The sequence below is a fragment of the Halomonas sp. QHL1 genome (assembly GCF_001882345.1).
GTDB lineage: Bacteria > Pseudomonadota > Gammaproteobacteria > Pseudomonadales > Halomonadaceae > Vreelandella.
Window position 1 is genome coordinate 3,025,762 of sequence record NZ_MINL01000001.1, and the last position, 107,687, is coordinate 3,133,448.

The following is a 107,687-nucleotide window of genomic DNA, read 5'->3' on the forward strand; positions in this document are numbered from 1 at the left end:
GTCTGCTGAGGTTTTCGGCGGCGACTGGCGTGAGTTTGATACCATCGATAACGCTCCTGAAGAGCGCGAGCGCGGTATCACCATCGCTACTTCACACGTGGAATATCAGTCTGAAGAGCGTCACTACGCTCACGTTGACTGCCCAGGACACGCTGACTACGTCAAGAACATGATCACCGGTGCTGCGCAGATGGACGGCGCGATCCTGGTATGTTCTGCCGCAGATGGCCCGATGCCGCAAACTCGCGAGCACATCCTGCTGTCTCGTCAGGTTGGCGTACCGTTCATCGTTGTGTTCCTGAACAAAGCGGACATGGTCGATGACGAAGAGCTGCTCGAGCTGGTAGAAATGGAAGTTCGCGAACTTCTAGACCAGTACGACTTCCCTGGCGACGACACTCCGATCATCACTGGTTCTGCGCTGATGGCGCTGAACGGTGAAGATGACAAGGGCATGGGTACTACTGCCGTTGCTAATCTGATCAAAGCTCTGGATGAGTACATCCCCGAGCCGGAGCGTGCGATCGACCAGCCGTTCCTGATGCCGATCGAAGACGTGTTCTCTATCTCTGGCCGCGGTACTGTTGTTACCGGTCGTGTAGAGCGCGGCATCGTTAAAGCGGGCGAAGAAGTGGAAATCGTGGGTATCCGCGACACCACCAAAACGATCGTTACCGGTGTTGAAATGTTCCGTAAACTGCTCGACGAAGGTCGTGCTGGTGAGAACGTTGGCGCCCTGCTGCGTGGTACTAAGCGTGATGACGTCGAGCGTGGCCAAGTACTGGCCAAGCCGGGCACCATCAACCCGCATACTACCTTCGAAGCAGAAGTTTACGTACTGTCCAAAGAAGAAGGTGGTCGTCACACGCCTTTCTTCAAGGGCTACCGTCCTCAGTTCTACTTCCGTACCACCGACGTAACCGGTACTTGTGAACTGCCGGAAGGCGTTGAAATGGTCATGCCGGGTGACAACGTTCAGATGGTTGTTACCTTGATCGCTCCGATCGCAATGGACGAAGGCTTGCGCTTCGCTATTCGTGAAGGCGGCCGTACTGTCGGTGCTGGCGTTGTGGCCAAAATCGTCAAGTAAGCAGCATGCTTGAATGATGAAGGGGGCTCTGATGAGCCCCCTTTTCTGCGCACCAACAGCAAATGTTTGACATGGGCTTTTGGCGTGCCTATAATGCGCATCCTTTGAATGCGTGGGTAGACGGCTCGCGCCGTCGACATCCATTGGAGTTTAGGGCAAATGCAGAACCAAAAGATTCGCATTCGGTTGAAAGCTTTCGACCATCGCCTGATCGACCAGTCTACAGCGGAGATTGTTGAAACCGCTAAGCGTACTGGTGCTCAGGTTCGTGGACCGATTCCGCTGCCGACCAACCGCGAGCGTTACACCATCCTGATCTCGCCGCACGTCAATAAAGATGCGCGTGACCAGTATGAGATTCGTACGCACAAGCGTGTGCTCGACATTGTTGAGCCGACCGAAAAAACTGTTGATGCTTTGATGAAGCTTGATCTCGCCGCAGGCGTAGACGTGCAAATCAAACTCAACTAATTACACTAGTCACTTTGCGGCCCAGCGCTCATCGCTCTTTGTAAAGAGTTAGCATGAGCAGCAGCCGCCGCGCCGTGAGGCGCCACACAATGTGCTAGTGGAATGCTCTGGAAAGGGCAGCCATAGCGGGTGATAGCCCCGTACACTATAGGAGACTGAGTATGACTATCGGTTTAGTCGGTAAAAAGGCCGGGATGACCCGTGTCTTTACCGAAGACGGCGCGTCTGTGCCCGTAACCGTTATTGAAGTTGATCCTAATCGTGTTACACGCGTTAAATCTGTCGAATCTGACGGTTACGCAGCGATTCAGGTCACATCTGGCTCTCGCAAAGCTAAGCACCTCACCAAAGCGCAAGCTGGTCAGTTTGCCAAGGCGGGTGTTGAAGCTGGTCGTGCACTGATGGAATTTCGTCTTGCAGAAGGCGAAGAGATTCCTGAAGTGGGCGGCGAAATCACCGTATCCCTCTTCGAAGCTGGTCAAATGGTTGACGTGACTGGCACCTCTAAGGGTAAAGGCTTCCAGGGTGCTGTTAAGCGCTGGAACTTCCGTACCCAAGATATGACTCACGGTAACTCTCTGTCGCATCGCGCGCCGGGTTCTATCGGCATGTGTCAGACTCCGGGTCGCGTTTTCAAAGGCAAAAAGATGGCCGGTCAAATGGGTAACGCCCGTTGCACCGTGCAGAGCCTTGAGATCGTCCGTGTCGACGCCGAGCGTAACCTGCTGCTGATTAAAGGCGCCGTACCGGGTGCTCCCGGTAGTGACGTTATCGTTCGCAGCGCCGTGAAAGCAGGCTGAAGGGGATAATTACCAATGAATCTGAATCTTGCTGCAGGCACGGGTACCGTTGAAGTAGCCGACGCCACTTTTGGCAAAGAATTCAACGAAGCGCTCGTTCACCAGGTTGTCACTGCCTATTTGGCGGCTGGTCGTCAGGGAACCCGCGCACAAAAGAGTCGTTCCGACGTTCGTGGCGGTGGTAAGAAGCCGTGGCGTCAGAAAGGCACCGGTCGCGCACGTGCCGGTACCATCCGCTCTCCGCTATGGCGTAGTGGTGGCGTAACCTTCGCGGCGCGTCCGCAAGACTACACCCAGAAGGTTAACCGCAAGATGTACCGTGCAGCGATGCGCTCCATCTTGTCAGAGCTGGTACGTCAAGAGCGTTTAGTCGCGATTGAAGAGTTCGTCGTCGATGCGCCTAAGACCAAGCAGGTAGCTGCCAAGCTGAAAGAGCTCAACCTTGAAAAAGTGTTGATCGTCACTGAAGAAGTTGACGAGAAGCTCTATTTGGCCGCACGCAACCTTCCCCACGTTGACGTGGTGGATGTCGCGGCAGCTGACCCGGTAAGCCTGGTAGCCTTTGATAAGGTCCTGATTACCGTCTCCGCCCTGCGTAAATTCGAGGAGAAGCTGGCATGAACCAGGAACGCGTATTTAAGGTTCTGCTTGGGCCGCACGTGACCGAAAAGGCCGCAATGGCAGCCGAGCGCAACCAGTACGTTTTCAAGGTGGCATCTGATGCTACCAAGCCCGAGATCAAAAAGGCCGTTGAAGCACTCTTCGGCAAAAAGGTCGGTAGTGTTCAGGTACTGAACATGAAGGGTAAAACAAAACGTACTGCGAACGGCGTTGGCCTGCGTAAGGGTTACCGCAAAGCGTATGTGACCCTGGCTGCGGGTGAAACGCTCGAAGACTTCTCTGGCGCCGAATAAGGGCAGGAGTACGGATAATGGCAATCGTCAAGACCAAACCCACTTCCGCCGGTCGTCGCCACGTCGTCAAGATCGTTGGCGAGGAACTGTTTAAAGGCCGTGCTTATGCACCGCTTTTGGAAAAACAGTCCAAGTCCGGCGGCCGGAATAACTACGGTCGTATCACCACCCGCCACGTGGGCGGTGGTCATCGTCACCACTATCGGTTGATCGATTTCAAGCGCACCAAAGATGGCATTCCTGCCACCGTTGAGCGCCTGGAGCACGATCCCAATCGCAGTGCGCACATTGCGCTGCTGAAGTATGCCGATGGTGAGCGTCGTTACATCATTGCACCGAAAGGTGTCAGCGCGGGTGACGTGCTGGAATCTGGTGTTAACGCGTCAATCAAAAAAGGCAATGCCTTGCCGCTGCGTAACGTCCCGTTGGGTTCTACGGTGCACTGCATCGAACTCAAGCCGGGTAAAGGTGCGCAGATTGCTCGCAGTGCCGGTACAAGCGCCCAGCTGGTTGCTCGTGAAGGTAACTATGCCACCCTGCGTCTTCGCTCTGGCGAAATGCGTAAAGTGTTGGCCGAGTGCCGCGCGACATTGGGTGAAGTGAGCAACTCTGAGCACAGCCTGCGTCAACTTGGCAAGGCCGGTGCGAAGCGCTGGAGAGGCGTGCGTCCGACTGTTCGCGGTGTCGCGATGAACCCAGTCGATCACCCGCACGGTGGTGGCGAAGGCCGCACCAGTGGTGGTCGTCACCCGGTATCCCCATGGGGCGTGCCGACTAAGGGTCACAAGACGCGTAAGAACAAGCGCACCGACAAGCTGATCATTCGTCGTCGTAATAAGACGCGTTGATCTAAATTGCCAAGACATTAAGAGGTAACGGCTGTGCCACGTTCACTAAAGAAAGGTCCCTTCATTGACCTTCATCTTTTGAAGAAGGTAGAGGCTGCAGTGGAGAAGAACGATCGCAAACCGATCAAGACTTGGTCGCGTCGTTCTATGATCCTGCCCAATATGGTAGGCCTCACTATCGCGGTCCATAATGGTCGCCAACACGTCCCGGTGCATGTATCCGAGGAAATGGTTGGCCACAAATTGGGCGAATTCGCTGCTACCCGCACTTATCGCGGGCATGCGGCGGATAAAAAAGCCAAACGGTAAGCCAGAGAGGATTGAGAGATGGAAGTCACAGCTAAGCTGTTTGGCGCTCGTTTATCCGCCCAGAAGGCCCGTTTGGTGGCTGACCAGGTGCGCGGTAAACCTGTCGCCGAGGCACTCGACCTGCTGACCTTCTCACCGAAGAAGGCTGCCAAGCTGGTTAAGAAGGTGCTGCAATCCGCGATTGCGAATGCGGAAGAAAATAACGGCATGGATATTGACGAGCTGCGTGTCTCGACCATCTGCGTCGATGAGGGCATGACGCTCAAGCGTATCAAGCCGCGTGCCAAGGGGCGTGCGGATCGTATCTTGAAGCGCACGTGCCACATCACCGTCAAGGTAGCCGAGAAGTAGGAGTCGACCGATGGGTCAGAAAGTCAATCCAACAGGCATTCGACTGGGCATCGTCAAAGACCATGCTTCTGTCTGGTATGCTGAGCGCGGCGCTTACGCCGATAAGCTCAATAACGATCTCGAAGTGCGTAGCTTCCTGGAAGAGCGTCTTAAAAGCGCCTCTGTTAGCCGCATCCACATCGAGCGTCCGGCGAACAATGCCCGCATCACCATTCACACTGCCCGTCCGGGTATCGTGATTGGTAAGAAAGGTGAAGATGTCGACCGTTTGCGTCGCGATCTTACCCAGATGATGGGTGTTCCCGTGCATGTGAACATCGAAGAAGTTCGCAAGCCGGAGCTGGATGCCAAGCTAGTCGCTGCTAACGTAGCGGGTCAGCTTGAGCGTCGCGTGATGTTCCGTCGTGCTATGAAGCGCGCGGTACAGAACGCAATGCGTCTTGGCGCTGGTGGCATCAAGATACAGCTGTCAGGTCGTCTTGGTGGCGCTGAAATCGCACGTACCGAATGGTACCGCGAAGGTCGCGTTCCGCTGCACACGTTGCGTGCGGATATCGACTACGCCACTTACGAAGCTCACACCACCTATGGCGTTATCGGCGTCAAAGTGTGGATCTTCAAGGGTGAAATCCTCGGCGGTATCGAGGAAGTACGTGCCAAGGCGAAACAACAGCCTGCCGGCAACGCGCCCAAGAAGAAAGGTTCCAGGTAAGGGGAGAGCGAGTCGATGTTACAGCCCAAGCGTATGAAATTCCGCAAGATGATGAAAGGCCGCAACCGTGGCCTGGCGCATCGCGGAAGCAAGATCAGCTTCGGGGAATACGGCCTAAAAGCTACTGGTCGCGGCCGCATTACTGCGCGTCAGATCGAAGCAGGCCGTCGTGCGATCACACGTCACGTTAAGCGTGGCGGTAAAATCTGGATCCGCGTCTTCCCTGATAAGCCGATCTCTAAGAAGCCGCTCGAAGTTCGTATGGGTAAAGGTAAAGGTTCTGTTGAGTACTGGGTTGCCCAGATCCAACCGGGTCGGGTCCTGTATGAAATTGAAGGCGTGTCGGAAGAGCTCGCTCGTGAAGCGTTTGAGCTTGCCGCACAGAAAATGCCCTTATCCACCACCTTTGCGAAACGGACGGTGATGTGATGAAAGCCCAGGAAATTCGTGAAAAGTCCGCAGGAGAGCTCCAGGAGCAACTCCTCGAACTCCTCCGCGAGCAGTTTAACCTGCGCATGCAGAAGGCCACTGGCCAACTGAGCCAGACTCATCTGCTCAAGCAGGTCCGCCGGGATATCGCCCGCGTTAAGACTTTGCTCAACGAGAAGGCAGGTGATTGAGATGGCCGAAGAAAACACAAAGCGTACGCTCACCGGTAAAGTGGTGAGCGACAAGATGGACAAGTCCATCGTCGTCATGATCGAGCGGCGCGAGCGTCACCCGATCTACGGAAAATACGTTAAGCGCTCCACCAAGCTGCACGCCCATGATGAGGCGAACCAGGCTAAGGCAGGCGATACGGTCTCTATTCAAGAGTGCCGTCCGCTTTCCAAGAAAAAAGCTTGGACGCTGGTCGAGGTGGTTGAACACGCCAAGGGTTAATCCCGAGGCTTGTCAATCAGTGCAGTCAGATTAGGTTTGGAGAAAACCGATGATTCAGACTCAGACAATGCTGGATGTCGCCGACAACAGCGGAGCGCGCCGGGTGCAGTGCATCAAGGTGTTAGGCGGTTCACACCGTCGTTACGCTCGCGTTGGTGATATCATCAAGGTCACGGTTAAGGAAGCGATTCCGCGTGGCAAGGTCAAAAAAGGCCAGGTGCTAAAAGCGGTCGTGGTCCGGACCCGTAGTGGCGTCCGTCGTCCCGACGGTTCGCTCATCCGTTTCGATGGAAATGCGGCAGTTTTGTTGAATAACACCAACGAACAGCCAATCGGTACCCGTATTTTTGGGCCGGTGACTCGTGAACTTCGTAATGAAAAGTTCATGAAGATCATTTCCTTAGCGCCTGAAGTGCTGTAAGGAGCGAGGCGGATATGCAAAAGATCAAACGTGACGATGAAGTCATCGTCATCGCCGGGAAGGATAAAGGCAAACGTGGCACCGTTAAGCGGGTATTAGAAAACCGCTTCTTGGTGTCCGGTGTGAACATGATTAAACGTCACACCAAGCCAAATCCCATGGCGGGTAATCAGGGCGGTATCGTCGAGCGTGAGGCTCCGATTCACGCGTCCAACGTAGCCATCTTCAATTCGGAGACCGGTAAGGCGGATCGCGTCGGCTTCCAAGTGAAGGAAGACGGTACCAAGGTACGTATCTACAAGTCGACGCAGACGCAGATCGACGCCTAACGCGAGTCGGGTAGCAAAATGGCGAACTTGAAAGAACGTTATCAAAACGAGGTAGCAGCTCAACTCAAAGAAGAGTTCAGCTATGCCAACGTTATGCAGGTACCACGGATCACGAAAGTGACTCTGAACATGGGTATCGGCGAAGCAGTCAACGATAAAAAGTTGATTGACAATGCCATCGGCGATCTAGAGAAACTCTCTGGTCAAAAACCGTTGGTGACCAAGGCACGTAAGTCCATCGCGGGCTTTAAGGTACGCGAAGGTTGGCCAATCGGCATCAAAGTAACGCTGCGCGCAGAGCGTATGTGGGACTTCTTGGACCGTTTGGTTTACATCGCGATTCCCCGCGTGCGTGACTTCCGTGGTCTCAACCCGAAGTCTTTCGACGGTCGTGGCAATTACTCTATGGGTGTGCGTGAGCAGATCATCTTCCCGGAGATCGAGTATGATAAAATCGATCGCATCCGGGGGTTGGACGTCACTATCACGACGACCGCCAAAACCGACGAGGAAGGTCGTGCGCTGCTAACCGCGCTGAACTTCCCGTTCAAGAAATAGGGCTGGGATCATGGCTAAGAAAAGTATGGTAGAGCGTGAGCTTAAGCGTACTCAGCTGGTCGCGAAGTATGCGACCAAGCGCGCTGAACTCAAGAAGATCATCTCAGACGTGAATACGACTGAGGAAGACCGCTTCGAGGCGACGCTGAAGCTGCAGCAACTGCCGCGCGACTCAAGCCCGGTGCGTCAGCGTAACCGCTGCCGTATCACCGGTCGTCCGCACGGTTTTTACAACAAGTTCGGTCTCGGCCGTAACAAGCTGCGTGAAGCCGCCATGCGTGGCGACGTTCCTGGGTTGAAAAAATCCAGTTGGTAACGCCACGTAGAATTATCAGGAGCGCACATTAAATGAGCATGCAAGACACTCTGGCGGATATGTTTACCCGTATCCGCAATGCGCAGATGGCCACCAAGGAGACGGCAACCATGCCGTCCTCCAAGCTGAAAGTGCAAGTGGCCCGAGTGCTAAAGGAAGAAGGCTACATTGCCGACTTTACGGTAGCGGAGGGCGCTAAGCCTGAGCTAACCGTGACTCTCAAGTACTTTGAGGGTAAGCCGGTCATTGAGCACATTCAGCGGGTTTCCAAGCCGTCCCTGCGCCGCTACATGGGCAAGGACAACTTGCCTAAGGTTGCCGATGGCCTGGGTATCGCGATTGTCACCACATCAAATGGTGTCATGACCGATCGTGCCGCGCGCCAAGCGGGTGTCGGTGGCGAAGTCATCTGCACCGTATTCTAGGAGGCTGGAATGTCCCGCATAGCGAAATATCCGGTTAAAGTGCCTGCCGGCGTTGATGTTAAAATCAATGCTGACCAGCTGACCGCCAAAGGCGGCCAGGGCACGCTGTCTATGACCATCCACTCTGATGTAGTGGTCGGTCAAGAAGATGGCCAGCTGACCTTCGCCCCGAGTGAGTCTGCCAAGAGCTGGGCCATGGCCGGTACTACCCGCGCCTTAGTTCAGAACCTGGTAACGGGCGTATCCGAGGGTTTCACAAAAACTCTCGAAATTGTTGGCGTCGGTTATCGTGCCCAAGCTAAGGGCCAGACGCTCAATCTTTCACTGGGCTTCTCGCACCCGGTCGACTATGAACTGCCTAAAGGTGTCTCAGCGGAAACGCCGAAGAACACCGTTATCGTGCTGAAAAGCGCGGATAAGCAGATGCTCGGCCAGTGCGCCGCGGAAATCCGCGCCTTCCGTCCTCCCGAGCCGTACAAAGGCAAGGGTGTTCGGTACGCCGACGAGCAGGTGCGTCGCAAAGAAGCCAAGAAGAAGTAAGGCAGGGTTATGAACGCGAAGAAAGAATCTCGTCTCCGTCGTGCCCGCCGCGCTCGCGCAAAGATCCGCGAGCTGGGCGTGTATCGCCTGTGCGTCAACCGTACCCCGCGTCACATCTATGCGCAGATTATCTCGCCGGATGGTGGCAAAGTGCTAGCCAGTGCTTCTACGCTGGACAAAGCACTGCGCGAGGGTGCGACCGGCAACTCAGATGCGGCCTCTAAAGTAGGTGCTCTGATTGCTGAACGCGCTAAAGAAGCAGGCATCACCCAGGTGGCCTTCGACCGTGCTGGCTTTAAGTATCACGGCCGCGTCAAGGCGCTGGCCGACGCCGCACGTGAAGGCGGCCTGGAATTCTAAAGGGTTTTACGATGGCGAAGAACGAACAGCAAAGCGGTGATCTGCAAGAGAAGTTAGTGCAGGTCAACCGCGTCGCCAAGGTGGTCAAAGGTGGTCGTATTTTCGGCTTCACCGCACTGACCGTCGTTGGTGATGGTAAAGGTCGTGTCGGTTTCGGTCGTGGCAAGGCGCGTGAAGTGCCTGTCGCAATCCAGAAAGCGATGGATCAAGCTCGTCGCAACATGGTCAAGGTGAACCTTGCTGGCCATACGCTGCAGTACCCGGTCAAAGCCCGTCACGGTGCTTCCAAGGTGTACATGCAGCCGGCTTCTGAAGGTACCGGTATTATCGCCGGTGGCGCCATGCGCTCTGTACTAGAGCTCGCCGGTGTCCACGATGTACTGGCCAAGTGCTACGGTTCCACTAACCCGGTTAACGTGGTACGGGCGACTGTCAAAGGTCTCTCCGCCATGCAAGCACCGGAAGACGTGGCCGCTAAGCGCGGTCTGTCTGTCGAAGCGATCACGGGGTAAGACACCATGGCAGCAACGATCAAGTTTACCCAGATCCGGAGCACCATCGGCATCATGCCCAAGCACAAAGCTACTATGAAGGGCTTGGGTCTGCGTCGCATCGGTCATACGGTTGAACTGGAAGACACCCCCGCCGTACGCGGCATGATCAACAAGGTTAACTACCTTGTGCGCGTTGAGGGAGAGTAATCCATGAAACTCAATAGCCTAAGCCCGGCTCCGGGCTCCAAGCACGCTGCAAAGCGTGTGGGTCGTGGCATCGGTTCCGGTCTTGGTAAGACCGGTGGCCGTGGTCACAAAGGTCAGAAAGCACGTAGTGGCGGCAGTGTTAAGCCCGGTTTCGAAGGCGGTCAGATGCCTTTGCAGCGTCGTTTGCCGAAATTCGGTTTTACGTCTGCAAAATCTCTGGTCTCTGAAGAAGTACGCCTGGCTGAACTTGCTAAAGTTGCCGGTGGCGAAGTCACCATGGCATCTTTGAAAGAAGCCAATGTGCTGAAGGATTCTACGCTACACGCGAAGATCATCCTTTCTGGCGAACTGAAAACAGCGGTTACCGTTCGCGGAATCAAGGTCACCAAAGGTGCCCGTGAAGCGATCGAAGCCGCTGGCGGCAAGGTAGAGGACTAAATGGCCAAGTCAGGAAACATGCCGGCGATGGGCAGCGGTCTGAGTGAACTGTGGGCGCGTTTGCGCTTCGTGCTCCTCGCCATCGTGGTGTACCGTATCGGTGCCCACATTCCCGTTCCCGGTATCAATCCTGACCAGCTTGCTGCCTTGTTTAGGGAGCAACAGGGCACCATCCTGGGCATGTTTAACATGTTCTCGGGTGGCGCCCTGGAGCGCATGAGTGTTCTCGCCCTGGGTATAATGCCCTATATATCGGCGTCAATTATCATGCAGCTCATGACTGCGGTCTCCCCTCATCTTGAACAGCTCAAGAAAGAGGGTGAGGCTGGCCGCCGCAAGATTAGCCAGTACACCCGCTACGGCACGGTGATACTGGCGTTTGTCCAGGCTGTCGGTATGTCCGTCGGTCTGGCTAGCCAAGGCATCGCGTACACTGCTGACTTCAGCTTCTATTTCACCGCCGTGATTACGTTTGTATCAGGCGCGGTGTTCATGATGTGGTTAGGTGAGCAGATTACCGAGAAGGGCATCGGCAACGGTATTTCGCTGCTGATTTTCGCCGGTATTGTTGCTGGACTGCCCAGTGCCGTGGGCCAAGCCTTCGAGCTTGCCCGTAATGAAGGGGCCTGGAACGTTCTGCCGCTGTTAGCGCTGTCAGTGTTAGGTATTGCGACTGTTGCTTTTGTAGTTTTCATTGAGCGTGGCCAACGCCGCCTTAAAGTTAACTACCCTCGGCGACAAGTGGGCAATAAGATGTATGCAGGGCAAAGTAGCTACCTGCCTTTGAAGGTCAATATGGCCGGTGTTATCCCGGCGATTTTTGCCTCCAGTATCCTGCTCTTCCCGGCCTCTATTGGTCAGTGGGTAGGTGCCGGTGAAGGTATGGAGTGGTTGCAGCGTGCATCTCAGGCATTAGGCCCAGGTCAACCGCTTTACATCTTGCTTTTCGCGGCGGCAGTGGTATTCTTCTGCTTCTTTTACACAGCGCTGGTCTTCAACCCCAAGGATGTGGCTGACAATCTTAAAAAGTCAGGCGCTTTCCTGCCGGGCATTCGCCCCGGCGAGCAGACCGCTCGCTATATCGACAAGGTCATGACACGTCTGACCCTGTTCGGTGCCTTGTATATCACTGCGGTTTCCTTGATGCCCCAGTTCTTGATTGTGGCGTGGAACGTGCCGTTCTTTTTCGGCGGTACCTCGTTGTTAATCGTAGTCGTGGTCATCATGGACTTCATGGCCCAGGTGCAGTCGCATCTCATGTCGCATCAGTATGACTCAGTGATGAAGAAGTCCAACCTGAAAGGCTACGGTAGCGGCGGTATCATGCGCTGAGGCGCCGTCCACCCCTATTAAATTAGAGTGTGGCGCGCCGCGAGCCGGTTTTTGGAGAAAGATCGATGAAAGTTCGAGCTTCCGTAAAGAAAATGTGCCGTAACTGCAAGATCATTCGTCGCAATGGCGCTGTCCGCGTCATTTGCAGCGAGCCACGGCACAAACAACGCCAGGGTTAATAGCCTGGGTTGTATTAAGCGGGTGCCAGCATACCCCTTGCCTTAGGGCAACTAAAGGGGTATGCTGTTGCGCCTTTTGTAGATGAATAAACGAGCAAGCCGCTCAAATTTCGGAGTAAGCTGATGGCCCGTATTGCAGGCGTCAATATCCCGGACAACAAGCATGCGGCGATCTCGCTGACCTATATCTTCGGGATTGGCCGTACCCGTGCTGAGCACATCTGTGCTGCTGCCGGTATTGCCATGAATGCCAAGATCCAGGACCTGTCTTCTGAAGAAGTCGACACCCTGCGTTCTGAAGTTGGCAAGTACACCGTAGAAGGCGACCTTCGTCGTGATGTCACGCTTAACATTAAGCGTCTCATGGACTTAGGCTGCTACCGTGGTCTGCGTCATCGTCGTAGTCTTCCGCTGCGTGGTCAGCGGACTAAGACTAACGCGCGCACCCGTAAGGGCCCGCGTAAGCCGATCCGCAAATAACACGCACGTTCTGGCGTAAAGACAGGAATAGACATCAACATGGCTAACCCGCGTAGTAACCGTAAAAAGGTTAAAAAGCAGGTAGTGGATGCGATTGCGCATATCCATGCCTCTTTTAACAACACGATCGTGACGATCACAGACCGCCAGGGCAACGCTCTTTCATGGGCGACTGCCGGTGGTTCGGGTTTTCGTGGTTCTCGCAAGAGCACCCCGTTCGCTGCTCAAGTGGCAAGCGAACGTGCAGCAACTGCTGCAGCCGAGTATGGTGTGAAGAACGTAGACGTACTGGTTAAAGGTCCAGGACCCGGTCGTGAATCAGCCGTGCGCGCACTGAATGCCGCCGGCTTCCGCGTGCAAAGCATCGTAGACGCGACGCCCATTCCCCACAATGGCTGCCGTCCGCCGAAGAAACGCCGCGTTTAAGGAGACAGATTCATGGCCCGTTATATTGGACCGAAGTGCAAATTGTCTCGTCGTGAAGGCACAGACCTCTTTTTAAAGAGTGGTGTGACTCCCTTCGAGAAAAAGTGTAAATCCGAGCAGATCCCGGGTGTACACGGCCAGCGTCGTCAACGTCTTTCAGACTACGGCTTGCAGCTTCGCGAGAAGCAAAAAGTACGTCGCATGTACGGCGTACTCGAAAAACAGTTCCGTAACTACTACAAAGAAGCCGCTCGCCTGAAAGGCGCGACTGGTGAAGTATTGTTGCAGTTGCTCGAATCCCGACTGGATAACGTCGTCTACCGCATGGGCTTCGGCTCGACTCGCTCTGAAGCGCGTCAGCTGGTCAGCCACAAGGCGATTTCCGTGAACGGCCGCACCGTTAACGTAGCTTCCTATCAAGTGAAGCCGGGTGACGTTGTTTCCATTCGCGAAAAGGCGAAAAACCAAGCACGTATCCAAAGCGCGTTGTCCATTGCGGCCAACCGTGGCGATATCGCTTGGATCGAAATCGACGCCAAGAAGATGGAAGGCACTTTCAAGGCTCTGCCTGAACGCGGTGACCTGTCTGCCGACATCAACGAAAACCTGATCGTCGAGCTGTACTCCAAGTAAGCAGTTTTCTGTTTCTTGTCGATCTGGTGCCGGTTTAACACCCGCACCAGATCCTACCGAGTACCAAGTATCCGTTTGGCAGCCTGAAAGGTGTTCATATGCAGCGTTCAGTGACAGAGTTTCTCCGTCCTCGCGACATCAAGGTCGAAGAAATCAGCGCACATCACGCCAAAATCGTGCTCGAACCGTTCGAGCGTGGCTTTGGTCACACCCTGGGGAATGCACTGCGCCGCATTCTGCTTTCGTCTATGCCCGGCTGTGCCGTGGTAGAGGCTGAAATTGCTGGTGTTGAGCATGAATACAGTGCGCTCGAAGGGGTGCAGGAAGATGTCATTGAAATCCTCCTGAACTTGAAAGATGTTGCGATCAAGATGCACAGCCGCGATGAGGCGGTGCTCACGCTGAACAAGCAGGGCCCAGCCGTCGTCACCGCTGGCGACATTGCGCTTGATCATAGCGTCGAAATCGTCAACCCGGACCACGTCATTGCTCATGTCAATGAAGGTGCCGAGCTGAAAATTCAGCTTAAGGTAGCGCTGGGTCGTGGCTACGAGCCGGCTGACGCGCGCGGCTCTGATGAAGAGACACGTGCCATTGGCCGCCTGCAGCTGGATGCCACCTTCAGCCCTGTCCGCCGTGTTTCCTACTCGGTTGAGGCTGCTCGTGTTGAGCAGCGCACCGATCTCGATAAGCTAATTATCGATCTGGAAACCGACGGTACCCTGGATCCGGAAGAGGCTATCCGTCGCAGTGCGACCATCCTGCAAGAGCAGCTGGCCGCCTTCGTCGACCTGGAAGCTGATAAAGAACAGGAAGTCGAAGAGGAAGAGGATCATGTTGATCCAATTCTATTGCGCCCCGTAGACGATCTTGAGTTGACCGTTCGTAGCGCGAACTGCCTAAAAGCCGAGAATATTTATTACATCGGTGATCTTATCCAGCGCACAGAAGTGGAGCTGTTGAAGACACCGAATCTCGGTAAAAAGTCTTTGAATGAAATCAAAGATGTATTGGCAGCTCGTGGCTTGTCCCTTGGCATGCGGTTGGAAAATTGGCCACCGGCAAGCCTGAAGGACGACAAGGCCTCCGCGTGAGCGTCGACTTGAGTCCCAGTTTGGTAAGGAATTACAACCATGCGTCATCGTAAGAGTGGTCGTCATCTGAATCGCACCAGCTCGCATCGTCAGGCCATGTTCAAGAACATGTCTGTCTCGCTGGTCGAACATGAAGTCATTAAGACAACCCTGCCGAAAGCCAAGGAGCTGCGTCGCGTTATCGAGCCGCTGATCACCTTGTCTAAGCAGGATAGCGTTGCAAACCGTCGTTTGGCGTTTGCCCGCACGCGCTCTAAAGAAGCCGTCGGCAAGCTGTTCAACGAATTAGGTCCGCGTTATGCCGAGCGTCCGGGCGGTTCCGTCCGTATTCTCAAGTGCGGTTTCCGCACCGGCGACAACGCGCCTATGGCGTTCGTTGAGCTAGTTGACCGTCCGGTTGTTGAAGAAGCTGCTGCAGAAGAGTAATCCTCTGCGCTAAGCCTCTTTGGTAGCGAATGAAAACCGACCTCTTAGGGGGTCGGTTTTTTTATGCACTCATTTATCTTCTCTTTTTCTACGCTTAACTGCGTGGTAATAACCTATACTCGGCTAATTATTAAACGTAGTGAGCGTTGCCATGCCGCCAGGGGGAAAGCCTTGCGTTGTACCTTGAGTGTGGCATGGTAGTTAAAAGTGGATCGGTACTAGCGCATTGATAACAAGCAAGGGGCAGGTATGTATGCGAGGGTAAAACAGATCGCCGAAGGAGCGTCGGCGTTATGGGCAGTGGGTGTGGCACTACTGCTTACGCTGTCCGTGGTCACCAGCGTTCAGGCCGACAACCCACGCTACGCGGGTATAGTAGTGGACCTGGACAATGGCGAAGTGCTCTACGCCGAGAACATTGACGATCAGCGCTACCCTGCGTCACTCACCAAAATGATGACGCTCTATCTCACCTTTGAAGCGTTAGAGGAAGGGAGCCTGCGTTTAAATCAGCCTTTGCCCGTCTCTCATAATGCGGCCGCCAAGCCTGCCGTAAAGCTGTGGCTGCCTGCGGGTAGCACTATCCCCGTGGATACTGCTATTCGCGCCCTATCTGTTCGGTCTGCCAATGATGTTGCCGCTGTGGTCGCCGAAGCGCTGGGTGGCAGCGAAGCGCATTTCGCGCAGATGATGACCACCAAGGCGCGCGAACTGGGTATGCATGCCACTACCTTTCGCAATGCCTCTGGCTTACCGGATGACGGTCAAATTACCACCGCGCGGGATATGCTAACGCTCTCGGTTCGTGTGATGCAGGATTTCCCTCAGTACTACCACTACTTCGGCCTGCAAGAGTTTAGCTACCGCGGTACCCGGCATACCAGTCACAATCGGTTGGTGCGCGACTACCCGGGCGCTGACGGCCTAAAAACCGGTTTTATTCGTGCCTCTGGCTTTAACGTAGCCACTACCGCGATGCGCGGTAATCGGCGGTTGGTCGGGGTCGTCATGGGCGGCTTCTCATCCCAGTCCCGGGATACCCATATGGCTAACCTACTAGACCGTAGCTTCCTACGTGCGTCGCTTCGCGACCAGCAAAGCTGGATGAGCGATACCAGTTTCTCGCGGGAATTTATGGCCTTTGCTCCGCCAGCTCAGCCGATTCCGCCACAGCAGCCTGCACCACAGCAACCTCTCCTGGCGGTGGTCGAAACCACAACGTTGTCACCATCGGCAAACTCTATCCCTTCAGCGCCGGTTGTGGATCTTGAAGAGCAGCTAGCCGATATAGTCCCCATCCAGCGCCCTACTCCCGCGAGCGAAGCGCCGCAGGCCGACCCACTGCAAGCGTTCATTGAGCGTGAACGCAAGATGGCCTCCGTGAATGAAACGGGCGGCGGTTGGGGAGTTCAGGTGGGCGCTTTCAGCCGTGAAGCCCAAGCGCGGCAGTTGGCGCAGCAGGCGGCGCAGCGCATCGCCGAGAGTTTAGGTGGCCGTGTGGCGGTAGACACAGTAGAGGGGCAAAACCCGGTTTATCGCGCCCGGCTAATGGCGCTGGATGAGCAGCGCGCTCGTCAAGCGTGCCGTGAGCTGCACTCCCAGGGTATGGACTGCATGGTCGTCAACGCCAGCTTATAAGGTGTGGGTCTTCATCACCCCGCCAATGGCTAATTGGCGGGGTTTTTCTTTTTTGGCACTTTATATGGACCACTTAACCGGGAGAACGCGGTGACAACCTCGCTAAAAGGCATACTCTGCATGTGTTTGGGTGTTCTTTTCCTTGCCCTAGGCGACGCCGTTTCCAAGTGGTTAGGTGAAGTGCACTCACCGTTGCAGATTATTTTCTTCCGTGCCTTGGTATCGCTACCTATGATTGCGCTGTTAGCCCATTTTGCCGGTGGCTTGCGCAAGCTGCGCACAAAACGGCCGGGCGTCCATTTGCTGCGCGGGCTGATCTATACCGCCACCATGGTCTGCTTTGTATGGGGATTGACGTTGCTACCCCTGGCAGAAGCCACGGCGATTGCCTTTGTGGCGCCGCTGTTTGTGACCCTGCTTTCGGTGCCACTGCTGGGTGAGCGGATTGATCCACCGGTGCTGATCGCATCCCTGATGGGTTTTGTAGGGGTACTGATCGTGGTGCGGCCCAACGGCGAGGCGTTTCAGGTGGGCGCGCTGGTATTGGTGGGCGCGGCGCTATTTTATGCCCTGATGATGATTACCGCACGCCGCTATGGCGCCCGCGAACACCTGTGGGCGATGCTGTTTTATATGACGTTTGTGCCACTCATAGTGACGGGTTTAACCCTGCCATGGGTATGGCAAACTCCCCAGCCGTGGCACTGGGTAGGGTTTTTCGCCTCGGGAATCTTGGGCGTCGCGGCCACGGCTTTTATAACCTTGGCCTTTCGGTTTGCGCCTGCGGCCATCGCCGCGCCGTTTGACTACACTGCCATGCTCTGGGCGGTACTGCTGGGCTGGTGGTTCTGGGGCGAAATGCCCGATCTCTGGGTCTGGGTAGGCAGCGCCCTGATAATGGGCAGCGGGTTAGCGGTGGCGTATCACGACCGCCGCACTACCCTGAAACGTCGACCTACTGCCTAGCAGAACTGGTAAACATCCATCGCGAGCACGCCGTGCTCCACGCTGTGGTGCACCTGTTTTGCGTCGCCTCCTGCCCCCATGGCCACCAGCAACGGCTGGAAGTGTTCAAGGGTCGGGTGGTTCTCCCGCGCGTAGGGTGCGTTCTCCCAGCTAAGCAGCGCCTCGCGGTCATTGGCGCTTAGGCGGACGCTCACCCAAGTGGCAAATTCTTCTACCCAGGCTGGCATAGGGCTCTCCTGGGGCATAATTTCATACAGGTTATGGGTCAGGCTGCCAGAGCCGATAACCAAAACCCCTTCTTGTCGCAGTGCCGACAGGTGCTCGCCCAGTGTGACTAGCTCTGCATTGCTCCAGCGCACCGGAAGCGACAGTGAAACAACCGGCACATTGGCGTCAGGAAACATCAACGAAAGGGGCACCCAGGCGCCATGATCCAGGCCGCGCTCTACCCCCTCGGCGCCCAGTAATACAGCCAGCCGTTCGGCCAGTTCAGGCTCGCCAGGGGCGGGGTACTGGCACTCGAAAAGCGCCTGTGGGAAGCCGCCAAAGTCGTGAATGGTCTCCGGCTTGGCGCTGGTGCTGACCTTGAGTGTCAGGCTCTCCCAGTGCGCTGAGACCACGACCACCGCCTTGGGAGAAAGCTTTCTGCCCAGTTCGCGTAGAAAGGCGTGAGCCGGGGTTTTATTGAGCGCCAGCATGGGCGAACCATGGGAGATAAATAGGCTAGGTAACATGAGTGACTCTCCTCTGCAGCGTTGCCAGCGCTGGCGGTGAAGCAAGCGCTGGCAATGGGGTTAGGTGATAGTGCTAGGTGATAGTCCTAGATGATAGTGTTAGGCGAAACGGTTGCTTAACACCCAGCGGCCGCTGCCCAGCCCCGCTTGCACGATTAACGCCAGCGTCCAGAACACCGGGAACTCCCAACCGCCGCCGGTATTTGAGAACATCCAACCGTTGCCAAGATGCACCCAAGCAGCACCAAGCAGTACCGGCACCAGTGCCAGGCTCACCCAGCGGGTATAAACACCCAGAATCAGGGCGGCGCCACCGCCGACTTCGGCAGCAATGGTCAAGTAGGCCAGAAACCCTGGTAAACCCAGTGATTCAAAATAGCCGACGGTGCCCGGCAAGGTAAACACAAACACCTTGAGCAAACCGTGGGCAAGAGCCATCACACCCAGTGCAACGCGCAGTAGCGAGATGGCATGGGGCTGTAGAGAAGGGGTGGAGTGAGTATGCGTTGTCATCGTAGTAGCTTCCATCGAGTGGTTGATAAAGCTACTTTACAGCTGGGTCAGAATGAGATAATCAGTGGATTTTGCACATCACTGTTGCGTAATAGGCGACAATCCAATTTGCTGCTCCCAAACCGGCGGATCGCCCCACGCCTCGGTGAGCAGGTCGATGAAGCGCTCCACCTTGGCGGGCAGGTGGCGCCGGGCGGGGTAGAGGGCATGAACATCGAGCCGCACCGCTGGCTCACTGGTCAAGATGGGCACTAAACGCCCGTTGGCGATACTCTCTGTGACCAGAAAACTGGGTTGCTGAGCGATGCCGAGGCCCGCTTCTGCGGCGTGGGTGAGTACATCGCCGTTATTGCTTTCCAGTGGGCCATTGACCGTCAATGACTGCGTGGCAATCTTCCAGTCAGCGCTCTGTTGGCCGCTGCGGTAGCGCAGGCAACGGTGCTCGGCAAGGGCTTTAACGCTGCTGGGTTCACCGTGGGCGGCAAGATACGCTGGCGAGGCACAAAACAGCAGGCGGCAACGGGTCAGGCGGCGCGCCACCAAGCTGGAGTCGGGCAAGCTGCCGATACGGATCGCTATATCGTAACCCTCTTCCAGCAGGTCGACGCGGCGGTCATTCAAATCCAGGCGTACTTCAAGCGCCGGGTGGGTGTGCATAAATTGGGCGACGAGTGGCGCTAGGTAGCGGGTACCAAAACTCATCGGCCCATTAACACGCAGCCGCCCGCGCACATCGCTGGTACCTTGGCCCACCTCGGCGGCGGCTTCTTCAAGCGCTTGCAGTACCCCTTGGGCGCGGATCAGGTAGCGCTCTCCGGCCTCAGTGAGATGTAGCCGTCGCGTGGTGCGCTGTATCAGTCGCGCGCCCAATGCCTCTTCCAGTGCCATGACCTGGCGGGATACGCGAGTGCGGGAAATATCCAGTGCTTCGGCGGCGCGGGTATAGCTACCCAGCTCGGCTACCCGCACAAAAGCGACGATATGCTCTAACTGATTCATGACACCGAAGCGGCTTGGAAGACCTGAAAAGCGCGCGCTGCCTGATAAGGATCTGGCTGACCACAAATGGCAGATATTACCGCTAAACCGTTCGCTCCCGCCCGCTGCACGCTAATCGCATGGCTGGCTTTCAGTCCACCGATGGCCACGCTGGGCAGTGGACATGCCTTGACCAGCGAAGCCAAGCCGCCAAAGCCGATGGGCTGGGCGTGATCCTGTTTGCTCTCGGTGGCAAACACCGGGCCAATCCCCACATAATCAAGCAGCTCAAACGGGGTGGCTTGCAGCTGGGCGATAGTATTGATCGACAGACCGATAATCGCCTGCTCACCTAACAACCGACGCGCTTCCTGAACGGCGGCGTCGCTCTGGCCGACATGCAGGCCATCTGCCTGGCTTTCCAGTGCCACCTGTAATCGGTCGTTAATGATCAGCGGTACACCGGTGCCCGCCAGAAGCACTTTTAACCGTTTGGCTTGGGCAATCATCTGTTCATCGCTGGCATGCTTGTCGCGCAACTGTACGATGGTGACACCGCCTCTTACCGCTGCTTCAACCGTTTGTTCCAGGCCATGGTCTCGGCAGAGTGTGGCATCGGTGACCAAATAGAGCGATAGATCAAGCGGCATGAATTGCCTCCAGCTGGGCATGAGTGGTGAGGTCGTCAGGAGTGAGTTGGTACAGGGCGTCCAGCATTGCCACTTGAAAACTACCAGGCCCCTGGGCGTTGTGGCCTGCACGCTCTCCTGAGACGGAAAAGCAGGCCAGCGCGGCCGTTGTTGCACCCAGTGGGGAGTCGCGATTGGCAGCTACAAATCCCGCTACTAGGGCGCTCAGCCCACAGCCTAGCGTTGTCACTCGGGGCATCAAAGGGTGGCCTCCGTTAATGCGGTAGTGCTGTGTGCCGTCCGTCACCCAGTCGCTTTCGCCGGTCATCGCGACAATACAGCCGTGTTTTTGCGCCAGTGCTATCGCTGCGTCGACCGCTTGGCCGGTGGCGGCTGTGGAATCCACGCCGCGCCCTTGGCTGGCTAAGCCGTTAAGGGCAAGAATTTCAGACGCATTGCCACGAATCACGCTGGGTTTCGCGGCCAGTAGTTTTGCGCACAGCGTTTGGCGATAGCGCGTGGCGCCAACGGCGACGGGATCTAATACCCAGGGAATGTCATGCTGCTGGGCGGTCGCAGTGGCGGTCAGCATGGCATCGGCCCAGTGGGAGGAGATCGTGCCGATATTAATCGAGAGCCCCGCGGAAATAGCCGTGAACTCAGCTACCTCTTCAGGCGCATGCAGCATGGCGGGCGACGCGCCGGTGGCTAACAGCAGGTTGGCAGTGCTATTCATAGCCACATAGTTGGTCATACAGTGAACCAGCGGTGTGGCTGCGCGCAACGTCTCAAGGTAATCGCCAAGCGGGCGTAGGGTCATAGCATCCTCCCGGCAGGGAGGTGGTAAGCGTTACCACGACTCCCTACGCCGGTGTTATCCGGTTCAGGTTCAAAGGGTGCTTCTCAGCCCACCCTTAACGGAGGGCGCCCCTGTCGAGGGATTACTATCCTTGCCTGAAGTAGCTCTGTAAAGCCCCGGATGCGGACGATGGCAATCTAACGAAACGAAATGCGTGTACCGTAGGTAAGCATTTCATCAGGTGTCATCGCTTTACCTTCGACTCCAATCATCTCGTCACCGCACTGGTCGGCAAAGGTCAGCACGCCGTGGGTCAAGCCCAACTGACCAAGCGTGTCGCGGATTTCACCCGTGCCCAGAAAAGTGCTGACGTGGCCCTTGTTATCGCTCAGGTCCGAAACGCCATTAGCGTGGTGAAAACGCACTTTGTAGATCCCATCCATCGACTCAACTTCAACAATCGGCGAAAAACCGTTGTGAAGCGCATTGGCAAGCTGTTTCAGGGTCAGCTGGTCACCCAGCGTCATATCTATCGCACTCATGGAAAACTCCTGGTGGACGCCTCAAATGTGGGGCATCACTCATGTTGCGGGAACTACTTTTTGTAAAGCTTATGAATAATAAGTGTAGGGTTTTTGTTTAGTATTGCCAGTGCGCTTATTGGTGCCCCCATACGGCACTGCCTACGTGCTTGTAAGGGCTAGCATTCTGGCAATAAAGCCCCCATGGTAAGCGGTATGTGAGGCTCAATAGAATCAATGAACAGTATTAGCGAGAGGAGAGCGAAATGAGTTTTCAAGGCGAGCAGCATCCCGGCGTCGTGGCCACACCACCTCAGACCCAAGGGTTTCGTTTAAATCACACTATGCTGCGGGTGAAAGACCCCGAGCGGGCGCTGGCGTTCTACTCAAAAGTGTTTGGTATGCAGGTGATGCGGCGGCTGGATTTCGAAGAGATGCAGTTCTCGCTCTACTTCCTGGCCAACCTGGAACCCAGCGACAGCGTTCCGGAAGATGCGCAAGCGCGTACCGCCTGGACGTTTAGCCAGAAAGGACTGCTGGAGCTGACCCACAACTGGGGGACTGAGAATCAGGAAGATTTCGCCTATCACGATGGCAATGCCGAGCCCCAGGGCTTTGGGCATATCTGTTTTAACGTGCCGGATCTGGCAGCGGCCCAGGCGTGGTTCGACGAGCACGACGTCACCTTCGTCAAGCGCGCCGATCAGGGCAAGATGAAAGATGTTATCTTCGTTAAAGACCCGGACGGCTACTGGATCGAAGTGATTCAGGCAGACCTGATGGTGGGGAAGAGCGACTCTTGAGGCACGCCAATGGCTGAACTACTGTTCCGATTGCGCCACGTTACCGACGAAGAGGCCATGGAAGTGCGTGACCTGCTGGCCGCCCATGGCTTTGATACCTATGAAACCCAGGCGGGCTTTTTCCGCCTGGGGGTCGATGCGATTTGGCTGCGCAACCCGCATCAGCATGACGCTGCCATCGCGGCGTTAGAGGCCTATCAGGCGGAGCGGCTTGAGCGTGCCCAGCGCGAGCACCAGGCGGCGGTTGAGCGGGGAGATGCGGAGACGCTATGGCGTCGCTTGGCCGCTCATCCGCTGCAGGTGGTGCTGGTGCTGTTAGCCGTGGCGCTTATTGCTGCCCTTACGCTACTGCCGTTCCTGGGCCTGTCGCGCGCCTAAGCCGCGGGCAGGTGGCCACGCTTGAGGTACATCATGACGCCATCCTCACCGGCGGTTAATGCCGGCGCCGCACCGCTTGGGTAGCGGCACCAGGTGCCCGCCGTGTAACTCTGCTCGCTATCGCTCAAAGAGCCTTCCAGAATCAAAAACTCCAGACCGCCCAGCAGCGTGGGGTACGTGATAGAGGTGCCTGCCGACCAACGTTCCAGGCTGGTGCGCTCCTGCTTGTAGGTGTGCAGCATCTTATAGGCGATGCGCGGGCGCCGGTCTGGCTGCCAGGGGAGCCGGTGGGCAGGCACGGCCAGCTGTAGCGTGTCGTTAGGATCGAACTGGTGCAGTTTGACAAAGATCAGCGCGCCTTCCTCGCCAATCTGCGGCGTATGGCCGGTGCCGATGGGGTTTCTTAAATAGCTGCCCGCCGCGTAGCGCCCATGCTCATCGGCGAACACGCCTTCCAGCACCAGAATCTCTTCGCCGCCGCCGTGGGTATGCCGCTCAAACTGCGTATTGGGGGCGTAGCGGACAAGGCTGGTGGCGCGGGCAACTTCATCACCAATCCGGTCAAACATCATGCGCTCTACCCCCGCACTGGGGGAGTCGACCCACTGATACTCTTCCGGGGTAACACAGGCAAAGTGGCTAAAATCGGCGTTTAGACGCATGGGAAAGGGCTCTTCGCAGTGAAGGTAAGTAACGGGAAGGGGTAATAGTGTCCTTATCGACAGCGCAGAATGCAACTTTTGGTGTGTCTCGGGGAGCGGAATAGCCCTTTGCGGGCTGATTCCGATCCTACGCTCAGTGCTATAACTAATGCCACCGCTTAGGGCGCTTCAGTCAACGCGGTAAGGATATGGTGTGCAGCTTCGATGCGCGCCTGATTGGGGTAGTTGCGGTTTGCCAGCAGCACAATACCAATCTGCTCGCTGGGCACAAAAGCCACGTAGCCGCCAAAGCCGTTGGTAGCGCCGGTTTTGTTGTAAAGCGCTTCCTGCCTGGGGGCTAGCGGTGGGGTTAAGCGGTTGGCGGGGTTGGGCTCCAAAATCATCTCAAGCGAGTTGCCTGCCAGCAATTGATCGAGCGCCACCGGGTAGGCGTAGCTTTCCCAGCCCAGCCCTTGGGTCATATTGCCGACTTCAAAGTATCCCGTGCGCGTAGCGGCCAAGGCTTGGCTTAGCGGCTCATTCAGCCCAGCGCTACTCATATTGGCTTCCACTAACGTTAGCACGTCTGCGGCAGTCGATTTCAATCCGTAGGCCTGGGCATCCAGCATGCCTGGGTTCACCCGAATGGGCTCATCCTCTTTAGAGTAACCGTAGGCATAGTGCGCCTGCTGCGCTTCAGGCACCTGAAAGTAGCTATGCTCAAGCCCTAGCGGGGCGAACAACGCCTCCTGCATCGCCATCTCGAAGGGCTGGCCAAGGCTTTGTGCGGCGAGATAACCGAACAGACCCAGGCTTGGGTTGGAGTAGAGCCGGTGGCTGCCAGGGGCGGATTCAGGCTGCCACTGACGATAGTAGTCGATCATCGCCTCTTCGCTTTGAACGTCTTCTGGGAACTGCAGTGGAAGCTCACCCGCCGTGTAGGTGCCCAGTTCCAGCAGCGTAATCTCATCGAAGACGCTGCCTTCAAGTTCAGGCAGGTAGCAGCTGGCCGGATCGGAAAACGCGAGCGCGCCGCTAGCCTGGGCATAGGCTGCCAGCGTAGCGGTGAAGATCTTACTGACGGAACCTAGCTCGAACAGCGTCTCATCGGTGACCGGAATCCCCGCCTCTTGATTGGCGATGCCATAATTAAAGTAGTGCTGCTGGCCATTGATGCTAAGCGCGACCGCCATGCCTGGAATACGATGCTCGGCCATCAAAGGCACGACAGTGTCGTTCACCAGCGCCTCAATATCTGCGCTTTCAGGCGCATCGGATGCCCAGGCAGAACCGCCCATAAGGAGAGAAACTGTCATGATAAGGCCAGAGTTTGCTGCTAACATCTTACGCATACCGAGATCCTGTTGTGATTAGCGCTACAAAAAAGCTGGGAGGTATCACCAGCCGCCAAGAGGGTGACTGTGGCTAACTTACGGCGCGCTGCGGCAATTCACAAACAGCGATATTTTGCATAAGCCATTAGAAAAATTTGGGGGTCAACGTGGTGCGTCCCTACCTGCCGTTGAAGGCGCTGCGCGCCTTTGAAGCGTCGGCCAGGCATTTAAGCTTTACCCGCGCGGCAGAAGAGCTTCACGTGACCCAGGCGGCGGTTAGCCACCAGGTCAAGCTGCTCGAAACGCAATTGAATGTGCCGCTGTTCAAGCGTTTGCCTAGGGGGCTAATGCTTACCCAGGAGGGTGAGCTGCTGCTGCCGGTATTGAAGAGTTCATTCGACCAAATCGCCCACACGCTGGAACGGGTGGGCGAGAGCAGCTATCGGGAAGTATTAAACGTCGGCGTGGTGGGGACTTTTGCCGTCGGCTGGCTGCTGCCGAGACTGGGAGATTTTCGGCGTCAGTACCCTTATGTCGATTTGCGTCTTTCCACCCATAACAACCGCGCGGATATTGCAGGTGAAGGGCTGGATTTTGCGATCCGCTTTGGCACGGGGGCCTGGCACGGCTCCGCGGCGCAGCCGCTACTACCGGCGTCACTCTCGGTAATGTGCATACCCGATATTGCCGCGCGGCTTAACACCCCGGCCGATGTGTTGGGCGAGACCTGGTTGCGCTCTTATCGCGCCGACGAGTGGACAGAGTGGTTGTTAGCAGCGGGGCTACCGCGCAGCTTTCCGATGACCAACAGCATCGTGTTTGACTCTTCCATCGCCATGGTGGAAGCCGCGTTGCAAGGGGCAGGCGTGGCGCTGGCGCCACCGCTGATGTTCCCCCGCCAACTGAATAGTGGCGCGCTGGTACAGCCTTTCGACACCACTGTCAGCCTGGGCGGTTACTGGCTGACTCGCCTGCAGACACGCCCGGAAACCCACGCCATGGCGTCCTTCCGGGAGTGGCTGCTCACGGCCATCAATGCCTGAGCAGCGCTGTTGACGTTAAAGGCTAGTGGCTATGACCATGATCATCGTGGTCGTGGTCGTGGTCGTGAGAATGACCGTGATCGTCATGACCCGGCTGGGCTAGCGCATCGTGCAGCACCTGCGCGTTGTGGCGCATCATACCTAGGTAGGTACTGGCTTCACCCTCTGCTGCCAGCGCATCGGCGTAAAGCGTGCCTGCAATGGGCAGGCCGGTCTCTTCGGCTAGCTGGGTGATGATCGACTGATTGGTCATGTTCTCGTGGAACAGCGCCTGCACATTCTCTTGCTCAATCACATCCACTAGCGCAGCCATGCTGGCGCCACTGGGGTCAGCTTCCGTGGAAAGCCCTACCGGAGAGAGGAAGGTCACCCCATAGGCGCTTGAGAAGTAGCCAAAGGAGTCGTGGCCGGTAATCACGCTGGTGGAGCCCGGGATCTCCTCAATCAGCGCACGAATCTCTGCGTCTACTTCGGCCATTTCCTGTAAATACTGCTCCGCATTGGCGCGGTAGGCATCGGCGTTATCGGCGTCGGCGGCGATTAAGCCATCGCGGATATTGGAGATATACACCTCGGCTTGGTGCATATCCTGCCAGGCGTGGGGATCCTCATCGCCATGTTCATGATCCGCATGCTCTTCGTGGCCATGGTCGTGCTCGTCATGCCCGTGGTCGTCATGTCCATGATCGTCGTGGTCGTGGTCTTCGTGACCATGGTCGTGATCATCATGCCCATGCTCGTCATGTCCGGCGAAAGCGAGCGGTTCGATACCATCGGTCGCGGTAACCAACGCGCCCGAGTAATCGCTGGCGCTAATTAAGCGCTCCATCCAGCCTTCAAACAGCAGGCCGTTGAAGACCACTAAATCAGCATTCGCCAGGGAACGGGCATCGCCAGGGCTGGGGGAGTAAACGTGGGCATCGCCATCGGCAGCTACCAGAGAGGTCACCTTGACATGCTCGCCGCCTACGTTTTCCACCATGTCCGCGAGGATAGAGAAACTGGTCACCACCTGAACGCGCTCATTAGCCATGGCAGCAGGCAACGCCAGCATAGCGGAAACACCCACTAACCAGCGCGACGACCGAGATGATAAATAGGTAAGCGACATACAACACTCCTTACGATAAGCATGAAGACTGACAATTAAGCCCCTTGCTCAACTTCCAGCGGCGTAGTTTTACGCCGCAGCTTGGCTGCCAAGCTGTGGTAGCGACCAAACAGGGCCGAAAAGAGATAACCAAACCCGGCCAGTAGAATAATGCTCGGGCCTGAAGGGATATCCAGATGAAAAGAGAGCAGCAGGCCGCCGGTGCTCGCCACCATGGCCAGCACAATCGCGATGCCGATCAAACCCTCTAAACGTTTACTCCAAAAGCGCGCCGAGGTGGCGGGCAGCATCATTAAGCCGACGGCCATTAGCGTGCCCAGGGTTTGAAAGCCAGCGGTTAAATTGAGTACCAGCAGGCCTAGGAAAACGCTGTGTACCCAGCCGCTGCGGCGACTCTGGCCACGCAAAAACAGTGGATCTAAACACTCCACGACTAAGGCGCGAAACACAACGGCCAGGGTCAGCACAATCAGCGTGCTAATGCCCGCGATCAGCAGCAGTGCGGTGGAGTTGATCGCCAAAATCGAGCCGAACAACACATGGGTAAGATCAACGCTGCTGCCACCCAGCGAAATCAGCATCACGCCTGCGGCTAGCGAGATAATAAAAAAGCTTGCCATGGCGGCATCTTCACGCTGGCCGCCCATCTTCGACACTGCCCCGGCTAGCAGTGCGACCATTAACCCAAACAGCACCCCGCCAATACTCATAATCGGCAGTGAAAAACCGGCCAGCAAAAAGCCTAGAGCGACGCCGGGCAGAATTGCGTGGGCCATGGCGTCGCCAATCAGGCTCATACCGCGCAGCACTAAAAATACCCCCAGCGGCGGGGCGGCTAACGAAAGCGCTAAACCACCCACCACCGCGCGGCGCATAAAGCCGTAATCGAACGGGCTGACAAACCACGCATTAAGCAGATCCAGCATGGCGGCCTCCCATGGTAAACGGCACTACCTGAGCGGGCGCCTGTTGATGCGTCAGCGCACTGGGCGCGACCCAGCGGCCATGGCCGCCGTTTAGCATCAGCACTTCATCGGCAAGGCGGCGCAGGTGATCCATATCGTGGAGCACGACAATAATCGTCGCGCCCTCGTCCGCCATCTGGCGCAGGATGCGGATCAAAATATCCACGGTTTCGCTATCCACGTTGGCGAAAGGTTCATCGAGCAGCAGTAGCTCGGCTTCTTGCATTAACGTACGGCCGATCAACGCGCGCTGGCGCTGGCCGCCGGAAAGCTCGCCCAGCGGGCGGTGGGCCAAGTGGGAAATACCCAGCCGCGCCATAATCTCGCGGCCCTTGCGGTAGTGCCCCGCACAGTAGCCGGTTAACGCGCCGTGGCTGGGCCAACTGCCGGTCATCACCAGCTCTTCCACGCTCATGGGGAAGGTTAGGTCCAGCGCTAACTGCTGGGGCAGCCATGCTCGGCGCTCTTTGGCGACGGTACAGACCACTTCGCCGCTAATTGGCCGAAGTTCGCCCATAATGGCCTGAATCAACGTGCTTTTACCGGCGCCGTTAGCGCCGATCAGCGCGGTAATGGCGCCCGGCTTAAAGTCGCCCTCAAGGTGCTCTAGTACCGTGCGACGCGCCTGGGCTAAATGCAGATTGTGCAGCTGTAAACGTGATAAAGAGCGCTGACTCATCCTAACCACCCGCCAGCCCAAACCACCAAGCCCCAAAGCGCCAACAGCGGCACGGCAACAAACAGCAGCCGTTTAACAGCCGATAGCGACATCAAGGAGAAGTGACAGGGGCCTTCCTTGTTATGGCGGTGCGTATGCTCACTCATCAAGTGGCCTCGTATAATTTCAAATAGGTTATAACATAACGTTTGGCAAAGCCAAAAAATTGCTGAATATTTTACTCGTTCACGCCGCGCTGGCAATAATAAAGCGCTGGAAGCAAACCGCCGCCAGCGCTTTAGAGGAATAACATGAGGGGGGAGTATCAATAGCGCCAGGTAGCACCTAGCTGCTGAGGGGATACATGCAGCGCATATTCACCGGGAATCGTCATCGGCCCCAGCGAGAGATTGGCGGGTTGGAAGCGATTGATTGCGGAAGACGCCTGATTGGGCTGCGACCAAATTTGTAGCTCGTTGACCAGCATGCCGGTGGCAAAGTTGATCGCACCATCGCTTTCCCGGCCATCGGCGGCAATCACCGCGCCCGCCACGCCATTCACCACGAGCGAACTCACGCGGGCGCCCCAGCCGCGGCGCTCACGCTCCGCTTGGGCAAGCTGCAAGCCTAGCGCCTGTACGCCGCTTAAATCACCGCTGGCTTTCAAGCGCTCATACTCGGCCAGCGCCGCAGGGTGCGGCTGACGGTCGGTCAGCATGCCGCCCACGGCCAGCGCTGACTTCACCACGCCCACCCGCGCATCAAAGCGGTCATCGTCGTCGCTCGCCTCGCTGGACTGGTAAGCGTTTACCGCCAGGCTGGTAGCGTAAACGCCGGTCCAGCCCCACTGCCAAACGTTGGCATGGCGGGCACCATCCTCAAACACATCATCGTACTCACTCCACTGCCCGTTGGTTTGTGCCTGGGCTTGTAGAGAAACAGGCAGAGCAATCACCAGCGTAGTAACCAAGGCGGTGAGAAGACGAAAAGGATGCATAGTGAAGGGCCTTTAAAGGGGAGCGGTAGCGCTAAGCGTAGCACGCAAATCAAATGGGACGAGGGCGGATTGAAGTATGGCAAAGGGAGCTGTGGTTCGGAGTCACGAGCTGAGCTTCGCTGCTTAGCTATTCACATCCGCACAAAAAAGCCACCGCGTTGGGTGGCTGTGACTACTGAATTTCGATCAATGCTAGGCTTTAATCTTCTTGCGGCGGTGCTTCTAGAGCGCGTTTGTCATCGGGTACTCGGACGATATGGCCGACTTCCAGCTTGTTATGGCTTTGGTGGCGGCCGCCTTTGGTATCAATGATCGCGGCGACTTCGCCAATGCTGACCGCATCGTCTTCTCGGTAGGCTTCTACTTTGACGCGCACCATAACGCCTTGGTAGCGGGCGGAAATAATGTCGCCTGGGTCGGGTTGGCCGCTTTGATCCGGGTGTTTTTTAAAGTACTGCATAACACTGGCGTTGCCGGGTTCGTCCCATTCGATATGCTGATGCATCGCTGTCTTCCTTGTTTTAAAGAGTGCCGTGATGAGTATTGCTTCAGTGTAGTGCCTTCAACGGGGTTATGTATGCTCTTCATCCTCCGCCCTGTTCGTCTCGTCCTCTGGGCTATTTACTTGCCCTACGTATTGAAAGAGAAAGTTTAGCGCTGCCGGTAGGCTGGCGCGCCATACTTGCCATGTATGACCGCCGGGGTAGAGGTCGAGGCGCACATCGTTGGGCTGGATACGTTCCATGGCTTGGCGCAGGATGCGGGCGTGAAATTCAGCATCGTAAACGTCACTGCGCCCAGCGCTGATATACAGCGGCACGGGGGATAGGTCGGCCTCTTCCTCGGTACCGCGGGGCGTTACCTGTAGGCGATACTCTTCCATATGGGCGGTGTAGTTGAGGGACTCCCAAAGCTCGCGATCAAATTGCCCCTGCTCATTACGAAACGCCGGGTGGCGCCAGGCGGAGGAGTTGCGCGGTGGCAGGGGGGCGTAGCTTGCGGGGCTTAACGCAGCAACCGCGGCAAACAGCTCTGGCCGTTCCAGGGCAAAATTGAGCGCGCCGTAGCCACCGGCGGAGAGGCCTGCCACGCCACGCAGGCGGCGCTCTTGGCCCACGTGGTAGGCTTCTTCCACGTGGGGCATCAGGTCGTTAAAAAATGCGCTACGGGCGGGTTCGTTGTGGCCATCCACCCACCAGCTGCGGCTGCCGGGCATAATGAATACCGTCGGAGGAATATGCCCAGCGGCGATTAACCTATCTGCCACCTGCTGCAAATTGCCGCGAGAAACCCAGTCGCGGTCAGTACCAAAAGAGCCGTGCAGCATATATACGACCGGATATGCGTCTGTCGCTTGGTCGTCATAATGATCGGGTAAATAGACACTGTAGGGGTAGTCGTAACCGAGCGTGGGTGAGAAAAACTGATGGTGCTCGACTTCGCTGGCGAATGAGTGACCACTGAATGTCAGCCAGCCAATAAACGCGGTAAGTAGGGCGTGAAATCGGTATGAAAATAAAGGTGGCTTTGGGATGAACACGTTTCCTCCGGGAATTAAAACTGTTCAATGGGGTCGGACAGCGCGACGGCATTAGTTGTTCATCATAGCCTTACGAGAGAGCCCGTTAGCAAATCCATTCATCATCGCCATTCAGTGTGCCAAAGGTAGGAGTAGGTAACGGCGGGAGGCCCAATGCGGAAAATCGAAGAGATCTACTGGTTGCGTGCTTACGGCTGTATAGCCGTTTTTTTGTTTCATTTACTAGATCACGTTAATCAGCGCCTCGATAACGTTACCACCGATTTGATGCGCATACCGTTGGTCTTGGGTACGCCGATTTTCCTGTTTATTGCTGTCTTTGTGTTTGCCGTTCGCTACGACAAGGCCGTGCCGGAAGGTTTTCTAGCCCAGCGCGTTAAGTATGTGATGGTGCCGTACTTTGTATATGGCTTTATTTATTCAACGGCTGAATGGGTAAGGCTGCAGGCCTCAGATGAGCCGGTAGGGTTCGTGGCCAATACCATCGAGTATTATGTCTACGCGGGCTGGCATGGCTATTTTTTGATCATTGCGATGCAGTTTTATGTGGCTTATTGGTTGTTTACCCGCTGGCAGCTGTGGCGCTTGAACCCGGTGCCATGGCTGTGGGGCGCTTGTATGATCAGCATGGCGTATTGGGGCCTGGCTTACTGGTTTGACGTTGACCTGCCAGGTTACCTGCTGTGGGTTGCACCGCTGGGGTGGATCTATGTATTTTTCCTTGCCCTGGTGCTGGTGCGCTACTATGCGATAGCCCCAGAGAGCGTGTCGATGGCGCGGCCCGCCTGGATGCAGCAAATGGCCCGCCCGGTGTGGTTGGCGCTAATGGTGGCGCTGATTATCGCCGCGACCTTTGCAGGCTGGCTGGCGTTCTCCTCTAAAGAGGTGTGGGTGATTCCTTTCTTCGTGCTGTTCACGCTTTGCACCATGCGCTACTTGGCCGAGCGTCCTGCGCCTTTATGGGTGCGCCACATCAATGCGTATTCGTTTGGTATTTACTTGGCTCACCCCATGTTCTTTGTGCTGGCCGATCTGGCTGTCGAGCCTTTATCGCTGCCCATTGGCGTGTATGCGCTGGTGCTTATGGCGGTTGGTGTGGTGGGGTCGGTAGGGCTTAATAAGCTTGCCAATACCACGACGCTGGGCGCGATGCTGTTCGGCAAGCGATTGAAGGTAAGTTAGTAAGGGATGAGTTAGTAAAGGAAGTGGTAGAGGAGAGTGATTGAAAGCGTATTACGGGCGTGGCGTGAAAGCCGCATCGGATGCGTTAGGTAGCATGGGGACGTCTGGGTCATCTTCTTGGCGTAGCAGGTGCCCGTTGTAGTTCTTCAAGCGGGTGGGGCAGGCGTGTAAGCGCTGCAGAAAATCGTCAATCGCGCTGTCATCGTCCAGCTCAGGGTCAAACCCACCCAAACGCTCAAGCCAAGCTCGCCTAACGGCAATGTATGGCGGCAAAATTAAGGCGCTTGCCAATAAGCGCCGCAGGATACGTTCCGGCAGCGATGGCCGGGTGAGGCCGATAATTAAGGCGTCAAGAGTGTAAGTATTGAGCTGGGGATAGAGCGAACCCCAAAGGTTGGCAGGCAGCGGCTTTTTCTGCAGCGCAATGACGAGCCACTCTGCTTGGCTGGTAGATGCAGCTTTATTGAGGCGCGCGCCTAGCGGCCGCGCTGGGGTAATCAGCGAGTGAGTGTGGTAGCGCTGCTCTATAGCGCTCAGGCGCTCCTGTGCTTGAGTGGCCGTTACCAAAATGGGCAGCAAGTGGTCGGCAACACCAGATTCACGTATCGATTTTAAGTGGCGTGGCAACATCTCACCCGTCACCATGGCATCAACAATAAAGCAGACCGATCCCATTTGCCGACTCCGATTGTGAGCAAATCTATCAAATTGTAATTTATTGTAGTATCTGGTTTATTTGGGTAGCAAGTAAAAAAGCTTGTGAGCTAAAAAAGAGTACTCATTATATTTAATGCACTGTATTGGCGCATTAAACATTATTTTTGTTCTATTTTGGTGCGTTAAAGGTTTTTTAGGCGACTGCAGAAACCTAGTTTAGCCTTTATGCCTCATCAAGAGGCATCAGTGTTCACTTTTTATCCGCTATAAAACAATAGCTTGACGTTTTTTTATGCCATATTGGTGCAGAGTTGGCATGCTCTCTGCATTGTATTTGGCAGCGGCAAGCGGGCCGTAGGCATAAGCCTTGCGGCGTGCTAAAACGATAGCCGGTCTGAAATGCTCGCTAAGCGATTTGTTAATAAATGTCAGGCAAACGTTGAGTGAACAAGAATGACAAACGTGCGGTTTAGCGCGTATTTTGTCGAACAACACTTTTATCGGTAGCTTACTGTCGTTAGCTTTAAGCCACGCTCATACCGGAGGACACTATGTCAGCCAAGACTCTCGCGCTAATTGAAGAACACGATGTTAAATGGGTAGACCTGCGTTTCACCGACACTCGCGGTAAAGAACAGCACGTTACCGTGCCTGCTCGCGATGTGAACGAAGAATTCTTCGAGAATGGCCAAATGTTTGATGGCTCTTCTATTGAAGGTTGGAAGGGCATTAACGAATCCGACATGATTCTGAGCCCGGAAGATGGTACTGGTTACCTCGACCCCTTCACCGAAGATGCCACGCTGGTTCTGCGCTGCGACATCATCGAGCCGGCCACTATGCAGGGCTACGATCGTGATCCGCGCTCCATCGCCAAGCGCGCTGAAGCTTATCTAGAGTCTACTGGTCTGGGTGATACCGCATTTTTCGGTCCTGAGCCTGAGTTCTTTATCTTTGACGAAGTGCATTGGAAGTCTGACATTCAGGGCTCCATGTATAAAATCACTTCTGACGAAGGTGCGTGGGCGACCAATAATCAGGTAGAGGGCGGCAACTTAGGTCACCGTCCGCGCGTTAAAGGCGGCTACTTCCCGGTTCCCCCGGTGGATAGCTTCCACGATATCCGTGGGGCGATGTGTAACACCCTGGAAGCGATTGGCCAGACCGTCGAGGTTCACCACCACGAGGTTGCTAACGCGGGTCAGAACGAAATCGGCGTTAAATTCAACACGCTGGTGAAGAAAGCTGACGAAGTTCAGGAAATGAAGTACGTGATTCACAACGTAGCGCATGCTTACGGCAAAACGGCGACCTTCATGCCGAAGCCGCTGGTAGGCGATAACGGTTCGGGCATGCACGTACACCAGTCGTTCTGGAAAGATGGTCAAAACCAGTTTGCCGGTGACGAGTACGCTGGCCTGTCTGAAATGGCGCTTTTCTACATTGGCGGCATCATCAAGCACGCCCGTGCACTGAACGCCTTTACCAACGCTTCTACCAACTCGTACAAGCGTCTGGTACCAGGTTTTGAAGCGCCGGTTATGTTGGCTTACAGCGCCCGCAACCGTTCTGCTTCAATCCGTATTCCTTATACGGCCAGCCCGAAAGGCAAGCGCGTTGAAACTCGTTTCCCTGATCCGACCGCCAACCCTTACCTGGCATTCTCTGCCATGTTGATGGCTGGTATCGACGGTATCAAGAACAAGATCCACCCTGGCGATGCCATGGATAAAAACCTGTACGACCTGCCGCCAGAAGAAGGCAAGTCTGTACCGACCGTGGCGCACAGCCTGGATCAAGCACTGGAAGCCCTCGACGCTGACCGTGCGTTCTTGACCGAAGGTGGTGTGTTCACCGACGAAATGATCGATGCCTACATCGAACTCAAAATGGAAGAAGTGGAGCGTATTCGCATGACCACTCACCCCATCGAGTTTGATATGTACTACAGCTGCTAAACAGCGCTGTTAACGACTAGCTGCTACCATCACCCTGGCGGTGGCAGAGGTTGTTAAAAACGGTACTCAAACCCCGCTTCGGCGGGGTTTTTTCGTTACTGGGGCTGGGCAGCGTTGCAAGGGGTGCTATGAGTAAGATCAAAACATTAGCGGTGCGTGGCCTGCTGGCTGCGGTCTTGGGCGTAGCGCTTGCTGGCAGTGCAGCTACGGCGTTCGGGCAAACGGTTTATCGGGTGACCGATGAGCATGGCAACGTTACCTTCACCGATAACCCTGGCCGCGGTGGCAAAGCCTTGGAGTTGGCGCCGTTGCCAAGCCTGCCGCCTGCGTTAAGCGCCGCGCTCGCCAATCCTAGCGTCACCACACCTGCTGATGCACGACCGCGCGGCAAACCGGGGCAGCCCTTTATGCCCTACGACCACTTTTCGATCGCTCTGCCCCAGCAAGGCGCACAGGTGCAAGAGGGAATGACCGCGGTGGAGGTGGCTATTGCGCCACCGTTGCGCGACGACCACCAGGTGCGCCTGTTAGTGGATGGAGACATCAGCCAGACAGCGTTGCACAGCGACGTGTTTTGGCTAACGGGGCTTCCTCCAGGGCGTCACGAGCTTCAGGCAGAGCTGCTGGATAGCAGCCAGCGTTTACAGCACCGCACGGCAGCGGTGACGATTACGGTTCCTTAAAAGCGCTTTCATAACCGCGATTAGAAAAATCGCTACCAGAAAAAGCAGCCGACATATTCCCTTTCAAAAATCATGCGCACTAAAATGGTGCATTAGTGAGGGCGTTTGACGCAGTGAGTGCGCTAAAACGATTCACCCTCTTCCGTTGCGATGCCCGCAAGCCGTGCAAATGGGCATAGGCACATAGTTGGCGCGCTTTTTGCAGTTCCCTCATTGATCATCCACCTGTAGGTCTGTATCGGCGATGGAAGACGTGATTTTTCAGGACACCACTATGCATCAGCGTTTGCTTGAACATCTCACCACGGCGGTATTGCTGCTAGACGGCGAGCTGCGTGTGCGCTGGATGAACCCTGCCGCTGAAGCGTTGTTAGCGGTCAGCCTTAGCCGCGTTCAAGGGATCAGCCTGGATACGCTACTTGGCGGGGATGAAAGCATTGATGATGTATTAGCCAAGGCGCGGGATGCGTTTCACCCTTTTACCCAGCGTGAAGCGCGCATTACGCCGCTTAATAGTGAATCGCTCACCGTTGACTACACGGTGACGCCGTTATCCGACGATGAGCTTTTGCTGGAAGTAGAACCGCGGGACCGGCTGATGCAGATCTCCCGGGAAGAGGCGCTAACCACCCGCCAGGAGACCATCAAGGTACTTGCCCGCGGGCTTGCCCACGAAGTCAAAAACCCCCTGGGTGGCATCCGCGGAGCAGCACAGCTACTAGAGCGTGACCTCGATGACCCGGCGCTGCGCGAATATACCCATATCATTGTGGAAGAGGTGGATCGGCTGCGCGACCTGGTCGACTCCATGCTCGGCCCTAACCGCATTCTTAAACACGCGCCGGTCAATATTCACAAAGTGCTCGAGCGGGTGCGGGCGTTGCTGATTGCCGAGCACCCTTGCGTGTCGATTAGCCGTGATTACGACCCCAGCTTGCCCGACCTTTCCGGCGATGAGTCACAAATGATTCAGGCGGTGCTCAATGTGGCTCGCAACGCGGTGCAGGCCATGAGCGATGCGCAAACGCCGGAACCTTCCTTAATACTGCGCACCCGCGCCCGTCGCCAGTTCACCCTTGGCGCTGAACGCCACCGGCTGGTCAGTGAAGTCGCGGTCGTCGATAACGGCCCCGGCATTCCCATCGCGCTGCAGGAAACGCTGTTTTACCCCATGGTGTCGGGGCGCGCGGAAGGCAGCGGTCTTGGGCTCTCAATCGCCCAGTCGATCTTGCACCAGCATCAAGGCTTGATCGAATGCGACTCGCGCCCTGGACACACCGAATTTCGTTTACTGATTCCCATGGTTGTTAATTTAACCGGAGAAGCGTCATGACTGAGGCTGCACGTAATGATGTTGCGCGGGTGGTCATTGTCGATGATGACCGCGCTATCCGCTGGGTACTGGAACGCGCGTTGGCGCAACCCGACCTTGACGTTGAGTGTATTGAGCGTGCCGATATTGCCCTGACGCGCTTGTTGGAAAACCCACCCGACGTGTTGGTCACCGACATCCGCATGCCGGGTATCGACGGGCTGGATTTGATGGCGCGGGTGCGCGAAGCGCATCCCGACCTGCCGGTGATCGTGATGACCGCGCACTCCGACCTGGACAGCGCAGTGGCATCGTATCAGGGCGGGGCATTTGAATACCTGCCCAAGCCGTTTGACGTTGACGAGGCCCTGGCGCTGGTGCGCCGCGCCGTGGCCCACGCTCGGGAACGCCAGCGTCCGGTTACCGTGCCGGAAGGTTTAAACGCCGAAATTATCGGCGAAGCGCCTGCCATGCAGGAGGTGTTCCGCGCTATTGGTCGCCTCTCACATTCTCATATCACGGTGCTGATTAACGGCGAGTCGGGTACCGGCAAAGAGCGCGTTGCCCAGGCACTCCATCAGCATAGCCCGCGGGCGGGTAAGCCGTTTATCGCCCTCAATATGGCGGCGATTCCCCGCGATTTGATTGAGTCTGAGCTATTTGGTCACGAGAAGGGCGCGTTTACCGGGGCCGCCCAGCAGCGCCAAGGGCGGTTTGAGCAGGCCAACGGCGGTACGCTATTTTTAGACGAAATAGGCGATATGCCCGCTGAAACCCAAACGCGCTTGCTGCGCGTGCTGGCCGATGGGGAGTTCTATCGCGTTGGTGGGCATACGCCGGTCAAAGTGGACGTACGTATCATCGCGGCTACCCACCAAAATCTAGAAGTGTTGGTGGACGACGGTCGGTTTCGGGAGGATCTGTTTCACCGCTTGAACGTGATCCGTATCCACCTGCCCAAGCTTGCCGAGCGCCGCGAGGATATCCCGCGCTTAACGCGGCACTTTTTAGCCGAAGCGGCGAAGGAGCTAACGACCGATATCAAGGTACTGACCAGCGAAGCGGAAGCCCACCTAACGCGTTTGCCGTGGCCCGGTAACGTTCGACAGTTGGAAAATATCTGCCGCTGGCTCACCGTGATGGCGTCAGGGCGTGAAATTCTGGTTGAAGATCTACCGCCGGAGCTGCGTTCACCCAGCGCTTCCGAAAGTAGTGCCCACGGTGATTGGCGCACGGCGTTTCGCGACTGGGCGGACCATGCTCTGGCCGAAGGCCATACCCATCTGCTGGAAGAAGCGGTGCCCGATTTTGAGCGGATACTTATTGAGACAGCGCTAAAACATACCGGCGGGCGCAAAGGTGAAGCGGCCGAGCTGTTGGGCTGGGGGCGCAATACGCTCACGCGGAAACTGAAAACGCTGCTACCGGCACTCGCTGACGAGTAATCGTTACTCGTCAGCGAGTACATACACCGCATCGGCTAGGGTAGGGTCGGGCAGGGTGCAGTCGCTCATTTGCCAGGGCAGCAGGCTCACGGTGTCGTTAACACCCAAGGCATTGAGCTGATAGGCAACGCCTTCGTTATAGCTCACATGGCCTAGCCCCATTATCCCCACTGCCAGGGCGCCGCCCTGCGTGACTTCGGCCAAGCGCTGGGCCATGGCGGTATCCCAGTTGAGCTGTGCTTGAATAAAACGCTCAAGCGATTCGGGGTCATCGCCCATGGCGTGCTGATTAAACACTCCAGTGAGCCGTGAGCGATAACTGGCGCTGGCGGGCTGTGGCGGCGGGATCGCATGGCGTTCATCCGTGGGCACGTGCTCCCAGCCATCATTGACCAGCCGCTGGCGCAGGTCGGGGGCGATATTGAGCGCGACCAACGGAATATTTGCCATCCGGGCAAACTCTAAAATCGGCATATACAGCGCTGAATCAAATCCCCACGCCTCGTCCCACTGCGTTTGCTCAAGCATGGTGGCACTATCCAACTCATCGGCGACCCAGGCATCTAGGGTCGGCTGAGCACTGCGCGGCAGCATCTCCAAGCCAATGACCAGATTATCGCGAAGAGCATGCAGTCCCGCTAGGGTATGCAGCTGCCAGCGGTGGTGGGCTATTTCATCGTGCTGCTCACCCAGCAATACCACTTGTTGCTGGGCCGCAGTCGTCAGCAGCTCACTGTTAGTCAGTGGCTGCTCTTCCTGCCACCACTGCCCTGGGCTTGGGCAGGCCGCCAGCGTTACGCTGGGCAGCAGGCTAACCAGTGCTAAAGCCGCGAGTAAGCCATAGCGTTGTCTATTGCCGTTATTGTGTCGCTTCAATGCGCCTGATCTCAGCAAGTAACGCTTCTGCTTCTTCAGTAAGCGTGGCATTGGCGCGCATATCGCCATTGCGTGAAGCCTCCATGGCGGCTTGTAGTTTGCGCTCATACTCTTGCTGAAGCTTCTTTTTAGGGTCGCGCTTAAACATGCCTAACATGAGCAGTCTCCTCACTATCTACGTTATGGTGTACACCATTTGTATAGGTTTAGAGTGCTCGTGTCGAATGTTTGTTTCAGCTAGCTTTTTTAATCGTAGTGAGTAGGCGCAGCGCACTGACGTAAAAAGCGCTCAAAATCGCATAAAATAGTTTCCAGGCTCGCGTGCAGGCGATGATCATCGTCGACCATCCGCAGCGACAGGCGTTGTAGGCGGGCACGTTCAATCACCGGTTCAGGAGCCACCACATCGTCACGCCAGCCGTGAATGATGTGCGTGTGCTGTGCCTGGATAGTGAGTGAGGTTTGAGGGTAATCAGCTAAACCCAGCGCTGGGGCTAGCAGAAAGCAGCCCAATACCGGCTGTTGAGCGCTAACCGCCGCGCTTAGCCAGCCCCCCAAACTTGAGCCTGCCAACACACACTGGGCAGGGTCGTCACCGCGCTCGGCTAACACCCCCAGCAAGTGCTGAAGGCGCTGCTTTGGCTCTGCCATGCCCCGGTAATCCATAACAACGGGCTCACAGTCATCCAGCTTTTCAGCGACGCCTTTCAGCGCCTGGGTTTTCAGTGCGCCCGGTCCGCTCTCAAGGCCATGGGAGAGATAAACAGTCATCATAACGTTTAGCTCGCTGCGCGCTGGATAGCTTCGCCACCCTGTTGTAGGTCTTCTCCAGCACCACGAACGGTATTACAGCCACTCACGAGCAGCAGCGTCACCATCATTACGATGCTAAGGGCGATAATGCGTTTCATAGAAACCTCCTTAAAGGCATGTGATTCAAAGGCAGTTAATAGATAGAAAATAACCGCTGTCGTGACGGATCGCTACGGTTTTCAATGCGTTTGGACATAAAGGGCTTAACAGTGTGCCCCAAACCCGGGTGCTTATGTCGCATGTGTCACTTCTATACATGAAAAAGAGGGTTGAAAGTGGTTTTCTTATCAAATGTTGTTTTTTAAGGCATTGTTTATTAATGGAATTTGTAGTTATTGGCATGGGTTGGCTCATTGCCTGCAGGTACTGTATGTGTGCTAGTCAGTTAGCTAAAAATTCAGTTACTTAGTTTTAGCCATTTTGAGATTTTTCACCAGTAACTGAGTGAGTGGGCTAACAGCAAAAAGGAAGGCAGGAAGCCGAAAGACGAACAGGATGTTAAAGGACACTTAGCTCACTCACTGGTTGCAGCGCAAGGAGGCGCTGTTCATCAAACAAAGGAGTGGACTGATGCGAAACAGCCATCCCATGAAAATGGGGTGGTTTTTTTGCGTGCGTAATTTACTATAAGTAATTGATTTTCATTTTCTTTTATAGAGCCCCTTGTTGTACGCCACTAGCACGGAGTGTTACCGCACAGATTAATGCGTTGTTTTGGTCTATCCTTCGATGAAATCAAAATGCAGCGGTTAGAAAACGTCAACGTAACGACCGCGCACCATCAGGGACAAGATTATGGCTATGGCATTGATGTTATGCATGTTTGTTTTGTTCTTAGGGTTTTCAGGACTGGGCGTGTATATGATGTTTAAGACATCATTCATGGCTAGAATTGATGAGCGTGATGATATGCCCCCCGACGTCTAACTATTTGTTGTGAAAGAAAAACAGTAACGCCCGCCGATGCGGGCGTTACTGTTTTTGGGCACAGCTTCTTGGTTGCGTTAACTCTTCCAGCGGCCCTTACCGTGATCTGGCACCATGCGTCCGAAATAGAGCAAACCAAACGCGAGCCATCCTACGGTTAATAAGGCGGCAAAAATCAGTACGGCCAAGGCGCCAAATTCGGCAATCAGGGGTAAGGCGGCGGCTGTAAACAGCCCACCACCCACAATCGGTTCAAACATAAGCTGTTTATAACCAAAGCTTTCTAGCGCGCCAGATTCATTTTTGGGGTCTGCCATGCGCATCAACAGTAAGCCGGTAACGGTGACCCCCATTGATTGGCCAAAATCACCCACCCCACGTTCAAACCAGTTTTCCGGAATCACTCGGGGAGCTATAACGATTAGCACAAACAGTCCCCAGGCAATCCCCGCCACAGCGAGCATCAAGAAGGGTAGGAAGTACTCGCCTAAGGTGGTCAGCGAAAGGGTGGCGAGTGCGGCCACGATAGTAAAGTCCAGCGCGGTGCCTGCAATGCGAGACATGGTGCGGCTAGACACATGGCGTTGTAACCCAAACCGCATCACCACTAGTTGAACGATGACCCCACCGATCATAGCGATAGGGAATAGAGGGACGTGAGCAAGAATTTCTAAGCCGCCATCGCGTGCCCAGGTGACTTGCTCAATCCATTGCAAGCCCGACAGAATTAGCCAACCGATCACAGTGGCGATGCCCACTAAGCCAATATGTAGGCTGAGAGGGTCAGTCGTCCCCGACTCTTGCACGAGATCTTTTTTAAACTCGCTGAACTCTTCAGTGGAGGGTCGTTCGTCTTCACGCATCAGCTCGTCTGGATCATCAGAGTGCTGGCTCTCATCATTGAGTTGGATGATCCCACGGCGCGCGGCAATATTGATTAGCACAGTACCGATTAACACCCCCGCGACAATACCCACCGTTGCCAGGCCCAAGGCAAGATCCGCACCCTCTTCAAAACCTAGCTCTTCAAAGGTGTCTGCCATGCCAGCTGCGGTGCCATGGCCGCCTTCAAAGCCGATTTCGATTAACGCACCCACCATGGGGTTCATGTTAAATACCGGCACCAACACCAGCAGCGCCAAGCTCAAGCCGACAACATATTGGCCCCACGCCATTGTTTGGCCAACCACAACTTGCGGCCCAGCGCGCAACCAAATTGTGCGTAAACCGGGGATCGCTTTACCAATAAACAATGCCGCAAAGACAACATTAATCAGCAGCCCCGGCAGCGCTGCCCAACTCTCTTGCACATAGGCAGGAAACAGCCCAGGGCTCTCTTCGAAAAAGGTGGGAAGGGCTCGGCCCAACACGTCAGGGCCCATCAGTAAGAGTAGTAAGCCACCAATGACCGAGCTAGGGAGGAACAGTCGTCTTAGCCAGGGAAGCCACAGCCGTAGGGCATTGCTGGCTAAGAGGACTAACGCAATAGCGACGAGCGCTATAAATAATTCACCAACCGTCATGGTCATCTCATCACTCCTTGATGCAGGCGCACCGCTATGTATGACTAGCGGGCGCATTCAAAAAGACAGGGCCAGATTAACCATAGCGTTTAGTGACTATTTTCGCGAAAACAGTGGGTTTATCCCATCCAATAGAGGCTGGCCAAGGCAAAAGCGTAGCCCATCGCGGCTCCAGCCAGTACATCGCTTATATAGTGCAGCCCTAACCCTACCCGCGAGATCGCTATCAGTAGCGTTAATGGCAACACCACCGGCAGCAGCCAGGGCGTGTGGGCGGCGACTAAGACACTAAACATCACCGCGTGCATGGTGTGGCCGCTGGGAAAACTATAACGGTCGCGAGCCGGTTCGCAGCACTCAATGCCTCCACCGTAAGTAATAAACGGCCGTTCACGGCATAAGCGTGTTTTCACTAGCCGATAAACCGCCACGGCAAATAGGGCGATGACACTGTACTGAAATACCCGCCAAGCGCCATTGGGTTGAAGCCAGGGCTGGGCCAGAATCAGCAGTACCCAAACAGGCCAATCGCCTAAGCGGCTGGCGGCCTGAAGGGTGATTCGCCAGGGGCGGTAGATCGATAGCCGCGATACACGCTGGCAGAGTTGCCACTCCAACAGGTCAAGACGGTCGAATACGACAAGCGGACGCGGGCGCATGATGAGCCTCCTGGGCTTGGTGTAGGTAGCGCAAAAATTGCTCGGCAATACCCGTCCAGCTCTGTTCAAGCGCACGTAAACGCGCCACTCGACCTAAACGAGCGTAGTCAGCGGGGTGTTGGCATAGCTCCACCGCTGCCTGTTGAAAAGCGTCACTATTGCCAGCGGGAACGGTGACACCGTTATGGCCGCTATTAATAAGTTCGGCGCTGGCCGCGTGATCGTAGGCCACCACGGCTAAGCCGCTGGCCATGGCTTCCGCTACTACATTGCCCCAGGTTTCGGAAAGCGAGGGGAAAATAAACAGGTCGGCGCTGGCATAGTGGCGAGCGAGCGAATCCTGCCCCACGAAACCGGTGAAATGGGCATCGGGCAGCGCCTTTTCCAGCTGCGCCCGTGCGGGTCCATCGCCGACGATCACCTGGGCGATATCGGGGCGCACCTCACGCATGGCTTGAAAGCTTTCATGGAGCAAGGTGAGGTTTTTTTCTGCGGCTAATCGGCCAACGTATAGGGCCACCGGCTGATGCTCGCTAACCCCCCAGCGCTGGCGTAATTCAGCATCGCGATGGTTGGGTGAGAAGCGCTCGCCATCCAGCCCGCGTGACAGCACATGGACATCCCGAATTCCTTGGTGCTGCAGCGCTTTAGCCTGCTGATGGGTAGGCACTAACGTCAGGTCACAGCCGTTATGGAAGTAGCGCAGGTAGCGTCGTGTAGTCGAGGCCAGCCAATTGACGCCATAATCTTCACAGTAGTGGTCAAAGTTGGTGTGCCAGCCAGCTACCAGGGGAATATTGAGTTGCCGCGCTGCTTGGCGTGCCGCCCAGCCGAGGGGGCCTTGGGTCGCTAAGTAGATAACGTCGGGGCGATGTTGGCGCCAAAAGCGTCGTAGCGTAGCGGGCCTAACCAGCCCTACCTGCACATCTGAGTAACCGGGTAAGGCAAGGCGCTGTACCTGTAATTCGCGGTTAATGCCGGTCGCATTACCCGCGACCCGTGGGCGAGGACGGATCACATCAACCGGCACTCCTTGCCGGTTAAGTTCATAGCTTAACCGGCTAAGCGTATGGGCAACGCCATTAATGTCCGGTGACCATGTTTCACTAACGATGCAGAGCCGCATGAGCGATTCATCCCTTTATCACGTTTTCATACAGTGTGGGAGGGAAGAGTGACACTGCCGCGTCAAACAGGTGAAGAAGTGATGACACGCTTAGAAAATTTAGGCAATAAAGGGCAATAACAGTTAATTTAAATAACAGTTAAATATTAATGTTGGATGCCTACTAACTACGATGGCTTCTAAGGTATTAATTGTATGGATTCAGGGGATGTTTCGGTGGTGCCAGACTCAGAAGGCAATAATGTGCGGCGAAAATAATGCGCTGGTCTCGAACTCATAGCATCCTCCGATAGGCTCTCTTTACTGCTAAGGTGTTTGAACACCGATATGAAAGGAGTCATTTAAATGCGTTTTCATCGCTACGGCATGGCGCTAGGGACAGCGTTGTTCGCCACCATTCCCCCCGCCTTGGCTGATAACTTCACCCTGACGCTGTTTCACACCAATGACCTGCACGGGCGTACTGATCAGTACCCCTATTTGATCACCACGCTGAATGAGGCGCGGGAAACCTATGGCGAAGGACTCTTGCTAGAAGCAGGCGATATCTTCTCGGGCACGCTCTACTTCACGGAATTCCAAGGCCAGGATGCGTTGGAGTTTATGAATTTAATGGGGTACGACGCCTTTGTGCCGGGCAACCATGAGTTCGATTTAGGTGACCCGCAGCAAGGCCACCAGGCGCTAGCGGCGTTTTTCGCAGGCGCCGAGTTCCCTATCTTAGGCGCCAATCTGGACTTTTCAGCAGGTCCAGAGTTTGCTGACATGCTGGGTGATTCAGTCAGCGCTGACCCGCAGGCGGGGAGGCTTTATGACGGCATTATCGTTGAGCATAACGGCGAGCCAATCGGCATCTTTGGGTTAACCACCCAGGACAGCGAGACGATCTCCAGCCCTGGCCACATCACTATTAGCGATTATCGCCAAGCGGCCCAGGCGATGGTGGCAAGCTTTGAAGAGCAGGGCGTTAACAAGATTATTGCCCTGACTCACCTTGGCTACGACAGCGACCCCAGCGTAGGCAATGACCTGCTGCTGGCAGAGCATGTAGAAGGCATCGATATTATTATTGGCGGCCACAGCCATAGCCAAATTTCGCCCCCCAGGCTGCTTAGTGAGAGCCGGGCAGGTGAGGAACTTCCATCGCCGACGGTGATTGGTCAGGCAGGTGAGTATGGCCAGCACCTTGGCGTGATGCAGGTCACCTTCGATGAGGACGGCGTGGTGGTGGAGGCCAGCGGTGAACTGCTCTCTGCCGACGATCGCGAAGCGGATGCTGATGCCGCCAAGCGGCTTGAACCCTACACCGCTGAGATCGAAACACTGCGGGATACCCAGGTCGGTGCCAAGGTGATCTCCGCGCTGCCTAACCCGCGCCACGGAAGCGGCGATGAAAAGAGCGTGCGTGCCAATGAAACCGCACTGGGTAATTTAATCGCCGATGCCCAGCTGCATGCCGCGCAGGAAGTGGCTCCCGATACGCTAATGGCGATCCAAAATAGCGGCGGTATCCGTGAAGCGATTGAGAAAGGCGATGTGACTGTGGGGGATCTGATCGCCGTGCAGCCGTTTGGTAATCGCCTGACGCTGCTTGACCTCACCGGCGAAGAGCTGCTGGAAACTTTTGAGATCGCCCTTGCCAATGCTCCCGGCGAGGACGGCGGTTTTCTGCAGGTGTCAGCAGGCGTTGAGTTGGTGTACGACAGCAGCGAGCCGATAGGCGAGCGGGTGGTTAGCCTAAGCGTTGCCCAGGAAGGCGCGATGCAGGCGATTGACCCAGAACGTACTTACACCATCGCCACCAATAACTTTACTGCCGCTGGCGGCGACGGTCATACGGTACTCGGCGCTGCCTACGAAGATGGCCGCAATACCATCGTCGGCAGTACGGACTGGGAAATGCTGCGCGACTATATGGTGGAACGAGAAGAGGTGTTCTATCAGGTTGAAGGGCGGATGACTGATGTGGCCCAGCAGGATTGAGAGAGCGTACTGGGCCACAGGTAACGTCTGTTTAGCGTTTTGATGTGCAGCTACTCATCAATGATGCTTTTAAAGCCGCCAAAGATGAGCCGCTTGCCATCAAACGGCATCGGATTAACGTCCATCTGCAAGCGCGGGTCTTGCATGACTTTGGGCATTGCCTCATCACGCACGGCGCGGGATGGCCACTCAATCCAGGAAAAGATGACACTTTCGTCGTTCTTGCGCTTCACCGCCATGGGGAAGGAGGTCACTTCCCCTTCGGGTACATCGTCACCCCAGCACTCCACGACCCGCAGTGCGCCGTGCTCCTTGAAAACAATGGCCGCGGCACGGGCATGATCAATAAACTCAGATTTATTAGCGGTTGGCACGGCAGCGACGAAACCATCCACATAAGGGTGGGCAAGCTTGCTCATGGCTGTTCTCCTATTACTGTTTTATTCTGCTTTAGGGGGGAGTTCTCGAACGGGGCGTACTTCAATACTGCCCAGCCGGGCTGGTGGGATGCGGCTAGCCAGCTGCAGCGCCTCATTCAAGTCGTGGGCTTCGAGCAGATAGAAACCCGCCAGTTGTTCCTTGGTTTCCGCAAAGGGGCCATCGGAGATTAACGTCTCGCCATCACGCACGCGCACGGTGGTGGCGGTCTCAGTCGGTTGTAACGGCTGGCCAGCCAGGTAGTGGCCGCTGGCGCTCAGGCGCTCAACCCCAGCAATGCACTCCTGGTTGAGGTCTTGCCACGCCTGTTCGCTCATGGCGTTGATAATCTGCTCTTGGTAATACACCAGCGCAACGTACTTCATGCGGGGTCTCCTTCAGTGGCCATGGGGCAGTTGTCTGACGCAACGTTTACCATCCAGTGAATGCCGAAGCGATCGGTAGCCATGCCGAATCCTGGTGACCAAAAGGTAGCCTCAAACGGCATGGTGATCTTTCCACCCTCCGATAGCTGGGCAAAGGTTCGTGCGGCCTGTTCGATATCCTGATACTCCAACTGAACTTCTACACCTTGCGGCGGTGTATAGGTGTCAGCCGCCATATCGGCACCCATTAAGCGGCGGCCCCGTAGGTTCAGCGAGGCATGGATGATGCGGTCATGGAGTTCCGATGGTGAGTGTTCAGCAGCTGGCGTTTCAGCATAGGTCAACAGGCACTCCAACTGGCCGCCGGTAACGTCGGCATAGAACTGCATGGCTTCCCGACAGGTGCCTGGAAAAGCGACATGCACATTCATGGCATCCGGTATGCGGGTATCTTCGTGGGGGCTAGTCATTGAGAGTCTCCTGGGTGGTCAGGGTAGTTACTCTCTTTAGTCGTTTGTCATCGTCTTGAATCGACACAGCCTTACATTTTTTTATGAAGAGTGTTCTAGCTCAGCCAGTCGCCTGTGCAAAAAGCGCTTTTCCGGATCCAGGGTGGCCAATTGCAGCGCCTGTTGATAGGCACTGCGCGCTGCCTCGTGTTGACCTTGGCGGCGCAGTAAATCCGCTTTAGCGGCATGAAATAGATGATAGCGACTGATTTGCGGGTGATGAGCGATGTCGTCGAGTAACTTCAAGCCAGTATCAGGCGCACCATTCATGGCAATGGCGACCGCCCGATTCAGAGCCAGGATTGGCGATGGAAAGCGTCGGCAAAGGGCATCGTAGAGCCTAACGATACGCCCCCAATCGGTCTGCTCTGCGCGGCTAGCCTGGGCGTGTACGGCGGCAATCGAAGCTTGAAGGGTGTAGTACCCGGTGGGGGTGAGCGCCAGCGCCTGTTCCAGCCATGCTATGCCGACCTGGATATCCTCTTGGCGCCATAGGCGCCTGTCCTGAGCATCCAGGGTCACCAGTTCCCCATCGCTATCCTGGCGTGCTTCCCGGCGGGCATCATTAAGCAACATCAACGCCATCAGCCCAAACACTTCACCCTGGGGCAGTAGCCGTGCCAGCTCCTTCCCTAGTCGCATGGCTTCTTGGGTTAGGCTGATATCGACCACGCTGGCTCCCGTGCTACGTGAGTAGCCTTCATTGAAAACCAGGTAGATCAACTTGAGCACGTCGGGTAGGCGCTCGGGTAGTTCTGCCTGGGTAGGGACAACATAAGGGATATGTGCATCGCGAATCTTGCGTTTGGCTCGCACGATACGCTGTGCCAGCGTCGTAGGCTTCATCAGCAGCGCGCTGGCTACCTGTTCGGTGGTCAAACCGCACATCTCGCGAAGGGTAAGGGCGATCCGTGCTTCCATGCTCAAACTTGGGTGGCAGCAGGTGAACAGTAGCCGCAAGGCGTCGTCTTCAATGGTGGTGGGCTCAAGATCCAGCGCCTCTTCTGCAGGTAACAGCTCTGTAGGTAATAGCAAGTGAGCCCGACGGCGAGCAGTACTGCGTTGGCGGATTTGGTCTATTCCGCAGTGGTAGCCGGTGCGAATTAGCCATGCCGTGGGGTTGTCAGGTTTGCCGTTAACCGGCCACTGTTGAACAGCCGCCACAAAGGCATCCTGCATGGCTTCTTCGGCCAGCTCAAAATCCCCCAGCAGGCGTATCAGCGTCGCCTGCACGCGCCGGGAGTGCTCACGATACAGATCATCGACGTATGCAGGTTCAGTACTCATCAAGGGAAGTCCGTAAGCTTTATCTCAAACGTAGCGCATGGTTTCTCCGTTGACTTGTTTTTTATTGTCTTGCTTTAGGGGGTGGACATTCAATCTCCTGTACGTTTTCCCGTGGCGCTATTGAAAGGATGCAAGGCGTCGCGGGTCACAAAAAATCGCAGGGTTTCGCCTTCGGCGACTGGCGGTTGACCCGATACGCGGATCACCGTGGGTTGGTCGCTATTGGCGAGGGTCACGTACAGGTGGCTTTCGGCACCGGCGGCTTCAAACAGCGCCAGCGTTGAGTCGACAATTAAGTGAGGCGCGGCAGGCGGCGCTAGATGCATATCATCCGGGCGAATGCCGACGGTATCGGTGCCTTCGGGCAGGCTATCCAGCAGCCCGTTGGCACCCTGGGCTTCCAGGTAATCCACCGGCAGCATGTTCATGGCGGGGGAGCCGATAAACCCGGCGACAAACATGCTGGCGGGTTGGGCATAGATCTCCATGGGCGTACCCACTTGCTCAATCTGTCCGGCGTTAAGCACGACTAAGCGATCACCCAAGGTCATGGCTTCTAGCTGGTCGTGGGTTACGTAAAGGCTGGTGGTTTTCAGGCGCCGCTGCAGCTGTTTGATCTCCACCCGCATCTGCACCCGCAGCTTGGCATCTAGGTTGGAGAGCGGCTCGTCGAATAAAAACGCTGCCGGTTCGCGCACCAGAGCGCGGCCCATCGCTACCCGCTGGCGCTGACCGCCAGAGAGCTTGCGAGGTTTGCGCTCTAGAAAGTCTTCAATCTCGAGCATTTTGGCGGCAATGCGCACGCGCTTTTCAATCTCGTCTTTTTTAAACCCGCGGTTCTTGAGGCCGTAAGCAAGGTTGTTGTACACCGTCATATGCGGGTAGAGCGCATAGTTCTGAAACACCATGGCGATATCACGCTCGGCGGGTTCTAGCTTATTGACCACCCGTTCACCGATTTTTAGCGTGCCTTCGGTAATGGTTTCCAACCCCGCCACCATGCGCAGCAGGGTAGATTTTCCGCAGCCGGAAGGCCCGACCAGCACCACAAATTCGCCATCTTCAATCTGTAAGTCGATACCTTTGACGGCGTGAACATCGCCGCTATAGGTTTTCTTTAGCCCTTCCAAGGTAATGCTGGCCATCTTATTTCTCCGTCTCGGTCAGGCCTTTCACAAACAGGCGTTGCATAAACAGAATCACTAATACCGGCGGCAGCGCGGCCATCACCACCGCAGCCATCACCAGGTGCCACTGGGGGTTCTCTTCCGAGGTCATGCGCTGAATGCCCATCACGATGGTGGTGTAGTCGGGGTCGGTAGTGATCAGCAGCGGCCAGAGGTACTGGTTCCAGCCGTAGATAAACATGATCACAAACAGCGCGGCGATATTGGTCACCGAAAGCGGTATTAAAATGTCTTTAAAGAACTTCATCGGCCCGGCGCCGTCGACCCGCGCGGCTTCGAGCATCTCTTCGGGAATGGTCATAAAGAACTGGCGGAACAGGAAGGTCGCGGTGGCTGAGGCAATCAACGGGATCGACAGCCCGGCAAAGCTATTCAGCATATTGAGGTCCGCCACCACCTGGAAGGTGGGGATAATGCGCACCTCAACCGGCAGCATTAGGGTGACGAAGATCAGCCAGAAAAAGAACATCCGAAAGCGGAAACGGAAGTAGACGATGGCGAAAGCTGACAGCAGCGAAATCGACAGCTTACCCACCGTGATCGCCATGGCCATGATAAAACTGTTCCACAGCATCTGGGCGGCGGGCGGTGAGTTAGCCGACGATACGCCCGATTGCCACATCAACTTATAGTTTTCGATCCCATGACTGCCGGGCAGCAGCGGTATCGTGCCGCGTAGCAAGTCCCCCGGCGCCTGGGTCGACGCCACCAGTGCGATATAGACCGGGAAAATCACCAGTGCCACGCCAATGATCAACACGGTGTGGGCGAAAAAATTGGCCCATGGGCGGTTTTCAACCATCACAACACTCCAACAAGGCCGGATTAACCGAACGTCTGTTAATAGTTAACGCGCCGCTCGATAAAGCGGAATTGAATCACCGTTAGCACTACCACAATCACCATCAGGATCACCGACTGAGCCGCCGAGGAACCCAGGTTGAGGCCCACAAAACCATCGGCGTAGACCTTGTACACCAAGATATTGGTCGACTGCGCCGGGCCGCCTTGGGTGGTGGTGTGAATAATGCCGAAGGTGTCGAACATGGCGTACACCACGTTAACCACCATCAGGAAAAAGGTGGTGGGCGTGAGCAGCGGAAAAATGATCGTCCAGAAGCGTTTTATGGGGCTGGCGCCATCAATAGAAGCAGCCTCAATCAGCGATTGTGGAATGGACTGTAAGCCCGCCAGGAAGAACAAAAAGTTGTAGGAGATCTGCTTCCAGGCAGCGGCTAAAATCACCAGCAGCATGGCGTCACTGCCCGAGTTGCGGTGGTTCCACTGGTAGCCGACCATTTCCAGCATATAGGGCACAATGCCGATGGAGGGGTTGAAGATAAACCACCACAAAACGCCCGCCAGAGCGGGGGCAATGGCGTAGGGCCATACCAGCAGCGTTGTGTAGGTGCTACGCGAACGGATCATCCGATTGACGGTGCTGGCGAGCAGGAGCGCTACCGACATCGATACCAGCGTGGTGCCCACGGCGAATACGGCCGTGACCGACAGCGAATTGAGATAGCTACCGTCACGAAATAAACGGGCAAAGTTCTCAAGGCCGACAAAAGTGGAGCGCAACCCAAAGGCGTCTTCGCGTAGTAACGACTGATACAGCGCTTGGCCTGCTGGCCAGATAAAAAAGATTAGGGTGATGATCACTTGGGGCGCCAGTAGCGCAAACGGCAGCCAGCGCCCCGGAAACGTCATGCGTTTAGTTTGCATGGGCAGCTCTAAAATTATTAGCAAATACAAGCATCAACAAACGAAAGCGCCGCCTGCTTTATAGGGCAGGCGGCGAAGTGAGTGCTTATTTACTGGTTGGCGGATTCAAAGTCGCGCAGCAGATCATTGCCGCGTTCCACTGCGTCGTCCGCCGCTTCCTGGCCCGATTTGCCACCGGTCATCACGGCTTCCATCTCTTCAGAGATAATGTCGCGAATCTGCACGAAGTTACCAAAACGGAGGCCTTTCGAATTTTCGGTCGGCTCGTTGAGGGTCATCTGTTTCAACGAAATATCCGCACCGGGGTTCTCGTCGTAGTAGCCCTGCTCTTCGCTCAAGTCCCAAGCGGCTTGGGTGATGGGCAGGTAGCCGGTCTGCTGGTGCCAATCAGCCTGTACTTCGGGTTGGGAGAGGTACTCAAAGAATGCTGCAATGGCTGCGTACTCGTCATCGCTATGCCCCTGCAGTGCCCATAGGGTGGCGCCACCGATAATCGAGTTTTGCGGTGCGCCGTCTACATCGGCGTAGTAGGGCTGCATGCCGAAGCCGACTTCAAACTCGGCGTTGGCCGCCACATCGGCGCGGGAGGCTGAGGAGCCAAAGAAGACGGCGCAGTCCTGAGAGTAGAACATCGGCTCAGAATCCGGCCCGGTGCCGGGGCCCGCCCAGCGGTAAATGCCCTCTTCCTGCCAGTCGTGAAGGTTGTCCCAGTGGCGGGCAACCAGCTCATTATTGAAGTTCAGCTCGGTGTCCATACCGCCAAAGCCGTTTTCTAGCGTGCCGAGCGGCGAGTTATGCATGGCGGAGAAGTTTTCCAGCATCACCCAACTCGGCCAGGAAGAGGTGAAACCACAGCTGGCCGCCCCGGATTCGACGATTTGACGAGACGCTTCGGCCAGATCTTCCCATGTTTCAGGGGGCTGCTCGGGGTCGAGGCCCGCCTCCTCAAACATGTCGCGGTTGTAATACATAATCGGCGTGGAGGAGTTAAACGGGAACGACAGCATGTTGCCGTTAGTGTCGGTGTAGTAACCGACGACGGCGGGCAGGAAGGCATCGTTATCGAAAGCGCGACCGTGCTCTTCCATCAGCTCATAGACCGGGTAGATGGCGCCTTCGGCGTTCATCATGGTACCGGTGCCGACTTCAAAGACTTGCAGGATATGCGGCTGCTCATTGGCACGGAAGGCGGCAATGGCACCGGTCATGGTCTCGGCATAGGTGCCGCGATAGCTGGGCGTAACCCGGTAGTCGTCCTGAGATTGGTTAAAATCCTCAGTGATGCCTTCAAGGATTTCGCCGAGTTGGCCGCCCATGGCGTGCCACCAACTAACTTCCGTTGCAGCCTGGGCGGATAGGCTTAGGCTCGCAGTCGCCACACCAACGGCAAGCGTGTGCAGTGTAAAACGTGACATAACAGCTCCTTGTGGGCCTGAATTCGATCAGGCGTGCAATGCGTTTGTTAAGTTTTTTTGGATGCACTGAACAGTAGAAAGTGTAGGTGACGTTTTGATGAATGCGAGGTGAATACGCAATGACATTCAACGCTAAGGAAGCACTGTAGGTTTAACTTGATGGGAGTGTTAGGGTTAGTCGTAAGTCATTCTGGAAAGAGAACATCATGTCCCACGCCATTAAGTTGCTCGAAAAACTGGTCGCCTTCGACACTACCTCCAGCGAATCCAATTTGGCGCTGGTTGAGTACGTTGAACGCTATTTGGCTGAGTATGGCGTTAGCGCTGAACGCGTGATGAGCCCTTGCGGGACCAAAGCCAATCTGGTGGCAAGAATTGGCCCGGAGGCGCCGGGCGGCGTAATGCTTTCCGGGCATACCGATGTAGTGCCCGTGGCGGGCCAGCCGTGGTCGAGCGATCCGTTTAGCCTACGCGATGGCGGTGATGGGCGCCTTTATGGGCGTGGCACCTGCGATATGAAAGGGTTTATCGCCTGCGTACTGGCCATGGTGCCCAAGTGGGTTGAGGCGCCTTTGCAGCGGCCGATTTATCTGGGCTTCTCTTACGATGAAGAGATCGGCTGCGTGGGGGCACCAAGCCTGATTAAGCGCTTTTACGAGCACTACTCCACCACCGCCCATGTGATTGTCGGCGAGCCGACCAGCATGCAGCCAGTGGTGGCGCAAAAAGGGGCGACCAACTTGCGCACCACGGTGGTAGGCCGCGAAGCTCATAGCAGCCAGGTCAATCAGGGCACCTCTGCCATTCATGTGGCGGCAAGATTGGTGACCTTTATTGAGGACACCATGGCGGCGTTGGTGGAAGAAGGGCGCGTCGATGAGGCCTTTAATGTGCCTCACACCAGCCTACACGTTGGCAAAATCAAAGGCGGTACGGCGATTAATATTATGGCCCGTGAGTGCCAGTTTGAGTGGGAAATTCGACACCTGCCAACGGACACCTTCGACGAAATATATGCCCGGTTTGAGGCGTTTTGCGCGCAGCTAAGCGCTGAACTGCAGGCCAAGGGCAAGCACGTTGAAATTACCACTGAGCCCCTTAACGTCACGGTGCCAGGTCTGGCCGACCGGGATAACGATCAGGTGCTTCGCTTAGCCAAAGACCATCTGCCTAGCGCTTGCTGCAATCACGCAGTGGCTTACGCCACGGAAGCGGGGCAGTTCCAAGGGCAGGGTTTACAAACCATTATTCTCGGCCCCGGCAGCATCGCTCAAGCGCATCAGCCCGATGAGTACATCGATATTGAGCAGCTTGAAGCGTGCGAGGATTTTCTAGCCAAAATGAGCAGTGCGCTCGAAAGGCCCGCTTAAACTGGTTAGGGCCATCCAAGAAAAATCCCACCCTTTAAAAGGAGTGGGATTTTTTTATACCGTGCCAATTTAAATCAATTTAATGCTGAGGGTGTTCTTCAAACAGCTCAGCTTTGGCATGGCGCATCACATCTTCGCACGCCTGCTGTTGGGCTAACTGCGTTAGCAGGCGCTGAGTTACTTCAAAGCCCTTGCCTAAGCAAGTATCGACTTCCTGTGGGCTAACCGCTGGCGTCACTCGATAATCGATTTTTACCGTGCGTCCACCACCTTCCAGCCGATCCGCAACTCCCCTGAGTCTCCACGCGATTCTCTCTTTCCAAGTTGCTGATTCTTCCGCGCCTTCGTTTACGCTAAACGTGCACTGCCATTCCGGTTTAAAGACCTTCATAGGAGAACCTCCAAAAATTTTGGAAAGAATGATCGATCGTGTTTCGTACCCCATCGTCTGAATGTATTGCCCCACCACTATATACCTAACGCAGCATAAATATCGAAACAATAGTGATACACGCCGAGCGACGCGCATAGGACGTATCGGTTAGGCTATTGAAGATGTGACTAAAGAGCTTTTTTATGACCCGCACAACTGAACTAAGTTGCCCCTGTGGTAGCCAATTAACGCTTGATACGTGCTGTGGCCGCTATCATCAAGGCGAACGTGCCCCCACACCTGAAGCTTTGATGCGCTCTCGCTATTCGGCTTTTGTATTAGGATTGAGCGACTACTTGCTGGCGACATGGCACCCCACTACCCGACCTGCAGAGCTGGCGCCTGATCCGAACGCTGAGTGGAAATCGCTATCTATCGTCTCCGCAGAGCCGCCGCTCGACAATAGTGGCTATGTGCATTTTCGTGCCTGTTTTTATGAGAGCGCGCGTGAGCATAAGCATGAGCGTGGTCGAGAGCCAAAAGGCTGGCATGTCTTAGAAGAAGTGTCTCGCTTCGTTCAAGAGCAGCAACGCTGGTGGTATATCGATGGCACGCCCACCCTTACCCGCTTAAAACCACGCCGAAACGACCCATGCTTATGTGGTAGCGGGCGTAAATTAAAGGTATGTTGCGGTGAGTAGGCGCAAAGCGCTAAGCAAAATGAGGCAAAAAATGAGCCCGCAACAGGGATTAGCGTTAAGACATAAAAGGGGAAATGGTGGCTTAAGTAGGCACTTAAGAATAGCGCTTACGGGGTGGCTGGGAGCGTGGTTATGCATCTGGAGCTTTGCTACGCTGGCAGATAAGCCCTATCCCACCAACAATATTTCGCTGGTTGTTCCATTTGGTCCCGGCGGTGCCACCGATGTACTGTTTCGTGAAATAACGGCAGAAGCACAGGCCTATCTTGATACCTCTATTATGGTCGTTAATATTGCGGGCAGCGGCGCGACACGTGGCTCTCAAGTCGTTAAAGAGGCCGATGCCGATGGCCATACACTGCTTGGTAGCCACCAAACCATAGACCTTGCTTACTTTGCGGGACTCTCCGCTTATTCTCATCATGCCTTTGCGCCTGTCGCCCTACTCACGCGAACAGTCAATATACCCGCTACTTATGCCGGTCACGCTGCTCAACGCGCCAGTGATATTCCGGCGTTAGTCGCAGAACAAGACGAACCGTTGATGTTTGGCGTGATCCCAAGCTCCACTGACCACTTATTTTGGCTGCACTTCTTTCATAAAACCGGTATCGACACCCAAGAGATAGCGTTTATTCACTACCCTGACACCGGGTCACAAGTGGCCGCATTACTTGCTGGTGAGGTCGACTTCGCGATGCTTAACTTGCCTTCAGCAAGCCAGTTATTTGCTACCAATGCACTTACGCCGCTGGGCGTGGCCGGTGAGGATAGATTAACGGGGCTGCCATCGATCCCTACGTTAAAAGAGCAGGGAATTGATTTAGTGAACACGACGGATCGCGGCGTCTTTGCACCGTTGAACACTCCCCCCGAAAGATTGGCGATACTGGCTAATGCCTTTGAGCAGGCATTGGCTCAGCCGACGCTGGCGCGCACTATTGAGCATAGCCATGGTTCCCTAATCGATTTCCGTCCACTTAACGACTATCTCGATTATCTTAACCATCAGTACACGCTGTTGAAGTCACTGTCGGAAAGCGTCGCGTTTGAACGTTAGCCGTCAGTGTCGTGCTAAGTAGGAGTTCCGTAGTACATGCCAATTAATACCCGTGATTTGGCGTTGGAAACACTGCTCTTGATGGTCGCATCAGCGCTACTTTTTATGGGCGTGGCGGGGCTAGTGTTTGGAATGGGTGCTCAGTACGCGCTGTTCGCAGTGTCATTGGTACCTGACGCAGCCCTCTTAACGTTGCTGTTAGGTGTTGGCCTGCTGGCAGCATTGCAGCATTGGCGTAAGTTGCGCGTGATCTGTGCTTATTTTTTGATGGCCATGCTGGTGTATACCCTGGTGCACAATCAATGGGCGGGCGGGCAGCAGGGATCCTGGTTAACCGGCCAGCTGCGGATTACTTCGATAGCCGCTTTGATGCTACTAGCAGTCGCGCTGTGTTTATTGATTGGGTTTGCTACCTTTCGGCGCCGGTGTCTATGGCTGGCGACTGGTACTGTTTTATGGCTCTTCTTAGGCCTAGTCATTGTACGTTTATGGAGTGGTGTCGAAGTAGAAAGCCCGCTGTTTTCCTCATCACCTGTGGCAGTGGTGGTTTTCGCTGTGCTGCTGGGATCCGCTTTGGTCGCCATTGGAGGGCGTCGACAGCCAGAACGCCTTAATCCGGGCCGTTGGGCTGTCGTTGCGGCGTTAACCGGCGTGGCCATTAGTAGCGTTGTGTGGCTGCTACTCAGCATGCAGCAACATTCAGCCACGCATCAACAAGCCATGTACCTACTGGATAATGTACAGCTCAATGCCGAACAGGCGATGCGTACCCGTTTAGACCAGATGCAGCGTATGGCCGAGCGCTTGGATGCAGCGGGAGGTGATGTTGACGCGGCCTTATTGACCCAAGATGCCCAGAGTTATCTCCGCGACATGCCCAGCTTAAAAGCCATAATGCTACTCAGTGAAGAGAAACAACGCTTGTGGTCGACCACTCGCACCACTAATGAGCAAATGTGGCTTGAACAGCAAATAACCAAGCCGCGAGTAACGAACTGGTTGAGCGTTCCGCTTGGCCAGCCGCGCTTAATGATTCCAGATGCGACTCACCCCCAGCGGATACTGCTGACGATCCTTACCCAGAGCAGTAACCAGCAGTTGCTGGCGACGTTTGATATCTCGCAAATGCTCAATAATGAGCTGCGAATGGCGCTAGGGCCTTTCCAAGTCAGTATTAATCGTGGCACAGAAACGCTGCTTATACTGCACCCAGCAGGGTTTAGTGCTGACCCCGTGTTAACGCCAGATATGGCGCTGGCATCGCGGCGCGCTGGCTTGCCGGGAGGGGTCAACTTCACATTACACGCCTACCCAGGTGCCCATTATAACTGGTATATGATGAGCTTTATGCCTGTCACCGTTGCCATGGGAGGGCTGCTACTCAGCTGGCTATTGGCATTTAGTTTAGGGTTGGTGGGCGTAGGCATCGCACGCACTAGAGAGCTAACCGCGGCGCAGCTTTCACTGGCAGAGAGCGAACAACGCTACCGCTCGCTTTTTACCTATCATCCTGATGCGGTGTTTTCACTGGATAGCGAAGGCCGCTTTGTTACCGCTAACGCGAGTTGCGTTACTATCACCGGCTATACGCAGAGCGAAATTCTAGATCAGCATTTTACGCATTTTATTAATGCTGACGACAAAGAGCGTGTCGATCAGCATTTTGCAATTGCCATCCAGGAAAAGATTACTCGTTTTGATCTCTCTATTCTTGATCGTAACGGGGAGTCCCATCTTTTAGATGTGATTGCCCTGCCGATTAGCATCAATAACAACGTTGTCGGCATCTACGGCATTGCTCAAGACGTGACTATCAGCCGCGCTCAGCAAACACAATTACGCACCTTGGAGCGCAGCGTTGAAGCCAGTGTTAACGGGGTGCTGATCGCTGATGCCAATCTGCCTAATATGCCCATCCTGTATGCGAACAAAGCGTTTACCACCATGACGGGCTATACGCAGGAAGATGTTATTGGTCACAACTGTCGGTTTCTGCAGGGCAGAGATAGCGATCCTGCCATTGTGGCGAAAATGCGTCGTCACTTGGCTGAACAGCGTGATGTGCACGTGACCCTGTGCAACTATCGTAAAGATGGTACGCCGTTTTGGAACGATTTATATATTTCTCCAGTGCGTGATCAAGAGGGACGCGTTACCCATTTTGTGGGTGTTCAACACGATATTTCTAAACACAAGGCGTACGAAGCGCGGCTGGCTTATCACGCAAGCCATGACGACTTAACTCGATTACCTAATCGTGCGCTGTTTGAAGATAAGCTACTGGCGCAATTTACCCTTTTACAGCAAGGCGAACTGCGATTAGCGGTGCTATTTGTTGACTTGGATGATTTCAAACCGATAAACGATAATCTCGGCCATGCCGTAGGGGATCGGGTGTTAATCGAGGTGGCTAGACGCCTGCAATCTACCTTAGGGCCAAAGGATACAGTGGCGCGGCTAGGTGGCGATGAGTTTGTGATTTTACTTGCCGATATCGAAGAAGAAGCACAGGTCGTAGAGCGTGTAGAGTGCATGTTAACGACATTGGCGCGGCCTTACTGCCTCGACGAACAAGAGCTTTACCTCACCGCCAGTATTGGCATTGCGCTCAGTCAAGACACTACCCTGCAGCCGCAAATGCTGATTCAGCAGGCAGATATGGCGATGTACAAAGCCAAGCAGCAGGGCCGTAACGCCTATGAGTGGTTTACCGAGGCCTTTACCGACTCAGTTAGCGAGCGGATGGTATTACGCAATGACCTGCAAGAAGCAATCGAGCGGGAGGCCTTCCAGCTGCATTATCAGCCATTGATCGACCAGCGTGGTCAGTTGGCGGGCGTTGAGGCTTTGCTACGCTGGCAACACCCGAGTAAAGGGTGGATTTCACCATCACTCTTTATACCGCTCGCTGAAGCCACCGGCCAGATCATACCGATTAGTGAATGGGTGCTTAAACGTGCTTGCTTAGATATGCAGGCGTTAACCTTAGGCGGGTTAGGCCCCGTTCAAGTCGCTGTTAACCTATCACCGCTTCAATTTAACCGTGCTAGTTTTCTGACCACGCTGCGCCAAACGTTGTTAGACACGGGGTTACCGCCGGAACAGTTATCTTTAGAACTGACCGAAGGAATCCTGATGGATAATACCGAAGCGGCGATTGATACCCTTCAAGCGCTGCGGAGTATGCAGATAAGTGTATCGATCGATGATTTCGGCACCGGCTTTTCAAGCTTAAGCTATTTAAAACTCCTGCCGATCAGCACAGTAAAAATAGATCGTAGCTTTATCCGCGAGCTTACCCATAGCGGCGATGATGCCGCCATCGTGCAAGGCATTATTTCCATGGCGCACCACCTGGGGCTAAGAGTGGTAGCGGAAGGCGTCGAGACTGAAGAGCAGCATCTACGTTTAATGGCCTATCAATGCGATGTATTTCAAGGTTTTGGGCTAGCGAAGCCGATGTCAATTGAGGCCTTAAAAAACTTTATAGCCTCGCTATCGACCGATTCAATACCCTATTACGAGGCAAACGAGTGACTAGCTTGCCAAGCGATAGCCAGCTTGCCGAAAAGCAGTGGTATGTTTATTTGTTGGAGTGCCAGCGCGGTACCTACACGGGCATTACCAATAACCTAGCGAAGCGCTATCAAGCGCACTGCACAGGCAAAGGGGCGCGCTATACCCGTGCAAATCCTCCTGTTGCGCTGCTGGGCGCCGAACCGTTTGAAGACCGCGCCGCCGCAAGCCGGGCTGAATATCAGTTAAAGCAACAAACGCCGAGCCAAAAGCGCTGCTGGGCCAAGCAGTGGCCTGTACAATTAGCAGCTAACTAGACTCTTTTCCGTTAGGCGTAGATTAAGGAACCCACATGCTAACGTTTTACTCAGAGGACAGCCGTTTGCGCCAAGCGCGCACGGAATTACACGACGGCGCGTTGGTGACCCCGTTTGAGTGCCCCGAACGCCTTGATCTAGTGCTTAAGCATCTTCGTCAATCCGGCCTTGGCGATATTCGTACCCCCAGCGCCTATGGGTTAGCGCCGGTATTAGCAGTACATGATAAGGATTACGTGACGTTTTTAGCCAACTGTTGGAAAGAGTGGGGCGCAGCCGGGCACGAGGGTGAGGCGATTCCCAATATTTGGCCAGCCCGTACCATGCGCAGTGACCGCATTCCGCACTCTATCAGCGGTCAGTTAGGTTACTACGCGCTGGCAGCGGAAACGTCGATTTCAGAAGGTACTTTTGAAGCTGCCATGGCGAGTAAAGACGTGGCGTTAGGCGCGGTAGAACATACGCTCCACACCGGCGAACCTAGTTTTGGTTTATGCCGACCACCGGGTCACCATGCCGCTTTTGATCAGTTTGGCGGGTACTGCTTCTTCAATAATGCGGCCATTGCTGCCCAACGAGCGCTGGATGCAGGCAAGCGCCGGGTTGCCATTCTTGACGTTGACTTCCACCACGGCAACGGCACTCAGCAAATTTTCTACAAGCGTGACGATGTACTATTTATCTCACTACACGGCGACCCGGAAGTCACCTTTCCTTACTATTTGGGCTACGCTGATGAAAACGGCGAGGAAAGAGGCGAGGGCTTTAACGTCAATTACCCATTGCCGCCGGGCACCAGCGTTACCACGTGGATGGCCACACTTGAGCAGGCCTTGGCGAAAATTAACGCCGCAGAGTGTGAGTGCCTGATTGTATCGCTAGGGGTCGATATCTTTGAAGGTGACCCAATAAGCGCCTTCACCTTTACCAGCGCTGATTTCATCGCCTTAGGTGAGCGCTTGGCACAAGCAGGCCTGCCTTGCGTATTTCTGATGGAAGGAGGCTATGCGGTAGATGAAATAGGTGTCAATGTAGTCAACGTGTTACAAGGTTTTGAACAGGCCTCATGAAAAGGTCTGGAACAGCATCTAAACAAGGGTAAAGGTTAACCGTGACAGCGGCCCCTAAATCGGGCAGGCTATCGCCCTTTCAACGGGGCAGGGAGCTCAAGCGTGGCAGTGTATGGTGGAATTCAGGAACATGAACTAGAGCGTTGGCTTAATGCGTTAACCAACGCCGCCTATGACCGACGCTGCCCGCTGGCAAAAGTGCACGGTGGCAATGCCCGTGCGCGTACCGCCCGTCAAGACCTCCTTCACCTGGCAAACGACTACCGCTGCGGTGAGACTAGCCGCGAAGAGAGTGCCGCCGCCCTGGGACGCTGGTGCCAAACCTGCCTTTCCGAGGCAGAATGGTACGTGCTGGTCGGCACCCGCCAAGCGCCTTCCCAGCCGCAAAGCCCAGGGGCGTTAAGTGAAGAAGAGCGAAGCCTCACCGTACTCAAGCAGCACCGGGTGGGGTAAAAACGCTCTTAACGCCTAGCCCCTTATACTCCATGACGGCGTAACCGTCGCACTGTTATAATGGATAAATGAACAGTGCTTTCGCTACGCCTACCGCCTCGCTCGATGACCCCTTCTATTACCTGACGAACTTTCGCTTCGTCTTGGCCTGGGTGGGGGAGCGCCACGCTGATCTGCTTGCAGCAGACGAGCTGGCCTTTCTTGAACAGTTCAAAAGCTTACCGCAGGCTTCTCAAGCGCTGCTAGTACGCATGGTAATGCGCAAAGGTGAGCTGTTTCGACTCAGCAAATTAAGCTATGCCGAGGTCGGTGACAGTCCCGCCGCAATAGCACCATTGATCGCGTTGGGCTGGGTCGAAAGTGATCCTGCGCTTAGCATTGATGAGTTGTTTAACCAGCTACGCCTTGCCGAGCTACGTCAGGTGTTTGCCGACGAGATACGCGCCGCTGGGCTTAGCGCCTCTAGCGCCAAAACCGTGCTCTACGACACGCTGGCAAGCCAGCTCACACACACCGCTACGCTACAGATCTGGTGGGCCAACGCGCCTGACCGTGTGGTGCGCCTCACCGTAATGAATATTTGCGACCGCCTGCGGCTGATGTTCTTCGGTAACCTGCGCCAGGACTGGGCCGAGTTCGTGTTGACCGAGCTTGGCCTTCAGCGTTTCGAGTCGGTGCCTTTTACCCTGCAGTCCCGCGCTTTCCAGTCGCGCCAGGAAGTGGACACTTATTTAGCGCTCCATCGTCTGCGCCAACGTCTGGACGTCGGCGAGCTGCCCGCCGATCTACATCTTGAGGTGCCGCCGCCCGCGGATAACCGCTGGCTGGCCACGCGGCGTGCACGGTTATTGCTGCAGTTGGGTAGAGAGGCGGAGCGTAGCGGAGACTCGGCGCTGGCGTTGAAACTATATAGCGAGTCAGGCAGTAGCGAGGCGCGCATTCGGAAATTGCGTGTATTGGAGCGCCAAGGCGAACATCTAGCGGCTTTTGAGCTGGCGACCCAAGCGCTTAATAGCAGCCCCAACGAAACCGAGCACCAGGCGCTGACGAGGATTCTGCCACGCTTGCAGCGGCGGCTTAAACTGCCTGCTGAGCCGAGCGACCCCGAACCCGCCCATGAGCGCTGGGACTTATCATTGCCTGGGCCGCAGTGGGTTGAACGCGCCGTGGTGGAGTCTCTTAGCGAACCCCAGGCGCCGGTCTGCTATGTGGAAAACAGTCTACTCACTGGGCTGTTTGGTCTGCTCTGCTGGCCCGCGATTTTCGACCCGCTGCCGGGTGCTTTCTTCCACCCCTTCCACAATGGCCCGGCGGACTTATACCGCGACGATTTTGTGGCACGGCGGCGAGGCGCCTTCGATGCCTGCCTGGCGCGCCTGGAAGACGGCAGCTACCAAGAGGTGATTCGATCGACCTGGCGGGAGAAACACGGCCTGGCGTCCCCCTTTGTGCACTGGACAATTGTTGATGAACCGCTGGTTGAGCTGGCGCTGGCGTGTATTCCCGCCGAACACCTGCGCCTGTGTTTCGAACGGCTACTGGGTGATCTAAAAGCCAACCGGGCCGGGCTGCCGGACTTGATTCAATTTATGCCCGATGCGCCCGTTGGTGAGCCACGCTATCGGATGATTGAGGTCAAAGGCCCCGGTGATCGGCTACAGGATAACCAGCGCCGCTGGCTGACGTTTTTTCACCGTCACGAGATACCCGTCGCGGTATGTTACGTGCGGTGGGCGGAAAGCGACGAGCGACCGGCATGAGCGCGACCTACCGCGTGGCGGTGCGGGCGCTGTGTGATTTCACTGCCCGAGAGGGTGATCTCGATCACCGCTTTACCCCGGCGCCCAGCGCGCGGGAAGGCATCGAAGGGCACACTCTCGTCGCCAGTCGGCGGGGGGAGGGCTATATCGCCGAACTGCCGCTCTCGGGTGCTTTTGAAGGGCTGCGAGTCACCGGTCGCGCCGATGGTTTTGACCCCGTGGCCAATCGCTTGGAAGAGATTAAAACCCACCGCGGCAGTTTAGAGCGCATGGCGGATAATCAGCGTGCCCTCCATTGGGCCCAGGTCAAGGTATACGGCGCGCTGCTCTGCAAAGCGCGCGGCTTGGAGCGCATTACGCTGGTGCTGGTGTACCTGGAGATCGCCAGCGGCAAGGAGACCCTAATCAGCCAGGACGCCACTGCCGACGAACTCCAGGCATTCTTTGTCGAGCAGTGCCAACGCTTCCTCGCCTGGGCAGAACAGGAGGCCGTTCATCGTCAGGATCGCGATAGTGGCCTGCAGGCCCTGCGCTTTCCCCATGCTGCGTTTCGCCCCGGTCAGCGTGAACTCGCCGAAGACGTTTATAAAGCTGCCAGCACCGGACGCTGCCTGCTCGCCCAGGCGCCCACCGGTATAGGTAAAACCATGGGCACGCTGTTTCCCATGCTTTCGGCCATGCCACGTCAGCAGCTTGATAGAATCGCCTTTCTCACCATGAAAACCCCCGGCCGCCGCTTGGCGTTGGATGCCCTGGCAACACTTCGAGAAGAAGACCTTCCTCTGCGTGTATTGGAACTGGTGGCGCGTGAGAAGGCCTGCGAATACCCCGATCGCGCCTGCCACGGCGAGTCGTGCCCATTGGCAGCCGGTTTTTACGACCGCCTGCCTGCCGCCCGCCAAGCGGCTGTGGATCAGGGTTGGTTAGATCGCGCCGCGCTGCGCGAGGTGGCGTTGGCCCACGATGTTTGCCCCTACTATCTAGGTCAGGAGCTGGCGCGCTGGGCGGATGTGATCGTCGGCGACGTTAACCACTGGTTCGATAGCCACGCGCTGCTGCATGGATTGGCCCAAGCCAACGACTGGCGGACTGGCGTGCTGGTCGACGAAGCGCATAATCTGGTGGAGCGCGCCCGCGGCATGTATAGCGCCGAACTCGATCAGCAGCGTTTTAACCGGGTGCGTCGCGCTGCCCCAAAGCCGCTCTCCCGGCCCTTAGGTCGTTTGGCTCGCCAGTGGCAGGCCGCGATTAAAGAGGCGGGGCTGGAAGAGGAGGGCGAGCCGGGGAAGCCGGCCTATCGACTGCAAACGGCGCTGCCCGAGAAGCTTGTAAACGCTGCCCAGCAGGTCGGTGCTGCGATTACCGATCACTTGGGTGAGCACCCCGAAGACGCCAGTCTAGAACTCCAAGAACTGCTATTTGAGGCATTGGCGTTTTGCCGCTTGGCAGAGCACTTTGGCGAGCATTCGCTGTGTGACCTTATCCGCCAGGGCCGCGGACGGGCGGTGCTGGGTCTCCGCAATCTGATACCCGCCGATTTTCTGGCCCCGCGGTTTAAAGCAGCCCATGCAAGCGTGCTATTTTCGGCAACACTAACCCCCGCTCACTACTATCGGGATCTCCTCGGCCTGCCGGAAAACACGGTATGGCGGGAAGTGTCGTCCCCCTTTGCTGCGCGTCAGCTTGAGGTGCGTATACGCAGCGATATCTCGACGCGCTTTCGTGATCGGGATGCCTCAATCGATCCCATAGTGGCGACCTTGGCGCAGGAGTATCAGCGCAAGCCCGGCCACTATTTAGCGTTTTTCAGCAGCTTTGCCTACCTGGACGCAACGCTGGCGCGGTTTCGCGAGGCGCACCCGGAAGTACCTGTTTTCAGCCAAACCCGCGGGATGCCGGAAACGCAGCGCGAGGCGTTTCTGGCGCGCTTTACGCCCGGGGGGAAAGGCATCGGCTTCGCGGTGTTGGGCGGTGCCTTTGCGGAAGGTATCGACCTACCCGGCGATCGGTTGATCGGTGCTTTTATCGCCACCCTGGGGCTGCCGCCGTTTAACGATTTTAACGAAGCGCTTAAAGCACGCCTAACCGCCCGCTTCGGGCAAGGCGACGACTACACCTACCGCATACCCGGCATGATTAAAGTGGTGCAGGCCGCGGGTCGCGTTATTCGCAGTCCAGAAGATCAAGGGGTTGTGGTATTAATGGATGATCGTTTTGCCCAGGCCAGCGTGCGTGCGCTATTGCCAAGCTGGTGGTCGCTGGGCAACCCCACCCCCCTAATTTAGGACCCTTACGCGAGCCAATGACAGATCTACTCTGGTACCAGTATGCGTTGATCGGGCTAATTTTTGCCTGGAGCGGTTTTGTGCGAACCAGCCTGGGCTTTGGTGGCGCCGTGCTGGCGCTGCCTTTCCTGCTTTTGGTCGTCAACGAGCCTCTGGTGTTCTTGCCGATTATCGCCATTCATCTGCTGATTTTCTCCAGCTGGATCGCCTGGAGCGGGCACCGGCAATTGCAGAAAGCGGGTGTTGGTACCACGTCGCCAGAGAGTAATATCGATTGGGGCTATCTAACTAAAGCCTTGAAAATCATGATCATCCCCAAGCTGGTCGGGGTGGTAGGGCTGTTGACGCTACCCGCACAGGTCATGACCAGCATCATTTTCGGCATTGTGATCATCTATGCCATTGGCTATGTGCTGAACAAGCCGTTCAAGAGCAAGAACAAGTACGTTGACTACGTTCTGCTGGCGCTCGGCGGCTATGTCAGCGGTACTTCGCTGATTGGCGCGCCGTTGATTGTGGCGGTGTTCGCCACCCACGTGGCCAAAGAGCAGCTACGGGATACCATGTTTGTGCTGTGGTTTATCCTAGTGGTGATCAAGATGGTCTCGTTTTTGATCGCGGGGGTGGATCTGCAGTTAATCCACCAGCTGTGGCTGCTGCCGTGTGCCTTTATTGGCCATTTGGTGGGCGAGAAAGCCCACCGCTATATGCTAAAAGCGGACACCGGGCTGTTCTTCCGTGTGCTGGGCGCGGTGCTGATTCTGGTTAGCGTGGTGGGGTTGATTCACCCGCCTGCATAATCAGAAGCACCACAGGTTAAAGCTTGCTGTCTGCCTTTAATGTCGTTTTACCCAGAATAATCAAAACGACGGCTAGCAGGCAGCAAACGAGTGCCATCGCGGTAAACACATTACGTAGCGACTCCAGCCAGACCACCGCCGGGGCGACCACCACCGGGGAGATAAACTGGCCAAAAAAGAAGGTTGAGGTAAAACCGCCAAATACCCGGCCCCGTACTCGCTGAGGAGTGATTCTCATAAGCCAGGTGGTGGTATTGGGCATAAAGGCACCCAGGCCCAAACCGGAAATCCCCGCGCCGACAATGGCCATGGCGTAACTCTGGGTGAACCCAACGATCAAAAAGCCAGTGGCCGCCAGCAAGAACCCTAAGACATAGATCGTCATCACCGAAATAAACGGTTTGTAGTAGCCGTAGCAAAACGCCACGATGCTGGCCGTTAGGGCCGCCATTGAAAGCGCGATGCCGATCGCCATGCCACTGATCTGGCCCTGCTGGGAGAGCAAGAAGGGGAGTTGGGCGGGAAACATATAAAACATCGCCATACTGATCATAGCGATAAGGTAGGCAAGACCGGTCCGCCCATAATCCACCTTCACCGGGGCATCGGTTACATCAGCGGTTACGCCACTGCTTGCTTTGGGCTCTTGAAGAATCGCCCAGGCATAGGGCAGTAAAAGCACGCCGGTTAGGTAGAGGAGAAACGGGCCGCGCCAACTCCAGTCGGAAAGTATTCCGCCAAGGTTAATAAAAACAACTCCGCCCAAGGCCATGCAGCTGCTTTGCAGCCCCAAAAAGCGGGCACGTTCGGTGCTATCGAAATAATCGCCTACCAGCGTGGTGCTGATACTGAGGATACCGGCCACCGCAATCCCCATCAGTGCGCGGGAGCTTAATAGCAGATCCACGCGGTCGATGAAAAAGCCCGCGACCCCGGCAAAACCGTAAATGCCCAGCATCATCAGCAGCAATTTCTTGCGCCCAAACCGGTCAGCTAGATAGCCCATCAGTGGGCTGAACAGTGTAATCATCAGCGCAGGTATGGTCAGGATCAGTTGAATCAACACCTGCGGCTGGTCAGGAAAATGGCGGCTGATACCCGGCAGCGCAGGCGCGATAATCGCCCCCGACATTACGGTCATGGTGCTGGCAAATAGCAGTACGGCCTTAATATGTGTTAACTGGCTAATGGTCTTTTCCATATAAAGAGAAGGGGGAAGGAGTGAAAAGCACAAACGCCAATCGTAGCATAGTTGTTAGCAGGCTAGTTTGTTTTTCGCAGTGCTTTTATTGGTGAGCAGCGGGGAGTGGAACCTATATGCCACCTAGCAGCCACCCAACAAAAAACGGCCACTTGCTATATTAGCTAAGTGGCCGTTTTTAATAGTGTTCTTGGTCGGAATAGCAGGATTCGAACCTACGACCTCTGCCTCCCGAAAAGCGCAACTGCAAGCGTGTTTGTTCCCGAAAGGGGCGTATTCTTCACAAAGAAGCGCCTAAAATCGGGGATTGAACAAAAAATTGAACGCCTAATTATCTTTGGCATAGGCTATTGGACATACCATCCGTCCAACGTCTCAGTATGCATTTAGAGCCTGCTGGGACAGTTAGTGGACGGCTAAATCGACTCGAAGCAATTGCATCGGGTCGTTTAGACGTCCCGCCTGCTGAGGGTTTATCGATGACTCGAAAAGTCATTTCTCGACGTATTACTGAATCTGCTATACAGGATGCGCGAAAGAATGAAGTGTCAGAAATTAGAGACACGCTGATCATGGGGTTCTCTTGTATGTTCAGTCGTGATCAGACAGTGATTTCCTTCTTCTATCGGTATCGTTCTAAGCTCGAACAAAAGCGTCCTGTAGTGAAGGTGGGTAGGTGGCCCAGTGTTTCAGCCGATATTGCTAGAGAAGTTGTAACGGGCTGGGTGGCTGATATTGCTAAAGGAAAAGAGCCGCATATTGAGCGTGAGAGGCAACGTCAGGAGATAAAAGAGCGTCAAAAGCATCAAGTAACTTTCATGACGTTAGCGGAATTTTGGGATGGCCACTATCGAGAGCACTTGCTACGTAATAAAAGCGGGAGCGGTGATTTGGATCGGCTTAAGCGAGACTTCAGCACTTGGCGTGATCGCTCTCTGAGAGAGCTGAAGAAACTCGATCTGGTTGCTTGGCAGATAGCTTGTGAGAAGAGGGGGCTGGCGCATTCATCAATCAAGCGCTCATGGAATGTGCTGCGAGCAATGCTTAACTACGCAGTGGAGATGGAGGTGATTGATCGCAATCCGCTACAAGGGGCAAGGTTGCAACGACCAGGAGCCGTAGAGAGTGAGGGGCTCCCTATTCCGGTTCGTCGAAGAGTGCTTCACCAGAAGGAAGTGGATGGTCTTTTCCGAGGCCTTCAGCTTTACACCGACGAGCGCAAGCAACAAAGACGCCATTCACGCAGAAAAGCCAGTAAGCAGTATTTGCCTGATCTTGATAAAAAGACATATGCCGATCATGTAGTTCCATTCATGCTTTGCATTTATTACGGCGGCTTTCGACCTGGAGATATATTTAGCTTGCGATGGGAGCATCTTGAAAACGACTTTACACTTATCACCAAGGTGCTTGATAAAACAGCGCATCACGGGAACAAGGTCCAGTATTTTCCCCTCTCGGAATCTTTAACCAGAGTGCTGAAACTGTGGTGGGAGGATCAAGGGCTGCCACGGAAAGGTTATGTATTTTCATCGCCGAGGTTTGCCCAGGGGGAGCGTATGCTTGCGAGCAGTGCGATGCGGAAGCCGTGGTTGAAGATTAAGAAATTTGGTGGGTTACCTACAGAGCTAGACATCTATTCGCTCCGCCATAATTTCGCATCTCAGTTGGTGATGGCCGGAGTTGATCTGCCGACGGTGAAGAGCCTGATGGGGCACGCCAGTATCGAGACGACAGTTAAGCACTATGCTCATTTGAGACAGGACCATCTCCAAGAAGCGCTGCGGAGATTGGAAACTGAGAGAAGCTAACGGTTAGTCTCTCCACTAACTGATATGAGCGGCGGTCTTTGATGGGCCGCCTGCGCCACGTTCTAAGCTCAGACATAGGCAATCTCCGGAGATTTAGCAAACGCCACTTCATGTCCCATAGTCGTAGGGTGAAACCACTCAACCGAGGTTGTCTTTATAAAATTCCATCAGCTCTTGGCCCTCAAGAGATTCATCCCAGCCTTCGGTGACTTGGATCTCGTCTTTCATTGCACCTAGTAGTTGTGTGAGTCGCGTCGGAGGCTTCTCGCACGGAACGAGCTGAGCAACCGGCTTACCATCCTCCATTATTATAATCTCTTCACCCTCCACTGCTTTTTGAGCGAGTAGGGAGAGCTTCTTTTGAGCCTCGTTGATATTAATGTGCATTGTTACTGACCTCTGTATGAACCAAACGACTATTTGTAGCTCTTCGGCTGCTGCCCAGCGTTAACTTGTCTACACCTTTATCATAGGGTATGCCGAAGGTCTCAGTTGTGGATACGCTATCTGGCATGGCTACATCTTTTTCTTTTAGGTGCTGAGATATCTGCAATATGTTCCTGTAAGAAAACCAGTCGCATAACCCCCATGAACTACCGTGAATCTGACACTGGAACGGAGACCAATATGGCTAAAATTAAAGCTGGGGATGATAAGGATAGGCGCTTGGTAGAGGTTATTTACCATGAGTTTATGCTTGCTGAGTTGGCCTTTCACCGCTTTCTTAAAGCCGCTGAGGATAAAAGACTTCAAGGAAGCACGTATGAGAGGAAACTAGCTGTTTACAATTCCTATGCTGAGATGGTTTGTCGGCTTTACGAATTCTATATGGCTGCTTTTAAAAGGGACCAGGGCTCCACTGAGTTAAGCTGGGAAATAGCTGATCTTATGCTCACCGAGGAGGCACAAAAATACTTTGACAACACGAAGGAGAGAATCCTGCGTGGCATTCACTTACCCGAAGACAATGACGTTTCCTATTATGATTACAAAGTGCCTATCGAATTTGGTAAGCATATGCGGGATATAAGAAACAACCACCACCACTCAGATTACCGACGTGTCAGCGGTAGCCGACCTTCATTGAAAGCTTTTTTTGACGGTTATCATATGAGCCTTGTCGGGTTGCTGAGACAAGGGGGTTATTGGTCGCGTGGAAATTTAGGTGACCGTAGACTCACTCATGTTGACGAGTTCGAGATATGAAAAGAGGATGAGCACGCCCTTTAGTAGCAGCTGCTAATGATGAGATTGCTGAAACATTCGCTGGCTGCCTTTGAACCTTGCTCAGAGCTTAGTGTGGCGTAGAAGGCCTTGCAGCAATTTTAACAAGCTCTAAAATTAAAAGCCTAGGGGTGCTGTTAGCCCCTAATGCGTGTCCAAAGGTTATGTCGAATATTCGGCTTCAATATTGATATGCGCAAAACGAGAATAAGCCGACCATGGAGGCCGGCTTATCGGGTAAGAGCTTAGATGATTTGGACAGATGCTGGACTGTTGATCCATGCTTTTGATTCAAAAATAAGCGGTTGCTTATCATCTAAGTCTTTGAATTATTGGTCGGAATAGCAGGATTCGAACCTACGACCTCTGCCTCCCGAAGGCAGCGCTCTACCAAGCTGAGCTATATTCCGAAAGTTGCCGAGCTGTGCTCATCTGTGCTCAACGACGGAGGAGGATCATACTTAGCCGGGCGTGTTTTTTCAAGTCCTCGGCAGTGCGATCCTCCAATATTTATGCTTGGCGATCAACCGCTAAACGGGCCAGCTGGGCCATGCTGTCGCGGTAGGCGCTGGGCGGTAGTGCATCTAACTGCTGCAGGGCTTTATCGGCCATCTCTTCGGCCCGCTGGCGGGTATAGTTAAGTGCGCCGGTAGCGTGAATAATTTCCAAAACGGCGTCTAGCTGCTCAAGCCCGCCATTGCGAATCACTTGGCGAATCAGCTTGGCCTGTTCCGGCGTGCCTTGCTCCATCGCGTGGATCAGCGGCAGTGTCGGTTTGCCTTCCGCCAAGTCATCGCCAACGTTTTTGCCCATGGCATCGGCGTCGCCCTGGTAATCCAACAGGTCATCAATTAACTGAAAGGCGAGACCCAGGTAGCGGCCGTAATACTGTAGCGCGCGCTCCTGTTCCGGCGTTGCTTCTGCCAGCACGGCACCGCTGTGGGAAGCCGCTTCAAACAACATGGCGGTTTTGCCCAAAATGGTCTCGAAGTAATCCTCTTCGGAGATGCTGGGGTTGCCGATGTTGGTCAACTGCAGCACTTCGCCTTCCGCGATGATGCAGGTAGCGCCAGAAAGGATCGCCATGATGCGCATCGAGCCTACATCGACCATCATCTGAAACGAGCGTGCGTAGAGGAAATCACCTACTAATACCGAGGGCGCATTGCCCCAGGCGTCATTGGCGGTTTTCTTACCCCGGCGCATATGCGATTCATCCACCACGTCATCGTGTAGCAGCGTGGAGGTGTGCATAAACTCTATTAAGGTGGCGAGCGGAATATGCTTGTCGCCGGTGTAATCGAGGGAGCGGGCGGCTAGAAGTGCCAATAAAGGGCGCAGGCGCTTGCCGCCGCTTTCAGTAATGTACTGACCAATCGTTTCGACCAGCGGCACTTTAGAGTTGAGCTGCTCGACAATCGTCCGGTTGACGGCTGCGAAGTCATCGGCCACCACGGCGTGCAGCGGTGAAGGCGTTGGGCTGACGGGCTGGGCTGAGGAGACGTTAGCAGTCATGGGATCCGTTCATCGCGGCAGCGGGAGGCGGTAAGTGCCGCCCGTATTTGTGGAGTAAATGTGATCATGTGTTGGGGTCATGCTATGGGGCTGCCTGTTGGGCGTCAAGACACCCGCTGTGGTCACGTTATGATACGCCGTTATAAGGAGAGGGTAGTGTCAATTGACAAGGGCCTGTGGTCTTGTGGTAAGAGAAGATAGTCGTTATAATCCGCGACCCACTCATCATGCTCCCTGTCAGATGGCTCCAAAAGGGGCGCCACTCGCAGCAGGTCGATAAGAGCGGAAGGCGATGAGCGTTGGTTACGCGGGGCGTAACCGGCATTAACGACAAGTCCGGAGAGCGACATGTACGCAATTATTAAAAGCGGTGGCAAGCAGTACCGTGTTCAAGAAGGTCAAACCCTCAAACTTGAAAAAATCGAAGTCGCTACCGGCGAAACGATTGAGTTTGAAGAAGTGCTGATGGTCGCTGACGGCGATGACTTCAATATCGGTGCGCCGATGATCAGTGGTGCTAAAGTCTCTGCCGAAGTGGTTTCCCACGGCCGTGGCGATAAAGTCACCATCATCAAGTTCCGTCGTCGTAAGCACAGCATGAAGCGTCAGGGCCACCGCCAGTGGTTCACTGAAGTCAAAATTACCGGAATTTCTGCGTAAGCGGTCAATTCCCTTAGGAGGATTTTGCAATGGCACATAAAAAGGCAGCCGGCTCCACGCGTAATGGTCGCGATTCCGAGTCCAAACGCTTAGGTGTGAAACTCTTCGGTGGCCAAGCGGCGACTGCGGGTAACATCATCGTTCGTCAGCGCGGCACGCGTTTCCACGCGGGCACAGGCGTAGGCCTTGGTCGTGACCACACACTGTTCGCTCTGAGCGACGGTTTTGTGAAGTTTGAGACCAAAGGCCCGAAAAACCGCAAGTTCGTTAGCATCGTTTCTGCCTAAACGGCTAGTGCTATGCTCGTAACTGTAAGAAAAAGTTGCGAGAAAAAAAGGCCCCGCTATGGCGGGGCTTTTTTGTCGGTTAAATCTCTTTTCCAATACGCTTTACCACGATGTTTTTACCACCATGTCTTTATCAGTATGCTGGTGGTAATAAAGGTTTGGGAAAAGATTTGGGAAAACAGCAGTGCATATTAGGGCGGCGGAAGCGGCCGGGAGAATCCAATGCAGTTCGTCGATGAAGCCTCGATTATTGTTGAGGCGGGCAAAGGCGGCAATGGCTGTCTGAGCTTTCGCCGCGAAAAATATGTGCCCAGGGGCGGCCCTGATGGGGGCGATGGCGGTCATGGTGGTAGCGTTTACCTGATTGGTGACGATGCGCTTAACACCTTGATCGACTTTAAATTCCAGCGCTTCTATAAAGCCCAGAACGGGCAGGGCGGCATGGGTCGTCAAATGAGCGGCAAGGCCGGTGAAGACCTGCACGTAAAAGTTCCGGTGGGCACCACGGTAATTGATGAAGACACCCTGGAAGTCATCGCCGATGTCACCGAAATTGGCCAGGTGGTGCTGGTAGGCGAAGGTGGACGGCGTGGTTTGGGTAACATCCACTTTAAGTCCTCGACCAACCGCGCGCCGCGCCGTACGACGCCAGGTACCGACGGTGATCGCCGCAACCTGCGCCTGGAAATGAAGGTGATGGCCGATGTTGGCCTGCTGGGCATGCCCAACGCGGGTAAATCGACGCTGATCCGCTCGGTGTCCGCCGCCAAGCCCAAGGTCGCCAACTACCCGTTCACTACCTTAGTGCCCAACTTGGGCGTGGTAAAACTGGGGATGCACGAGCACTTCGTGATGGCCGACGTACCGGGCTTGATCGAAGGAGCCTCTGAAGGCGCCGGTTTAGGGCTACGTTTTTTGAAGCACCTAACCCGTACGCGGTTGCTATTTCATGTGGTCGACGTGGCACCGTTTGACGAGTCTGATCCGGTGGAAGCGGCCAAGGCAATTGTCCATGAGTTGGGGCAGTTCTCTCCGGCGCTTTCTGAGCGGCCGCGCTGGTTGGTGCTGAATAAGTTTGACCTGCTGCCGGAAGATGAGCGTGAAGAGCGCGCCCAGAAGATTATCCAGGCGCTCAACTGGGAAGGCCCGGTGTTCCGCATTTCGGCGATCAGCAGTGACGGCACCGATAAGCTGGTTCAGGCTGCTTACCGCTGGTTGACCGAGCAGCGTCGCCTTGAGAACGAAGATGAAGAGGCGCTGGCCCGTGAAGAAGAGATGCGCCGCCGCATGGAAGAAGAGTCGGTTGCGCGTACCGAAGATCGTTTGGGTCGTCGGCGTAAGCGCGACGATGAAGATGACGAAGATTTCGACGACGATGATTACGACGTTGAAGTCGAGTACGCCCCTTAGTGGTATTGAGCGGGTGGGTTCGGTAGTAAGCTAAAATAGGTAGTAGGTAAAAAAGAGGGCTGCGTTCGCGCGGCCCCTTTTATGGGCGTCTGATTGAGGTGGGTCGCATGGAAAGTAACGAGCAAATCCTGGGCCGCAGCGCGCTAAGTCGTGCGCGGCGGGTAGTGGTGAAGATTGGCAGTGCGTTGCTGACTAACGATGGTCGCGGCCTGGACGAAGCTGCTATTGGCGGCTGGGTGGATCAAATCGCCGCCTTGCACCAGCAAGGCATTGAAGTGGTGCTGGTCTCTTCCGGCGCCGTGGCGGCGGGCATGGTGCGTCTTGGCTGGCAGGTGCGCCCCAGCGCCGTGCATGAACTGCAGGCGGCCGCCGCCGTTGGTCAAAATGGCCTGACCCAGTGCTACGAGCAGCACTTTGCCCGCCACGACATGCTCACCGCGCAGGTTCTGCTTACCCATGACGACCTTTCTAACCGCAAGCGCTACCTCAATGCTCTCTCTGCGCTGCGCACGCTAGTAGAGATGCGCGTGGTGCCGGTGATCAATGAAAACGACACCGTGGTCACCGATGAGATTCGCTTCGGCGATAACGACACCCTAGGGGCACTGGTCGCTAATCTTTTGGAAGCGGATGCGTTGCTGCTACTGACCGACCAGGAAGGCCTGTTTGACGCCGACCCGCGCCACAATCCAAACGCTCAGATGATTGGTGAGGGGCGCGCCGACGACCCGCGCTTAGCCGCCGTGGCAGGCAGCGGCGGGGCACTGGGACGTGGCGGTATGAGCACCAAAGTGCGCGCGGCGCAGTTGGCGGCGCGCTCTGGGGCGGTCACGGTGATTGCCAGCGGTCGCCAGCCTGACGTCATCAACCGGATAATGGCGGGCGAAGCGCTAGGCACGCTGCTGCGTCCTGATCAAGTGCCCATGGCGGCGCGCAAGCGATGGCTGGCGGGTCAACTGCAGGTGCGTGGCACGCTGGTGCTGGATGCCGGTGCGGTCAAAGTGCTGCGCGATAAAGGCTCTAGTCTATTAGCGGTGGGTGTGCGCAATGTGCAGGGCGGCTTTAAACGCGGCGATATGGTGGTGTGCGTGGATGAGCAGGGTGCGTCAGTGGCCAAAGGCTTGGTGAACTATGGCGCCGATGAAGCGCGCCAGCTGGCGGGCCAACCCAGCCATCAGATTGAAGCGATCCTTGGTTACGTGGAAGCTCATGAGCTGATTCACCGCGATAATCTTGTGGTCTTATAACCTTGTGGTCATATAACCTTAGTGCCGTATGCCGACTAGCGCGCCGCTGGCGGAAGAGGCACCTGATGCGGCCAGTCGTTGGGCACTAAAAACAGCCGTTCGTAGTGCTCTTCTTCTGGGCAATAAAGCATCACTTGCTGGGGGGAGCGCCACGCTTGCACCCTATCAATAATAGCGGGTAGTAGCTCCTCCGCAGGGCGGAAAGCGCTGAGTGGCGGTGTTGCCAGCCAGTGAGGCTTTTCCAGCCATACCATGCGCGGCATGCTGGGAAAGCGGGCGGCCAGCGCAGGCCAGTCACGTAAGTAGCACCAGGTACCTCGGCGGTGGTCTGCCGTCGCGCCCTCCGGCGCTGGCATGGCTGCGTGCCAGGGATAATAAAGCACGCCGGGCATGGCCAGCCGCTGGGTTAACTGCTCGACTAAACGCCTATCAGGAACACCCAGATCCCGTGGCGTTAGCCAATGCGATAGTGCTTGCAGCGCGGGCGCCGTGGTTGAAAGGGGCAGTTGATGTCGTCGTAGGTGAGTGCATTTAAGCGCTAGGCTGTCTAGTCCGCCAGGACCTATCCAACGACTTTGACTCTTCAAATCCCCAGGCCCTTCAGGTAGACCCAGATAGAACTTAATGGCGACTTCTAAATGCACCGGCGCAGGGTTGTCGCGGGTTCTGTAGAGCATATCCAGCTCGCCCAGGGTGTTGCGCTGACGCGTAATGCGCACGTTTCTAGCGAGCAGTCGCGTATTCGGTGCATGATCTAACAGCGTATGCCACAGGCGTTCGTGGTAGTGCCCCATGCGCGTTGCGCGGCTGCCGTTCAAGGCGATTAATGGTGGGCGGCCAAGCTGACGTAGCCAGGGCAGTAGCGCTTGCTCCAGCCCTAGCTCTTTAATGGTGGGCCGCCCGCCACAGGGAATCGGCGGTGGAAGCTCCACCAGATCAGGCGTGGCGACAAGCCAAGCTAAATCCCGCAGCACCGTTGAGCCGAGTTCTTCATTCCCTAGCGCGCCGTCAACGCCTTCGTTCAGCACGGGTTTCTCCTCAGCACCTTGGTAAGGTCGGCACTATACATTTAGCTGCATGACTTTTTAGCTGTATGACTTTTTAGTTGTATAGTTTGGCAGCCTACCATAAACGCAGCGGGCTCCCCGTAGGGAGCCCGCAAGATGGTTTAAAGCGCCGCCATTAGCGTTGGGGCGCGTTTAATCGCGGTCAATTTGGGTAACTTCGTAAGAGCCTTGGCGCACGCTGATTTCTAGTTCGCGGCCATTTTCATCGCGGCCTTCCACTTCTATCATGCCGCTTTCATCAATATCAATATCTTCAAATTCAACCATACCTTCCTGGTTGGCAACATCTAAGGCTTGGCGAATATCGTCTTCACTCATGCCCCAAGCGCCGGTAATCAGGCGTTCGCGTTTTTCTTCCAGCGTTTCACCGTCATCAAGGGAAAAATCTACGTCGGCGAACCATTCATCGTCTAACCAGCCTTCCACTTCTACGCGGCCACGGCTTTTAATGCTAACTTCTTCGTAGTGGCTGAAGCCGTAGGCATTGGCGTGGGTCAGTACGTCATCAATGCGATCCATCGGCAGCGAATCGGCCTGGGCACTACCGGCAGCAGCGGCAAGTAGCAGCGCAGAGGTCGGGATCAGCAGCATTTTTTTCATGGTGTTCATAGCAAATTCCTTCTTCACGTATCTGTACATGGATGTCTGTACGAAAATGAGTAAACGGCATTCAGCGAATGCGACAGTGAATTTATACCACCACGATACTTTCCTTAAGCTGACAAAGCTGTTCATCTAACGTTCATGTTGCCTTTGGCATGCTGACCCTATGAGTAAACGCCTACGTCACTTTATAAAGCTACTGCGCAGCGTCTCGCGACGCCCTCGCTGCAACGTCACTGGGTTAGCCTTGGTGCTGTTGCTGGCGGGTAGTGCAGTGGGTGACCAGCATTGGGAGTCGCTACATGGCGAAGTGCGCCGCGGCGAAGTCGTACCTCTCGAGACTATTTTGGATTGGCTGGAAGCGCACTATATAGGCGAAGTGCTGGAAGTTGAGGTGGAGCGTGAAGGGGGCTATGTCGAGTATGAAATTAAACTGCTCGGCCCCCAGGGCCAAGTTGTCGAGTTCGAATTTGACGGCCATAACGGCCAATTGATGGCTATTGAAGGAGTGCGTATCAATGATATGCGCCGCTAGCCTGTTGATGTAACTTGCCAAAGAAGGGTAGTTAGCCGATGAAGTGTTTGTTGGTAGAGGACGACCAGGCGCTGGCTCGCGAGTTGAGCCAAGCATTACGCGACGGAGACTGGCTTGTAGAGCATGCGGCTACCGGCCAGGATGCCGATTTTCTGGTGCGCACCGAAGCCTACGACACGCTGATTCTGGATGTCGGGCTACCCGATGGCGATGGCACTCGTTGGCTTTCGGCATGGCGGGAAGATGGCATCGACCTACCGGTGCTTATTCTTACTGCCCGAGAGCGCTGGGCAGATAAAGCCGCGGGATTTACCGCCGGGGCGGATGACTACGTCACCAAGCCATTCGAGTCTGCGGAAGTACTGTTTCGCCTGCGCGCTTTAGTGCGCCGCAGTCACGGCCATGCCCATCCAGTACTGAAAGTAGGCGAATTGAATTTAGACACCCACACCCAGCACGTCACCTTGGCAGGGCGGCCTGTGGGATTAACCGCCCAGGAAACCCGCCTGCTCGGCTATTTAATGCACGCCGCACCGCGGGTGGTGAGCCGCACCGAGCTTTCAGAGCACGTTTACGACCGCGACCATGAGCCGGACTCTAATGTGATTGACGTTCAAGTCAGCCGTCTGCGCCGTAAGTTGGGCAGTTGGCGAATTGCCACCCTACGTGGCCAGGGCTACCGACTACTGGCAGAAGAGCCCGCCATCGAATGAGTCAACCCAGCACGACGTGGCGTGACCAATGGTCAAGGCGTTGGGCTAAGCGCTCTATCAGCCTGCGGCTATTGCTGGCCGTGCTAGTGATGATAGGGCTGGCGCTGCCCATGGCTGGCACGCTGCTTTCCCACCACTACCGCGCCGCCGCAACTCAAGCCTTTGACGAGCGCCTGGGTGCCACCCTCAACGTTATTATGGCGGGCGTTACTTACGACCGCATAGAGCAGCAGCTTGTCCACGACCGGGCGCTGGGCGACCCGCGTTTTGACAATGTCTACTCTGGTTGGTACTGGCAAATCACCGATGGCGAGCAACAAACCCTCGCCTCGCGCTCGCTGTGGGATCAGCGCCTGCCGTTCATCGAAAACGACACCCTGAGCGCCCGCTCCATCACAGGGCCCCGAGGCCAGTCGCTGCGCGTGGTGGAGCGCGATATCTATCTGGCGCCATTAGAAGCGCCGCTACATATTAGCGTCGCCGCCCGGGACGATGTGTTGGCCCGGGATATTGGCGAATTTCAACGCCTATTGTGGGGCGGTTTAGTGGGCTTGGGCGTTCTGTTGCTTGGCGTATTGGCGCTTCAAGTACGCTGGGGGTTAGCGCCACTGCGCCGCATGCACGCCAATCTACATGAGGTGGAGCAGGGGAGCGCCGAACAGTTAGATACCCGCTTGCCTGACGAACTGGCGACGCTTGCCTCCTCAATGAACGCGGTGCTGGCCCGCGATCAGCGCTTGATCGAGCGTGGCCGACATACCGCTGGCAACCTGGCCCATGCGCTGAAAACCCCGCTGAGCGTGATGCGCTTGCAGTTACGCCAACTACCGGAAGCGAACCGTGCCGCCTGGGAGGTTGAGCTAGAACGCGTGGATAGCGCGGTTCGCCATCACCTGGCACGGGCATCAGCGGCGGGCGAGGGCGTTCGCTTTGCGCCCATCGATTTGCATGCCACCCTGGCACCGCTGCTCAATGGGTTGGCCAGGCTTGCCCAGCGGCGCGGTATTGAGTTGCGCCAAACCTGGGCAGGCGACGTTAAGGTACATATGGATGGGCAGGATATCCAAGAGCTGGTGGGCAACGTCATGGATAATGCGCTGCGCTGGGCACTTAGCGATGTGCAGTTACAGGTAGAGAGTGACGAGCAGCAGTTAACTTTGACCGTTAGCGACGATGGCCCTGGCATGTCAGAAGCAGAGTGCCAGCAGGCGGTGCAGCGCGGTAAACGGTTGGATGAACAGCGCTCGGGTAGTGGCCTGGGTCTGGCGATTGTGACTGACCTTGTCGCCCTGTACAGCGGCTATATGCACCTCAGTCGCGCCAGCACAGGCGGGTTAAAAGTGGTCGTGGAACTTCCCGTCGTCCCGCGTAATCGTCGTGCATAACTAATGGAGACCGCACCGAATGAGTCGCACAGATACGCTGCCCGATATAGTCGCCGGCCCCCTATTAAGACGCATAAGCACTACACGGCTGGTACTGTGGCTAGTCGCCACTCGGCCACTAAACATGACCTTGGTGCTGCGTCCTGGGAGCAGCGATAGCCAGTCGATTGGTTTGGCGCACCACCATCAGTGCATTCCCATTGGTCAGCGGGCCTTTATCTACTTAATCGATTGTGAGCTTGAATCGCCCCTGCCTTGCGATGAGCGCATCGAGTACGACCTGCAGGTAGAAACCCTGCAGGGTGAGTGGCGCTCTTTACCGGAGTGGGCGCCGTGGCTCTGTTATGACGGCGCCGCCTATCCTGCCTTTGTGGTTGCCTCGCGGCATCACCGCCTGATGCATGGTTCCTGTCGTAAGCCCCATCACGACAGTGCCGATGGCCTAGTGCGCGCCGATAGCTGGCTTGCTGAGCAGCAGGCAGCGCCCGCCGAGTGGCCCGCTTGGCTCCTGATGACCGGTGACCAGGTGTACGCCGACGACGTGGCCGGGCCAATGCTACGCGCCGTGCATGCGTTGATTGAGCGATTAGGGCTGGTGGATGAGTGGCTAGAGGGCGCTACTGTCGACGATAGTCAGGCGCTCTACCGCTCGCCGGATAGCTACTACCGACGCGCGGAACTGCTGCCCGATGTGACCAGCAATGCGGCGCTGCGCGAACGCTTTTTTGGCGGTGTCAAAAAGCCGGTGTTTACCTCGGCAAATGCCCATAACCACCTAATGACGCTGGCTGAAATGCTCGCCATGTACTGCCTGGTGTGGTCTCCGGTGCCCTGGCAGGTGATTGCCCCAGAGGCGCCTGCCCTAGATGAAAAAGACGCCGAGCTCTATCGCCAGGAGCAGGCGGTGATCGATACCTTTGTTGACGGCTTGCCCCAGTGCGCGCGACTGATGGCGCACCTGCCCAACCTGATGATTTTCGACGACCACGACGTTACCGACGACTGGAACCTAACCGCCGACTGGGAGCGCGCCGCCTACGGGCATCCTTTCTCTAAGCGTATTATCGGTAACGCTCTGGTGGCGTATCTGCTGTGCCAAGCCTGGGGTAACGATCCGGATAAATTGAATCCGTTAGTCCATCATGCCTCGACCCTACTGGGCGATGGCGACCAACCGCTAGCCTGTGCTGAACAGGATGGGCTGATTGAACGGCTGCTGCGTTTTCAGGGCTGGGAGTTTCAGGTGCCCGGCACCCCCACACTGATTGTGCTGGATACCCGCACCAGACGCTGGCGCAGCGAACGCAGCCCGCACCGGCCTTCGGGGTTGATGGACTGGGAGTCGCTAATGGAGATGCAGCAGGCGCTCATGGGGGCCAAAAGTGCGGTGATTGTCTCCCCTGCGCCGATGTTCGGCGTCAAGTTGATAGAGGGGATTCAAAAGCTGTTTACCCTCGCCGGTAAGCCGCTGGTGGTGGATGCCGAAAACTGGATGGCCCATAGGGGAGCGGCTAATACGCTGCTGCAGATTTGGCGGCACTCCAAAACCCCCGGCAACTACGTGATTCTATCTGGCGATGTGCACTACTCGTTTGTCTACGACATTGTGGTGCGCCATCAGCGGCGTTCCCCTTATCTGTGGCAGATCACCTCAAGCGGGATCAAAAACACCTTTCCCAAAAACCTGCTCAATACCTTTGACCGACTCAACCGCTGGCTCTACGCGCCGTGGTCGCCGCTTAATTGGTTCACCAAGCGCCGTAAGCTAAGCGTTAACCCCCGCGACCCTGATCGCGCCAGTGCTGGCGAACGGCTGTGGAACGCCAGCGGTATTGGTTTAGTAACGCTTGACGAGAAGGGCCACCCTATCAATATCCGCCAGCTTGACGCCGACGGCAGTGAGGTGGTTTTTCCTGCGCGGGAGAAGCCGCTCACTTGACGTCCATTTAGCGCCAACTGCCTGACGTCCTTAATGTTTGTCATGATAGCGTCACAAAAATGACGCACGCTTGCAGCTTATAAACAATCTCCAGGGAAGGTGACACTTCATAGGCACCACCGCTGGTTATTGGGGTGGCTGAATAGGGCAGCAGGTAAATGACCGCACAAGAAGCGCAGTGGCTGAAAAAGATTATTGCAAAAGAAGAGTTGCACGTACTCTTTCAGCCCATTGTTGATGCCAGTCAGCAGGCGATTTATGGCTACGAAGCGCTGATTCGTGGGCCTAAAACGTCGCCGCTTCACTCGCCGTTAAGACTGTTTGAAGTAGCCACCCAGGCCGGAAAGCTGGTGGAGTTAGACATACTCTGCCGACGCTTGGCCATCAACCGCTTTGCAGAGCTCGATCTGCCCGGCCTGCTATTTCTTAACGTGATGCCGCTGACCATCGTCGAGCGTGATTTTCGCGAAGGTTTAACGCTTGGCTTTATTCGTGACAGTGGCTTGCCCCCAGAGCGGGTGGTTATTGAGCTCACTGAACACGTGCCAATCCATGACTACGAGTTAATGCGTCAGGCGGTGGATCACTACCGCACTATGGGCTTTCAGGTGGCGCTGGATGACCTCGGTGCAGGGCACTCAAGCCTGCGCCACTGGTCAGAGCTGCGCCCCGATTTCGTTAAGCTTGACCGGCACTTTATCTCCGGCATCGACCAGGATCCTGCCAAGCGAGAGTTCCTGCGCTCGATTCTCGACGTGGCCCGTAGCCTGGACTGCCAAGTCATCGCCGAAGGGGTGGAGACCGCCGCTGAGCATCTCTGCTTGTGGGAACTCGACCGAGGGCTCGCGCTGCTGCAAGGCTTCTATTTCGCCCGGCCCAACCAGCAACCGCCTTTAGAACTCAATATGGTGCTACCGGCGACTACCCAATTAAAAACCCCCGCCGGTCGCACGGCACGCTCGATTTTGCGAGCAACCGACGCCATAACGATAGATTGCGCAGTACCGGATATCTCCCAGCGGTTTCGTCAACAGTCCAGCTTGCGCTGTGTCGCTGTGCTGGAGAATGATAAGCCCGTGGCAGTGGTGCGTCGCAATGCGTTTTTAACGCTGTTTACCAATCCCTATAGCCATTCTCTTTATGCCAAGCGCCGCGTGCTGGACGTTGCGGATGCACGCATGCTGGTAGCCGAAGCGGATACCCCACTCGAGGTTTTAAGCCAGCAATTGACCGACAGTCGGGATATTGAGCAGGAAGACTTCGTCATCGTTAACGCTAACGGTGACTACCTGGGGATGGGCAATATCGTTGACCTTTTGCGCGAGATTACCGCGATTCAGGTGCGCCAAGCGCGGCATGCCAACCCGCTCACTGGCCTGCCGGGCAATATTTTGATTAATGAAACCCTGGCCGCCTATTTAGCCGCCGAGCAGGGCTTTGCCGCCGCCTACGTTGACTTGGATAACTTTAAAGCCTTTAACGATGCCTACGGCTACGCCCGAGGCGACCACATCATTATTTCGCTATCGCGGCTGCTGCAAGCACAGGTAGAGAACGCCGGGGGCTTTATCGGCCATATTGGCGGTGATGATTTTATGATGCTGCTGCCGCTTGAGCACTGGGAAAGTGTTTGTCAGCAAATTCTGCACTCATTCGAGGTGATGGCGCCGGGCTTCTATGAAGAGGCTGAACGCCTTCAGGGCGGGATTCACATCGAAAACCGTCAAAATAAACTGACGTTTTTCCCTTTTGTTAGCGTCTCGATTGCGGTGAAACCCATCCCTGATACAACCCGCTGTCAGTCGCTGGATATTGCAGGCGAGCTTTCTGAACTGAAGCATCAGGCCAAAAAAATCCCTGGCAACAGTCTGTTTGTGGAACGCCGCGGTCATGAAGCTTCTTACGCCGTACATTAAGGTGCCTTCGTCAAAACGTCACGAAGTGGTCACATAAGTGCCCCATTTTTGTCACTTGAAGCCGTCAGGATATTGTCATCTTCTAATAACGCTACAGGTGACCCATGCAGACATTATCTTTTTCCCGCACGTTAATCAGTGCCGCTGTTGCTAGTGCCTTTGCCTTGGCCGCGGTGAGCGCCTCTGCGGATCTCTCATCGCGCTATGTGGATAACGATGGCGATATGGTCGCCGATGCTCCCAGCGATGAGACTCAGTGGGCCGACCCGGATACCTTGGTATTTGCCTACACGCCGGTTGAAGATCCTGCGGTTTACGCTGACGTCTGGTCTGACTTTTTGGATCACCTGAGCGAAGTCACGGGCAAAGAAGTGCAGTTCTTCCCGGTGCAGTCCAACGCTGCCCAGCAGGAGGCGCTGCGCGCTGGCCGTCTGCACGTAGCCGGTTTTAATACCGGCGGCGTACCGGTCGCGGTTAACTGCGGTGGTTTCCGCCCCTTCACCATGATGGCCGCGGAAGATGGCAGCTTTGGCTACGAGATGGAAATTATCACCTACCCAGGAAGCGGCATTGAGGCCGTTGAAGACTTGCAGGGTCGCCAGCTAGCGTTTACCTCCGAGACCTCAAACTCTGGCTTCCGCGCCCCCTCGGCGCTGCTGCGCTCTGAGTACGGCATGGAAGCGGGCGAAGATTTTGAGACCGCGTTCTCTGGCTCCCACGACAACTCCATTCTTGGCGTCGTCAACGAAGACTACGACGCGGCGGCGATTGCTAACTCAGTGCGCAAGCGAATGATTTCCCGCGATGTGGTTAGCGAAGGTGATTACAACATTATCTACACCTCAGAAACCTTCCCGACCACCGCTTATGGTTTGGCGAATAACCTGAACCCGGAACTTGCCGAGAAAATTCAGGATGCGTTCTTCAGCTACGACTGGGAAGGCACTGCCCTTGAATCGGAATTCGCCAACTCCGGTGAAGCGCAATTTATTCCGATTACCTATCAGGAAAACTGGGCGGTTATTCGCACAATCGCTGACGCCAACGGCGTAACCTACGACTGCGATTGATCTTGTAGGCAGCAGGCTTTGTACGGCCAGGAAGGCTACCCTTTCTGGCCGTTTAGTTATGTATACGAGGTAGGAAAATGTTGACACTAAGCGGTGTAGGTAAGCGCTACCCAACCGGGGATCGGGCGCTTACGGATATTGAACTCACGCTGCCCAAAGGCCAAGTGATGGCGCTGATTGGGCCTTCTGGCGCGGGTAAAAGCACGCTAATACGCTGTGTGAACCGACTGGTTGAGCCTACCCAGGGTAGTATTCGCCTGGACGGCACGGAGCTGACCAAGCTCTCGGGGCATAAGCTGCGTCACGCCCGCCGCTCCATGGGGATGATTTTCCAAGAGTATGCGTTGGTAGACCGCCTAACCGTGATGGAGAACGTGCTCTCTGGTCAGCTTGGTTACGTGGGCTTTTGGCGTAGCTTCCTGCGCCGCTACCCCCAGGAGGCAGTGGTCGAAGCTTTCCGTCTGTTGGAGCGGGTAGGGCTGACGCATGCCATTGATAAGCGCGCCGATGCTCTATCCGGTGGTCAGCGTCAACGAGTGGGTATCGCCAGGGCGCTCCTGCAAAGTCCTAAGCTGTTGCTGGTTGACGAGCCGACCGCCAGCCTTGACCCGAAAACCTCCCGCCAAATCATGCGTTTGATTCGTGAGCTGTGCGCAGAGCGCGAACTGGCGGCGATCATCAATATTCACGACGTGGCGCTGGCCCAGCAGTTTGCTGACCGTATTGTCGGCCTGCGGGCGGGTGAAATCGTCTTTGATGGCCTTCCCAGCGAACTTACCAGCGAGATCCTTACCACGATTTACGGTGAAGAGGATTGGGACACCACGCCTGAACCAATGGACGATGAAGTCGGCAGTGAAGAGGCTACTAACACTGCTTCGATTAATCCCCCTTACGCACGTGTGATGTCGTCAATTGAAGCGGGAGCGGCACGATGAGCGAGCAGGTACGCCAGCAGGCGGCGCAGCGCGGCGAGTGGCGGCGACTCCCATTGATCGAGAGTCCTCGCTTGCGCTGGGGACTCGCCATCGGCGCGGTGGTGTATCTCTTTTTAGCGCTTGCCTCGGTTGAGGCGAACTGGGCGCGGGTGGCGGAAGGCGCGGGCCGGGCGGTTAATTTTTTAGGCGCCTTTATGCAGCCTGACTTTGTCAGTCGCTATGACGATATCGTCGCGGGTCTGCTGGAAAGTTTGACCATGACGCTCACCTCCACGGTATTGGGTGTGCTGCTGGCGATACCCGTAGGCTTAGGGGCAGCGCGGAATATTTCACCGCTACCAATCTACTTTGTGTGTCGTGCGATCATTGCCGTTTCCCGCACGTTTCAAGAGATCATCATCGCCATTCTGTTTGTGGTGATGTTCGGCTTCGGGCCCTTTGCGGGCATGATCACCCTGGCGTTCGCGACGATTGGTTTTATGGCCAAGCTGCTGGCGGAAGATATCGAGGACTTGGATTGGCGTCAGGTAGAAGCGGTGCGCGCCACGGGCGCCAGTTGGTGGCAAACCATGAACCACGCCGTACAGCCCCAAGTCATGCCCCGCTTGATAGGGCTGTCTATGTACCGCCTGGATATCAACTTCCGCGAGTCCTCGGTGATTGGCATTGTCGGCGCAGGCGGTATCGGCGCCACGCTGAACACCTCGCTGAGCCGCTATGAGTACGACACCTCCGCAGCAATTCTGCTGATCATCATCGCTATCGTGCTGCTGTGTGAATATAGCTCTAGCCACGTTCGCCGCTGGACCCAGTAACGCCTGGCCCCGGAATTATGGAGAACCGTTATGCCCGTATCTACTACATCTGAGGGTCAGCCGGTTTGGCGGCGGCGCACTACCCGTGCTCAATGGCTGCAGTACCTGGCTTGGCTGGCGGGTGTCAGCCTATTTCTGCTCTGCTGGAAGGTGATTTCCGACAACACCATGTGGGTGTTTGTGGAAGATGCCGGTCGCCAGGGGGCGGATCTGATCAGCCGCATGACCCCTCCCGAGTGGAGCTACGCCAATGTGCTTTGGAAGCCCATGTGGGACACCCTCAATATTGCCACTTTAGGTACCGCGTTAGGGATTATGATGGCGTTTCCGGTGGCATTTTTAGCTGCCCGCAACACTACGCCGCATCCGCTGGTGCGCAGTCTGGCGCTGATGGTGATCGTCTCATCGCGCTCCATTAACTCGCTGATTTGGGCGATGCTGCTGGTGACCATTCTTGGCCCCGGCGTGTTGGCGGGGATTATCGCCATTGCCCTGCGCTCCATCGGTTTTGTGGGCAAGCTGCTTTACGAGGCGATTGAAGAGATCCATCCCACACCCGTTGAGGCGATTAGCGCTACCGGTGCGAGCCGGCTGCAGGTAATGAACTATGGCGTACTGCCCCAGGTGATGCCGGCGTTTGCGGGAATTAGCGTCTACCGCTGGGACATTAATATTCGCGAGTCGACGGTATTAGGCTTGGTCGGCGCGGGCGGTATTGGCCTGCAGTTGAATGCCTCGATTAACAGCCTCGCCTGGGATCAGGTTAGCGTCATTTTTATTATGATTTTCGCCACCGTGCTGGTGTCGGAGTGGATTTCCGCGCGTGTGCGTCACGCGATTATCTGATCGACAAACTGCCTAGATCGGCGAGGTTACCCCTATGCGCTTTCCCGAAGCCGAGCAAACAACGATTGATTTACTGCGCCACGGTGAGCCGGTGGGCGGGCGTATGCTCCGCGGTTCTACCGACCATCCACTGAGCGAAACCGGCTGGCAGCAGGTGACCGATGCAGTGATGCGGCATACGGTCGACGGGCATTTGCCCTACGATGCGATCGTTACCTCGCCGTTAACGCGCTGCCGCGAATTTGCCCTATGGCTGGGTGAGGAGTTTGATGTGCCCGTTCAGGTGGAGGACGATTTCGCCGAGCTGCACTTGGGGCAGTGGGAGGGCAAAACCCACGCCCAGGTGTTTGCCGAAGAGGGCACTGAGCGAATGAGTGCGTTTTGGTTCGATCCTGCCACGGGATCTCCGCCCGGTGGCGAAACCCTGCAAGCCTTTGACGCGCGCTTGTCCGGGGCCTGGCAGCAGCTGTTAAGCAATCCGCCTGGCAAGCATGTGCTGGTGGTGGCGCATCTGTTTGTCTGCAATGGCCTGCTGCGCCAGGTGATTGAGCAGCCGCTTTCGCGGGTATTGGCAATGGATTTACCCTACGCGGCAATGAGCCGGGTGCGTCATGAACGCCATGCGCTGGGTGAAACCAGCTTTATCGAGTGGATTGGCCGTTAACCGTTGGCGGCTAGGCATGCTTTGCGCCATCATGAAGGCACGTTGGTTTATCGGAGCAGTTGCCCATGATATTGGTTCGCCTGTGGTCTCTACCTTGCGGCTTGGCACCCTCTGGAAGGTGGCTGCTTACCTGCCTATTAATACTGGTGCTAACGGGCTGCGCCAGTCGCGATCTTACCCCCATTGAGGCACCTCCTAACCGCGCAGGACTCTCTATGGAGCGTGCGCTGATTCTCTCCCATGCCCAGCAGGCGATTGGCACGCCGTATCGCTTTGGGGGAAATACGCCCGATGGTCTGGACTGCTCTGGGTTAGTGGAAATGACCTACCGGGCGGCGGGTATTCGCGTGCCGCGTACCGCTGATGAGCAGTTTCGCGCCTTGCCACAGGTGGAAGCCCCACGCCCTGGTGATCTGCTTTTCTTTGGTGACCGCCGCAAAGCTACTCATGTAGGGATTTATCGTGGCGACGGCCAAATGATTCATGCGCCTGGTAATGGCCGTGCCGTAGTGAGTGCGCCGTTAGAGGTCGATTACTGGCAGGCGCGCTTTTTGGGTGCCGCCAGTCCAGCGCCTTAACTTATTACCTCGTCAGCCGATAAGGTACTTTGCAGTGCAAAGTACCTTCGCCGTCATAGGGTGTTATTATGCTTAGCAATACTACTACCTTCATAATAATGACTCTATTGACCTAATAACGGCCCTATATAACAGCGAACCTATATAGCGACGGCTCTATAACAACGACGAGGAGAGCAAAGACGTATGTATGAATCCTTGAATTTATCGAAGGAACAGTCTTTGTCTCAACAGCACTCCCAGCCAACACCTTCACTGCTTCGCTCGAACGCGATGTCAACGGCATCCGTTAGCAATGCGGCGTCACCCGCGGAATCGGTATTTAGTTACGCCAATGAAGCGATCATTATTACCGACGCGGAAAATCGAGTGGTGGAGGTGAACCCCGCTTTTTGTGAGTTAACGGGGATTACGCAGGACGATGTACAGGGCAAAACGCCAGAAGCGTTCAGTATTTTACCGCTGGACGATAGCCGCACCACGCGATTGATGCGGAAAGAGCTGCAGCTGCGTGACCGTAGCAAAAGCCAGGTGAGCTACCGAAGCCACGATGGCCAGTTTTATCCGGGCATGATGTCGATTAACCGCGTGCGCAATGAGCAAGGCGAGATCGATCACCATGTGATTGTCCTCGCGGATCTTTCGGCCATTCCTGCCCATGCCCGCCACCTTAATCGAGAAGTCTACTTTGATGCACTCACGGGGCTACCCAACCTGCAGCTGCTAACGCAATTGATTCAAGAGTCTATGCAGCATGCAGACGCTAAGCAGCTTCCCTTGGCGGTGTGCTCGCTGGATATCGATTTCTTCAAAAATATTAATGATCGGCTGGGCTCCACCATGGGAGATGCACTGCTGTCTTCTTTTTCACAGCGGATAAGCCATCTATTGTTTGGCGATGATGTGTTGGCGCGGGTGGGGGGCGACGAGTTTGTGCTGTTACTCCATCATGGCGTAGACGACGATTTTTTCGAGAAGCTGTTAGCCTCTATTCGCCAACCGCTAGTGGTTGACGGGCAGAGTATTCACCTGACCGCAAGCTTAGGGGTGACGCTCTACCCGAATGATCACGTTCAGGGCGATGTGCTGTTACGGCATGCCAATCAGGCGATGTATCGCGCTAAGCAGCGGGGTCGAGATACTTTTCATTTGTTTGACCCTAACCATGACCGCTTGCTGCAGGTGCGACATGAGCAGCGTCAGCGTTTTATCGATGCGCTCAATAACCATGAGTTATGCCTTTATTATCAGCCCCAGGTCGATATGCGTAGTGGCAATGTGGTGGGCCTAGAGGCGCTGATTCGCTGGCAGCACCCTGAAGAGGGCCTGCTGGCGCCTGGGCAGTTTTTACCCATTATCGATAACACGCCGTTAGAAGTGGATCTTGGCGAATGGGTCATTGAACAGGCGTTGCGTCAGTTGACTGAATGGCATGCTCAAGGCATCGCGTTGCCAATCAATGTGAATATAAGCCCTACGCATCTGTTAGTGAGTAACTTTAGTCAACGTTTAGGCGAGCTATTGGCACGCCATCCCAATGTGCCGCCAGCGATGCTCAAACTCGAAGTGCTGGAGAGTGCGGCGATGCACGATATCCAGGCCGCACTGCAAAATATGGCGCACTGCCAGTCGCTGGGAGTCAGTTTTGCGATTGATGATTTTGGTACTGGGTTTTCTTCGTTAACCCACCTGCGACAGCTACCGGTCAGCCTGATCAAGATTGATCAGAGCTTTGTTCGCGATATGCTCAGCGATCAGGACGATATGGCGATTGTGGAGAGCGTTATTTACATGGCTAATCGCTTTAAGCGACCCATGCTGGCGGAAGGGGTAGAAACCTTAGACCATGCCAAAGCACTGATGGCGCTGGGATGCGACTTAGCTCAAGGGTATGGCATTGCACGACCAATGCCCGCCGAGGCATTACCTGCCTGGTTGGCGAATTGGCCTAGGCGTGAAGATTGGAACTCCCTCGCAGCGTCAGACAATTAAGCGGCTTGTTCCTCTGAAGGTTGCTCGTTAGCGGCTGATTCATCAGCAGAAGAAGTTGCCGCGGCGCCGTTGCTGCGGGCTTGCTCCATTTCACTGCGCTGCATGGACGCTTCGAGCTTGGCTTCCAACAGGTACTGACGCGCTTGGGCGGCCACTTGGTAATCTTTTGGTGAGGGATCCGCAGGCGCCATGGCGGCGGCGATCACGGTCTGCATTTTTTCGATAGTTGCTTGGGGGTCATTGGGCACCGGGCCATAATCTATCGACACCTCGCCTGCTACCGCATAGCGCTTGCCGTCGGGGCCAACCTCATACTCGTAGCTGGCGCCGCCAGTGTAAGCGCCGCCGGCTATTTGGTGAGCCATCTCGTGCTGGCGTACTTCGCGGTCGGACTGTTTAAGTTGATCTAAGTACTGAATCTCTTCCGGCGCCATGGGCGTGCCATCAGCCCGTTTGGGGCCAGCAGCGTCGCTGTTGTGCTCTTCGCTTGTGCTCGTAGCGTTGGGGTCATCACTAGACGCCGTATCTTCTTCAAATACACGGCTTTTTGCTGTTTGCTCAACCCGCGGTAACGTAACATTTGCGGCAGGGTACGCCCAGGCAGCGAGAGAAACGGTGCTAACGGAAGAAACGGCCATAGATAATTACCGACTAAGTACGAGTTGGGATACCATGAAGTATTAGCGAGCGATGCCGACAGTGCAAGTTTCCGCTGTGCGTTTCGCCGTTCTATGCCAACACTTTTCTAACACGATGCCAGCCCTACGCTAGTCCTATACCAGCCCTATGCAAACCATTGATGTGGTCATTAATCTTAACTACGACGAATGCCTAGCTCATTACGAGGGGCGCATTGCCAACGTGCGCACCCGAAGCGTGGATGGCCGTTGGGTGATATTTCCCGCCGAGGCAATTCGCCGAGTGGTGAATCGTGACGGCGTGCACGGTATCTATCGATTAAGTTTTTCTGAGCAGGGCCGATTTATTAGTATTAATCCTTTAACCGGACATTGAATTGCCTATGCACCACCATGGAACGCAAATCACTTTAAATGACCTCATTTATTCCATTATTCCCAATTTAAACAGTGCTGAAAAATTAATCTTCTCTACGCTGGACAGCTTGATTGAAGCCGCTACGAACCCCTTAGACATCCTTAAGCGCACCGATCAGCGGCAGGCATTTGGGCTGGAGGTGCATCGCATACGCCTTAACTTGGAGCACCTGCTGGGCCGTTACCGAACCGAGGTAGATGACGTGATACGCAGCGAGGGTGAGCATACCGGCCCGGTAGTAAAGCCCGACCCCCAAGAGGCTGATGCTATTCGCAGTGCTGTGGATATCTATCAACACATCTGCGCTTTTCAGCGCGGGGAGCGTCCTCACCCTGTGCCTGGGCGTTAATCCACGCTGCGTACACTGGCATTGCGTAACATTCACCCCATGGCATCAACATTGCTTGTATAATGTGGCAATTCGACTTTCAGGGTTACCCCCTTGAAAGCAAACAGCCTGCCTACCCGGCGCTGGCTGTGGACACATTAGGAGATATACCATGTCTGCCTCACCTGTCACATTGATGGTGGCTCGTCGCGTTGAGCACGGCCGCTACTCCGATTTTAATCGTTGGCTTAATGAAGGGCGTGAACTGGCGGCCGATTTTGCGGGCTACCTCGGCTCCGGCGTACTGGCGCCACCAGCTGACGACGATGAATACCAGATTATCTTCCGCTTTAGCAGCAGCGAAACCTTAGCCGCCTGGGAACACTCCGCCTCACGCCATGCGTGGTTGACGCGCGGTAAAGGTTTGTATGAGGCGCCTCATGAACACCGGGCTACCGGGCTGGATGCGTGGTTTCAAACAGGCACCAGTGCGCCGCCGCGCTGGAAGCAGGCCGTGGCCGTCTGGCTGGCTTTCTTTCCTATCTCGCTAATTTTTCAGTTTGTATTTGGCGGCGTACTGGCCGATTGGGCACTGCTGCCGCGAGTGGTGGTGAGCACCCTAATGCTGACACCAGTGATGGTGTTTGTGTTTATTCCGCTCTCCATGCGTTTACTAGCGCCCTGGCTGCAAGGCAAGTGGTCGCCGTTGGATTTACTGGCGCGTTGGCGCCACGCGCAGCGGTCATGATGCATCATTGTTAATAAGTGTTGTTTGCGCTTCCGTGGGGTTAAGCGCTGCGTTGATACTAACCTACGTTTATTGCGCCTATGATGATGGGCTTTATGGTACTAAGCTAAATGTGCCTATAGAAAAGGAAAATGTCGCCAGCGCAACGCTGGCGTACAATTCAGCCCCATGGAGTGTTTATGATCCACGTTCACCATCTGGAAAAGTCTCGTTCGCACCGCATACTGTGGCTACTTGAAGCCCTTGAACTGGACTACGAGTTGGTGGTTTACCAACGCGATGGCAAAACACAGCAAGCACCTGATTCGCTGAAAAAAATCCATCCGCTGGGTAAGTCTCCGGTGATTACCGATGGCGATCTAACAGTGGCTGAGTCAGGGGCGATTATTGATTACCTCGTACAGCGCTACGGGCAAGGACGCTGTCAGCCTTCGTCAGATGACATGCGTGCGTGGGTGGATTATCGCTACTGGTTGCACTATGCCGAAGGCTCATTAATGCCACTTCTGGTAATGCAGCTTGTGTTTAGCCAAATTCCCAAACAGTCACCTTGGGTGATTAAGCCGCTGGCTAAAGGGATTAGCGATACGGTAAGCAAGCGCTTCCTGGCGCCGCAGCTTAAACAGCACCTTAGCTTTATTAATCAACATCTGTCGGCACAGGGTAATTTTGCCGGGCCGTGGCCCAGTGGCGCTGATATTCAAATGAGTTTCCCGCTACAGGCGGTGGCCGCCGTACAGTCGTTGGAAAAATATCCTGCCATTGCCGCTTTTGTATCACGCATTGAGCAAGACGCCGCTTGGCAACGAGTGGTAGAGCGAGCGGGCCCGCTTACCATGCCTGGTCAGTGACCAGCCGCTATGGACTCTTTAGCCTCTGCTGCCGCTCTCCCGGCGGAGCTGCTGGGCAGCATTGACGACAACTTGGGGCGTTGGAGTATCGCCTTGCTGCTCGTTTTTCTCCTTTTGGCGCTGCTGGGCAACCTGTTGCTTAAGCGGCGTATGCAGCATGACCGGGCGCTACTACAGACCAATAAAGAGATGCTGGCGACTATCCTGGATAGCGTTGATGCGTTTATTTATATCAAATCCCCGACCTTAGAGTACCAATACGTTAATCGCCGTATTAGCGATCTATTTGGCCTATCCGCCGACAAAATTATCGGTAAGTGCGATGAGGCGTTTTTTGATGCCGGGAGCGCCGCTGAAATCAAGCAGGTTGATCGCAACGTATTGGCTTCGGGGAATAAAGTAACGGTGGAGGAGAGCAATGTCTTGCAAGGCGAAAGCCGGGTAAGAACGTTCTTATCGATTAAAATGCCGCTTGCCATGTCGCCCGGTGCGACCCCCTCCCTGTGCGGTATTTCGACCGAACTGACTGACTATCTCGAAATGCAGTCACGCACCCACTACCTGGCCTTCTATGACTCGCTAACAGGGCTGCCCAACCGGCGGCTGCTGATGGACTCACTAACTGCCGCTATTGAGCATGATGAGTGGGCCGCGTCCTACAGCGCGGTCTTGGTGATCGATCTGGATAATTTCCGCTTAGTGAATGATATTCAGGGCCATGAGAGTGGCGATCAGCTTTTGATTGGCGTTGCTGAACAACTACGCCAGCGGCTTGATTCAGAGGTAATGCTGGCGCGCTTTAGTAGTGATGAGTTTGTTGTGCTAATCAATAACCTGGGCGAGCAACAGACGAGCGCCGCGCTTAAAGCCGAGCGTGTGGGGCGCCAACTGCTGGACATCATTGCCCAAGTAAGAAACAGGTCCACGCTACCGATCAGTGCCAGCATTGGCATTTCGCTGTTTACAGGAGCGGGCGAACACAGCATGGATAGCGTGCTGCAACAGGCTGATATGGCGTTGCAGCAGGCGAAATACGCGGGCGGTAATACGCTGTGCTTTTTTAACAGCGAAATGCAGACCAGTGTATTGGAACGGGCGAGTTTAGAAGCCGATTTGCATCAGGCGCTCAAGCGCAACGAGCTGGCTCTGCATTACCAAGTGCAGGTCGACCATCAGGGCGTGACCACTGGCGTTGAGGCGTTGTTGCGCTGGTACCATCCCTTGCGTGGTTGGGTTTCCCCCGCGACGTTTATTCCGCTTGCGGAGGAGAATCGGTTGATTGTGCCTATCGGTCACTGGGTGCTGCGGTCAGCCTGCGAGCAGCTAGCGAAATGGTCGCGTCAACCGGCCTATGCGCCGTTAAGTATTTCCGTCAACGTGAGTTCAGTGCAGTTTCAGCAGCCGGAATTCGTGCGTGATGTCGAGGCACTGTTAGCAGAAACCCAGGCACCGCCGAGCCGCTTGGTGCTCGAAGTTACCGAGAGCCTGTTGATGCACGAGCCGGTTAGAGTGCGCAGTACAATGTTGAAATTGCGTGCTAAGGGGATTCGTTTTGCGCTGGATGACTTTGGTACTGGCTACTCATCACTTAGTTATCTGAAGCGCTTGCCGCTGGATGAGTTGAAAATCGATCAATCATTTATTCACGAACTGCTGACCGATAAGACAGACGCTGCGATTGTTGATACCACGATTCTTCTCGCGGTGAGTTTAGGCTTAACCGTGGTTGCGGAAGGGGTGGAGAGAAAAGAGCAGCTCGATTGGTTAAGAGGCCACGGCTGTTACCGTTACCAAGGCTATCTATTTGGTCGCCCGACGCCGATTGAGTATCTTTTTGAGAGCTATTAAGCGGTTATATAAAAAACCCCTCTTCAGCACGCTGAAAAGGGGTAAAGGTTAGCGTCTAGCTAGCTATCTATCTAGCTATCTGGCTTAGCTGAAAAGCGCAAAGCTATCGGCGTTAAGCCACATATGCACCAAAATACTGGCGATGTAGCCGAGCAGAATAACCGGCGACCAGCGTAGGTGGCCCATAAACGTATAGGAGCCCCTTGCCTGACCCATTACCGCCACGCCGGCCGCAGAGCCTATCGATAGCAAGCTGCCGCCAACGCCAGCGGTTAACGTAATCAGCAGCCATTGGCCATGGGACATATCCGGTTCCATGGTCAGCACTGCAAACATCACCGGAATGTTGTCCACCACGGCCGAAACAATGCCTAATACAATGTTAGCCGCGGTAGGGTTCCAGCCGGTATACAGTGCTTCTGACAGCAAGCCGAGATAGCCCATAAAACCAAGCCCGCCAACACACATAACGACCCCGTAGAAGAACAGCAAAGTGTCCCACTCGGCGCGCGCTACACGGTTGAAAACGTCGAACGGCACCACGCTACCCAATTGCTCAAGCTTCTTGTTGTCGCCGCGGCGGCTATAGCGCTCGCGCTTACGTTCCAACGAACGAGGCAGGCTGCGGCGCAGGTAGTAACCAAAGAACTGCAAGTAGCCCAGGCCGGTCATCATGCCTAATACCGGGGGTAGGTGGAGCACAACGTGGCACAATACGGCGGTAATGATCGTCAATAAAAACAGCAGCACAATACGCCGGGCGCCGCGCTTCATCCACACATCTTCATAAACGCTTTCGGGTTTTTCATCCTTGATAAACAGACTCATAATGGAGGCAGGAATCAGGAAGTTGACCAAGGCGGGGAAGAACAGAATGAAGAACTCCTGGAACTCGACCATGCCTGCTTGCCATACCATTAGGGTGGTAATGTCGCCAAACGGGCTAAACGCGCCCCCGGCGTTGGCGGCGACAACGATATTGATACAGGCCAGGTTAATATAGCGCTGGTTGCCTTCGGCCACCTTGGTCACCACCGCACACATCAGCAGCGCGGTAGTGAGGTTGTCGGCAATTGGCGACAGTACAAAAGCGAGACCGCCGGTCAGCCAAAATAGCGTCCGGTAGTTGAAGCCCTTGCGCAGCATCCAGGAACGCAACGCATCAAAGACCCGGCGCTCTTCCATGGCGTTGATGTAGGTCATGGCCACCAGCAAGAACAGCATCAGCTCGGTGAACTCCAAAAGCGTGACGCGGAAAGCGTACTCAGACGCTTCCGACATGCCGTTTTGGACATACACCCAGCCGATGAGGCTCCAGATAATGCCGGCCGCCACTAACACCGGTTTAGACTTACGCATGTGAATCTTTTCTTCCGCCATGACTAACGCATACGCCAGGACGAAAATCGCTACCGCGAAAAAGCCAACTGCAGAGGTGGTTAGATCTAATTCACCGGTCACTGCAAAAGCACTGGGACTTACGCCTAATAGTAAGGCCGCTAACAAAAAAAACCAGCGACGAGATAATCGTGGCTGGCAAGAGGGTTGGCACAACGTAGGCATGTGACGTTCTTCCTCAAGGTTAAGTTGTCAGGAGTAGTGTAAAAGCAGCCACATTTTATCAGCCTATATTGCGCCGCAATACCTTATTAAAACGAACGAAAGTAGTTCTTCTTAGGGTAATAGCATCTTTTTTTAGTAAATTAATCTTTTAGGTAATGGTAAATTTTTCAGTATTAGTTTTATAAAACGAATAATATTCGATTAAAAATTATACGATTGCCGAATAGCATTGTTAGAAAAGATTCATGTCTTATATCTGTTTTCGCTAATGTTTTGTTTTAAAAAACACCTCGTGAATATTGTCAGGGTGGTGTGCAGGTCGGTGGCAGAGAGTGCCCGGCTAAGTGCAGTCGTGATATGTTGAGGTGCGCCACGCTCTTAGCTTGGTCATGTAATGACTGGATAAGATAAAAACGAGGCCGATTAAAAACGGCCACTGGATACGTTAAGGAATATAACGATGCGCAACCCCTTTCGCTCCCTACGTCGCACGCTTGGCCTGTCGGTGGCTACGCTCGCCTTGGCAGGTACTGCTATCTCTGCCAGTGCTGAAACTCGTGTGACCTATAAATCGGCTTCCGCGGGCACCGCCTATTACCAGATGGGTGTAGAGCTCTCTGAAGCGATTCGCCAAGGTACCGATGACGCTATCATCCTTACCCTGGAAGAGAGCCAGGGCTCGGTACAGAACGTGATGGAAGTCATGGCTCGCCAAGGCAATTACGTATTTACCACGCCGCCTGCGTTAGTCGATCAGGCCATGGCCGGGGAGGGCGCCTTTGCCGAGCGTCAGAATCCGCGCTTTCAAGAAATTCGGGGGCTATTCCCGATTCCCTCAATCACCATGCACTTTGTGTTGGCGGGTGACGAAGGCGTGATCGATATTACCGCGCTGGAAGGCAAGCACCTATTGATTGGCCGCGGCACCTTTGGCGCCCGTGAAGCGGCTCGTTACCTGGAGCTGTTTGGCCTGGAAGAGAGTGTGAAAATTGCCGATGCGGCGATTGGCAGTGGCCCCGATGCGCTTAAAAACGGCCAGATTGATGGCTTTGTGACCGCCAGCTCCTTCCCCTCACCCAATGTGATTGAGACTGCGGCCAGCATGCCAGTGACCTTGGTTAGCCTGACTGACGAGCAAATCGAGCAGACCGGAGCGCCACGCCAAACGATCCCCGGCGGTACCTATCCCGGCGTGGATAAAGACGTTGAAACCACTTCGTTACCGGTGATCGCCTACACCACAACGTATATGGACGACGAGACCGCCTACACGCTGACCAAAACGTTTTGGGAGCGCCGCGACGCCATGGCCGAAGAGGCGGCGTGGTGGAGCAGCATTAGCCCTGATATGTTGGAAAACATGACCGGTACGCTTCACCCAGGCGCGCTGCGTTACTACGAGGAAGCGGGCATCGAGGTGCCTGACGCGCTGCGTTAGCCGTTTTCTTGCATCGACCAACTTACACTTCCCGCTGCCACGGTGCTTGCACTGTGGCAGTCCTGTATTGATGCTGTATTGATAGGCAACAAGGCATGCGTGTTCTTACCTCTTCTCAAGTGGCGACCCCTGTGGATGATCGCTCAGTAGCGCCTGGCTGGTTGGCGTTAGGCGCTGTCAGTGTAGTATTTCATCTTGGCTTGATTTTTTATGGTTTAACGCCTGCGCTGGTCAGCCGGCCGCTGCATATGGCGCTGCTGTTGCCATGGGTGCTGATTTATATGGCCAATACGCCCATGCAGCGAGTAAGCGGCTGGCTGCTAACGGTATTGGGTGTTGCAGCATGTGGCTATATCGCGTTTAACGAAGCTGCGCTAGCCAACCAGTACGGCTTTATTGATACCCATCTACAGATGGGCATTGGCCTGTTTTTGATGGCTTTAGCGCTTGAGGCGGCGCGCCGAGCCATTGGTTGGCCTCTGCCGTTGGTGGCCTTGCTGGCATTGATGTATGGCGCCTTTGGGCAGTATATTCCTGGCGCTTTTGGTCACCCTGGTCTGCCGCTGGCCAGCATGGTGGGCACGCTCACGATTGCCGAAGGTGGATTATGGGGGTCGCTAACGGGGGTAAGCGTTAGCGTGGTGGCTATTTTTGTGATTTTCGGCGCGGTGCTCAATGCGGGAGAGGCGGGCCAGGGCTTTATGAACTTGGCCAGTGCGGTGGCGGGGCGTCTCACCGGCGGGGCCGCTAAAGTGGCGGTGATTTCGTCGGCGCTGATGGGCTCTATCTCCGGCTCGGCGTCCGCTAACGTTGCCTCCACTGGGGCAATCACTATCCCCTCCATGGTGCGGCTGCGTTACCCCCGTTCGCTGGCTGGTGCGGTGGAAGCCGTTGCCTCCTCCGGCGGGCAAATTATGCCGCCGCTGATGGGCGCGGGGGCATTTGTGATGGTGGAACTGACCGGCACGCCCTATACACAAATCATGGCCGCGGCGATGCTTCCAGCGGTGCTGTACTTTTTAACTGTCTGGGTGGGTATTAATGCCTATGCGACCCGGCATGATCTAAAGCCCGTGGCCGAAAGCGAGCGCCCCGGCGTGAAAGAGGTAGTGATTACCTCGCTGTTTTTCGCCATCCCCTTCGTGCTGCTGTTAGAGCGTATTTTTAACGGCGGTTTTACGCCCCAGTACGCCGCCAGCATTGCGATTTTCGCGGGCATTGTGCTGCTGTTCTTTAACGTGACGCTGCGCTTTTCGCTTCCGGGTTTTGCCAGCCGCTTAGCCGACGCAGCGGTCACCGCTGGGCGTCAGATTGCCGTCATTGGCGCCATTATCCTGTGTGCCTCGCTGGTGGTCGGCGTGCTGTCGTTGACGGGGTTGGGCGTCAAGATTACCTCGGGCATTCTATCGCTCTCCAACGACATGCTCTGGCCAGCTTTGCTACTAACGGCGCTCGCCTGTTTGATTTTAGGTATGGAGGTGCCCACCACTGCCGCCTATGTGATTTGCGTCTCTGTTGCCGGGCCTGCCCTGACCTCGCTAGGTTTGGAACCGCTTTTGGCGCATCTGTTTGTATTCTGGTACGCGCTGCTCTCGACGATCACGCCGCCGGTGTGTGGCGGCGTGTTTATCGCTGCGGGCATGGTGGGGGAGAACTGGCTAAAAGTCGCATTCAAAGCCATGGCGTTAGGGATAGGGCTGTATATTATTCCCCTGGCCATGGTGGCCAACCCAGAGATGATCCAACTGGCCTTTAACCCTTCCGGCGCCTTGTTGGATGCGCTGAAAGTGGCGATTGGTTTAGGTGCGATCTCTTACGGGGTTATTGCGCGAAAAGCGCTGTGGCAGCGAGGCGCATTGATCGTGGGAGGCATTATTCTGATCTTTGTAGTTTAGCTCCTTGTTTAACCGTCAGCGTCCAGCCGTAGCGGCGAAGAGGCGGGTAGTGGGGTGGTGGCAAACATTACCCAGGTATCCAGCGCAGGCCCGAGGGACTGCACCAAGCGTAGTTGCTCGGGGGCTTGCCCTAGCACCTCTTCAGCGCATATGCCCGCCTCAAAACGGCCTGCGAGAAGTCCTTCTGCCACCGCCACTGTGGTGGGGGCGTCAATGATCTCTGCATAGGCCGTTAAGTCAGTGTAGTAGCGAGTTGCTGGTTGTAGCACTACCTGGGTGGGGCGAACAGAGGCGCGTTGGGCAATCAGCGCTAGTGGCTTGCTACCGGCAATAAACGTATCCACAGGGTAAGCGCAATGCATATAGCGGCCGACGCAGTCGCTATGGGCAAAGTGGGCGGTACACTGCAGCACATGGCTTACTTGGCCGTTGATCAGTGCTTGGAAGGCATCTTCAAAGCAGGTAAATAACGTAATGCTGCCTTCGCCTGAGCAGCGCATTTTGAGATAGCGCTTGGCAATCAGTTCATGGTTATTGCCACTAGGCCCCAAGGTTGCAATGTGCACGGTGATTTTCTCCACGCTAAATGATCAAGTCATCGAGCCAAAAGCGTTGGGGGCTTTTGGCTCATCGCAATCGACGATTAGATCATCTCAAAAGATCGTAAAGCTTAACGCTATATAAGCGGCATAGCCTGCGAGCAGTGCCGCGCCTTCCCAGCGCGACAGGCGCATACCGGTATACAAAAACAGCACCAGTACGCCCGCGGCTCCCAGCATTACCCACTGGTCAAACATGGCCACGCGTGGCGCAAGGGGCAACGGCTGTAAAAACGCGGAGATACCCAGAATGCCTAACAGGTTGAAAATATTGCTGCCCAGAATATTCCCGACGGCAACATCCGCATGACGGCGTAATGCGGCAATCACCGACACGGCCATCTCTGGCAGTGAGGTGCCTACGGCGACGATGGTTAAGCCAATCACCGCTTCGGAAATGCCCATAGCCTGGGCCAACCCAATGGCACCGTATAAGAGTAGCTGTGACCCGCCAATCAGCATGCCCAAACCAATCACTAGCGCTACGGCGATCATCCAGCCTGTGGTGGGGAGTTTGGTCATCTCCTCTGCTTCTGCAGCGTGCATTTCCGCTGCGGGAATGTGCTGACGGCTTTCACTTAAGTAGGCCCAAACAAGATAGCCGATGAGGCCCGCAATAAAAATTGCTGCATCGACGCGCCCCAGTGCTCCGCCGAATGAGAGCCCAATAAACAGCAGGCTGGCTAACACCACTACCAGGCCATCCCGGCGCAGTGCTAAAGGTTGAACCACCATCGGGCAAATAACCGCACACATGCCCAGGATTAATAAGATATTGCCGATATTGCTGCCCACAATGTTGCCAATCGCAATGTCAGGCTGCTGGTTAATCGCGGCATCAATCGAAACGACAAGCTCAGGAGCCGAGGTGCCAAAACCAACCACCACAAGCCCTGTTAGCAGTGGCGAAACCCCGACTCTTCGTGCGCCAGCCACCGCGCCGCGGATAAGCGACTCCCCGCCGAGGGTCAACAAGGCGATGCCCGCCAACAAACTAAGTCCATATAGCATGTTAAGTTCCCTTCTAAAGTGCTCGCCAGGCCGCGAATGAGGCGGTTTTTGCCGGGTAAGCCAAGCCTGCTAGGCGTTCGGATTAGTAGTGCCTAGCTCACTGGCAAGATTAAGACTATTTTGGGTAATTTGCGCGGTTTAAAAACCTCTATAAGAGGCAGAACAATAAATTAAAAAGCACAAAGGCTTTGACCTGCTGCTGCCTACGTGGCAGGATGTGCGCAGTTAGTAAGTTAGCAAGCAAGCATGGTTCCAGAAACATTCGAATTCTTTCGGTAGTCTGTAATTGTATTCCTTGTTCTACTCACTATTTATCTGGGTAATACCAGGATTTCTACAATTCGCGACTTGCGAAAAGGATTTAATATCATGGCAACTGGCACAGTTAAGTGGTTCAACGATTCTAAAGGCTTTGGCTTTATCGCTCCTTCTGACGGCAGTGATGACGTTTTTGCTCATTTTTCTGAAATTCAGTCTGATGGCTTCAAAACCCTTCCGGAAGGCGCTAACGTTTCTTTTGACGTTACCCAGGGTCAGAAAGGCCTTCAAGCTTCAAACATCAAGCTGCTTTCTTAATCCTAGCGATTATTTAAGTACTCGAACCGTTTAGGTTCGATGATGATCGGGCCCCGCTTAGGCGGGGCCCGATGCGTTCGTGCCTGCCAAAAAATACTTCCCTAAGCACAGCTGTATCCGCTATTAGATCAGCAAAAGCTCTACGATCAATTCCTTAGTTTTATAGGTGTTTATTCGCGTAATTCAAAAACGAGCTTGATTGATTGGTATGTTATATTGTATCTTTTTGGCGGCTTGTTGTACGAACAGCCAAAGGGAAACCGAATATGACAGCATTACCACTTAAGGCCGCCAGCGCGCTTGTATTGAGTGCACTGATATTGACGAGCGTTCAAGGCGTTAGCGCCAGTGATCATGACCATGAGCATGATCACGACCATACTCATAACGACCACGACCACGACCACGACCACGATAGCGATATCTATTCAGGCTATTTTGATGATGAGCAGGTTGAGGATCGTGCGCTTTCTGATTGGGAAGGCGATTGGCAGTCCGTTTATCCCTACCTAAAAGATGGCACGCTTGACGAAGTGTTTACGCAGAAGGCAGAAAGTGGCGATAAAACCGCCGAAGAGTACAAAGCCTATTATGATATCGGTTATCAAACGGGTGTCGAACGTATCGTTATCGATGGCAATAGCGTCACCTTCTATGAAAATGGTGAAGAGAAAGCAGGCGAATACCAATACGATGGCTATGAAATTCTAACTTACCAAGCAGGTAACCGAGGTGTACGGTTTATCTATGCGCTTGAAGAAGCCTCTGACGATTTGCCTCAGTATATCCAATTTAGCGACCACAGCATTTATCCCACTGATGCGCATCACTACCACCTCTACTGGGGTGATGATCGTGAAGCGCTGCTAGAAGAAGTGACGAACTGGCCTACCTATTATCCTTCTGAGCTAAGTGGCGATGAAATCGTCGATGAGATGCTGGCTCACTAATTAGTGGCGATAAATAATAGCTGCAACTTAATAGGTGGGTAAGAAACAAAGCGCTGGCAGAAATGCTGGCGCTTTGCTTTTTATGGGTTAAATGAAATGTTGTGTCTGAAAATTAGGCCTAAGCTTACATGTGTGTGGTGCTACCAAAAAACGTGAGAGGGACGCTGACTATGCGCTTGTTCAAATTCTTTCTGGTCGCCGGGCTTTTGGTTACAAGTGGCTATGCCATGGCTAGCGCGGCGTGTGATAACGCGAATACGCAAACAGAACTAAACCAGTGCACGGCAATGTCGTACCAAACGGCCGATGACAAGCTGAACGAGGCTTACCAAGCGCTGGTGGGCAAGCTGGCAAGTAATCCAGGCTCGCTTGAAAAACTTAGAGCGGCGCAGCGGGCCTGGATTGGCTTTCGTGATGGCGAGTGTGCGTATGAAAGTAGCGCGGTAGAGGGCGGAAGCGCACAGCCTATGGTGCGTAATGGGTGCCTTAAAGTACTCACAGAACAGCGCACGGAGAGATTGCGTGAGCATGCTAGCTGCGAAGAAGGGGATTTGAGCTGTCCGCGCTAAAAGGCGTTCTTTTGAGGACAGGTGGAGTGCGACAGACACAAAAAAAGCACCCGTAGGTGCTTGATTTGTATAGTAAAGTGGTGGAGGCGGCGGGAATTGAACCCGCGTCCGCCAGCACGCGCCTATTGGCTCTACATGCTTAGATTTCGTCATTTGATTTAACGCGACTGACTCCGACGATCAGGATTCAGCTACGCGAGCCTTCTAAAGTTTAACGATTGGCGAGAAGACACCACCAACCGCGGTCCTATCAGCTTTAGCTCGTATCCCCTCAGTGATGAATAGGCACATCACCTTGGGGCCAGACAAGAAGCTAACAGTGTTTAAGCTGCTAGCGCGCCTTGAGCGTAGTTTTCGTCATTTGCGACTATTTTTCGTGATGTGGGATTTACGAGATACATCACGCTCTCGGCATGCACCGCAAGGGTTGTCACCGGCGTCGAAACCATGTCGCCCCCTTATTACAAGTGAGCATTCTAACGTGCTCACTGCCAATTGACCAGTTAAGCCTTGGTATGTTCCCGCATGATTCTGCCTTTTTGACGGTTCCAGTCACGATCTTTTTCAGTGGCACGTTTATCATGCAACTGCTTGCCCGTTACCAGTGCCAGCTCGCATTTTACTTTATTGCGCTTCCAGTAAAGTTTAAGGGGCACGCAGGTGTGGCCTTTGTCCTGGGTGATCGAAAAGATTTTAGCGATCTCTTTGCGATGCAGCAGCAGTTTGCGGGTACGTGTAGGGTCAGCAATCTCATGGGTGCTCGCGGTATTCAGCGGCATGATATGACTACCCAGCAGAAACGCTTCGCCGTTGCGAACCAAAATATAGGTGTCGGTGAGCTGGGCTTTACCGGCGCGCAGGCTCTTAACTTCCCAGCCAGCGAGTGATAGCCCTGCCTCGAAGGTCTCATCGATATGGTACTCAAACCGTGCCTTCTTATTTTGGGCAATAACGCTGCTACCGGGGCCCTTACTGTTACCTTTCTTAGTGGCCATGGAACCTCATAATTAATCTGTCAGTGGCATCCCCTTCGTTATTTGGGGAGGCGTGATACCATTTAGGGTCTGAAAAATATTTCCCATGATACGCTTTGGGCACTGTGAAGTCAGCGGAGAGGTCAATGCCAACCGTCAATCGTTCCGCCTTAGTGCGGCACACCCCCCAGAAAATGTTCGATCTGGTTAACGACTTCGAGCGCTACCCGGAGTTTTTGCCAGGCTGCCGTCAGGCGCGTTTGCTTGAACACGATGATGTGCATCTGATCGGCGAAATGACCCTTGGGCGCGCCGGTGTCGAGCAAACGATCACCACGCGTAACGAACTTTTTGCGCCTGAGCGTATTGAGCTGTCGTTGGTAAAAGGGCCATTCAAACGGCTTAAAGGTCGCTGGCTATTTATCCCCATGGGAGATGGTGCCTGCAAAGTGAGCCTTGAGATGGAATTTGAGTTCGCCAATCGTCTGCTTGGCATGGCGTTCGGAAAACTCTTTCAGCAAATCGCCGGCCAGCTAGTCGATGCCTTCACCAAGCGCGCTAACGAGCTGTATGGGCGCTGAAACGCTGGCCGTTGAGGTCGCCTATGCGCTTCCATCTAAACAGCGCATAGTGGCTCTTCGAGTGCCTGACGGCACTACTGCGCGCCAAGCCGTTGCCTTGGCCGATTTACCCACGCTGTTTCCTGATGTGCCTGGAGATACGTTTGCTCAGGCACCGTTGGGTATCTTCGGTAAGGCGATACGCAACCCCGATACCCAGTTATTGCGCGATGGGGATCGGGTAGAAGTCTATCGGCCATTGGCGATTGACCCCAAGGCCGCTCGCCTGGAGCGCGCTAAGCGCCAAGCGAGCGACCAGGAGCGATAACGCGTTAAGGCTGTTGAACGGGCTGTACGTTCGATGGCGGCCGCGTTTGGGTGCTCTCTTCAGGTAGCGCATCCATTGGATCAACGCCTTCCGTTGCGGGGCCCATGCTGCTTTCGGCTTCGAGCGGCAGCGCCTTGGATAAATCGCCCTCTTGCTCAATGTTCGCTAAGCGCCCTTGAGGATCGAAGGTGAGCGTTACGCGGCGCTGTTCTACGTCGCCGTACGCCTTATCTAAACGAAACACATAATCCCACTGGCTGGCGTCAAAGGGTGCTTCGAGCAACGGCCTACCCATCACATAAGTAACCTGCTCTTGGGTCATTCCTGGTTGAAGCTGGCTAACCATCTCCTGAGTGACCAGGTTGCCTTGGGGAATATCGCGCTTATAAACGCCGACGTAACTACAGCCACTAACAACGGTCAGGGCGACGGAGAGTGTGATGATTCGAGTCAATTTTTGCATTTGGGCCTATTCTTCACTATCGTGGTTTCGGTTGATCATACCCGACCTAACCAGTTACTGCGAAGAGCGACCATGGCCGATCAGAACCATGAATTGCGCAAAGCCGGTCTGAAAGTGACCCTGCCGCGCGTCAAGATACTTCAAATTCTCGAAAATGTTTCGGGTCAGCACCACCTTAGCGCGGAAGAAGTGTACAAAACACTGATTGATGCGGGCGAAGATGTTGGCTTGGCAACCGTATACCGCGTATTGACTCAGTTTGAGTCAGCGGGCTTGGTAATTCGTCATAATTTCGACGGAGGCCATGCGGTATTCGAGATGACCCAAGAGGATCACCATGACCACATGGTGTGCCTTGAAAGCGGTGAAATCATTGAGTTCGTTGATGAAATCATTGAGCGTCGTCAGCAAGAAATCGCTGAGGAGCACGGCTACGAACTAGTAGATCATGCTCTG

Annotated in this window: 124 protein-coding genes, 1 tRNA gene, 1 other RNA gene and 1 riboswitch (2 of these 127 only partly in view); of the genes, 81 read left to right on the forward strand and 45 right to left on the reverse strand. The window is 55.3% G+C overall.

The annotated features are described in order from the left end of the window. The 31 genes from tuf to QHL1GM_RS13995 form a co-directional block, all read left to right on the forward strand. Positions 1–1,090: the 3' portion of an elongation factor Tu gene (gene tuf / locus QHL1GM_RS13845; RefSeq protein WP_064235089.1), read on the forward strand. 104 nt of this gene lie to the left of the window's left edge; only the last 1,090 of its 1,194 coding nucleotides appear in the window; its start codon lies off the left edge, out of view; the stop codon is at positions 1,088–1,090. Between the two features lie 159 nt (positions 1,091–1,249). Next, entirely contained in the window at positions 1,250–1,561 is a 312-nt protein-coding gene (gene rpsJ, locus QHL1GM_RS13850; protein ID WP_007112007.1) for a 30S ribosomal protein S10, read from the forward strand. Between the two features lie 161 nt (positions 1,562–1,722). Beyond that, on the forward strand, positions 1,723–2,361 hold the full coding sequence (gene rplC, locus QHL1GM_RS13855; protein WP_035582685.1) for a 50S ribosomal protein L3: 639 nt from the start codon (positions 1,723–1,725) through the stop codon (positions 2,359–2,361). A gap of 15 nt (positions 2,362–2,376) precedes the next feature. Next, a complete protein-coding gene (rplD, locus tag QHL1GM_RS13860; protein ID WP_071695001.1) occupies positions 2,377–2,982 on the forward strand; it encodes a 50S ribosomal protein L4 in 606 nt (201 codons plus the stop codon). Then, entirely contained in the window at positions 2,979–3,275 is a 297-nt protein-coding gene (gene rplW, locus QHL1GM_RS13865) for a 50S ribosomal protein L23 (protein WP_008959167.1), read from the forward strand. The genes rplD and rplW overlap by 4 nt, the downstream gene beginning before the upstream one ends. Before the next feature lie 17 nt (positions 3,276–3,292). Next, positions 3,293–4,123 carry a 50S ribosomal protein L2 gene (gene rplB / locus QHL1GM_RS13870; protein WP_008959166.1) on the forward strand — a complete coding sequence of 277 codons (831 nt, stop codon included), beginning with the start codon at positions 3,293–3,295 and terminating at the stop codon, positions 4,121–4,123. 33 nt (positions 4,124–4,156) lie between these two features. Continuing rightward, positions 4,157–4,432, forward strand: coding sequence for a 30S ribosomal protein S19 (rpsS, locus tag QHL1GM_RS13875; protein WP_009098993.1), 276 nt, complete (start codon positions 4,157–4,159; stop codon positions 4,430–4,432). A gap of 18 nt (positions 4,433–4,450) precedes the next feature. Next, the gene (gene rplV / locus QHL1GM_RS13880) at positions 4,451–4,783 is read left to right on the forward strand and encodes a 50S ribosomal protein L22 (RefSeq protein ID WP_071695002.1); all 333 of its coding nucleotides are present in this window, start codon (positions 4,451–4,453) and stop codon (positions 4,781–4,783) included. Between the two features lie 10 nt (positions 4,784–4,793). Further along, the gene (rpsC, locus tag QHL1GM_RS13885) at positions 4,794–5,495 is read left to right on the forward strand and encodes a 30S ribosomal protein S3 (RefSeq protein WP_009288141.1); all 702 of its coding nucleotides are present in this window, start codon (positions 4,794–4,796) and stop codon (positions 5,493–5,495) included. 15 nt (positions 5,496–5,510) lie between these two features. Then, on the forward strand, positions 5,511–5,924 hold the full coding sequence (rplP, locus tag QHL1GM_RS13890) for a 50S ribosomal protein L16 (RefSeq protein WP_007112000.1): 414 nt from the start codon (positions 5,511–5,513) through the stop codon (positions 5,922–5,924). Continuing rightward, on the forward strand, positions 5,924–6,115 hold the full coding sequence (gene rpmC, locus QHL1GM_RS13895; RefSeq protein ID WP_007111999.1) for a 50S ribosomal protein L29: 192 nt from the start codon (positions 5,924–5,926) through the stop codon (positions 6,113–6,115). The genes rplP and rpmC overlap by 1 nt, the downstream gene beginning before the upstream one ends. A 1-nt stretch (position 6,116) precedes the next feature. Continuing rightward, positions 6,117–6,377 (forward strand): 30S ribosomal protein S17, encoded by a 261-nt coding sequence (gene rpsQ / locus QHL1GM_RS13900; RefSeq protein WP_007111998.1) that lies wholly within the window; start codon positions 6,117–6,119, stop codon positions 6,375–6,377. A 49-nt stretch (positions 6,378–6,426) separates the two neighbouring features. Next, the gene (gene rplN / locus QHL1GM_RS13905; protein ID WP_008959163.1) at positions 6,427–6,798 is read left to right on the forward strand and encodes a 50S ribosomal protein L14; all 372 of its coding nucleotides are present in this window, start codon (positions 6,427–6,429) and stop codon (positions 6,796–6,798) included. A 14-nt stretch (positions 6,799–6,812) separates the two neighbouring features. Further along, entirely contained in the window at positions 6,813–7,127 is a 315-nt protein-coding gene (gene rplX, locus QHL1GM_RS13910; protein WP_007111996.1) for a 50S ribosomal protein L24, read from the forward strand. 18 nt (positions 7,128–7,145) lie between these two features. After that, the gene (gene rplE / locus QHL1GM_RS13915; RefSeq protein ID WP_007111995.1) at positions 7,146–7,685 is read left to right on the forward strand and encodes a 50S ribosomal protein L5; all 540 of its coding nucleotides are present in this window, start codon (positions 7,146–7,148) and stop codon (positions 7,683–7,685) included. 10 nt (positions 7,686–7,695) lie between these two features. Beyond that, positions 7,696–8,001 (forward strand): 30S ribosomal protein S14, encoded by a 306-nt coding sequence (gene rpsN / locus QHL1GM_RS13920; RefSeq protein ID WP_040479530.1) that lies wholly within the window; start codon positions 7,696–7,698, stop codon positions 7,999–8,001. Between the two features lie 32 nt (positions 8,002–8,033). Next, the gene (gene rpsH, locus QHL1GM_RS13925; RefSeq protein ID WP_071695003.1) at positions 8,034–8,426 is read left to right on the forward strand and encodes a 30S ribosomal protein S8; all 393 of its coding nucleotides are present in this window, start codon (positions 8,034–8,036) and stop codon (positions 8,424–8,426) included. Positions 8,427–8,435: 9 nt separating this feature from the next. Continuing rightward, positions 8,436–8,966, forward strand: a complete 531-nt coding sequence (gene rplF / locus QHL1GM_RS13930; RefSeq protein ID WP_071695004.1) for a 50S ribosomal protein L6 — start codon at positions 8,436–8,438, stop codon at positions 8,964–8,966. A gap of 9 nt (positions 8,967–8,975) precedes the next feature. Further along, on the forward strand, positions 8,976–9,326 hold the full coding sequence (gene rplR / locus QHL1GM_RS13935; protein WP_008959159.1) for a 50S ribosomal protein L18: 351 nt from the start codon (positions 8,976–8,978) through the stop codon (positions 9,324–9,326). 11 nt (positions 9,327–9,337) lie between these two features. After that, positions 9,338–9,838, forward strand: coding sequence for a 30S ribosomal protein S5 (gene rpsE / locus QHL1GM_RS13940; RefSeq protein WP_071695005.1), 501 nt, complete (start codon positions 9,338–9,340; stop codon positions 9,836–9,838). Between the two features lie 6 nt (positions 9,839–9,844). Further along, complete coding sequence (gene rpmD, locus QHL1GM_RS13945) at positions 9,845–10,027, forward strand: 50S ribosomal protein L30 (protein ID WP_040479528.1); 183 nt, start codon at positions 9,845–9,847, stop codon at positions 10,025–10,027. A gap of 3 nt (positions 10,028–10,030) precedes the next feature. Next, positions 10,031–10,465 carry a 50S ribosomal protein L15 gene (gene rplO / locus QHL1GM_RS13950; RefSeq protein ID WP_040479525.1) on the forward strand — a complete coding sequence of 145 codons (435 nt, stop codon included), beginning with the start codon at positions 10,031–10,033 and terminating at the stop codon, positions 10,463–10,465. Beyond that, positions 10,466–11,797 (forward strand): preprotein translocase subunit SecY, encoded by a 1,332-nt coding sequence (gene secY / locus QHL1GM_RS13955; protein WP_071695006.1) that lies wholly within the window; start codon positions 10,466–10,468, stop codon positions 11,795–11,797. Between the two features lie 65 nt (positions 11,798–11,862). Next, positions 11,863–11,976 carry a 50S ribosomal protein L36 gene (gene rpmJ / locus QHL1GM_RS13960; protein ID WP_008959154.1) on the forward strand — a complete coding sequence of 38 codons (114 nt, stop codon included), beginning with the start codon at positions 11,863–11,865 and terminating at the stop codon, positions 11,974–11,976. A 123-nt stretch (positions 11,977–12,099) separates the two neighbouring features. Then, positions 12,100–12,456 (forward strand): 30S ribosomal protein S13, encoded by a 357-nt coding sequence (gene rpsM, locus QHL1GM_RS13965; protein WP_007111986.1) that lies wholly within the window; start codon positions 12,100–12,102, stop codon positions 12,454–12,456. Positions 12,457–12,495: 39 nt separating this feature from the next. Continuing rightward, on the forward strand, positions 12,496–12,882 hold the full coding sequence (rpsK, locus tag QHL1GM_RS13970; RefSeq protein ID WP_007111985.1) for a 30S ribosomal protein S11: 387 nt from the start codon (positions 12,496–12,498) through the stop codon (positions 12,880–12,882). Positions 12,883–12,894: 12 nt separating this feature from the next. Further along, positions 12,895–13,515: a 30S ribosomal protein S4 gene (gene rpsD, locus QHL1GM_RS13975; RefSeq protein ID WP_008959152.1), complete on the forward strand. Its 621-nt coding sequence runs from the start codon at positions 12,895–12,897 to the stop codon at positions 13,513–13,515. 98 nt (positions 13,516–13,613) lie between these two features. After that, positions 13,614–14,609: a DNA-directed RNA polymerase subunit alpha gene (rpoA, locus tag QHL1GM_RS13980; RefSeq protein WP_064235085.1), complete on the forward strand. Its 996-nt coding sequence runs from the start codon at positions 13,614–13,616 to the stop codon at positions 14,607–14,609. Positions 14,610–14,648: 39 nt separating this feature from the next. Continuing rightward, positions 14,649–15,035, forward strand: coding sequence for a 50S ribosomal protein L17 (gene rplQ, locus QHL1GM_RS13985; protein WP_071695007.1), 387 nt, complete (start codon positions 14,649–14,651; stop codon positions 15,033–15,035). A 249-nt stretch (positions 15,036–15,284) separates the two neighbouring features. Further along, positions 15,285–16,673: a D-alanyl-D-alanine carboxypeptidase gene (locus QHL1GM_RS13990; RefSeq protein WP_071695008.1), complete on the forward strand. Its 1,389-nt coding sequence runs from the start codon at positions 15,285–15,287 to the stop codon at positions 16,671–16,673. A gap of 90 nt (positions 16,674–16,763) precedes the next feature. Then, entirely contained in the window at positions 16,764–17,639 is an 876-nt protein-coding gene (locus QHL1GM_RS13995) for a DMT family transporter (protein ID WP_254795317.1), read from the forward strand. Here QHL1GM_RS13995 and QHL1GM_RS14000 read toward each other — a convergent pair. From QHL1GM_RS14000 to QHL1GM_RS14025, 6 genes are all read right to left on the reverse strand, one after another. Beyond that, positions 17,636–18,373 carry a class III extradiol ring-cleavage dioxygenase gene (locus QHL1GM_RS14000; RefSeq protein WP_071695010.1) on the reverse strand — a complete coding sequence of 246 codons (738 nt, stop codon included), beginning with the start codon at positions 18,371–18,373 and terminating at the stop codon, positions 17,636–17,638. The genes QHL1GM_RS13995 and QHL1GM_RS14000 overlap by 4 nt on opposite strands. 99 nt (positions 18,374–18,472) lie before the next feature. Beyond that, positions 18,473–18,886: a DoxX family protein gene (locus tag QHL1GM_RS14005; RefSeq protein WP_254795318.1), complete on the reverse strand. Its 414-nt coding sequence runs from the start codon at positions 18,884–18,886 to the stop codon at positions 18,473–18,475. Between the two features lie 78 nt (positions 18,887–18,964). After that, on the reverse strand, positions 18,965–19,885 hold the full coding sequence (locus QHL1GM_RS14010; protein WP_071695012.1) for a LysR family transcriptional regulator: 921 nt from the start codon (positions 19,883–19,885) through the stop codon (positions 18,965–18,967). Beyond that, on the reverse strand, positions 19,882–20,514 hold the full coding sequence (gene thiE / locus QHL1GM_RS14015; protein WP_071695013.1) for a thiamine phosphate synthase: 633 nt from the start codon (positions 20,512–20,514) through the stop codon (positions 19,882–19,884). Before thiE ends, QHL1GM_RS14010 begins: the two co-directional genes overlap by 4 nt. Then, a complete protein-coding gene (gene thiM, locus QHL1GM_RS14020; protein ID WP_071695014.1) occupies positions 20,504–21,313 on the reverse strand; it encodes a hydroxyethylthiazole kinase in 810 nt (269 codons plus the stop codon). Before thiM ends, thiE begins: the two co-directional genes overlap by 11 nt. 23 nt (positions 21,314–21,336) lie before the next feature. Continuing rightward, positions 21,337–21,435, reverse strand: a riboswitch (TPP riboswitch). 54 nt (positions 21,436–21,489) lie between these two features. After that, positions 21,490–21,834: a hypothetical protein gene (locus QHL1GM_RS14025; RefSeq protein ID WP_071695015.1), complete on the reverse strand. Its 345-nt coding sequence runs from the start codon at positions 21,832–21,834 to the stop codon at positions 21,490–21,492. A 245-nt stretch (positions 21,835–22,079) separates the two neighbouring features. Between QHL1GM_RS14025 and gloA the strand changes: the two genes are divergently transcribed. Continuing rightward, complete coding sequence (gene gloA, locus QHL1GM_RS14030; protein WP_071695016.1) at positions 22,080–22,616, forward strand: lactoylglutathione lyase; 537 nt, start codon at positions 22,080–22,082, stop codon at positions 22,614–22,616. Between the two features lie 9 nt (positions 22,617–22,625). Next, positions 22,626–22,994, forward strand: a complete 369-nt coding sequence (locus QHL1GM_RS14035; RefSeq protein WP_071695017.1) for a DUF6164 family protein — start codon at positions 22,626–22,628, stop codon at positions 22,992–22,994. Here QHL1GM_RS14035 and QHL1GM_RS14040 read toward each other — a convergent pair. Together QHL1GM_RS14040 and ampC are read right to left on the reverse strand one after the other, a co-directional pair. Continuing rightward, on the reverse strand, positions 22,991–23,656 hold the full coding sequence (locus tag QHL1GM_RS14040; RefSeq protein ID WP_071695018.1) for a cupin domain-containing protein: 666 nt from the start codon (positions 23,654–23,656) through the stop codon (positions 22,991–22,993). The genes QHL1GM_RS14035 and QHL1GM_RS14040 overlap by 4 nt on opposite strands. 158 nt (positions 23,657–23,814) lie before the next feature. Continuing rightward, a complete protein-coding gene (gene ampC, locus QHL1GM_RS14045; protein WP_071695019.1) occupies positions 23,815–24,987 on the reverse strand; it encodes a class C beta-lactamase in 1,173 nt (390 codons plus the stop codon). A 149-nt stretch (positions 24,988–25,136) separates the two neighbouring features. Between ampC and QHL1GM_RS14050 the strand changes: the two genes are divergently transcribed. Then, positions 25,137–26,012, forward strand: a complete 876-nt coding sequence (locus tag QHL1GM_RS14050; protein ID WP_071695020.1) for a LysR family transcriptional regulator — start codon at positions 25,137–25,139, stop codon at positions 26,010–26,012. A 22-nt stretch (positions 26,013–26,034) separates the two neighbouring features. Here QHL1GM_RS14050 and QHL1GM_RS14055 read toward each other — a convergent pair whose 3' ends face one another. The 7 genes from QHL1GM_RS14055 to QHL1GM_RS14080 all read right to left on the reverse strand — a co-directional run bounded on the left by QHL1GM_RS14055 (position 26,035) and on the right by QHL1GM_RS14080 (position 31,283). Beyond that, on the reverse strand, positions 26,035–27,123 hold the full coding sequence (locus tag QHL1GM_RS14055; RefSeq protein ID WP_071695021.1) for a metal ABC transporter solute-binding protein, Zn/Mn family: 1,089 nt from the start codon (positions 27,121–27,123) through the stop codon (positions 26,035–26,037). A gap of 35 nt (positions 27,124–27,158) precedes the next feature. Next, the gene (locus QHL1GM_RS14060; RefSeq protein ID WP_009288130.1) at positions 27,159–28,049 is read right to left on the reverse strand and encodes a metal ABC transporter permease; all 891 of its coding nucleotides are present in this window, start codon (positions 28,047–28,049) and stop codon (positions 27,159–27,161) included. Continuing rightward, entirely contained in the window at positions 28,033–28,767 is a 735-nt protein-coding gene (locus QHL1GM_RS14065) for a metal ABC transporter ATP-binding protein (protein ID WP_071695022.1), read from the reverse strand. The genes QHL1GM_RS14060 and QHL1GM_RS14065 overlap by 17 nt, the downstream gene beginning before the upstream one ends. Continuing rightward, positions 28,764–28,913, reverse strand: a complete 150-nt coding sequence (locus QHL1GM_RS19390; protein WP_166650368.1) for a hypothetical protein — start codon at positions 28,911–28,913, stop codon at positions 28,764–28,766. Before QHL1GM_RS19390 ends, QHL1GM_RS14065 begins: the two co-directional genes overlap by 4 nt. 158 nt (positions 28,914–29,071) lie before the next feature. Further along, the gene (locus QHL1GM_RS14070; RefSeq protein ID WP_071695023.1) at positions 29,072–29,743 is read right to left on the reverse strand and encodes a hypothetical protein; all 672 of its coding nucleotides are present in this window, start codon (positions 29,741–29,743) and stop codon (positions 29,072–29,074) included. A 199-nt stretch (positions 29,744–29,942) separates the two neighbouring features. Next, a complete protein-coding gene (locus QHL1GM_RS14075; protein WP_071695024.1) occupies positions 29,943–30,248 on the reverse strand; it encodes a hypothetical protein in 306 nt (101 codons plus the stop codon). A 66-nt stretch (positions 30,249–30,314) separates the two neighbouring features. Beyond that, positions 30,315–31,283: an esterase family protein gene (locus QHL1GM_RS14080; protein WP_071695025.1), complete on the reverse strand. Its 969-nt coding sequence runs from the start codon at positions 31,281–31,283 to the stop codon at positions 30,315–30,317. A gap of 153 nt (positions 31,284–31,436) precedes the next feature. On the opposite strand from QHL1GM_RS14080, the gene QHL1GM_RS14085 reads away from it, so the two are divergent. After that, positions 31,437–32,465 (forward strand): acyltransferase family protein, encoded by a 1,029-nt coding sequence (locus tag QHL1GM_RS14085; RefSeq protein ID WP_071695026.1) that lies wholly within the window; start codon positions 31,437–31,439, stop codon positions 32,463–32,465. 51 nt (positions 32,466–32,516) lie between these two features. On the opposite strand, the gene QHL1GM_RS14090 is transcribed toward QHL1GM_RS14085, so the two are convergent. Next, the gene (locus QHL1GM_RS14090) at positions 32,517–33,140 is read right to left on the reverse strand and encodes a hypothetical protein (protein ID WP_071695027.1); all 624 of its coding nucleotides are present in this window, start codon (positions 33,138–33,140) and stop codon (positions 32,517–32,519) included. A 533-nt stretch (positions 33,141–33,673) separates the two neighbouring features. Here QHL1GM_RS14090 and glnA point away from each other — a divergent pair. The 4 genes from glnA to ntrC all read left to right on the forward strand — a co-directional run bounded on the left by glnA (position 33,674) and on the right by ntrC (position 38,520). Then, entirely contained in the window at positions 33,674–35,080 is a 1,407-nt protein-coding gene (gene glnA, locus QHL1GM_RS14095) for a glutamate--ammonia ligase (RefSeq protein ID WP_007111930.1), read from the forward strand. A gap of 128 nt (positions 35,081–35,208) precedes the next feature. Beyond that, complete coding sequence (locus tag QHL1GM_RS14100; protein ID WP_071695028.1) at positions 35,209–35,763, forward strand: DUF4124 domain-containing protein; 555 nt, start codon at positions 35,209–35,211, stop codon at positions 35,761–35,763. Between the two features lie 274 nt (positions 35,764–36,037). Beyond that, entirely contained in the window at positions 36,038–37,096 is a 1,059-nt protein-coding gene (gene glnL, locus QHL1GM_RS14105) for a nitrogen regulation protein NR(II) (RefSeq protein ID WP_071696008.1), read from the forward strand. Then, positions 37,093–38,520: a nitrogen regulation protein NR(I) gene (ntrC, locus tag QHL1GM_RS14110; RefSeq protein WP_071695029.1), complete on the forward strand. Its 1,428-nt coding sequence runs from the start codon at positions 37,093–37,095 to the stop codon at positions 38,518–38,520. The genes glnL and ntrC overlap by 4 nt, the downstream gene beginning before the upstream one ends. 3 nt (positions 38,521–38,523) lie before the next feature. Here the strand turns inward: ntrC and QHL1GM_RS14115 are convergent, their stop codons facing one another. The 7 genes from QHL1GM_RS14115 to QHL1GM_RS14140 all read right to left on the reverse strand — a co-directional run bounded on the left by QHL1GM_RS14115 (position 38,524) and on the right by QHL1GM_RS14140 (position 44,444). Further along, on the reverse strand, positions 38,524–39,396 hold the full coding sequence (locus QHL1GM_RS14115) for a ChaN family lipoprotein (protein ID WP_071695030.1): 873 nt from the start codon (positions 39,394–39,396) through the stop codon (positions 38,524–38,526). Beyond that, entirely contained in the window at positions 39,380–39,553 is a 174-nt protein-coding gene (locus QHL1GM_RS19240; RefSeq protein WP_007111925.1) for a DUF6435 family protein, read from the reverse strand. The genes QHL1GM_RS14115 and QHL1GM_RS19240 overlap by 17 nt, the downstream gene beginning before the upstream one ends. Positions 39,554–39,642: 89 nt before the next feature. After that, positions 39,643–40,170: a YqiA/YcfP family alpha/beta fold hydrolase gene (locus tag QHL1GM_RS14120; RefSeq protein ID WP_083571035.1), complete on the reverse strand. Its 528-nt coding sequence runs from the start codon at positions 40,168–40,170 to the stop codon at positions 39,643–39,645. A gap of 5 nt (positions 40,171–40,175) precedes the next feature. Further along, positions 40,176–40,307 carry an entericidin A/B family lipoprotein gene (locus QHL1GM_RS14125; RefSeq protein WP_071695031.1) on the reverse strand — a complete coding sequence of 44 codons (132 nt, stop codon included), beginning with the start codon at positions 40,305–40,307 and terminating at the stop codon, positions 40,176–40,178. Positions 40,308–41,213: 906 nt separating this feature from the next. Then, positions 41,214–42,665 (reverse strand): sodium/glutamate symporter, encoded by a 1,452-nt coding sequence (locus QHL1GM_RS14130; RefSeq protein WP_071695032.1) that lies wholly within the window; start codon positions 42,663–42,665, stop codon positions 41,214–41,216. Positions 42,666–42,778: 113 nt separating this feature from the next. Beyond that, a complete protein-coding gene (locus tag QHL1GM_RS14135; RefSeq protein ID WP_071695033.1) occupies positions 42,779–43,318 on the reverse strand; it encodes a phosphatase PAP2 family protein in 540 nt (179 codons plus the stop codon). After that, positions 43,281–44,444, reverse strand: a complete 1,164-nt coding sequence (locus tag QHL1GM_RS14140) for a glycosyltransferase family 1 protein (protein ID WP_071695034.1) — start codon at positions 44,442–44,444, stop codon at positions 43,281–43,283. The genes QHL1GM_RS14135 and QHL1GM_RS14140 overlap by 38 nt, the downstream gene beginning before the upstream one ends. A 345-nt stretch (positions 44,445–44,789) precedes the next feature. Between QHL1GM_RS14140 and QHL1GM_RS14145 the strand changes: the two genes are divergently transcribed. Further along, positions 44,790–46,427, forward strand: a complete 1,638-nt coding sequence (locus QHL1GM_RS14145; protein WP_071695035.1) for a bifunctional UDP-sugar hydrolase/5'-nucleotidase — start codon at positions 44,790–44,792, stop codon at positions 46,425–46,427. Between the two features lie 50 nt (positions 46,428–46,477). Here QHL1GM_RS14145 and QHL1GM_RS14150 read toward each other — a convergent pair whose 3' ends face one another. The 8 genes from QHL1GM_RS14150 to ugpB form a co-directional block, all read right to left on the reverse strand. Beyond that, on the reverse strand, positions 46,478–46,846 hold the full coding sequence (locus tag QHL1GM_RS14150) for a DUF1428 domain-containing protein (protein ID WP_071695036.1): 369 nt from the start codon (positions 46,844–46,846) through the stop codon (positions 46,478–46,480). Between the two features lie 21 nt (positions 46,847–46,867). Further along, a complete protein-coding gene (locus tag QHL1GM_RS14155) occupies positions 46,868–47,230 on the reverse strand; it encodes a YciI family protein (protein ID WP_071695037.1) in 363 nt (120 codons plus the stop codon). After that, positions 47,227–47,700 carry a VOC family protein gene (locus QHL1GM_RS14160; RefSeq protein WP_254795319.1) on the reverse strand — a complete coding sequence of 158 codons (474 nt, stop codon included), beginning with the start codon at positions 47,698–47,700 and terminating at the stop codon, positions 47,227–47,229. Before QHL1GM_RS14160 ends, QHL1GM_RS14155 begins: the two co-directional genes overlap by 4 nt. Before the next feature lie 81 nt (positions 47,701–47,781). Next, the gene (locus QHL1GM_RS14165; RefSeq protein ID WP_071695038.1) at positions 47,782–49,026 is read right to left on the reverse strand and encodes an RNA polymerase sigma factor; all 1,245 of its coding nucleotides are present in this window, start codon (positions 49,024–49,026) and stop codon (positions 47,782–47,784) included. 89 nt (positions 49,027–49,115) lie between these two features. Continuing rightward, complete coding sequence (locus QHL1GM_RS14170) at positions 49,116–50,171, reverse strand: sn-glycerol-3-phosphate import ATP-binding protein UgpC (RefSeq protein ID WP_071695039.1); 1,056 nt, start codon at positions 50,169–50,171, stop codon at positions 49,116–49,118. A 1-nt stretch (position 50,172) separates the two neighbouring features. Then, positions 50,173–51,015, reverse strand: coding sequence for a sn-glycerol-3-phosphate ABC transporter permease UgpE (gene ugpE / locus QHL1GM_RS14175; RefSeq protein ID WP_071695040.1), 843 nt, complete (start codon positions 51,013–51,015; stop codon positions 50,173–50,175). Positions 51,016–51,053: 38 nt separating this feature from the next. After that, positions 51,054–51,938: a sn-glycerol-3-phosphate ABC transporter permease UgpA gene (gene ugpA, locus QHL1GM_RS14180; protein WP_071695041.1), complete on the reverse strand. Its 885-nt coding sequence runs from the start codon at positions 51,936–51,938 to the stop codon at positions 51,054–51,056. Between the two features lie 89 nt (positions 51,939–52,027). Then, entirely contained in the window at positions 52,028–53,353 is a 1,326-nt protein-coding gene (gene ugpB / locus QHL1GM_RS14185; RefSeq protein ID WP_071695042.1) for a sn-glycerol-3-phosphate ABC transporter substrate-binding protein UgpB, read from the reverse strand. Between the two features lie 206 nt (positions 53,354–53,559). On the opposite strand from ugpB, the gene argE reads away from it, so the two are divergent. Then, positions 53,560–54,723, forward strand: coding sequence for an acetylornithine deacetylase (argE, locus tag QHL1GM_RS14190; protein ID WP_071695043.1), 1,164 nt, complete (start codon positions 53,560–53,562; stop codon positions 54,721–54,723). A gap of 79 nt (positions 54,724–54,802) precedes the next feature. Here argE and QHL1GM_RS14195 read toward each other — a convergent pair whose 3' ends face one another. After that, positions 54,803–55,114, reverse strand: coding sequence for a hypothetical protein (locus QHL1GM_RS14195; RefSeq protein WP_071695044.1), 312 nt, complete (start codon positions 55,112–55,114; stop codon positions 54,803–54,805). Between the two features lie 185 nt (positions 55,115–55,299). On the opposite strand from QHL1GM_RS14195, the gene QHL1GM_RS14200 reads away from it, so the two are divergent. From QHL1GM_RS14200 to QHL1GM_RS14240, 9 genes are all read left to right on the forward strand, one after another. Beyond that, positions 55,300–55,797 carry a YchJ family protein gene (locus QHL1GM_RS14200; RefSeq protein WP_071695045.1) on the forward strand — a complete coding sequence of 166 codons (498 nt, stop codon included), beginning with the start codon at positions 55,300–55,302 and terminating at the stop codon, positions 55,795–55,797. A gap of 31 nt (positions 55,798–55,828) precedes the next feature. Next, positions 55,829–56,857 carry a tripartite tricarboxylate transporter substrate binding protein gene (locus QHL1GM_RS14205; protein WP_083571036.1) on the forward strand — a complete coding sequence of 343 codons (1,029 nt, stop codon included), beginning with the start codon at positions 55,829–55,831 and terminating at the stop codon, positions 56,855–56,857. A 36-nt stretch (positions 56,858–56,893) separates the two neighbouring features. Then, positions 56,894–60,394 (forward strand): bifunctional diguanylate cyclase/phosphodiesterase, encoded by a 3,501-nt coding sequence (locus QHL1GM_RS14210; RefSeq protein WP_071695046.1) that lies wholly within the window; start codon positions 56,894–56,896, stop codon positions 60,392–60,394. Further along, a complete protein-coding gene (locus QHL1GM_RS14215; protein ID WP_175540386.1) occupies positions 60,391–60,690 on the forward strand; it encodes a GIY-YIG nuclease family protein in 300 nt (99 codons plus the stop codon). Before QHL1GM_RS14210 ends, QHL1GM_RS14215 begins: the two co-directional genes overlap by 4 nt. Before the next feature lie 35 nt (positions 60,691–60,725). Continuing rightward, positions 60,726–61,760, forward strand: a complete 1,035-nt coding sequence (locus QHL1GM_RS14220; RefSeq protein WP_071695047.1) for a histone deacetylase family protein — start codon at positions 60,726–60,728, stop codon at positions 61,758–61,760. 102 nt (positions 61,761–61,862) lie between these two features. Then, positions 61,863–62,213 (forward strand): hypothetical protein, encoded by a 351-nt coding sequence (locus QHL1GM_RS14225; protein WP_071695048.1) that lies wholly within the window; start codon positions 61,863–61,865, stop codon positions 62,211–62,213. 68 nt (positions 62,214–62,281) lie between these two features. Then, positions 62,282–63,973, forward strand: coding sequence for a VRR-NUC domain-containing protein (locus QHL1GM_RS14230; RefSeq protein WP_071695049.1), 1,692 nt, complete (start codon positions 62,282–62,284; stop codon positions 63,971–63,973). Next, entirely contained in the window at positions 63,970–66,258 is a 2,289-nt protein-coding gene (locus QHL1GM_RS14235) for an ATP-dependent DNA helicase (RefSeq protein ID WP_071695050.1), read from the forward strand. Before QHL1GM_RS14230 ends, QHL1GM_RS14235 begins: the two co-directional genes overlap by 4 nt. Before the next feature lie 17 nt (positions 66,259–66,275). Beyond that, positions 66,276–67,058 carry a sulfite exporter TauE/SafE family protein gene (locus QHL1GM_RS14240; RefSeq protein WP_071695051.1) on the forward strand — a complete coding sequence of 261 codons (783 nt, stop codon included), beginning with the start codon at positions 66,276–66,278 and terminating at the stop codon, positions 67,056–67,058. Positions 67,059–67,074: 16 nt separating this feature from the next. Here QHL1GM_RS14240 and QHL1GM_RS14245 read toward each other — a convergent pair whose 3' ends face one another. Further along, entirely contained in the window at positions 67,075–68,259 is a 1,185-nt protein-coding gene (locus QHL1GM_RS14245; RefSeq protein WP_071695052.1) for an MFS transporter, read from the reverse strand. Positions 68,260–68,738: 479 nt separating this feature from the next. On the opposite strand from QHL1GM_RS14245, the gene QHL1GM_RS14250 reads away from it, so the two are divergent. Continuing rightward, the gene (locus QHL1GM_RS14250) at positions 68,739–70,070 is read left to right on the forward strand and encodes a tyrosine-type recombinase/integrase (protein WP_071695053.1); all 1,332 of its coding nucleotides are present in this window, start codon (positions 68,739–68,741) and stop codon (positions 70,068–70,070) included. 138 nt (positions 70,071–70,208) lie between these two features. Here the strand turns inward: QHL1GM_RS14250 and QHL1GM_RS14255 are convergent, their stop codons facing one another. After that, a complete protein-coding gene (locus QHL1GM_RS14255) occupies positions 70,209–70,457 on the reverse strand; it encodes a type II toxin-antitoxin system Phd/YefM family antitoxin (protein WP_071695054.1) in 249 nt (82 codons plus the stop codon). Between the two features lie 240 nt (positions 70,458–70,697). Here QHL1GM_RS14255 and QHL1GM_RS14260 point away from each other — a divergent pair, with 240 nt between their 5' ends. Further along, positions 70,698–71,276 (forward strand): hypothetical protein, encoded by a 579-nt coding sequence (locus tag QHL1GM_RS14260; RefSeq protein ID WP_071695055.1) that lies wholly within the window; start codon positions 70,698–70,700, stop codon positions 71,274–71,276. Positions 71,277–71,627: 351 nt separating this feature from the next. Here QHL1GM_RS14260 and QHL1GM_RS14265 read toward each other — a convergent pair. After that, a tRNA-Pro gene (locus QHL1GM_RS14265) sits at positions 71,628–71,704 on the reverse strand. Positions 71,705–71,804: 100 nt separating this feature from the next. Continuing rightward, the gene (gene ispB, locus QHL1GM_RS14270; RefSeq protein ID WP_071695056.1) at positions 71,805–72,809 is read right to left on the reverse strand and encodes an octaprenyl diphosphate synthase; all 1,005 of its coding nucleotides are present in this window, start codon (positions 72,807–72,809) and stop codon (positions 71,805–71,807) included. Positions 72,810–73,157: 348 nt separating this feature from the next. Between ispB and rplU the strand changes: the two genes are divergently transcribed. The 4 genes from rplU to proB all read left to right on the forward strand — a co-directional run bounded on the left by rplU (position 73,158) and on the right by proB (position 76,413). Next, positions 73,158–73,469 carry a 50S ribosomal protein L21 gene (gene rplU, locus QHL1GM_RS14275; RefSeq protein ID WP_071695057.1) on the forward strand — a complete coding sequence of 104 codons (312 nt, stop codon included), beginning with the start codon at positions 73,158–73,160 and terminating at the stop codon, positions 73,467–73,469. Between the two features lie 29 nt (positions 73,470–73,498). Next, positions 73,499–73,756, forward strand: a complete 258-nt coding sequence (gene rpmA / locus QHL1GM_RS14280; RefSeq protein ID WP_008957069.1) for a 50S ribosomal protein L27 — start codon at positions 73,499–73,501, stop codon at positions 73,754–73,756. Positions 73,757–73,978: 222 nt separating this feature from the next. Continuing rightward, positions 73,979–75,166: an Obg family GTPase CgtA gene (gene cgtA / locus QHL1GM_RS14285; RefSeq protein WP_035582832.1), complete on the forward strand. Its 1,188-nt coding sequence runs from the start codon at positions 73,979–73,981 to the stop codon at positions 75,164–75,166. Positions 75,167–75,273: 107 nt separating this feature from the next. Then, positions 75,274–76,413: a glutamate 5-kinase gene (gene proB, locus QHL1GM_RS14290; RefSeq protein WP_071695058.1), complete on the forward strand. Its 1,140-nt coding sequence runs from the start codon at positions 75,274–75,276 to the stop codon at positions 76,411–76,413. A 35-nt stretch (positions 76,414–76,448) separates the two neighbouring features. Here proB and QHL1GM_RS14295 read toward each other — a convergent pair whose 3' ends face one another. Next, the gene (locus QHL1GM_RS14295) at positions 76,449–77,441 is read right to left on the reverse strand and encodes a DUF1853 family protein (RefSeq protein ID WP_071695059.1); all 993 of its coding nucleotides are present in this window, start codon (positions 77,439–77,441) and stop codon (positions 76,449–76,451) included. Positions 77,442–77,612: 171 nt separating this feature from the next. Continuing rightward, the gene (locus tag QHL1GM_RS14300; RefSeq protein WP_071695060.1) at positions 77,613–78,089 is read right to left on the reverse strand and encodes a PepSY domain-containing protein; all 477 of its coding nucleotides are present in this window, start codon (positions 78,087–78,089) and stop codon (positions 77,613–77,615) included. A 160-nt stretch (positions 78,090–78,249) separates the two neighbouring features. On the opposite strand from QHL1GM_RS14300, the gene QHL1GM_RS14305 reads away from it, so the two are divergent. The 12 genes from QHL1GM_RS14305 to QHL1GM_RS14360 all read left to right on the forward strand — a co-directional run bounded on the left by QHL1GM_RS14305 (position 78,250) and on the right by QHL1GM_RS14360 (position 91,474). Beyond that, complete coding sequence (locus tag QHL1GM_RS14305; RefSeq protein WP_071695061.1) at positions 78,250–78,618, forward strand: PepSY domain-containing protein; 369 nt, start codon at positions 78,250–78,252, stop codon at positions 78,616–78,618. Between the two features lie 38 nt (positions 78,619–78,656). Next, positions 78,657–79,331 (forward strand): response regulator transcription factor, encoded by a 675-nt coding sequence (locus QHL1GM_RS14310; RefSeq protein ID WP_071695062.1) that lies wholly within the window; start codon positions 78,657–78,659, stop codon positions 79,329–79,331. After that, positions 79,328–80,716: a HAMP domain-containing sensor histidine kinase gene (locus QHL1GM_RS14315; protein ID WP_071695063.1), complete on the forward strand. Its 1,389-nt coding sequence runs from the start codon at positions 79,328–79,330 to the stop codon at positions 80,714–80,716. Before QHL1GM_RS14310 ends, QHL1GM_RS14315 begins: the two co-directional genes overlap by 4 nt. Positions 80,717–80,735: 19 nt before the next feature. Next, positions 80,736–82,655, forward strand: coding sequence for an alkaline phosphatase D family protein (locus QHL1GM_RS14320; RefSeq protein ID WP_071695064.1), 1,920 nt, complete (start codon positions 80,736–80,738; stop codon positions 82,653–82,655). A gap of 158 nt (positions 82,656–82,813) precedes the next feature. Further along, the gene (locus QHL1GM_RS14325) at positions 82,814–84,571 is read left to right on the forward strand and encodes an EAL domain-containing protein (protein WP_071695065.1); all 1,758 of its coding nucleotides are present in this window, start codon (positions 82,814–82,816) and stop codon (positions 84,569–84,571) included. Between the two features lie 104 nt (positions 84,572–84,675). Further along, complete coding sequence (phnD, locus tag QHL1GM_RS14330) at positions 84,676–85,641, forward strand: phosphate/phosphite/phosphonate ABC transporter substrate-binding protein (RefSeq protein WP_071695066.1); 966 nt, start codon at positions 84,676–84,678, stop codon at positions 85,639–85,641. 77 nt (positions 85,642–85,718) lie between these two features. Next, a complete protein-coding gene (gene phnC, locus QHL1GM_RS14335) occupies positions 85,719–86,579 on the forward strand; it encodes a phosphonate ABC transporter ATP-binding protein (RefSeq protein ID WP_071695067.1) in 861 nt (286 codons plus the stop codon). Beyond that, positions 86,576–87,394 (forward strand): phosphonate ABC transporter, permease protein PhnE, encoded by an 819-nt coding sequence (gene phnE, locus QHL1GM_RS14340; protein WP_071695068.1) that lies wholly within the window; start codon positions 86,576–86,578, stop codon positions 87,392–87,394. Before phnC ends, phnE (QHL1GM_RS14340) begins: the two co-directional genes overlap by 4 nt. A gap of 30 nt (positions 87,395–87,424) precedes the next feature. Next, complete coding sequence (gene phnE, locus QHL1GM_RS14345) at positions 87,425–88,240, forward strand: phosphonate ABC transporter, permease protein PhnE (RefSeq protein WP_071695069.1); 816 nt, start codon at positions 87,425–87,427, stop codon at positions 88,238–88,240. Positions 88,241–88,274: 34 nt separating this feature from the next. After that, the gene (locus tag QHL1GM_RS14350) at positions 88,275–88,904 is read left to right on the forward strand and encodes a histidine phosphatase family protein (RefSeq protein ID WP_071695070.1); all 630 of its coding nucleotides are present in this window, start codon (positions 88,275–88,277) and stop codon (positions 88,902–88,904) included. Between the two features lie 65 nt (positions 88,905–88,969). Then, positions 88,970–89,482 carry a C40 family peptidase gene (locus tag QHL1GM_RS14355; protein WP_071695071.1) on the forward strand — a complete coding sequence of 171 codons (513 nt, stop codon included), beginning with the start codon at positions 88,970–88,972 and terminating at the stop codon, positions 89,480–89,482. Between the two features lie 273 nt (positions 89,483–89,755). Continuing rightward, complete coding sequence (locus tag QHL1GM_RS14360) at positions 89,756–91,474, forward strand: bifunctional diguanylate cyclase/phosphodiesterase (RefSeq protein ID WP_071696013.1); 1,719 nt, start codon at positions 89,756–89,758, stop codon at positions 91,472–91,474. Here the strand turns inward: QHL1GM_RS14360 and QHL1GM_RS14365 are convergent. Next, on the reverse strand, positions 91,471–92,112 hold the full coding sequence (locus QHL1GM_RS14365; RefSeq protein WP_071695072.1) for a putative metalloprotease CJM1_0395 family protein: 642 nt from the start codon (positions 92,110–92,112) through the stop codon (positions 91,471–91,473). The two genes, QHL1GM_RS14360 and QHL1GM_RS14365, sit on opposite strands and share 4 nt — an antisense overlap. Before the next feature lie 148 nt (positions 92,113–92,260). Here QHL1GM_RS14365 and QHL1GM_RS14370 point away from each other — a divergent pair, with 148 nt between their 5' ends. The 5 genes from QHL1GM_RS14370 (at position 92,261) to QHL1GM_RS14390 (ending at position 96,305) form a co-directional block, all read left to right on the forward strand. Beyond that, a complete protein-coding gene (locus QHL1GM_RS14370) occupies positions 92,261–92,488 on the forward strand; it encodes a DUF2835 family protein (protein ID WP_007111867.1) in 228 nt (75 codons plus the stop codon). Between the two features lie 7 nt (positions 92,489–92,495). Next, positions 92,496–92,879 (forward strand): hypothetical protein, encoded by a 384-nt coding sequence (locus tag QHL1GM_RS14375; RefSeq protein WP_071695073.1) that lies wholly within the window; start codon positions 92,496–92,498, stop codon positions 92,877–92,879. 151 nt (positions 92,880–93,030) lie between these two features. After that, complete coding sequence (locus tag QHL1GM_RS14380) at positions 93,031–93,606, forward strand: antibiotic biosynthesis monooxygenase (protein WP_071695074.1); 576 nt, start codon at positions 93,031–93,033, stop codon at positions 93,604–93,606. 179 nt (positions 93,607–93,785) lie between these two features. After that, positions 93,786–94,457, forward strand: a complete 672-nt coding sequence (locus QHL1GM_RS14385; protein ID WP_071695075.1) for a glutathione S-transferase — start codon at positions 93,786–93,788, stop codon at positions 94,455–94,457. Positions 94,458–94,466: 9 nt separating this feature from the next. Further along, complete coding sequence (locus tag QHL1GM_RS14390; protein WP_071695076.1) at positions 94,467–96,305, forward strand: bifunctional diguanylate cyclase/phosphodiesterase; 1,839 nt, start codon at positions 94,467–94,469, stop codon at positions 96,303–96,305. Positions 96,306–96,389: 84 nt separating this feature from the next. Here QHL1GM_RS14390 and nhaD read toward each other — a convergent pair whose 3' ends face one another. After that, positions 96,390–97,868: a sodium:proton antiporter NhaD gene (nhaD, locus tag QHL1GM_RS14395; protein ID WP_071695077.1), complete on the reverse strand. Its 1,479-nt coding sequence runs from the start codon at positions 97,866–97,868 to the stop codon at positions 96,390–96,392. A gap of 460 nt (positions 97,869–98,328) precedes the next feature. On the opposite strand from nhaD, the gene QHL1GM_RS14400 reads away from it, so the two are divergent. Together QHL1GM_RS14400 and QHL1GM_RS14405 are read left to right on the forward strand one after the other, a co-directional pair. Further along, positions 98,329–99,306 carry a TAXI family TRAP transporter solute-binding subunit gene (locus QHL1GM_RS14400; RefSeq protein WP_071695078.1) on the forward strand — a complete coding sequence of 326 codons (978 nt, stop codon included), beginning with the start codon at positions 98,329–98,331 and terminating at the stop codon, positions 99,304–99,306. A gap of 95 nt (positions 99,307–99,401) precedes the next feature. Then, complete coding sequence (locus tag QHL1GM_RS14405; protein WP_071695079.1) at positions 99,402–101,201, forward strand: TRAP transporter fused permease subunit; 1,800 nt, start codon at positions 99,402–99,404, stop codon at positions 101,199–101,201. Positions 101,202–101,209: 8 nt separating this feature from the next. On the opposite strand, the gene QHL1GM_RS14410 is transcribed toward QHL1GM_RS14405, so the two are convergent. After that, a complete protein-coding gene (locus QHL1GM_RS14410; protein ID WP_071695080.1) occupies positions 101,210–101,767 on the reverse strand; it encodes a hypothetical protein in 558 nt (185 codons plus the stop codon). Positions 101,768–101,854: 87 nt separating this feature from the next. Beyond that, the gene (locus tag QHL1GM_RS14415) at positions 101,855–102,811 is read right to left on the reverse strand and encodes a calcium/sodium antiporter (protein ID WP_071695081.1); all 957 of its coding nucleotides are present in this window, start codon (positions 102,809–102,811) and stop codon (positions 101,855–101,857) included. Positions 102,812–103,180: 369 nt separating this feature from the next. On the opposite strand from QHL1GM_RS14415, the gene QHL1GM_RS14420 reads away from it, so the two are divergent. From QHL1GM_RS14420 to QHL1GM_RS14430, 3 genes are all read left to right on the forward strand, one after another. Next, positions 103,181–103,387, forward strand: a complete 207-nt coding sequence (locus QHL1GM_RS14420) for a cold-shock protein (RefSeq protein ID WP_007111857.1) — start codon at positions 103,181–103,183, stop codon at positions 103,385–103,387. A gap of 266 nt (positions 103,388–103,653) precedes the next feature. After that, positions 103,654–104,337 (forward strand): metal-binding protein ZinT, encoded by a 684-nt coding sequence (locus tag QHL1GM_RS14425; RefSeq protein ID WP_071695082.1) that lies wholly within the window; start codon positions 103,654–103,656, stop codon positions 104,335–104,337. A gap of 170 nt (positions 104,338–104,507) precedes the next feature. Continuing rightward, complete coding sequence (locus QHL1GM_RS14430) at positions 104,508–104,906, forward strand: lysozyme inhibitor LprI family protein (protein WP_083571039.1); 399 nt, start codon at positions 104,508–104,510, stop codon at positions 104,904–104,906. 78 nt (positions 104,907–104,984) lie between these two features. On the opposite strand, the gene ssrA is transcribed toward QHL1GM_RS14430, so the two are convergent. Both ssrA and smpB read right to left on the reverse strand, forming a co-directional pair. Continuing rightward, positions 104,985–105,364, reverse strand: a transfer-messenger RNA (tmRNA) gene (gene ssrA / locus QHL1GM_RS14435). Positions 105,365–105,409: 45 nt separating this feature from the next. Then, entirely contained in the window at positions 105,410–105,901 is a 492-nt protein-coding gene (gene smpB, locus QHL1GM_RS14440) for an SsrA-binding protein SmpB (protein ID WP_071695083.1), read from the reverse strand. A gap of 125 nt (positions 105,902–106,026) precedes the next feature. On the opposite strand from smpB, the gene QHL1GM_RS14445 reads away from it, so the two are divergent. Both QHL1GM_RS14445 and QHL1GM_RS14450 read left to right on the forward strand, forming a co-directional pair. Next, on the forward strand, positions 106,027–106,461 hold the full coding sequence (locus QHL1GM_RS14445; RefSeq protein ID WP_071695084.1) for a type II toxin-antitoxin system RatA family toxin: 435 nt from the start codon (positions 106,027–106,029) through the stop codon (positions 106,459–106,461). Continuing rightward, the gene (locus QHL1GM_RS14450) at positions 106,451–106,768 is read left to right on the forward strand and encodes an RnfH family protein (protein ID WP_071695085.1); all 318 of its coding nucleotides are present in this window, start codon (positions 106,451–106,453) and stop codon (positions 106,766–106,768) included. Before QHL1GM_RS14445 ends, QHL1GM_RS14450 begins: the two co-directional genes overlap by 11 nt. A gap of 4 nt (positions 106,769–106,772) precedes the next feature. On the opposite strand, the gene bamE is transcribed toward QHL1GM_RS14450, so the two are convergent. Then, complete coding sequence (gene bamE, locus QHL1GM_RS14455) at positions 106,773–107,231, reverse strand: outer membrane protein assembly factor BamE (protein ID WP_071695086.1); 459 nt, start codon at positions 107,229–107,231, stop codon at positions 106,773–106,775. Positions 107,232–107,303: 72 nt separating this feature from the next. Between bamE and fur the strand changes: the two genes are divergently transcribed. Beyond that, positions 107,304–107,687, forward strand: the 5' portion of a protein-coding gene (gene fur, locus QHL1GM_RS14460) for a ferric iron uptake transcriptional regulator (protein ID WP_007111850.1). The gene runs 69 nt beyond the window's last position; 384 of the gene's 453 nt are visible here — the first part of the coding sequence; the start codon lies at positions 107,304–107,306; the stop codon falls past the right edge of the window.

Excerpts from the sequence above, each read along its gene's own strand:
- rpsJ (WP_007112007.1), top strand. The coding sequence starts at position 1,250 with ATGCAGAACCAAAAGATTCGCATTCGGTTGAAAGCTTTCGACCATCGC.
- rplC (WP_035582685.1), top strand. The coding sequence starts at position 1,723 with ATGACTATCGGTTTAGTCGGTAAAAAGGCCGGGATGACCCGTGTCTTT.
- rplD (WP_071695001.1), top strand. The coding sequence starts at position 2,377 with ATGAATCTGAATCTTGCTGCAGGCACGGGTACCGTTGAAGTAGCCGAC.
- rplW (WP_008959167.1), top strand. The coding sequence starts at position 2,979 with ATGAACCAGGAACGCGTATTTAAGGTTCTGCTTGGGCCGCACGTGACC.
- rplB (WP_008959166.1), top strand. The coding sequence starts at position 3,293 with ATGGCAATCGTCAAGACCAAACCCACTTCCGCCGGTCGTCGCCACGTC.
- rplV (WP_071695002.1), top strand. The coding sequence starts at position 4,451 with ATGGAAGTCACAGCTAAGCTGTTTGGCGCTCGTTTATCCGCCCAGAAG.
- rpsC (WP_009288141.1), top strand. The coding sequence starts at position 4,794 with ATGGGTCAGAAAGTCAATCCAACAGGCATTCGACTGGGCATCGTCAAA.
- rplP (WP_007112000.1), top strand. The coding sequence starts at position 5,511 with ATGTTACAGCCCAAGCGTATGAAATTCCGCAAGATGATGAAAGGCCGC.
- rpmC (WP_007111999.1), top strand. The coding sequence starts at position 5,924 with ATGAAAGCCCAGGAAATTCGTGAAAAGTCCGCAGGAGAGCTCCAGGAG.
- rpsQ (WP_007111998.1), top strand. The coding sequence starts at position 6,117 with ATGGCCGAAGAAAACACAAAGCGTACGCTCACCGGTAAAGTGGTGAGC.
- rplN (WP_008959163.1), top strand. The coding sequence starts at position 6,427 with ATGATTCAGACTCAGACAATGCTGGATGTCGCCGACAACAGCGGAGCG.
- rplX (WP_007111996.1), top strand. The coding sequence starts at position 6,813 with ATGCAAAAGATCAAACGTGACGATGAAGTCATCGTCATCGCCGGGAAG.
- rplE (WP_007111995.1), top strand. The coding sequence starts at position 7,146 with ATGGCGAACTTGAAAGAACGTTATCAAAACGAGGTAGCAGCTCAACTC.
- rpsN (WP_040479530.1), top strand. The coding sequence starts at position 7,696 with ATGGCTAAGAAAAGTATGGTAGAGCGTGAGCTTAAGCGTACTCAGCTG.
- rpsH (WP_071695003.1), top strand. The coding sequence starts at position 8,034 with ATGAGCATGCAAGACACTCTGGCGGATATGTTTACCCGTATCCGCAAT.
- rplF (WP_071695004.1), top strand. The coding sequence starts at position 8,436 with ATGTCCCGCATAGCGAAATATCCGGTTAAAGTGCCTGCCGGCGTTGAT.
- rplR (WP_008959159.1), top strand. The coding sequence starts at position 8,976 with ATGAACGCGAAGAAAGAATCTCGTCTCCGTCGTGCCCGCCGCGCTCGC.
- rpsE (WP_071695005.1), top strand. The coding sequence starts at position 9,338 with ATGGCGAAGAACGAACAGCAAAGCGGTGATCTGCAAGAGAAGTTAGTG.
- rpmD (WP_040479528.1), top strand. The coding sequence starts at position 9,845 with ATGGCAGCAACGATCAAGTTTACCCAGATCCGGAGCACCATCGGCATC.
- rplO (WP_040479525.1), top strand. The coding sequence starts at position 10,031 with ATGAAACTCAATAGCCTAAGCCCGGCTCCGGGCTCCAAGCACGCTGCA.
- secY (WP_071695006.1), top strand. The coding sequence starts at position 10,466 with ATGGCCAAGTCAGGAAACATGCCGGCGATGGGCAGCGGTCTGAGTGAA.
- rpmJ (WP_008959154.1), top strand. The coding sequence starts at position 11,863 with ATGAAAGTTCGAGCTTCCGTAAAGAAAATGTGCCGTAACTGCAAGATC.
- rpsM (WP_007111986.1), top strand. The coding sequence starts at position 12,100 with ATGGCCCGTATTGCAGGCGTCAATATCCCGGACAACAAGCATGCGGCG.
- rpsK (WP_007111985.1), top strand. The coding sequence starts at position 12,496 with ATGGCTAACCCGCGTAGTAACCGTAAAAAGGTTAAAAAGCAGGTAGTG.
- rpsD (WP_008959152.1), top strand. The coding sequence starts at position 12,895 with ATGGCCCGTTATATTGGACCGAAGTGCAAATTGTCTCGTCGTGAAGGC.
- rpoA (WP_064235085.1), top strand. The coding sequence starts at position 13,614 with ATGCAGCGTTCAGTGACAGAGTTTCTCCGTCCTCGCGACATCAAGGTC.
- rplQ (WP_071695007.1), top strand. The coding sequence starts at position 14,649 with ATGCGTCATCGTAAGAGTGGTCGTCATCTGAATCGCACCAGCTCGCAT.
- QHL1GM_RS13990 (WP_071695008.1), top strand. The coding sequence starts at position 15,285 with ATGTATGCGAGGGTAAAACAGATCGCCGAAGGAGCGTCGGCGTTATGG.
- QHL1GM_RS14000 (WP_071695010.1), bottom strand. The coding sequence starts at position 18,373 with ATGTTACCTAGCCTATTTATCTCCCATGGTTCGCCCATGCTGGCGCTC.
- QHL1GM_RS14005 (WP_254795318.1), bottom strand. The coding sequence starts at position 18,886 with ATGACAACGCATACTCACTCCACCCCTTCTCTACAGCCCCATGCCATC.
- QHL1GM_RS14010 (WP_071695012.1), bottom strand. The coding sequence starts at position 19,885 with ATGAATCAGTTAGAGCATATCGTCGCTTTTGTGCGGGTAGCCGAGCTG.
- thiE (WP_071695013.1), bottom strand. The coding sequence starts at position 20,514 with ATGCCGCTTGATCTATCGCTCTATTTGGTCACCGATGCCACACTCTGC.
- thiM (WP_071695014.1), bottom strand. The coding sequence starts at position 21,313 with ATGACCCTACGCCCGCTTGGCGATTACCTTGAGACGTTGCGCGCAGCC.
- QHL1GM_RS14025 (WP_071695015.1), bottom strand. The coding sequence starts at position 21,834 with ATGAGTGCGATAGATATGACGCTGGGTGACCAGCTGACCCTGAAACAG.
- gloA (WP_071695016.1), top strand. The coding sequence starts at position 22,080 with ATGAGTTTTCAAGGCGAGCAGCATCCCGGCGTCGTGGCCACACCACCT.
- QHL1GM_RS14035 (WP_071695017.1), top strand. The coding sequence starts at position 22,626 with ATGGCTGAACTACTGTTCCGATTGCGCCACGTTACCGACGAAGAGGCC.
- QHL1GM_RS14040 (WP_071695018.1), bottom strand. The coding sequence starts at position 23,656 with ATGCGTCTAAACGCCGATTTTAGCCACTTTGCCTGTGTTACCCCGGAA.
- ampC (WP_071695019.1), bottom strand. The coding sequence starts at position 24,987 with ATGCGTAAGATGTTAGCAGCAAACTCTGGCCTTATCATGACAGTTTCT.
- QHL1GM_RS14055 (WP_071695021.1), bottom strand. The coding sequence starts at position 27,123 with ATGTCGCTTACCTATTTATCATCTCGGTCGTCGCGCTGGTTAGTGGGT.
- QHL1GM_RS14060 (WP_009288130.1), bottom strand. The coding sequence starts at position 28,049 with ATGCTGGATCTGCTTAATGCGTGGTTTGTCAGCCCGTTCGATTACGGC.
- QHL1GM_RS14065 (WP_071695022.1), bottom strand. The coding sequence starts at position 28,767 with ATGAGTCAGCGCTCTTTATCACGTTTACAGCTGCACAATCTGCATTTA.
- QHL1GM_RS19390 (WP_166650368.1), bottom strand. The coding sequence starts at position 28,913 with ATGAGTGAGCATACGCACCGCCATAACAAGGAAGGCCCCTGTCACTTC.
- QHL1GM_RS14070 (WP_071695023.1), bottom strand. The coding sequence starts at position 29,743 with ATGCATCCTTTTCGTCTTCTCACCGCCTTGGTTACTACGCTGGTGATT.
- QHL1GM_RS14075 (WP_071695024.1), bottom strand. The coding sequence starts at position 30,248 with ATGCATCAGCATATCGAATGGGACGAACCCGGCAACGCCAGTGTTATG.
- QHL1GM_RS14085 (WP_071695026.1), top strand. The coding sequence starts at position 31,437 with ATGCGGAAAATCGAAGAGATCTACTGGTTGCGTGCTTACGGCTGTATA.
- QHL1GM_RS14090 (WP_071695027.1), bottom strand. The coding sequence starts at position 33,140 with ATGGGATCGGTCTGCTTTATTGTTGATGCCATGGTGACGGGTGAGATG.
- glnA (WP_007111930.1), top strand. The coding sequence starts at position 33,674 with ATGTCAGCCAAGACTCTCGCGCTAATTGAAGAACACGATGTTAAATGG.
- QHL1GM_RS14100 (WP_071695028.1), top strand. The coding sequence starts at position 35,209 with ATGAGTAAGATCAAAACATTAGCGGTGCGTGGCCTGCTGGCTGCGGTC.
- glnL (WP_071696008.1), top strand. The coding sequence starts at position 36,038 with ATGCATCAGCGTTTGCTTGAACATCTCACCACGGCGGTATTGCTGCTA.
- ntrC (WP_071695029.1), top strand. The coding sequence starts at position 37,093 with ATGACTGAGGCTGCACGTAATGATGTTGCGCGGGTGGTCATTGTCGAT.
- QHL1GM_RS19240 (WP_007111925.1), bottom strand. The coding sequence starts at position 39,553 with ATGTTAGGCATGTTTAAGCGCGACCCTAAAAAGAAGCTTCAGCAAGAG.
- QHL1GM_RS14120 (WP_083571035.1), bottom strand. The coding sequence starts at position 40,170 with ATGATGACTGTTTATCTCTCCCATGGCCTTGAGAGCGGACCGGGCGCA.
- QHL1GM_RS14125 (WP_071695031.1), bottom strand. The coding sequence starts at position 40,307 with ATGAAACGCATTATCGCCCTTAGCATCGTAATGATGGTGACGCTGCTG.
- QHL1GM_RS14130 (WP_071695032.1), bottom strand. The coding sequence starts at position 42,665 with ATGACCATGACGGTTGGTGAATTATTTATAGCGCTCGTCGCTATTGCG.
- QHL1GM_RS14135 (WP_071695033.1), bottom strand. The coding sequence starts at position 43,318 with ATGCGCCCGCGTCCGCTTGTCGTATTCGACCGTCTTGACCTGTTGGAG.
- QHL1GM_RS14140 (WP_071695034.1), bottom strand. The coding sequence starts at position 44,444 with ATGCGGCTCTGCATCGTTAGTGAAACATGGTCACCGGACATTAATGGC.
- QHL1GM_RS14145 (WP_071695035.1), top strand. The coding sequence starts at position 44,790 with ATGCGTTTTCATCGCTACGGCATGGCGCTAGGGACAGCGTTGTTCGCC.
- QHL1GM_RS14150 (WP_071695036.1), bottom strand. The coding sequence starts at position 46,846 with ATGAGCAAGCTTGCCCACCCTTATGTGGATGGTTTCGTCGCTGCCGTG.
- QHL1GM_RS14155 (WP_071695037.1), bottom strand. The coding sequence starts at position 47,230 with ATGAAGTACGTTGCGCTGGTGTATTACCAAGAGCAGATTATCAACGCC.
- QHL1GM_RS14160 (WP_254795319.1), bottom strand. The coding sequence starts at position 47,700 with ATGACTAGCCCCCACGAAGATACCCGCATACCGGATGCCATGAATGTG.
- QHL1GM_RS14165 (WP_071695038.1), bottom strand. The coding sequence starts at position 49,026 with ATGAGTACTGAACCTGCATACGTCGATGATCTGTATCGTGAGCACTCC.
- QHL1GM_RS14170 (WP_071695039.1), bottom strand. The coding sequence starts at position 50,171 with ATGGCCAGCATTACCTTGGAAGGGCTAAAGAAAACCTATAGCGGCGAT.
- ugpE (WP_071695040.1), bottom strand. The coding sequence starts at position 51,015 with ATGGTTGAAAACCGCCCATGGGCCAATTTTTTCGCCCACACCGTGTTG.
- ugpA (WP_071695041.1), bottom strand. The coding sequence starts at position 51,938 with ATGCAAACTAAACGCATGACGTTTCCGGGGCGCTGGCTGCCGTTTGCG.
- ugpB (WP_071695042.1), bottom strand. The coding sequence starts at position 53,353 with ATGTCACGTTTTACACTGCACACGCTTGCCGTTGGTGTGGCGACTGCG.
- argE (WP_071695043.1), top strand. The coding sequence starts at position 53,560 with ATGTCCCACGCCATTAAGTTGCTCGAAAAACTGGTCGCCTTCGACACT.
- QHL1GM_RS14195 (WP_071695044.1), bottom strand. The coding sequence starts at position 55,114 with ATGAAGGTCTTTAAACCGGAATGGCAGTGCACGTTTAGCGTAAACGAA.
- QHL1GM_RS14200 (WP_071695045.1), top strand. The coding sequence starts at position 55,300 with ATGACCCGCACAACTGAACTAAGTTGCCCCTGTGGTAGCCAATTAACG.
- QHL1GM_RS14205 (WP_083571036.1), top strand. The coding sequence starts at position 55,829 with ATGAGCCCGCAACAGGGATTAGCGTTAAGACATAAAAGGGGAAATGGT.
- QHL1GM_RS14210 (WP_071695046.1), top strand. The coding sequence starts at position 56,894 with ATGCCAATTAATACCCGTGATTTGGCGTTGGAAACACTGCTCTTGATG.
- QHL1GM_RS14220 (WP_071695047.1), top strand. The coding sequence starts at position 60,726 with ATGCTAACGTTTTACTCAGAGGACAGCCGTTTGCGCCAAGCGCGCACG.
- QHL1GM_RS14230 (WP_071695049.1), top strand. The coding sequence starts at position 62,282 with ATGAACAGTGCTTTCGCTACGCCTACCGCCTCGCTCGATGACCCCTTC.
- QHL1GM_RS14235 (WP_071695050.1), top strand. The coding sequence starts at position 63,970 with ATGAGCGCGACCTACCGCGTGGCGGTGCGGGCGCTGTGTGATTTCACT.
- QHL1GM_RS14240 (WP_071695051.1), top strand. The coding sequence starts at position 66,276 with ATGACAGATCTACTCTGGTACCAGTATGCGTTGATCGGGCTAATTTTT.
- QHL1GM_RS14245 (WP_071695052.1), bottom strand. The coding sequence starts at position 68,259 with ATGGAAAAGACCATTAGCCAGTTAACACATATTAAGGCCGTACTGCTA.
- QHL1GM_RS14250 (WP_071695053.1), top strand. The coding sequence starts at position 68,739 with ATGACTCGAAAAGTCATTTCTCGACGTATTACTGAATCTGCTATACAG.
- QHL1GM_RS14255 (WP_071695054.1), bottom strand. The coding sequence starts at position 70,457 with ATGCACATTAATATCAACGAGGCTCAAAAGAAGCTCTCCCTACTCGCT.
- QHL1GM_RS14260 (WP_071695055.1), top strand. The coding sequence starts at position 70,698 with ATGGCTAAAATTAAAGCTGGGGATGATAAGGATAGGCGCTTGGTAGAG.
- ispB (WP_071695056.1), bottom strand. The coding sequence starts at position 72,809 with ATGACTGCTAACGTCTCCTCAGCCCAGCCCGTCAGCCCAACGCCTTCA.
- rplU (WP_071695057.1), top strand. The coding sequence starts at position 73,158 with ATGTACGCAATTATTAAAAGCGGTGGCAAGCAGTACCGTGTTCAAGAA.
- rpmA (WP_008957069.1), top strand. The coding sequence starts at position 73,499 with ATGGCACATAAAAAGGCAGCCGGCTCCACGCGTAATGGTCGCGATTCC.
- cgtA (WP_035582832.1), top strand. The coding sequence starts at position 73,979 with ATGCAGTTCGTCGATGAAGCCTCGATTATTGTTGAGGCGGGCAAAGGC.
- proB (WP_071695058.1), top strand. The coding sequence starts at position 75,274 with ATGGAAAGTAACGAGCAAATCCTGGGCCGCAGCGCGCTAAGTCGTGCG.
- QHL1GM_RS14300 (WP_071695060.1), bottom strand. The coding sequence starts at position 78,089 with ATGAACACCATGAAAAAAATGCTGCTGATCCCGACCTCTGCGCTGCTA.
- QHL1GM_RS14305 (WP_071695061.1), top strand. The coding sequence starts at position 78,250 with ATGAGTAAACGCCTACGTCACTTTATAAAGCTACTGCGCAGCGTCTCG.
- QHL1GM_RS14310 (WP_071695062.1), top strand. The coding sequence starts at position 78,657 with ATGAAGTGTTTGTTGGTAGAGGACGACCAGGCGCTGGCTCGCGAGTTG.
- QHL1GM_RS14315 (WP_071695063.1), top strand. The coding sequence starts at position 79,328 with ATGAGTCAACCCAGCACGACGTGGCGTGACCAATGGTCAAGGCGTTGG.
- QHL1GM_RS14320 (WP_071695064.1), top strand. The coding sequence starts at position 80,736 with ATGAGTCGCACAGATACGCTGCCCGATATAGTCGCCGGCCCCCTATTA.
- QHL1GM_RS14325 (WP_071695065.1), top strand. The coding sequence starts at position 82,814 with ATGACCGCACAAGAAGCGCAGTGGCTGAAAAAGATTATTGCAAAAGAA.
- phnD (WP_071695066.1), top strand. The coding sequence starts at position 84,676 with ATGCAGACATTATCTTTTTCCCGCACGTTAATCAGTGCCGCTGTTGCT.
- phnC (WP_071695067.1), top strand. The coding sequence starts at position 85,719 with ATGTTGACACTAAGCGGTGTAGGTAAGCGCTACCCAACCGGGGATCGG.
- phnE (WP_071695068.1), top strand. The coding sequence starts at position 86,576 with ATGAGCGAGCAGGTACGCCAGCAGGCGGCGCAGCGCGGCGAGTGGCGG.
- phnE (WP_071695069.1), top strand. The coding sequence starts at position 87,425 with ATGCCCGTATCTACTACATCTGAGGGTCAGCCGGTTTGGCGGCGGCGC.
- QHL1GM_RS14350 (WP_071695070.1), top strand. The coding sequence starts at position 88,275 with ATGCGCTTTCCCGAAGCCGAGCAAACAACGATTGATTTACTGCGCCAC.
- QHL1GM_RS14355 (WP_071695071.1), top strand. The coding sequence starts at position 88,970 with ATGATATTGGTTCGCCTGTGGTCTCTACCTTGCGGCTTGGCACCCTCT.
- QHL1GM_RS14360 (WP_071696013.1), top strand. The coding sequence starts at position 89,756 with ATGTCAACGGCATCCGTTAGCAATGCGGCGTCACCCGCGGAATCGGTA.
- QHL1GM_RS14365 (WP_071695072.1), bottom strand. The coding sequence starts at position 92,112 with ATGGCCGTTTCTTCCGTTAGCACCGTTTCTCTCGCTGCCTGGGCGTAC.
- QHL1GM_RS14370 (WP_007111867.1), top strand. The coding sequence starts at position 92,261 with ATGCAAACCATTGATGTGGTCATTAATCTTAACTACGACGAATGCCTA.
- QHL1GM_RS14375 (WP_071695073.1), top strand. The coding sequence starts at position 92,496 with ATGCACCACCATGGAACGCAAATCACTTTAAATGACCTCATTTATTCC.
- QHL1GM_RS14380 (WP_071695074.1), top strand. The coding sequence starts at position 93,031 with ATGTCTGCCTCACCTGTCACATTGATGGTGGCTCGTCGCGTTGAGCAC.
- QHL1GM_RS14385 (WP_071695075.1), top strand. The coding sequence starts at position 93,786 with ATGATCCACGTTCACCATCTGGAAAAGTCTCGTTCGCACCGCATACTG.
- QHL1GM_RS14390 (WP_071695076.1), top strand. The coding sequence starts at position 94,467 with ATGGACTCTTTAGCCTCTGCTGCCGCTCTCCCGGCGGAGCTGCTGGGC.
- nhaD (WP_071695077.1), bottom strand. The coding sequence starts at position 97,868 with ATGCCTACGTTGTGCCAACCCTCTTGCCAGCCACGATTATCTCGTCGC.
- QHL1GM_RS14400 (WP_071695078.1), top strand. The coding sequence starts at position 98,329 with ATGCGCAACCCCTTTCGCTCCCTACGTCGCACGCTTGGCCTGTCGGTG.
- QHL1GM_RS14405 (WP_071695079.1), top strand. The coding sequence starts at position 99,402 with ATGCGTGTTCTTACCTCTTCTCAAGTGGCGACCCCTGTGGATGATCGC.
- QHL1GM_RS14415 (WP_071695081.1), bottom strand. The coding sequence starts at position 102,811 with ATGCTATATGGACTTAGTTTGTTGGCGGGCATCGCCTTGTTGACCCTC.
- QHL1GM_RS14420 (WP_007111857.1), top strand. The coding sequence starts at position 103,181 with ATGGCAACTGGCACAGTTAAGTGGTTCAACGATTCTAAAGGCTTTGGC.
- QHL1GM_RS14425 (WP_071695082.1), top strand. The coding sequence starts at position 103,654 with ATGACAGCATTACCACTTAAGGCCGCCAGCGCGCTTGTATTGAGTGCA.
- QHL1GM_RS14430 (WP_083571039.1), top strand. The coding sequence starts at position 104,508 with ATGCGCTTGTTCAAATTCTTTCTGGTCGCCGGGCTTTTGGTTACAAGT.
- smpB (WP_071695083.1), bottom strand. The coding sequence starts at position 105,901 with ATGGCCACTAAGAAAGGTAACAGTAAGGGCCCCGGTAGCAGCGTTATT.
- QHL1GM_RS14445 (WP_071695084.1), top strand. The coding sequence starts at position 106,027 with ATGCCAACCGTCAATCGTTCCGCCTTAGTGCGGCACACCCCCCAGAAA.
- QHL1GM_RS14450 (WP_071695085.1), top strand. The coding sequence starts at position 106,451 with ATGGGCGCTGAAACGCTGGCCGTTGAGGTCGCCTATGCGCTTCCATCT.
- bamE (WP_071695086.1), bottom strand. The coding sequence starts at position 107,231 with ATGCAAAAATTGACTCGAATCATCACACTCTCCGTCGCCCTGACCGTT.